100 protein-coding genes and 1 riboswitch (1 of these 101 only partly in view) are annotated in these 114,735 nt (G+C 57.0%); of the genes, 37 read left to right on the top strand and 63 right to left on the bottom strand.

The window, feature by feature from the left end:
• Nucleotides 1-29 carry the beginning of a Gfo/Idh/MocA family oxidoreductase gene (locus ASF69_RS05465; protein ID WP_062586131.1) on the bottom strand. It extends 1,072 nt beyond the left edge of the window, so the window shows 29 of its 1,101 coding nt (coding positions 1-29); it begins with the start codon at nucleotides 27-29; its stop codon lies beyond the left edge, outside the window.
• Nucleotides 30-62: 33 nt separating this feature from the next.
• Nucleotides 63-1,268: an ROK family transcriptional regulator gene (locus ASF69_RS05460; protein ID WP_062586130.1), complete on the bottom strand. Its 1,206-nt coding sequence runs from the start codon at nucleotides 1,266-1,268 to the stop codon at nucleotides 63-65.
• A gap of 263 nt (nucleotides 1,269-1,531) precedes the next feature.
• On the opposite strand from ASF69_RS05460, the gene ASF69_RS05455 reads away from it, so the two are divergent.
• A complete protein-coding gene (locus ASF69_RS05455; protein WP_156461998.1) occupies nucleotides 1,532-1,873 on the top strand; it encodes a hypothetical protein in 342 nt (113 codons plus the stop codon).
• Here ASF69_RS05455 and ASF69_RS05450 read toward each other — a convergent pair.
• The 4 genes from ASF69_RS05450 to ASF69_RS05435 form a co-directional block, all read right to left on the bottom strand.
• Entirely contained in the window at nucleotides 1,868-2,989 is a 1,122-nt protein-coding gene (locus ASF69_RS05450; RefSeq protein ID WP_062586126.1) for an RHE_PE00001 family protein, read from the bottom strand. The two genes, ASF69_RS05455 and ASF69_RS05450, sit on opposite strands and share 6 nt — an antisense overlap.
• Before the next feature lie 71 nt (nucleotides 2,990-3,060).
• The gene (locus ASF69_RS05445) at nucleotides 3,061-4,389 is read right to left on the bottom strand and encodes a HAMP domain-containing sensor histidine kinase (RefSeq protein ID WP_062586124.1); all 1,329 of its coding nucleotides are present in this window, start codon (nucleotides 4,387-4,389) and stop codon (nucleotides 3,061-3,063) included.
• 5 nt (nucleotides 4,390-4,394) lie between these two features.
• Complete coding sequence (locus ASF69_RS05440; RefSeq protein ID WP_062586122.1) at nucleotides 4,395-5,048, bottom strand: response regulator transcription factor; 654 nt, start codon at nucleotides 5,046-5,048, stop codon at nucleotides 4,395-4,397.
• 83 nt (nucleotides 5,049-5,131) lie between these two features.
• Entirely contained in the window at nucleotides 5,132-6,793 is a 1,662-nt protein-coding gene (locus tag ASF69_RS05435) for a phosphoethanolamine--lipid A transferase (protein WP_062586120.1), read from the bottom strand.
• 218 nt (nucleotides 6,794-7,011) lie between these two features.
• On the opposite strand from ASF69_RS05435, the gene ASF69_RS05430 reads away from it, so the two are divergent.
• Nucleotides 7,012-7,716, top strand: coding sequence for a hypothetical protein (locus ASF69_RS05430; RefSeq protein WP_244475403.1), 705 nt, complete (start codon nucleotides 7,012-7,014; stop codon nucleotides 7,714-7,716).
• Between the two features lies 1 nt (nucleotide 7,717).
• Here the strand turns inward: ASF69_RS05430 and ASF69_RS05425 are convergent, their stop codons facing one another.
• Nucleotides 7,718-8,734: a DNA topoisomerase IB gene (locus ASF69_RS05425; protein WP_062586116.1), complete on the bottom strand. Its 1,017-nt coding sequence runs from the start codon at nucleotides 8,732-8,734 to the stop codon at nucleotides 7,718-7,720.
• A 107-nt stretch (nucleotides 8,735-8,841) separates the two neighbouring features.
• Nucleotides 8,842-10,071, bottom strand: coding sequence for a PQQ-dependent sugar dehydrogenase (locus ASF69_RS05420; RefSeq protein ID WP_062586114.1), 1,230 nt, complete (start codon nucleotides 10,069-10,071; stop codon nucleotides 8,842-8,844).
• A gap of 178 nt (nucleotides 10,072-10,249) precedes the next feature.
• On the opposite strand from ASF69_RS05420, the gene ASF69_RS05415 reads away from it, so the two are divergent.
• Nucleotides 10,250-10,435, top strand: a complete 186-nt coding sequence (locus tag ASF69_RS05415) for a hypothetical protein (RefSeq protein WP_062586112.1) — start codon at nucleotides 10,250-10,252, stop codon at nucleotides 10,433-10,435.
• An 8-nt stretch (nucleotides 10,436-10,443) separates the two neighbouring features.
• Here ASF69_RS05415 and ASF69_RS05410 read toward each other — a convergent pair whose 3' ends face one another.
• From ASF69_RS05410 to ASF69_RS05400, 3 genes are read right to left on the bottom strand one after another with little or no spacing between them, the layout of a single operon-like run.
• A complete protein-coding gene (locus ASF69_RS05410) occupies nucleotides 10,444-11,067 on the bottom strand; it encodes a class I SAM-dependent methyltransferase (RefSeq protein WP_062586110.1) in 624 nt (207 codons plus the stop codon).
• Nucleotides 11,068-11,074: 7 nt separating this feature from the next.
• Nucleotides 11,075-11,743: an RluA family pseudouridine synthase gene (locus ASF69_RS05405; RefSeq protein WP_062586108.1), complete on the bottom strand. Its 669-nt coding sequence runs from the start codon at nucleotides 11,741-11,743 to the stop codon at nucleotides 11,075-11,077.
• Nucleotides 11,744-11,787: 44 nt separating this feature from the next.
• Nucleotides 11,788-12,378, bottom strand: coding sequence for a YigZ family protein (locus ASF69_RS05400; protein ID WP_062586105.1), 591 nt, complete (start codon nucleotides 12,376-12,378; stop codon nucleotides 11,788-11,790).
• Nucleotides 12,379-12,458: 80 nt separating this feature from the next.
• On the opposite strand from ASF69_RS05400, the gene ASF69_RS05395 reads away from it, so the two are divergent.
• On the top strand, nucleotides 12,459-13,673 hold the full coding sequence (locus tag ASF69_RS05395; RefSeq protein ID WP_062586103.1) for a TIGR03862 family flavoprotein: 1,215 nt from the start codon (nucleotides 12,459-12,461) through the stop codon (nucleotides 13,671-13,673).
• A 139-nt stretch (nucleotides 13,674-13,812) separates the two neighbouring features.
• Nucleotides 13,813-16,410: a response regulator gene (locus ASF69_RS05390; RefSeq protein ID WP_062586102.1), complete on the top strand. Its 2,598-nt coding sequence runs from the start codon at nucleotides 13,813-13,815 to the stop codon at nucleotides 16,408-16,410.
• 11 nt (nucleotides 16,411-16,421) lie between these two features.
• Here ASF69_RS05390 and ASF69_RS05385 read toward each other — a convergent pair whose 3' ends face one another.
• The 10 genes from ASF69_RS05385 to ASF69_RS05340 all read right to left on the bottom strand — a co-directional run bounded on the left by ASF69_RS05385 (nucleotide 16,422) and on the right by ASF69_RS05340 (nucleotide 28,901).
• The gene (locus ASF69_RS05385; RefSeq protein WP_062586100.1) at nucleotides 16,422-17,366 is read right to left on the bottom strand and encodes a glyoxylate/hydroxypyruvate reductase A; all 945 of its coding nucleotides are present in this window, start codon (nucleotides 17,364-17,366) and stop codon (nucleotides 16,422-16,424) included.
• Between the two features lie 119 nt (nucleotides 17,367-17,485).
• Nucleotides 17,486-19,834, bottom strand: coding sequence for a polysaccharide biosynthesis tyrosine autokinase (locus ASF69_RS05380; RefSeq protein WP_062586097.1), 2,349 nt, complete (start codon nucleotides 19,832-19,834; stop codon nucleotides 17,486-17,488).
• 76 nt (nucleotides 19,835-19,910) lie between these two features.
• Nucleotides 19,911-20,816: a UTP--glucose-1-phosphate uridylyltransferase gene (locus ASF69_RS05375; protein ID WP_062586095.1), complete on the bottom strand. Its 906-nt coding sequence runs from the start codon at nucleotides 20,814-20,816 to the stop codon at nucleotides 19,911-19,913.
• A 40-nt stretch (nucleotides 20,817-20,856) separates the two neighbouring features.
• Entirely contained in the window at nucleotides 20,857-21,852 is a 996-nt protein-coding gene (locus ASF69_RS05370; protein ID WP_062586093.1) for a glycosyltransferase family 2 protein, read from the bottom strand.
• Nucleotides 21,849-22,793 carry a glycosyltransferase family 2 protein gene (locus tag ASF69_RS05365; RefSeq protein ID WP_062586091.1) on the bottom strand — a complete coding sequence of 315 codons (945 nt, stop codon included), beginning with the start codon at nucleotides 22,791-22,793 and terminating at the stop codon, nucleotides 21,849-21,851. The genes ASF69_RS05370 and ASF69_RS05365 overlap by 4 nt, the downstream gene beginning before the upstream one ends.
• Nucleotides 22,790-23,806, bottom strand: a complete 1,017-nt coding sequence (locus ASF69_RS05360) for a glycosyltransferase family 2 protein (RefSeq protein WP_062586089.1) — start codon at nucleotides 23,804-23,806, stop codon at nucleotides 22,790-22,792. Before ASF69_RS05360 ends, ASF69_RS05365 begins: the two co-directional genes overlap by 4 nt.
• A 13-nt stretch (nucleotides 23,807-23,819) precedes the next feature.
• On the bottom strand, nucleotides 23,820-25,001 hold the full coding sequence (locus ASF69_RS05355; RefSeq protein WP_062586087.1) for a glycosyltransferase: 1,182 nt from the start codon (nucleotides 24,999-25,001) through the stop codon (nucleotides 23,820-23,822).
• A gap of 50 nt (nucleotides 25,002-25,051) precedes the next feature.
• Nucleotides 25,052-25,912, bottom strand: coding sequence for a glycoside hydrolase family 16 protein (locus tag ASF69_RS05350; RefSeq protein ID WP_062586085.1), 861 nt, complete (start codon nucleotides 25,910-25,912; stop codon nucleotides 25,052-25,054).
• The gene (locus tag ASF69_RS05345; RefSeq protein WP_156461997.1) at nucleotides 25,909-27,057 is read right to left on the bottom strand and encodes an acyltransferase; all 1,149 of its coding nucleotides are present in this window, start codon (nucleotides 27,055-27,057) and stop codon (nucleotides 25,909-25,911) included. Before ASF69_RS05345 ends, ASF69_RS05350 begins: the two co-directional genes overlap by 4 nt.
• 371 nt (nucleotides 27,058-27,428) lie before the next feature.
• The gene (locus ASF69_RS05340) at nucleotides 27,429-28,901 is read right to left on the bottom strand and encodes a lipopolysaccharide biosynthesis protein (RefSeq protein WP_062586080.1); all 1,473 of its coding nucleotides are present in this window, start codon (nucleotides 28,899-28,901) and stop codon (nucleotides 27,429-27,431) included.
• Nucleotides 28,902-29,018: 117 nt separating this feature from the next.
• On the opposite strand from ASF69_RS05340, the gene ASF69_RS05335 reads away from it, so the two are divergent.
• A complete protein-coding gene (locus ASF69_RS05335) occupies nucleotides 29,019-29,984 on the top strand; it encodes a glycosyltransferase family A protein (RefSeq protein WP_062586078.1) in 966 nt (321 codons plus the stop codon).
• A 37-nt stretch (nucleotides 29,985-30,021) separates the two neighbouring features.
• Nucleotides 30,022-30,981, top strand: a complete 960-nt coding sequence (locus ASF69_RS05330) for a polysaccharide pyruvyl transferase family protein (RefSeq protein ID WP_062586076.1) — start codon at nucleotides 30,022-30,024, stop codon at nucleotides 30,979-30,981.
• An 18-nt stretch (nucleotides 30,982-30,999) separates the two neighbouring features.
• Here the strand turns inward: ASF69_RS05330 and ASF69_RS05325 are convergent, their stop codons facing one another.
• Both ASF69_RS05325 and ASF69_RS05320 read right to left on the bottom strand, forming a co-directional pair.
• Entirely contained in the window at nucleotides 31,000-31,995 is a 996-nt protein-coding gene (locus tag ASF69_RS05325; RefSeq protein ID WP_062586074.1) for a glycosyltransferase family 2 protein, read from the bottom strand.
• A gap of 108 nt (nucleotides 31,996-32,103) precedes the next feature.
• Nucleotides 32,104-32,409: an exopolysaccharide production repressor protein gene (locus ASF69_RS05320; RefSeq protein WP_244475402.1), complete on the bottom strand. Its 306-nt coding sequence runs from the start codon at nucleotides 32,407-32,409 to the stop codon at nucleotides 32,104-32,106.
• Nucleotides 32,410-32,779: 370 nt separating this feature from the next.
• Here ASF69_RS05320 and ASF69_RS05310 point away from each other — a divergent pair, with 370 nt between their 5' ends.
• Nucleotides 32,780-33,055 carry a DUF6074 family protein gene (locus ASF69_RS05310; protein WP_348271368.1) on the top strand — a complete coding sequence of 92 codons (276 nt, stop codon included), beginning with the start codon at nucleotides 32,780-32,782 and terminating at the stop codon, nucleotides 33,053-33,055.
• A 36-nt stretch (nucleotides 33,056-33,091) separates the two neighbouring features.
• Here the strand turns inward: ASF69_RS05310 and ASF69_RS05305 are convergent, their stop codons facing one another.
• Nucleotides 33,092-34,123: a LacI family DNA-binding transcriptional regulator gene (locus tag ASF69_RS05305; protein WP_062586068.1), complete on the bottom strand. Its 1,032-nt coding sequence runs from the start codon at nucleotides 34,121-34,123 to the stop codon at nucleotides 33,092-33,094.
• Between the two features lie 160 nt (nucleotides 34,124-34,283).
• Here ASF69_RS05305 and ASF69_RS05300 point away from each other — a divergent pair, with 160 nt between their 5' ends.
• From ASF69_RS05300 to ASF69_RS05290, 3 genes are all read left to right on the top strand, one after another.
• Nucleotides 34,284-35,810: a sugar ABC transporter ATP-binding protein gene (locus tag ASF69_RS05300; RefSeq protein ID WP_062586066.1), complete on the top strand. Its 1,527-nt coding sequence runs from the start codon at nucleotides 34,284-34,286 to the stop codon at nucleotides 35,808-35,810.
• 48 nt (nucleotides 35,811-35,858) lie between these two features.
• Nucleotides 35,859-36,866 carry an ABC transporter permease gene (locus ASF69_RS05295; protein ID WP_062586064.1) on the top strand — a complete coding sequence of 336 codons (1,008 nt, stop codon included), beginning with the start codon at nucleotides 35,859-35,861 and terminating at the stop codon, nucleotides 36,864-36,866.
• 65 nt (nucleotides 36,867-36,931) lie between these two features.
• Nucleotides 36,932-37,879: a substrate-binding domain-containing protein gene (locus tag ASF69_RS05290; RefSeq protein WP_062586062.1), complete on the top strand. Its 948-nt coding sequence runs from the start codon at nucleotides 36,932-36,934 to the stop codon at nucleotides 37,877-37,879.
• Nucleotides 37,880-37,936: 57 nt separating this feature from the next.
• Here ASF69_RS05290 and ASF69_RS05285 read toward each other — a convergent pair whose 3' ends face one another.
• From ASF69_RS05285 to ASF69_RS05275, 3 genes are all read right to left on the bottom strand, one after another.
• A complete protein-coding gene (locus tag ASF69_RS05285) occupies nucleotides 37,937-39,190 on the bottom strand; it encodes an FAD-binding oxidoreductase (RefSeq protein WP_062586060.1) in 1,254 nt (417 codons plus the stop codon).
• Nucleotides 39,191-39,263: 73 nt separating this feature from the next.
• Entirely contained in the window at nucleotides 39,264-40,748 is a 1,485-nt protein-coding gene (locus ASF69_RS05280) for a glycosyltransferase family 39 protein (protein ID WP_244475410.1), read from the bottom strand.
• 251 nt (nucleotides 40,749-40,999) lie between these two features.
• Entirely contained in the window at nucleotides 41,000-43,288 is a 2,289-nt protein-coding gene (locus ASF69_RS05275; protein ID WP_062586057.1) for an NADP-dependent malic enzyme, read from the bottom strand.
• A 320-nt stretch (nucleotides 43,289-43,608) separates the two neighbouring features.
• On the opposite strand from ASF69_RS05275, the gene ASF69_RS05270 reads away from it, so the two are divergent.
• From ASF69_RS05270 to ASF69_RS05260, 3 genes are all read left to right on the top strand, one after another.
• Nucleotides 43,609-45,039 carry a mannose-1-phosphate guanylyltransferase/mannose-6-phosphate isomerase gene (locus ASF69_RS05270; protein WP_062586056.1) on the top strand — a complete coding sequence of 477 codons (1,431 nt, stop codon included), beginning with the start codon at nucleotides 43,609-43,611 and terminating at the stop codon, nucleotides 45,037-45,039.
• Between the two features lie 280 nt (nucleotides 45,040-45,319).
• Nucleotides 45,320-45,853: a DUF992 domain-containing protein gene (locus ASF69_RS05265; RefSeq protein ID WP_062586055.1), complete on the top strand. Its 534-nt coding sequence runs from the start codon at nucleotides 45,320-45,322 to the stop codon at nucleotides 45,851-45,853.
• A gap of 84 nt (nucleotides 45,854-45,937) precedes the next feature.
• Complete coding sequence (locus ASF69_RS05260; protein ID WP_062586054.1) at nucleotides 45,938-46,327, top strand: cytochrome c family protein; 390 nt, start codon at nucleotides 45,938-45,940, stop codon at nucleotides 46,325-46,327.
• A 3-nt stretch (nucleotides 46,328-46,330) separates the two neighbouring features.
• Here the strand turns inward: ASF69_RS05260 and recX are convergent, their stop codons facing one another.
• From recX to ASF69_RS05240, 4 genes are all read right to left on the bottom strand, one after another.
• A complete protein-coding gene (recX, locus tag ASF69_RS05255) occupies nucleotides 46,331-46,882 on the bottom strand; it encodes a recombination regulator RecX (RefSeq protein WP_062586053.1) in 552 nt (183 codons plus the stop codon).
• A gap of 96 nt (nucleotides 46,883-46,978) precedes the next feature.
• Nucleotides 46,979-48,205: an adenylate/guanylate cyclase domain-containing protein gene (locus tag ASF69_RS05250; RefSeq protein WP_062586051.1), complete on the bottom strand. Its 1,227-nt coding sequence runs from the start codon at nucleotides 48,203-48,205 to the stop codon at nucleotides 46,979-46,981.
• Nucleotides 48,206-48,420: 215 nt separating this feature from the next.
• On the bottom strand, nucleotides 48,421-48,651 hold the full coding sequence (locus ASF69_RS05245) for a helix-turn-helix domain-containing protein (protein ID WP_062586050.1): 231 nt from the start codon (nucleotides 48,649-48,651) through the stop codon (nucleotides 48,421-48,423).
• Nucleotides 48,652-48,871: 220 nt separating this feature from the next.
• Entirely contained in the window at nucleotides 48,872-49,768 is an 897-nt protein-coding gene (locus ASF69_RS05240) for a helix-turn-helix domain-containing protein (protein ID WP_062586048.1), read from the bottom strand.
• Between the two features lie 84 nt (nucleotides 49,769-49,852).
• Between ASF69_RS05240 and ASF69_RS05235 the strand changes: the two genes are divergently transcribed.
• From ASF69_RS05235 to ASF69_RS05215, 5 genes are all read left to right on the top strand, one after another.
• Complete coding sequence (locus ASF69_RS05235) at nucleotides 49,853-51,127, top strand: sugar ABC transporter substrate-binding protein (protein ID WP_062586045.1); 1,275 nt, start codon at nucleotides 49,853-49,855, stop codon at nucleotides 51,125-51,127.
• 77 nt (nucleotides 51,128-51,204) lie between these two features.
• Nucleotides 51,205-52,065 carry a sugar ABC transporter permease gene (locus tag ASF69_RS05230; RefSeq protein WP_062586042.1) on the top strand — a complete coding sequence of 287 codons (861 nt, stop codon included), beginning with the start codon at nucleotides 51,205-51,207 and terminating at the stop codon, nucleotides 52,063-52,065.
• On the top strand, nucleotides 52,062-52,898 hold the full coding sequence (locus ASF69_RS05225) for a carbohydrate ABC transporter permease (protein WP_062586041.1): 837 nt from the start codon (nucleotides 52,062-52,064) through the stop codon (nucleotides 52,896-52,898). The genes ASF69_RS05230 and ASF69_RS05225 overlap by 4 nt, the downstream gene beginning before the upstream one ends.
• A gap of 15 nt (nucleotides 52,899-52,913) precedes the next feature.
• Nucleotides 52,914-53,999 carry a sn-glycerol-3-phosphate ABC transporter ATP-binding protein UgpC gene (gene ugpC, locus ASF69_RS05220; protein ID WP_062586039.1) on the top strand — a complete coding sequence of 362 codons (1,086 nt, stop codon included), beginning with the start codon at nucleotides 52,914-52,916 and terminating at the stop codon, nucleotides 53,997-53,999.
• A 33-nt stretch (nucleotides 54,000-54,032) separates the two neighbouring features.
• Complete coding sequence (locus tag ASF69_RS05215) at nucleotides 54,033-56,036, top strand: aldo/keto reductase (RefSeq protein WP_062586037.1); 2,004 nt, start codon at nucleotides 54,033-54,035, stop codon at nucleotides 56,034-56,036.
• A gap of 92 nt (nucleotides 56,037-56,128) precedes the next feature.
• Here the strand turns inward: ASF69_RS05215 and ASF69_RS05210 are convergent, their stop codons facing one another.
• Complete coding sequence (locus ASF69_RS05210; RefSeq protein ID WP_200939038.1) at nucleotides 56,129-57,301, bottom strand: AGE family epimerase/isomerase; 1,173 nt, start codon at nucleotides 57,299-57,301, stop codon at nucleotides 56,129-56,131.
• Nucleotides 57,302-57,672: 371 nt separating this feature from the next.
• On the opposite strand from ASF69_RS05210, the gene bcsN reads away from it, so the two are divergent.
• The 5 genes from bcsN (at nucleotide 57,673) to ASF69_RS05185 (ending at nucleotide 66,612) form a co-directional block, all read left to right on the top strand.
• The gene (bcsN, locus tag ASF69_RS05205; protein WP_062586034.1) at nucleotides 57,673-58,557 is read left to right on the top strand and encodes a cellulose biosynthesis protein BcsN; all 885 of its coding nucleotides are present in this window, start codon (nucleotides 57,673-57,675) and stop codon (nucleotides 58,555-58,557) included.
• Between the two features lie 111 nt (nucleotides 58,558-58,668).
• Entirely contained in the window at nucleotides 58,669-60,864 is a 2,196-nt protein-coding gene (gene bcsA / locus ASF69_RS05200) for a UDP-forming cellulose synthase catalytic subunit (RefSeq protein ID WP_062586033.1), read from the top strand.
• Nucleotides 60,861-63,290: a cellulose biosynthesis cyclic di-GMP-binding regulatory protein BcsB gene (locus tag ASF69_RS05195; protein WP_062586031.1), complete on the top strand. Its 2,430-nt coding sequence runs from the start codon at nucleotides 60,861-60,863 to the stop codon at nucleotides 63,288-63,290. The genes bcsA and ASF69_RS05195 overlap by 4 nt, the downstream gene beginning before the upstream one ends.
• Before the next feature lie 35 nt (nucleotides 63,291-63,325).
• Complete coding sequence (locus ASF69_RS05190) at nucleotides 63,326-64,336, top strand: glycosyl hydrolase family 8 (protein WP_244475409.1); 1,011 nt, start codon at nucleotides 63,326-63,328, stop codon at nucleotides 64,334-64,336.
• Entirely contained in the window at nucleotides 64,336-66,612 is a 2,277-nt protein-coding gene (locus ASF69_RS05185; RefSeq protein WP_062586267.1) for a tetratricopeptide repeat protein, read from the top strand. Before ASF69_RS05190 ends, ASF69_RS05185 begins: the two co-directional genes overlap by 1 nt.
• Nucleotides 66,613-66,639: 27 nt before the next feature.
• Here the strand turns inward: ASF69_RS05185 and ASF69_RS05180 are convergent, their stop codons facing one another.
• Nucleotides 66,640-68,286: a GNAT family N-acetyltransferase gene (locus tag ASF69_RS05180; RefSeq protein ID WP_062586027.1), complete on the bottom strand. Its 1,647-nt coding sequence runs from the start codon at nucleotides 68,284-68,286 to the stop codon at nucleotides 66,640-66,642.
• A gap of 169 nt (nucleotides 68,287-68,455) precedes the next feature.
• On the bottom strand, nucleotides 68,456-69,796 hold the full coding sequence (locus tag ASF69_RS05175) for a dicarboxylate/amino acid:cation symporter (protein ID WP_062586025.1): 1,341 nt from the start codon (nucleotides 69,794-69,796) through the stop codon (nucleotides 68,456-68,458).
• A gap of 258 nt (nucleotides 69,797-70,054) precedes the next feature.
• Between ASF69_RS05175 and ASF69_RS05170 the strand changes: the two genes are divergently transcribed.
• Complete coding sequence (locus tag ASF69_RS05170) at nucleotides 70,055-71,875, top strand: ATP-binding protein (protein WP_062586022.1); 1,821 nt, start codon at nucleotides 70,055-70,057, stop codon at nucleotides 71,873-71,875.
• A 1-nt stretch (nucleotide 71,876) separates the two neighbouring features.
• The gene (locus ASF69_RS05165; protein WP_062586021.1) at nucleotides 71,877-73,238 is read left to right on the top strand and encodes a sigma-54 dependent transcriptional regulator; all 1,362 of its coding nucleotides are present in this window, start codon (nucleotides 71,877-71,879) and stop codon (nucleotides 73,236-73,238) included.
• Nucleotides 73,239-73,268: 30 nt separating this feature from the next.
• On the opposite strand, the gene ASF69_RS05160 is transcribed toward ASF69_RS05165, so the two are convergent.
• The 6 genes from ASF69_RS05160 to ASF69_RS05135 form a co-directional block, all read right to left on the bottom strand.
• Complete coding sequence (locus tag ASF69_RS05160; RefSeq protein ID WP_062586018.1) at nucleotides 73,269-73,751, bottom strand: BA14K family protein; 483 nt, start codon at nucleotides 73,749-73,751, stop codon at nucleotides 73,269-73,271.
• A 142-nt stretch (nucleotides 73,752-73,893) separates the two neighbouring features.
• Nucleotides 73,894-74,640 carry an aspartate/glutamate racemase family protein gene (locus ASF69_RS05155; RefSeq protein WP_062586015.1) on the bottom strand — a complete coding sequence of 249 codons (747 nt, stop codon included), beginning with the start codon at nucleotides 74,638-74,640 and terminating at the stop codon, nucleotides 73,894-73,896.
• Between the two features lie 10 nt (nucleotides 74,641-74,650).
• Nucleotides 74,651-75,469: an ABC transporter permease gene (locus ASF69_RS05150; RefSeq protein WP_062586014.1), complete on the bottom strand. Its 819-nt coding sequence runs from the start codon at nucleotides 75,467-75,469 to the stop codon at nucleotides 74,651-74,653.
• A 1-nt stretch (nucleotide 75,470) separates the two neighbouring features.
• The gene (locus ASF69_RS05145) at nucleotides 75,471-76,382 is read right to left on the bottom strand and encodes an ABC transporter permease (protein ID WP_062586012.1); all 912 of its coding nucleotides are present in this window, start codon (nucleotides 76,380-76,382) and stop codon (nucleotides 75,471-75,473) included.
• A gap of 76 nt (nucleotides 76,383-76,458) precedes the next feature.
• On the bottom strand, nucleotides 76,459-77,748 hold the full coding sequence (locus ASF69_RS05140) for a PotD/PotF family extracellular solute-binding protein (RefSeq protein ID WP_062586010.1): 1,290 nt from the start codon (nucleotides 77,746-77,748) through the stop codon (nucleotides 76,459-76,461).
• 28 nt (nucleotides 77,749-77,776) lie between these two features.
• Nucleotides 77,777-78,862 carry an ABC transporter ATP-binding protein gene (locus ASF69_RS05135; RefSeq protein ID WP_062586008.1) on the bottom strand — a complete coding sequence of 362 codons (1,086 nt, stop codon included), beginning with the start codon at nucleotides 78,860-78,862 and terminating at the stop codon, nucleotides 77,777-77,779.
• Nucleotides 78,863-79,121: 259 nt separating this feature from the next.
• On the opposite strand from ASF69_RS05135, the gene ASF69_RS05130 reads away from it, so the two are divergent.
• Entirely contained in the window at nucleotides 79,122-79,832 is a 711-nt protein-coding gene (locus ASF69_RS05130; RefSeq protein ID WP_062586006.1) for a GntR family transcriptional regulator, read from the top strand.
• A 41-nt stretch (nucleotides 79,833-79,873) separates the two neighbouring features.
• On the opposite strand, the gene ASF69_RS05125 is transcribed toward ASF69_RS05130, so the two are convergent.
• Nucleotides 79,874-81,130, bottom strand: a complete 1,257-nt coding sequence (locus ASF69_RS05125) for a D-amino acid dehydrogenase (RefSeq protein ID WP_062586004.1) — start codon at nucleotides 81,128-81,130, stop codon at nucleotides 79,874-79,876.
• A 7-nt stretch (nucleotides 81,131-81,137) separates the two neighbouring features.
• Nucleotides 81,138-82,304: an alanine racemase gene (alr, locus tag ASF69_RS05120; RefSeq protein WP_062586002.1), complete on the bottom strand. Its 1,167-nt coding sequence runs from the start codon at nucleotides 82,302-82,304 to the stop codon at nucleotides 81,138-81,140.
• Nucleotides 82,305-82,429: 125 nt separating this feature from the next.
• On the opposite strand from alr, the gene ASF69_RS05115 reads away from it, so the two are divergent.
• A complete protein-coding gene (locus ASF69_RS05115; protein ID WP_062586000.1) occupies nucleotides 82,430-82,891 on the top strand; it encodes an Lrp/AsnC family transcriptional regulator in 462 nt (153 codons plus the stop codon).
• Nucleotides 82,892-82,928: 37 nt separating this feature from the next.
• On the opposite strand, the gene thiD is transcribed toward ASF69_RS05115, so the two are convergent.
• The 9 genes from thiD to ASF69_RS05070 all read right to left on the bottom strand — a co-directional run bounded on the left by thiD (nucleotide 82,929) and on the right by ASF69_RS05070 (nucleotide 94,414).
• Nucleotides 82,929-83,729 (bottom strand): bifunctional hydroxymethylpyrimidine kinase/phosphomethylpyrimidine kinase, encoded by an 801-nt coding sequence (thiD, locus tag ASF69_RS05110; RefSeq protein ID WP_062585997.1) that lies wholly within the window; start codon nucleotides 83,727-83,729, stop codon nucleotides 82,929-82,931.
• On the bottom strand, nucleotides 83,726-84,391 hold the full coding sequence (gene thiE, locus ASF69_RS05105) for a thiamine phosphate synthase (protein ID WP_062585996.1): 666 nt from the start codon (nucleotides 84,389-84,391) through the stop codon (nucleotides 83,726-83,728). The genes thiD and thiE overlap by 4 nt, the downstream gene beginning before the upstream one ends.
• A complete protein-coding gene (locus tag ASF69_RS05100; protein ID WP_062585994.1) occupies nucleotides 84,372-85,109 on the bottom strand; it encodes a hydroxyethylthiazole kinase in 738 nt (245 codons plus the stop codon). The genes thiE and ASF69_RS05100 overlap by 20 nt, the downstream gene beginning before the upstream one ends.
• A gap of 68 nt (nucleotides 85,110-85,177) precedes the next feature.
• Nucleotides 85,178-85,280, bottom strand: a riboswitch (TPP riboswitch).
• 72 nt (nucleotides 85,281-85,352) lie between these two features.
• On the bottom strand, nucleotides 85,353-86,345 hold the full coding sequence (gene iolG, locus ASF69_RS05095; protein ID WP_062585992.1) for an inositol 2-dehydrogenase: 993 nt from the start codon (nucleotides 86,343-86,345) through the stop codon (nucleotides 85,353-85,355).
• A gap of 243 nt (nucleotides 86,346-86,588) precedes the next feature.
• The gene (locus ASF69_RS05090; RefSeq protein ID WP_062585990.1) at nucleotides 86,589-87,926 is read right to left on the bottom strand and encodes a telomere resolvase; all 1,338 of its coding nucleotides are present in this window, start codon (nucleotides 87,924-87,926) and stop codon (nucleotides 86,589-86,591) included.
• Between the two features lie 80 nt (nucleotides 87,927-88,006).
• Nucleotides 88,007-89,149 carry a Xaa-Pro peptidase family protein gene (locus ASF69_RS05085; protein ID WP_062585987.1) on the bottom strand — a complete coding sequence of 381 codons (1,143 nt, stop codon included), beginning with the start codon at nucleotides 89,147-89,149 and terminating at the stop codon, nucleotides 88,007-88,009.
• Nucleotides 89,150-89,238: 89 nt separating this feature from the next.
• Nucleotides 89,239-90,603, bottom strand: a complete 1,365-nt coding sequence (locus ASF69_RS05080) for an AcvB/VirJ family lysyl-phosphatidylglycerol hydrolase (RefSeq protein ID WP_062585986.1) — start codon at nucleotides 90,601-90,603, stop codon at nucleotides 89,239-89,241.
• Entirely contained in the window at nucleotides 90,600-93,200 is a 2,601-nt protein-coding gene (gene mprF / locus ASF69_RS05075; protein WP_062585984.1) for a bifunctional lysylphosphatidylglycerol flippase/synthetase MprF, read from the bottom strand. The genes ASF69_RS05080 and mprF overlap by 4 nt, the downstream gene beginning before the upstream one ends.
• 176 nt (nucleotides 93,201-93,376) lie before the next feature.
• Nucleotides 93,377-94,414 carry a dipeptidase gene (locus tag ASF69_RS05070; protein WP_062585982.1) on the bottom strand — a complete coding sequence of 346 codons (1,038 nt, stop codon included), beginning with the start codon at nucleotides 94,412-94,414 and terminating at the stop codon, nucleotides 93,377-93,379.
• A 114-nt stretch (nucleotides 94,415-94,528) separates the two neighbouring features.
• Here ASF69_RS05070 and ASF69_RS05065 point away from each other — a divergent pair, with 114 nt between their 5' ends.
• A complete protein-coding gene (locus ASF69_RS05065) occupies nucleotides 94,529-96,040 on the top strand; it encodes a serine hydrolase domain-containing protein (RefSeq protein WP_062585980.1) in 1,512 nt (503 codons plus the stop codon).
• A gap of 22 nt (nucleotides 96,041-96,062) precedes the next feature.
• Here ASF69_RS05065 and ASF69_RS05060 read toward each other — a convergent pair whose 3' ends face one another.
• The 7 genes from ASF69_RS05060 to ASF69_RS05030 form a co-directional block, all read right to left on the bottom strand.
• Entirely contained in the window at nucleotides 96,063-96,929 is an 867-nt protein-coding gene (locus tag ASF69_RS05060; protein WP_062585979.1) for a D-amino-acid transaminase, read from the bottom strand.
• A gap of 12 nt (nucleotides 96,930-96,941) precedes the next feature.
• Complete coding sequence (locus ASF69_RS05055; RefSeq protein WP_062585977.1) at nucleotides 96,942-98,006, bottom strand: P1 family peptidase; 1,065 nt, start codon at nucleotides 98,004-98,006, stop codon at nucleotides 96,942-96,944.
• 117 nt (nucleotides 98,007-98,123) lie between these two features.
• On the bottom strand, nucleotides 98,124-100,127 hold the full coding sequence (locus tag ASF69_RS05050; protein ID WP_062585975.1) for an acetyl/propionyl/methylcrotonyl-CoA carboxylase subunit alpha: 2,004 nt from the start codon (nucleotides 100,125-100,127) through the stop codon (nucleotides 98,124-98,126).
• Nucleotides 100,128-100,138: 11 nt separating this feature from the next.
• Nucleotides 100,139-101,671 (bottom strand): acyl-CoA carboxylase subunit beta, encoded by a 1,533-nt coding sequence (locus tag ASF69_RS05045; RefSeq protein ID WP_062585973.1) that lies wholly within the window; start codon nucleotides 101,669-101,671, stop codon nucleotides 100,139-100,141.
• A 96-nt stretch (nucleotides 101,672-101,767) separates the two neighbouring features.
• Nucleotides 101,768-102,523 (bottom strand): amino acid ABC transporter ATP-binding protein, encoded by a 756-nt coding sequence (locus ASF69_RS05040; RefSeq protein WP_062585971.1) that lies wholly within the window; start codon nucleotides 102,521-102,523, stop codon nucleotides 101,768-101,770.
• On the bottom strand, nucleotides 102,520-103,200 hold the full coding sequence (locus ASF69_RS05035) for an amino acid ABC transporter permease (RefSeq protein ID WP_062585969.1): 681 nt from the start codon (nucleotides 103,198-103,200) through the stop codon (nucleotides 102,520-102,522). Before ASF69_RS05035 ends, ASF69_RS05040 begins: the two co-directional genes overlap by 4 nt.
• Before the next feature lie 105 nt (nucleotides 103,201-103,305).
• The gene (locus ASF69_RS05030; protein WP_062585967.1) at nucleotides 103,306-104,079 is read right to left on the bottom strand and encodes an amino acid ABC transporter substrate-binding protein; all 774 of its coding nucleotides are present in this window, start codon (nucleotides 104,077-104,079) and stop codon (nucleotides 103,306-103,308) included.
• Nucleotides 104,080-104,453: 374 nt separating this feature from the next.
• On the opposite strand from ASF69_RS05030, the gene minC reads away from it, so the two are divergent.
• The 3 genes from minC to minE are packed head-to-tail and all read left to right on the top strand — an operon-like array spanning nucleotide 104,454 to nucleotide 106,292.
• Entirely contained in the window at nucleotides 104,454-105,191 is a 738-nt protein-coding gene (gene minC, locus ASF69_RS05025) for a septum site-determining protein MinC (protein ID WP_062585965.1), read from the top strand.
• 31 nt (nucleotides 105,192-105,222) lie between these two features.
• Nucleotides 105,223-106,035 carry a septum site-determining protein MinD gene (minD, locus tag ASF69_RS05020; RefSeq protein WP_062585963.1) on the top strand — a complete coding sequence of 271 codons (813 nt, stop codon included), beginning with the start codon at nucleotides 105,223-105,225 and terminating at the stop codon, nucleotides 106,033-106,035.
• Nucleotides 106,032-106,292 carry a cell division topological specificity factor MinE gene (gene minE / locus ASF69_RS05015; RefSeq protein WP_062585961.1) on the top strand — a complete coding sequence of 87 codons (261 nt, stop codon included), beginning with the start codon at nucleotides 106,032-106,034 and terminating at the stop codon, nucleotides 106,290-106,292. The genes minD and minE overlap by 4 nt, the downstream gene beginning before the upstream one ends.
• A 65-nt stretch (nucleotides 106,293-106,357) precedes the next feature.
• Here the strand turns inward: minE and ASF69_RS05010 are convergent, their stop codons facing one another.
• A complete protein-coding gene (locus ASF69_RS05010) occupies nucleotides 106,358-107,554 on the bottom strand; it encodes an MFS transporter (RefSeq protein ID WP_062585959.1) in 1,197 nt (398 codons plus the stop codon).
• A gap of 114 nt (nucleotides 107,555-107,668) precedes the next feature.
• On the opposite strand from ASF69_RS05010, the gene ASF69_RS05005 reads away from it, so the two are divergent.
• A complete protein-coding gene (locus ASF69_RS05005; RefSeq protein WP_062585957.1) occupies nucleotides 107,669-108,514 on the top strand; it encodes a helix-turn-helix transcriptional regulator in 846 nt (281 codons plus the stop codon).
• On the opposite strand, the gene ASF69_RS05000 is transcribed toward ASF69_RS05005, so the two are convergent.
• Complete coding sequence (locus tag ASF69_RS05000; protein ID WP_062585955.1) at nucleotides 108,497-109,420, bottom strand: LysR substrate-binding domain-containing protein; 924 nt, start codon at nucleotides 109,418-109,420, stop codon at nucleotides 108,497-108,499. The two genes, ASF69_RS05005 and ASF69_RS05000, sit on opposite strands and share 18 nt — an antisense overlap.
• A 94-nt stretch (nucleotides 109,421-109,514) precedes the next feature.
• Between ASF69_RS05000 and ASF69_RS04995 the strand changes: the two genes are divergently transcribed.
• On the top strand, nucleotides 109,515-110,468 hold the full coding sequence (locus tag ASF69_RS04995; RefSeq protein WP_062585953.1) for a choline ABC transporter substrate-binding protein: 954 nt from the start codon (nucleotides 109,515-109,517) through the stop codon (nucleotides 110,466-110,468).
• 14 nt (nucleotides 110,469-110,482) lie between these two features.
• Nucleotides 110,483-111,997, top strand: a complete 1,515-nt coding sequence (betC, locus tag ASF69_RS04990) for a choline-sulfatase (RefSeq protein ID WP_062585951.1) — start codon at nucleotides 110,483-110,485, stop codon at nucleotides 111,995-111,997.
• A 467-nt stretch (nucleotides 111,998-112,464) separates the two neighbouring features.
• Here betC and ASF69_RS04985 read toward each other — a convergent pair whose 3' ends face one another.
• Complete coding sequence (locus tag ASF69_RS04985) at nucleotides 112,465-112,716, bottom strand: hypothetical protein (protein ID WP_156461994.1); 252 nt, start codon at nucleotides 112,714-112,716, stop codon at nucleotides 112,465-112,467.
• 126 nt (nucleotides 112,717-112,842) lie between these two features.
• Entirely contained in the window at nucleotides 112,843-113,355 is a 513-nt protein-coding gene (locus ASF69_RS04980; RefSeq protein ID WP_062585946.1) for a cupin, read from the bottom strand.
• A 161-nt stretch (nucleotides 113,356-113,516) separates the two neighbouring features.
• Between ASF69_RS04980 and ASF69_RS04975 the strand changes: the two genes are divergently transcribed.
• The gene (locus ASF69_RS04975) at nucleotides 113,517-113,825 is read left to right on the top strand and encodes a hypothetical protein (protein ID WP_062585944.1); all 309 of its coding nucleotides are present in this window, start codon (nucleotides 113,517-113,519) and stop codon (nucleotides 113,823-113,825) included.
• A gap of 24 nt (nucleotides 113,826-113,849) precedes the next feature.
• Here the strand turns inward: ASF69_RS04975 and ASF69_RS04970 are convergent, their stop codons facing one another.
• Nucleotides 113,850-114,089, bottom strand: coding sequence for a BrnA antitoxin family protein (locus tag ASF69_RS04970; RefSeq protein ID WP_062585942.1), 240 nt, complete (start codon nucleotides 114,087-114,089; stop codon nucleotides 113,850-113,852).
• A gap of 366 nt (nucleotides 114,090-114,455) precedes the next feature.
• Here ASF69_RS04970 and ASF69_RS23330 point away from each other — a divergent pair.
• Nucleotides 114,456-114,735: nucleotidyltransferase domain-containing protein (locus ASF69_RS23330; protein ID WP_200939036.1), on the top strand; the 280-nt coding region annotated here is incomplete at its 3' end.

Raw genomic sequence — 114,735 nt, 5'->3', positions numbered from 1 at the left:
CCGATGATGCCTATGCCAACTTTGTTCATGCTCTCTCTCCCGTCGCAAAGTTCCAGCCTGCCTCACTTGAAAGGGGCAGGGCCTGAGGTGTTCCATGGTGACTCGTAAAGCGCGTTCAGGGCCACGGCTGCTGCCCCCTGGGCCCAAAGCTCGTCGCTGGATTTCTCAAAGACCAGCTCTGCAACGCCCTGAAGAGAAGCGGGCACCGCCTGCGCAAAGGTGTCGCGGATGCTCTGGATGAAAGGCTCTCCCAGTTCCAGGCTCGATCCCACAACGATGACGCGCGGCGGCGCAAACAGAGTGACGATATTTGCGAGCGTCAAGCCCACCGCTGTTCCGGCCCGCTTCGCCGCCTGCGTCAATTCCGGCTGCTGTGTCAGCATCAACTTGCCCGCGTGGCGCATTCCCTGGCCAAGCCGAATTGCCTCCGCAAAGCGTCCATCAATGTGGCACTCTTCCAGAATTGCCGTTTCTCCAGCATGGCTGGCGAGCCGCAGAACGCCCTGATCATTGGTGACCAGAGCGAGGTCGCCGAGGTTGTGACTAAGGCCACCCGCCCCGCGAAACAGCGAGTTTCCGGACAAAACGCCAAGCCCGATGGTCTGTTCGAGCGAGACAAGCACCATGTCGTCGATATCACGCGCGCGGCCAAACCAGTGGTGACCAAGGGTTACGGCATGGGCGTCGCTCTCGACCATTGTCGGCGTCCCCAAACGGGTCGAGATGGCGCAGGCAAGATCGACATTCAGCTCAATTAAAACCGGGCTGGAGCGAATATGGCCACTGCGGTGTTCGATGACGCCGGGTAGACCCAGGCAGACCATGTCGATGTCTTCGAGCGAAAGCCCGGCATCGACAACGCAACGACGAATGCCATCCTCGATAAGGTCGATCACGACACTGGTTGATTGACGGTCCAGCCTGATTGGAAGCGTTAAAGCGGAAAGAACTCTTCCGCAGAAATCCGTCACCACCAGAACCGTGCGGCTGGCAGCAACCTTTGCGCCAACAACCCGAGCCGCAGCGGCGTTTAGCTCCAGCATGACCCGGGGACGCCCACGCGCGGTCTCATTCCTGATGTCGCCGACGTGACGTGTTAGGATGAGCCCGTCATCCAGGAGTGATGCTGTTATTGCCGAGACCGTGGTTGTCGAAAGCTGTGTTTTATGGCTGAGTTCAACCCGTGAAATCGGGCCGTCGCGCCTGATGGTGTCGAGAATGCTCCGGCGATTGATTGCTCGCATCAGTTCCGGATCTGCTGTCTTCATGATCTGACGGCCAAATATCGAGCTGTGTTATTTAAAACGGATCGCGGATTAAATAGAAGCCATACGCACACCCAAGTCAATCAAAATCGCGGACTTTCAACTTTTGGCGAGGGCGGCGCTCGGTATTTTTCCGCTTTCGGGAAAAATTCTGAACAGCGTCGGAGCGCAAATTATCTGTCTTTGCTTAGCCGTCATGAAAGAGATTGCGCCGCGAAAACGCTGCGATATGGATAGTCTGAACAGACTTGCAAGGGATCCTATTCATGTTGGTTCGAATTTGGAAAACGCAATTTGACGCCGCGCAAAAACAAAAACTGCTCGACTATGCCCACCACGTTTCGCTTCCTGTTCTCTCGACCAGAGAGGGCGCCCGGGGGGTGATGTTTTTTTCCAGTGGCAACCAGTGGACCACCATGACCCTCTGGGATGACCAGGCCTCGATAGACAAGCTCGACGGCGACGCCGAGTACCAGCAGATCGTTGCGGGCATAGAGGCGCTCGGAGTTCTCGGCGACGAGCACTCGGTCGATGTTTTCGACTATGATGGCGGTAGTCTGCCGATGTTTGTTGCTGGTGCAATGAATAGGGCGGGCACTGGCCTATAAAACGCCCCACGCGCGGAAACGACCGCGCCCGGTCATTTCTCGCAGCTCCAGATCGTTGGCGAGGCCAACTGCTCCTTGCGGTGTGGTGCCCAAGGCTTTGACGATCATCGCGGTGGACACGACAGGGCGAGCGAGAACGAGAGCGATCAGTTCCGGCAGGCGAGAACTGGATCTGCGTCCCAGAAGTCTGCGCTCCATGCGATGCTTGGCATTCAGCAAACGGTCGTGTTCCTTCAGGCCAAGCATAGCGGCCTCCCGAATGCCGTCCAGGAGGGCGATGAGACGTTGGTGGCGGCTTCCGGCCCTCCTTCGTTCCCAGGGAATGGCACGCAGGCCGGTATTGAGTGCTGGCAGAAATGCAGGTGTCAGGCCGTCGCTCCGGATGAGGGCGGACGCGAGTTGTCTGCCCAGCCAGGGGCTGCTCTGCAGCACATCCAGTTTTTGCCAGGCATCGATGGCAATTGCGGCTCGCAGCGTGGCCGGAAATCCGTCAGTCGATCTCAGGGCCACATTCCATTCCTCCAGCCGCTCATCCTCGTTCCAGTCGGGATCTCGCAACAGGTTCTGAAACGATGAGGGGGGCACTGACCTTTCGTCTTTCTTGATCGCATCCAGCGTTGCGGTGCTTCTGGCAATCAGCCGGTCGATCTCTGATAGTTCGTCGCTGAGCGTGGAATCGGCATCGACGTCGTCCTCCGCCTCTTCGCTCGTCGCAACGGTCTCGACTCCTTGGCTCACTGCTTCGTCTTGTCGCCGCTCCGCCTCCCTTGGCTCATCACCACGCAGCCGCGCCAGCCCCGCTGGGCTGAGTGCCCATTCGGCCTTGTTGGCGACGATTTGTCGTCGTGTTCTCAATATCCTGCTTGCAATGCCCATTTCGGACGTGGGTGGCCTTATGTCCATATGCGCATCGTGGAGGACGAGATCTTCGATGTGAACCAGTTCGCCGTCTACCCACAGCGAGGAGGCGGCCTCAGCGAAATCCTGTCTTTCGAGAAAGCCCTGCCCGAAGGACGAGCGCGAGATTCTCTCATCCAGACGCGCCAATGCTTCCGTTGCCGCAACACAGGGCAACATCAGCGACTCGAGCCGTAGTTGGTGGACGTCATAAAGCATTTAACGCTGATAGAATGCGCCCTTTATGAAAGCAATTTGGGAATTGGCTTTCATATGTGTTTTGCCCGCCTTTATCTTTCGGGCAAAGCGATTCTTGCTTCAAACCCATCTTCCCGGCCACTCGCCGGCGAGAAAAGGGCAAGCGAGCCGCCCATCTGTTCGACCAGATTGTGAACGATTGCCAATCCCAGGCCGGAGCCCGTTGCCTCAGTTGCACCGCGGGTAAAGCGTGTCGTCAGTTTGGGTAGAAGCGCCTTTTCGACAATTGCGCCAGCGTTGACGACCCGTAACCCATTGTCCTCATCGATGTACACATCGACAAGGCTGCCTTTCGGGCTGTGGACGAGCGCGTTTTCGAGGAGGTTGCGAACCACGATGCCATAGGCATCCGGGTTGACCCTGCCGTGCAGACTTCCCTCAGGCGAGAGATGAAACTGGATTCGTTTTTCCCCGATATCTGAGCGGCCAATGTCTTCCACCACGAGTTCCACGACGGGCAAAAGGTCGACATCCGTCTCCGATGCACCGATCCCGGCTTCTGCACGAGACATCTGGAGAAGCTTTTCGGCAAGTTGAGCGAGATGAGAAAGCGATCGCTCGATCTGGCCCACCCTTGGAGCGAATTCAGCCGGAATATCGGCCTGCAAACGCTGTGCCTGTGCGAGGGCACCGGCAATGGGTGTTCTCAACTCATGGGCACTATTGGAGGCAAAGGCTCGCTCGGATTCAAGGGCTGCTCGCAGTCGTTCAAGAAGCAGATTGACGGATCGGGCAATCGGGTGCAGCTCGGCTGGTAGGTGCGTGTCATCCACCGGAACCATGTTTCCGCTGTCCTTGGTGCCGATTTCATCGCGCAGCGACTGAACCGGGGCGAGGGTGCGTCTGACAACCAGAATGACGGCGATCATGCTTGCCGGTATGAGCAGCAACAGCGGCAAGATCAATGCTGTCCCCGCTTCAACAATGGCCTCGCGGCGATTGGCAAAGGCGTCTGCCATTTGCAGGTAGAGATTACCATCTGCGGTAACGACGGTGTAGATCCTTTGAGTATCGGTATCGGCAAAGCCCGGCGCCAGCGGGACGTCGAATGGTTCGGCATCGCTGTCGTGGGATCGAAGGACGACCTCGCCTTCGCGGTCTCGCAGTTGATAGGTAAGATACTCCGTACCGCTCGCTGGCTGGACCAGATGACGTTCCGCTTCAGGGCTGCGTTCCTTCAAATCGTCCGCAATCAGCGGCAGCAGCCGGTCGGCCGTTTCCTGAACGCCACTGTCGAAAATCTCGGCGAACTCGTCCTGCATGACCATGATGCCAAGCGATGATGCGATAAGCCATGACAGCGCGACAACGCTTGTCAGAGCGATCACCATGCGGCGTGTCATGCTTTCACTTCGCTTCATCTGCCTTACCTGATGGTGTAGCCGAGGCCCCGGACGGTCTCGACCCGGTCCGCACCGATTTTCTTGCGCAACCGACTGACATAGACTTCCACCGTGTTGCTTTCTATTTCCGCGCCGAACTCGTAGAGCGTTTCGTGCAGCTGTGCCTTGGATACGACCGCGCCCGGGCGTTCCACGAGCTTTTCCAGAACAGCCCACTCTCTGGCGCTAAGCGTCAGGGCTGTGCCGTTGACAGTGATGTTGCGTGCCACCTGGTTAATTTCTATTCCCGGCAATTTGACCACGGGTGCAGAGCGGCCCTCATAGCGGCGTGAAACCGCCAGCATGCGGGCCGTCAGCTCTCCCAGATTGAAGGGCTTGACTAGATAGTCATCCGCGCCCGCATTCAGGCCTTCGATACGGTCCGAAACCTGATCATGCGCGGTCAGAATGATAACCGGCGTAGGATCGTTGCGTTTCCGCAAGCCGCGCAGCAGCGTGAGACCTTCTCCATCCGGCAGCCTTAGGTCCAGCAGTATAAGGCCGTAATCGACGGTCTGCGTCGCAGCGATGGAGTCCGATACCGTCTTGAACCAGTCCACAGCATGTCCTGCCGCTGCCACATGGTCGCGAAGAGCTTCGCCCAAAACCCCATCATCTTCGACAAGCAGAACCCGCAAGCATACCTCGCTTCCAGCCCGGACTGAGACGGGCATGGTTAGTGCGTATGCTGTGCCTCTCGTCCCGTCAAGCGGTCCGCCTTTCACGCCGTCGGACGGTGGGTGCATGCGCTGAAGACATCGAGTGACGGTTTATAGACCGAAGTCGAAATATTCATCATGCCCAGAATGCTGTGAAAGAAATTGTCATGAGATTTTCCGCCAGCCTGTGCTTCCTTGGAAAGGCAACTGGTGTCCAGCCCCATGGACTTTGCAAAGTCATCATCGACCCACACGATGAAGGGGACATGTGTCTGTTCCGGTGGCGCTAGAATATAGGGCGCTCCATGCAGGTAAAGCCCGTTTTCACCCAGCGATTCACCGTGGTCGGATGCGTAGATCAAGCCGGTGGCAAGCCGGTTGGAGCGGGCTTTCAGCTTGTCGATGACGCTTGAAAGAAAGTGGTCCGTGTAGAGCAGGGTGTTGTCGTAGGCATTGACGATCTCACCGTCCTTGCAATCGGGAAGCTCTGCCGTCTGGCAATCGGGCTTGAACTGGCGGAACTCGTCGGTATAGCGCAGATGATAGGTCGGCCCGTGGCTTCCCATCTGATGCAGAACGATGACGCTGTCCTTGGTCACATTATCGAGCCAGCTGTCGAGCCGATCCAGAAATATGTCGTCGCGGCATTCGCCGGTCGGGCAGAACTTTGGATCAAGCGCAGCGGTCAGGTCGAAATAAGGAATACGGTCGGCGACGTTCTTGCTGCCTGTGTTGTTGTCCCACCAGCGTGCGTCTACGCCAGCATGAACGAGAACATCGAGGACATTTTCGTTCGAAAGCGCCTTGCTATGGCTGTACTCCGAGCGCGGAAAACGGGAAAACATGCAGGGTATGGAAATTGCGGTCGCGGTGCCACAGCTGACCGTGTTCGGAAAATAAGTGACATTCCGTTTCTTGAGCTCGGGATTTGTCTCGCGCCCATACCCATTCAGCGAGAAGTTAGCTGCCCGAGCTGTTTCCCCTGCGACGATGATGGTGATGCGTGGCTTGGTGACGCCGCCCAGCGCAGGCACTACTTTGGCATCCTGCCCGGTGGGTGAAACCGTGAGTTTCGCTTCCTTGTCTGCCTGGGAGAAATAATGAATCGTCGACGAAATCGGCGTCAGCGGATTGAGGGTTTTGACGATATCCTTGTGCTGGCGCACAGCGGTTGTGAATGTCTTGGAATTTGCCGCGGCCACCGCTGCGACCACGGAAAGACATGCCAGAATGGCCAGCGTATTCCACAAAACTTTGCCAAGGATGGGCCGGTGATCGATGCGCACGAATGCGAGCAGGGCAATCGGTATTCCAGCAAACAATACCAGATGGAGGGCAAAGCCTGCTGTCATCAGATTACCTGCTTCGGCGTTCGTTGTCTCAAAGGCATTGCGAACCATGTCGCTGTCGATGATTGCGCCAAAACGATCCATGAACCAGGACGAAACGGCGGCGATGATGATCAGAACCGAAAACACGGGTTTCGTTATGTATTTTGCGGAAAAGAAGATGAAAACAGCAGCAAAGGCTGCGCTCATGGCGATATAGAGCCCGTAAATCGCGACGGGATATGCGGACAGATAGGTGTGAACCTTTGTCCAGAACGTGTGGTTGGTGAAAAACAGCAAATAGAGAGCGGTGACAATACTGAGCGGCACGCTGCCAATTGTCGGTCTTCTAATGTCGCTATGCCCACCTCTGATTGTCTGAATTTGTAGTGCCATTGTCTTCTTTCCGCCATGCAAGCTCACGGAGGCGCGGCTTTCAGAAAGCTGCGCGTCGATAACATCTCGATGCGGGGATGTGTCATCTAGCTGACATGAAACTGAACGCTCGGCCACATGTCTGGCGATGCCGAATAAATGTGCACAGGGATGGCTGTTAAAATCCACCCTTCAGAACGCGTGGTTTTTCTTAGGGCCTATATCTGGTTAGTTCACACATGCGTGAAGAGAAAAATGCGCGGCAGAGTCGCTCCGATTTTTCCTTCGCCGGGTCGCATATCCATGACCTGCCTCGTGTTCGATGGATGGGAAATCCGATGGCCCCTTTGTCTCGTGTTCTGGCGCTTTTGCTTTCAGTCCTGATCTTTCCTTGCGGGGCTGCATCCGCCTTCGATGAGTTGCCAAGGCGTGATCAGATCGCCCTTATGGCGCAAGCGAAACATCGGGGTACGACAGGCATCGCCAGAAAAACCCGGGAGGTTGATGCTCGTCCTGCTTCTCCAGGCGAGATCGTTATCACCTTCATAAAGGGGCAGGGCGTAGAAACCCGATCCAAGCCCGCTGAAATTGGCGACTGGGTTGTCAGAAATCGCTGCGAAGAAACGGGTAATGAGGAAAGCCTAGTAAAAGCTCGCGTTTTTCGGGATCGCTATGGTGAACCGCTCACCGCTCAGGACGCAGCCGGTTACAGGGCGTTCAAACCTGACGGCCCTGAGATGACCTATTTCATCGTCACTGAGGCGGCAGGGCCCTTCAATTTCAAGGCTCCCTCGGGAGACACTGCAGTGGCGCTGCCAGGGGATGCGATCGTCCAATTGCAAACGGATGAAGGCGAGACGTTTGGTGTGGCCCAAGCCACCTTTGCCTGTACCTATGAAATTGTTGAGCCCGCGAGAACGATCATCGACGCTGCGATGAGGTAACTCAGGACAGGAATTCAAGCAATCTGCGCTCGTCCATGCGTAGACCCGCTATGCTTTTCTGTTCCGCCGCCATTATTTTTTGCAGCCTGCGCACGGCCTTTTCGTCGCCGGCCAGATCAAGAACGCTTGGGTGCACATAGCTTTTCCTGCAAATCGCGGGGGTGTTGGACAGTTCTTCGGCAGCCGCCACACACATTCCCTTCATCGTAGGCTTCTCATCCGCCGCAAGCGCGCGGCTTGCGTTGCCGAACGCTGCCAGCGTGCCGCCCCATGTCCTGAAGGTCTTGGCTGAAACGCCTTCGCCTGCGACCTCTGAAATATAGGCGTTGAGTGCACTGGAATCGATCGGATGAACAAGTCCCTTTTCATCCTGCCAGACAAAGAGCTGCTTTCCCGGAAGATCTGCGATGTTTTCCAGAATGCGTTGGAGGCGTGGATGTCTCAGTTTCCGCTTTACCCGCTGGCCGCCCTTCGCCGCAAATCTCAGCTCTATCGTTTCGCCGAAGGAGATGTGTTTCTTCAGCAACGTCGTTGCTCCGTAAGTGCCGTTCGTTTCGAGATAGGTCTTGTTGCCAACTCTCAAATAGGCTGCATCAAGCAGGAGAACGAGCGCCGCAAGCGTGACCTTCTCACCATGGACCTGCTTTGCAATATCATTTGCAGCCCGGCGTCTTATTGCAGGCAGCGCCTCGCCAAAGGTCTTCAGTTGGTAAAACTTGGTCTCACCTCTGAGCGTGTGCCAATCAGGATGATAGCGATACTGCTTGCGTCCACGTGCATCGTAGCCGGTTGCCTGAAGGTGGCCATTTGGGTCTATGCAGATCCAGACTTTCTCATAGGCTGGGGGTACGCCTAGGGATTTCAGGCGGGTAATTTCCACCTTGTCCGAAAGCAGCGCGCCATCGGGTAGCCGGTACGAAAAGCCTTTTCCGCGCCGCTCACGCGATATGCCTGGCTCCTGATCGCTGACATAGGTCAACCCGATTTTCTTCAAGAGACGAATTGGAAGCTGGTTCATGCTTTTGGATGCTCCTCACGCTGTGAGGAATAATGCGCCCGCCCTATGTCAGTTCCCATTATGCGCTGAAGGATGCGGCATGGTAGCCGCATCCTTTAAAAGCGGAATTATGCTTCGGGGCTTAGCTTCAATATCTGTGATTTTCCGCCGCCTCGTTCTTCGGTCACGGCGTATACGGAACCATCCTTGTCGATCTTGACATCGCGGATTCGAGCTTCAAGCGGAAGACGCCCTTCTGACACCACCTTGTCATTTTCCAGCTTCAGTACGACAAGACCCTGCGTAACAAGGCCGCCGATGATGAGGGACCCTTTCCACTCGGGAATAGCGTCAGAACTGTAATAGGCCATGCCGGATGGTCCAATCACCGGGTCCCAGTAGTAGACGGGTTGTTCCATTCCCTCTTTGGCAGTCAAGCCTTCGCCCACCGTTCCCCCACTGTATTCAATGCCGTAGGTGATAATCGGCCAGCCGTAATTGAGGCCAGCCTTGGGAAGGTTCAACTCGTCACCGCCCTTTGGTCCGTGTTCAACGGTCCACAGTCTTCCATCGCCATCGATCGTCGCGGACTGGATGTTGCGATGGCCATAGCTCCAGATTTCTGGGAGCGCGTTGTCCTTGCCGACGAAGGGGTTTCCTTCGAAGGGCTTGCCGGAAGTGTCGATGCGGAAGACCTTGCCCAGCCCGCTCGCCGTGTCCTGCGACTGCCCACGCATCTCGGCGTCGGATCTCTCGCCAACGGTCACGAAAAGCTCGCCCGCGGGTCCGAATGCCAAGCGCGATCCAAAGTGCTTGTCGCCGTCATAGGTCGGCATTTGCCGGAAGATTACGCGTGTATCTTCCAGAACTGCCGTATCGCCGTTTTGCACAAGCTTCGCTGAGGCGACCGATGTGCCGTTGCCGCCATCGCGAGGCTCAGAGAATGAAAAGTAGATGTTACCTGACGATTCGAAGTCTGGCGCAAGGGCGATGTCGAGCAAGCCGCCTTGTCCGTCGGATGAAACTTCCGGGACGCCTTCCAGCGCAGGACCTGCTTTTCCATCTGCGATAATGTGCATTGCCCCTTCTTTAGCAGCCACGAGAAGGCGACCATCGGGCAGAATTTCCATCGACCAGAGATGGGGCAGATCATCAGCGACGACAGTCTTTTGCAAGGATGGCATCTTTTCCGGCTGAGCGGCTCGTGTCTGCTCCTTGAATGCCGGTTTCTGATCGGGCGCGTTCGGTTGTTTCGTCTCTGCCGTATTCGCCCACTGGGCATTGGCCAGAGATGCGAGCGGGACGAAAAGGCACATCGCAAAGGCAGTGGTCGTCAACAGGCGCTGTGGTCTAGGCATTGGTCTCCCTTCCATGGATTGATTGCCAACCGAAAACACATGCTGGAAAAATTCGTTTCGACACGGCGGTATCAATAAAACTTGAAGAGTGCGGGGCGAAAACATGTGACCCAGAATTCACAAGGAACCTTTCCTCGTCATGTGAGTTTTGCAGTGTCGCAAATCGCAGGAGGGTGCCATGCAAATCATAGACAACAAAGAAATAGAAGCGACGGAGATCAAGCCTATCCTGAGCGTTGTGGAATTTTGTCAGCGTTATCGTCTGGACAAGGTCGAGGAAAGCCGCTTGAAAGCGCTGTTTGGCGACTTTGCTTCCCGCCATGAGTTGCTCATGAATGCTCAGCGCAAGGCAACATTCCGGTAAATGGTGCGTCAGGGATTTGCGGTGGCAATGACCATGAAGACGTCGAACCGGGTGCTCTTACCCAGGATTTGATGAGAAGGTTTGCGTATGCCGGGCATTGGCTCGGCTCGCAAGGGCCACTTGAGAACAACGCGTTTCTTCGCATTTGCAAGGGCAATTTCCATAAGTTCAGCCTGGTCGGAATCCGCGCCGACCAGCTCCCTCAGAACCCGCATCTCTTTCTTCACCAATGCGGTGTTCTGCCTTGGCGGGTGCATGGGATCGATCAGAATGACCTCGGGCGAAAGTGTCGGGATAAGCTCTCGAGAATCACCGTGAAGCAGTGTCATTCGCGAAACTATCTCCTCATAGACTCCATTTTCCTGTGAAGCGCGCGTGAGCGCATCGGACAACATGTCGTACATCGGCTTTGATCGTTCGATGAGCGTGACGTTGCAGCCGAGCGACGCGAGCAGAAATGAATCGCGTCCCAATCCCGCCGTGGCGTCGACAATGTCAGGGGTTTTGCCAGCCTTCAGCCCTGCCGCCTTCGCAAGCGCCTGACCGCGTCCTTCACCGGAGCGTAGCCTGTGGCCGACGGCGCCGCCCACGAAATCTATTCTGAAACCTGCGTCTTGATCTTCTGTCTTCATCGTCGTCTCAAAAAGGGCAGGGGCTGCTAAAGCTGATATCTTGTCCGTCCGGGTGGCGAAACCCAAGTTTTTCCGCGTGCAACAGCAAACGCGGGGCAGCGGCCAGCGCATCGCCCTCGGAATAAAACTCGTCTCCGAGAATGGGATGCCCAAGCGCTTTCATATGCACACGCAGTTGATGGGTTCTGCCGGTTAGGGGGTGGAGCCTCAGCCGCGTGGCCGGAAGTGAAAGACGCTCCAGCACCTGCCAATCCGTCTGGGCGTTCTTTCCGTTTGTGAAGTCCACACGGTGCCTTGGCTTGTTGTCGGGGTCGATCGCAAGTGGCATATCGATGTGGCCACTTTCGTCAGCCACTGTGCCCCAAACCACCGCGACATATGATTTCTCGGTCGTGCGCTCCTCGAACTGCCGCGCGATTGCCGCATGGGCCCTTCTGTTCAAAGACATCAGGACGATGCCGGACGTGTCCTTATCCAGCCGATTGATCATCAAAGCGTTGCGGAATGTCTTCTGAACTCTTGTCGCCAAACTGTCCGACAAAGCAGGATCCCGGCCAGGCACGGACAGCAGTCCGCTCGGCTTGTCGAGAACAAGAAAATCCTCGTCCTGATAGATGATCGAGACGTAAGGCTCCATGGGAGGATTATAGACAGGATTGGCAAGCTCTGTTGTCATGCTGCCTCATATCACGAATTTCTGCGAAGGCGAGGTCTGCATTGTCACTGGTTTGGCAGGGGAAGGGTGACGCGACCGCTTGTCAGATCCATGACCATTTTCGCCGTATCGGCAGCTGTTGCCAAGGGAACAGCGAGATGCAGCGTAGCGCCATCGGCGGTAAAGGTCTCGGCGGTGATGGAAAGATTTGGCACAGCCTGCAATCTGGATTTCACCAAGGCGAGGTCGGAAAATCCACATTCCATCTGCGCTGCAGTCACCGGTATGATCTCGGTCTTCTCACCATTTCTCAGGCAGGTTGCTGCCGTCCCGCCATAGGCCCGCATCAGCCCGCCACTTCCAAGCAATATGCCGCCAAACCAGCGGATGACGACGACCGCCACCATGTCGAGCGACTGACCGTCCAGAGCTTGGAGGATAGGCTTGCCTGCGGTGCCGGAAGGTTCTCCGTCATCGCTGAAGCGATAGACCTGGCCGGTGCGCCACGCCCAGCAATTATGCGTCGCGGTGGGGTCAGAATGTTCCTCGATGAAGCGCTTTGCCGCATCTTCATCTGCAATGGGACTGGCCAGCGCGATGAACCGGCTTTTCTTGATGTCCTGAGCAAAGGTTTCGAGGCGGGCGAGTGTGAACATGTCCTGTCATTAGCGCATGTACCGCAACACGCAAATCGTTATAAGGCATAGAAAAGAAACGCATATGGATTTTTCGGGCAATGGACGGCAGGCAAGTGACGATCATCGGTGGCGGACCGGCGGGCCTGATGGCCGCAGAGGTTCTGTCCTCAGCCGGTGCGATGGTAACCGTGTTCGAAGCCATGCCGACGGTGGCCCGTAAATTCCTCATGGCTGGCAAGTCCGGCCTCAACATTACCCATGCCGAGGACTATAGCGCATTCGTTAGCCGTTTCGGCTCCGCTCAAACGAGACTTCGATCTGCGCTGGATGATTTTACTCCAAAGATGCTTCGGGACTGGGCGCTGGAACTGGGGCAGGAGACATTCGTTGGCACGTCCAACCGGGTATTTCCCGTCGCGATGAAAGCCTCGCCGCTTCTTCGAGCATGGCTGGGCAGGCTAGAGCACCAGGGTGTGACGATCAAGACCCGGCATCGCTGGGTCGGTTTCGAGGGCGACGCTCTTGCATTCGAGATACCGGATGGGCGGATTCTTGTCGAGAGTGATCTGATCCTGATCGCCCTCGGCGGGGCAAGCTGGCCGAGGCTCGGCTCGGATGGTGCCTGGGTTCCGTGGCTGAGGGCAGTAGGCGCTGAGGTCGTTGACTTCCAGCCCGCAAATTGTGGCTTCAATGTTGGATGGAGCGATTACTTTCGGGACAGATTTGCCGGTACTCCCATAAAATCCGTCGCGCTGACGTCAGGCGAAGGGCGGTTCGAGGGCGAGTTCGTCATCAGTACCCACGGCATTGAAGGAAGTCTGGTCTACGCGCATTCGGCAAGCGTCCGTGATGCCCTCAAATCGGGAAAAGGTTCGACGCTCCTTGTTGATCTTGCGCCCGGCAGGACACAAGACCGTATTGCAAGTGATCTGGAGCGGCATCCGCGCAAAGACAGCCTGTCCAACAGGCTTCGGAAGGCCGCCAGCCTCTCGCCGGCGAAGATCGCCCTTCTGCGGGAATGTCACCCGGACCTCGCCAACATGTCCTTTCAGAAACTCGCAGCAGCCATAAAGGCTTCGACCATCCCCGTAACTTCGCCACGACCCATCGCGGAGGCAATATCCAGCGCAGGCGGAGTAGACTGGTGCGATATCGACGATCATTTCATGCTGAAATCCCGTCCTGGAATATTCGTCGCCGGAGAAATGCTGGACTGGGAAGCGCCCACCGGCGGTTATCTTTTAACTGCTTGTTTTGCGACAGGAAAAGCAGCGGCAAAGGGTCTTCTCCATTGGCGGAATCGGACGTATTAGCTATATGTTGCAATGCGCTATTGCGCAGGCGACAAAAAAACGCTTGATAGCTCTTTACGTGTGAAATGGGTAGAGACCGTTGCCGGTTGTAGGCGCGGCCTGGGTGGATGAGAGCAGCCGTTCTCGTTGGTGATGATTTATGACTGAAGCATCTGCATTGGGTCAATGGCCGATAGGTGGTGGCGAAGCGGGCGACCTCGTCCGTTCTTACGACTGGTCAAAGACATCGCTCGGCCCCATGTCGTCGTGGCCGGCCAACCTGCGCCACAAGGTGAATTCCGTCGTCAACTCCCCAATCCCGCAAGTTCTGATGTGGGGAAAAGACCACGTCATGATTTACAATGACGGCTACATCGAAATTGCCGGAAATTACCACCCCCGCGCTCTGGGCGACACGGTACCTGCGATCTGGCCGGAAATATGGGACTGGAACCAGAAAATTCTGGAGGCCGGTTTTCGCGGTTCGGTCCAGTCGTTTCGTGATCAGAAAATGGTGCTGAAGAGAAACGGGCAGCCGGAAGAAGTTGTCTTCGATCTGTTCTATACGCCGATTCATAATGATGCAGGCACGGTCGATGGCGTCTTGTGCACTGTGTTGGAGAACACCGACAAGGTGAAGGCCGTTCAGGAACTGGCAGAGAGCCGGGAAAATCTGATGGCCAGCAACAATCGCTTTCGGGCGGCGGTTGAGGCGGTTCACGGCGTTTTGTGGACCAATAGTCCCGACGGACGAATGCTCGGCGAGCAAACGGGGTGGTCCGGGCTGACCGGGCAGAGCTACGAAGCCTATCAGGGCTACGGCTGGGCCGATGCGGTCCATCCTGACGATCGCCAAGGATCCATCGACAGCTGGAATCGCGCCGTTGCTGCCAAGTCTACCTATATCTGGGAGCATCGCGTAAGGCGTCACGATGGCATTTACCGGACTTTTGCCATTCGCGCAGTGCCCACCCTCAATGACTTGGGCGCGATAACAGAATGGGTCGGCGTCCACACCGACATTACCGATCAGCGCGAGGCGGAAGAAACCTTGCGAGAGCATTCTGCCAATCTTGAGCGGGAGATTCGGCATCGTATAAGGGCGGAAGATCAACTCCGACAACTCAACGAGGGGCTGGAGGCGCGCGTCGCTGCCGAAATCGCTGAACGTCGCCATGCTGAACGGGCCCTCCAGCAAGCGCAAAAAATGGAATCCATCGGTCAGCTGACCGGCGGCGTCGCTCACGATTTCAACAATCTGCTGCAGGTCGTGGCTGGCAACCTGCAACTGCTCGCCAAGGACGTGGTTGGCAACGAGCGCGCAGAACGCCGGGTTACCAATGCGCTGGCAGGGGTGAGCCGTGGCGCGAAGCTGGCGAGCCAGTTGCTCGCTTTTGGACGCAGACAGGCGCTGGAGCCGCGTGTCATCAACATCGGCCGCTTTGTCGCGGGAATGGATGACCTGTTGCGCCGTTCGATTGGCGAGGCTGTCGAGGTCGAGGTTATCACCGCAGGAGGCCTGTGGAATACCTATGCCGATCCCGCACAGGTGGAAAATGCCTTGTTGAACCTTGCCATCAATGCCCGCGATGCAATGTCGGGATCTGGCAAACTCACCATCGAAGTCGGCAATGCGTCTCTCGATCTCGATTATGCCCGCACCCATGCTGAGGTGGAGCCGGGTCAATATGTCATGCTGGCGGTCACCGATACCGGGTCTGGCATGACGCCTGATATTATCGACAAGGTATTCGAGCCATTTTTCTCGACCAAGCCTGAGGGCAAGGGGACTGGCCTTGGCCTTTCGATGGTCTATGGCTTCGTCAAGCAATCTGGCGGTCACGTGAAGATCTACAGCGAGGTCGGACAGGGCACGACGGTCAAGGTCTATCTTCCGCGCTCGCTGTCTGACGAAGACCGTGAAGTCGTGGTTCAGACCGGACCCATCGTCGGCGGGACAGAAACCATTCTCGTCGTTGAAGACGACGATGAGGTCAGAAGCACCGTTGTCGAGACGCTTTCCGACCTCGGATATCAGGTGCTGACCGCACGTGATGCTCAGGCGGGCCTGACGGTTGCCGAAAGCGGAGTTCCCATCGATGTCATCTTCACAGATGTCGTCATGCCGGGTCCGTTGAAGAGCAGCGAAATGGCCAGACGCGCAAAGGAGCGACTGCCGCATCTCGCGATACTCTTCACCTCCGGTTACACGGAAAATTCCATCGTTCACGGCGGCAAGCTCGATGCTGGCATAGAGTTGCTGTCCAAGCCCTACACTCGCGAAGCATTGGCGCGTCGTTTGCGACACGTTCTTGCCAACCAGAAGCAGAGAGTGGAGTCAGGCAGGGAGCGGGACACCGACAGGAATGTTGTCGTCAATCGCCCGGATCGGGCGTCCATACGGGTCCTTCTGGTGGAAGACGACGAACTGATCCGGATGAACACCGCTGACATACTGCTTGAGAGTGGTCATGTGGTGGTGGAAGCAGCCAATGCGACACAGGCGCTTGATCTCATCGAGCGGGAGGAAATCGATGTCCTCATGACCGATGTTGGCTTGCCGGATATGAGTGGCGCGGACATGTCCGTGCTGATCAAACAGCGCAAGCCGGATATCGGGATAGTGTTCGCAACAGGGGACAGTTTCCTGCCGGGCAATGCCCCTGCCGGTTCCGTTCTGCTGTGCAAACCCTATAACGACAATGACGTGCGTTTCGCGCTCGCCCATGCCGTCAGCGAAGAGATTGGCGGCAAATAAGATGTGGACGATCAGTAGCCGCGGCTCATGTCCACCGTTGCAGGCAATGTACCCGTCTGTCGCCATGATCTGATATTGTCGGCCACGATATGGGCCGCAGTCTGGCGGTTCGTTGGTGCCGATATATGCGGTAGCACGGTGACGTTCGGGTGCTGCCAAAAGGGCGATTCCTGCTCAAGTGGCTCTTTTTCAAACACATCCAGCACTGCGTGAGATAATTGCCCTTCGGCCAATGCCGCCAGCAAGTCATCGGATACGATCACAGCTCCACGCGCAAAATTTATGATGGATGCGCCTGTCTTCATCTCTGAGAAACGTGCCCCGTTGAGCAGTCCGCGCGTTTCTGCCGTCAGAGGGAGAAGGCAGACGAGAATATCGCTCTCAGCCAGCAATTGCGTGAGCCCGGCGTCACCCGAAAAAGTCTCGACTCCTTCGATCACCTTGTGGGAGCGGCTCCAGCCAATCGTATGAAAGCCCGCCTGCTGCAACCGCTTGGCGGCTTGTGTCCCGAGTGTCCCCAGCCCCATGAGTCCGACGGTCACATCTTGCGGATGCCGGTATTCCAGTTCGGCCCAGATGCGCTTGCTCTGGTGGTCACGGTAGGCTGGCATGTCTCGGTGCAGGTAGTAGGTCCAGGCAAGAACGGCCTCGGCCATGACACGAGAAAGCTCGGGATCTGTCAGGCGAACGATGGGTGGGGCGTCCGCTCCAAGTTCCGCCACCAGCCGTTCCACGCCGGCCCAAAGACTGTGGATCCACCTCAGGCCTTTCAGTTGTGCGATATCCGCAGGGTCGGGATTGGCAACGATGGCTATCTCGGCGAGATCGCGCTCTTCTGCCGACATGCTCCTGAACGGCAGGATTGTTTCGGTTGGCAGTGCGGCAGCCAGTACCCTTATCCATTCGGCTTCATTGGCGTCGGTCGTGCGGGAAACAAACGCGATGGGTGCGGCCATGAGGGTGTCCTGATCATGAAGGTTTACGCATCAATGCGCAAAAGCTCCGTACAAATCCAGAGCAAGAACACCATGCACAAGAAAAAATGCCCGCAGAAAGCGGGCATTTTTGAATTGATTTATGCCGGTTCAGGCGCGGGCTTCTTTGCATCCCCATAATAGGCAGAGAACTGCTCGTGATAATGCTCGGAGCCGCCAGGGCCAGCGTAACGCTGCAATTCGTTCATGTCCGTCTTGTTGAGGACAATGCCGAGCGTCTTGTTGGCAATCTGCGGCTCATGGCTCATCAGGTTCTGGACCATCTGAATTGGCGTCTTGCCCCACTCAGTCACGAAGACAAAGCCATCAACCTGGGAAGCGAACGCCTTCGCGTCGATGACCGGCACGACAGGCGCAAGGTCAACGATGATGTAATCACAGGCTTCACGTGCCGAGTCCATGAACTTGCGCATGCCTGACGATGCCAGCAACTCGCTGGAGTGGGCAAACTGGTTGCTGGTCGATACTGGCAGGATGCCCATTTTGGTGCGGCTGTCGACCTTGACGGCTTTCGTCCAGGGAACCTCGTCCAGAACCACTTCCACCAGACCGGCAGACTGACGCGTGGTCAACATGCGGCTGAGGCCGGGGTTGCGGATGTCGGCATCCACAACGAGCGTGCGCTTGCCTGTGGTAGCGATGAGACCCGCCAGATTGAGCGCAACGACCGATTTGCCTTCGTTGGGCAAGCAGGAGATGACACCGATCACCCTGCATTCGCGTTCCTGTATGACGACATCGGCTGTCAGTTTCACGTTGCGAAGCGTTTCCGTAAAACTGGAGCGCGGGCTGTCGACCGCAAGGCGGAGCATTTTCTGGAACGAGACGTGGCCGTTGTCCTCGATATCCGTATCAGGAACATCAGGCGTCGCCGCACCGGTTTCCGCTCTCGTCGTCTCAACTCCCTTTTCTCCAATGAAGGGAAGGTAGCCGAGGAAGCGCATGCGCAGATTGTCGCGCACATCGTTACCCGTGTGGAAATAACGATCGCGGAATTCCAGAACAGCCGCGACACCACCGCCCAGCATCAGGCCGAGAACGATGGAGAGAGCCATCGTCATGGTCTTTTTCGGGCTGGATGGCGAGGTAGGCAGACCTGCATCGGAGATGATGCGGGCTTTTGCAATCGGGAAGGATTGCTTCTGTGAAGCTTCCTCGAAGCGACCGAGATAGGACTCGTAAAGCGTCTTCAGTGCTGCGGCCTGTTGTTCCAGTTCACGCAGCTTGACCATGGTCATGTTGGCTTCGGAATTGCGGCCCGCAACACGGTCGATGTTTTCACGCAGCGACTGCACGCGCGACTGCGTCACGTCGAAATCATTTTTGAAGCTGCCGGTCAGTTGCTGGAGTTCCTGGTAGATCTGACGGGACAGATCACCCTTTTCGCTGGCGAGAGCAATGGCCTGAGGGTGATCCTTGCCGAATTGCTGCACCACACCGCGCTCGCGGTCGGAAATGGCGATATAGCGTTTGCGCAGATCCTGAATGACGGAGTTGTCAGTGTCGCGTGCAGAAACGATTGCGTTGTTGACTGCGTTTTCCGGCCCTTGATCGACAATCGACTTATATTGGGTGTAACGCGCTGACGCCGTTGCCGCATCAGCCTGGGCGGCGATCAGCTGGCCATTCAGATCGGAAAGCTGCCCCTCGGAGATCAACTCCCCGCGCGAAGACACTATATTATTTGCAGCCTTGTATTTCTCGACAGCCAGCGATGCCGCTTGTGAACGCTGGTTCAGATCGGTCAGTCGCTCCTGAAGCCAGACCGAGGCCCGTTCGGTGGCGTCGAAATTGGCATTCAGCTGCTCTGTCAGATAGGAATTGGCGTAGGTTCTTGCGATCTGCGTTGCCAGCTGCCGGTCAATGGAGCGGATCGAAATTGCAATGACCGAGCTTCGTCCGACACGTTCGACGGTCAGAGCCTGCTGGATGACGGCAGCCGCTTTCTCACGGCGACCATTGCGCATTGCGTCTTCCGAAGCGGGCGGGGAATTCGGTGTCAGGAGATCGACCACGCCCTTGACGGATGCCTTGATGAGATCCACCGGCGACATCGGCGGATTGACGATTGTCTCGTTGCTATCCAGCTTCGCCTTATCGACGACTGTCAGCGCCATTTCCTTGGATTTGAGGATTTCGACTGCGCTTGCGATGCGGTTGTCGATGATCTGTGCCGCTGGCACGGGAGATTCATCTTCAGCATAACGGGACAAGCTTTCGTCCAGCAGCACCTGGGTCATCGCGGTGTAGACGGGTGTCGCCATCACGAGATAAAGACCGGCGAGTGCCATCGCCGCGATCACGCAGGCGGCGATGATGTTGGCGCGGCGTACCACGGCGGCCCATAGGCGGTCGAGGTCTATAAACGTATCGGCGTCCTTGGACGATTCAGGGAAATTCATGTTCGATCTAAAGGTCTTGTGGTGCATTGACCCACCTTGTGTTTAAAAACGGCGAGCGGGAACGCAGTTCTCGTGCTTTCCCCGCCTCACTCAACTTCATCGATCAAGCCGCTTTGACGCGACCTTCGTGGTTCCTCACCAATTCCTTAATGGAGGCCAAAACCTGGGCCTCCATATCTGCGCGCATCAGGGAAAACGCGACATTCGCCGCGATAAATCCCTGCTTGCTGCCGCAGTCGAATGTCCGCCCTCCGAACTTCTGTCCGTGGAACGGCTGTATCTCCCCCAAACGCTTCATGCCATCCGTCAACTGGATCTCATTGCCTGCACCGCGCTCCTGCTTGGCAAGAATATCGAATATTTCTGGCTGCAGAATATAACGGCCATTAAGGTAGTAATTGGATGGAGCCGCAGATGGTTCCGGCTTTTCAACCATTTCTGTTACGCGAAAACCGTGGCTGACGGTGTCACCAACGCCGACAATGCCGTAGGACGATGTCTCGTCCGGAGCACATTCTTCCGTGCCGACGATATTTCCGCCGACCTCATCATAGAGTTCCATGAGGCCAGCGATACAGCCGCGGGCACCATAAGAAACCATATCCGGCAGGAGCAAGGCGAACGGCTCCTTGCCGACGAGTTCTCTTGCGCACCATACGGCATGACCAAGGCCGAGCGGCACCTGCTGACGTGTATAGCTGACTGTGCCGGCAATGGGCAGCATCTTTTCGAGTTGCAAGACCTGCATGGTCTTGCCAGAGCGCGTTAGCGTGTTGACGAGTTCGGGCGCGCTATCGAAATAGTCTTCGATGGCTGTCTTGTTTCGGCTGGTCACAAAAATAATGTGCTCGATACCGGCCTGCATGGCCTCGTCCACCGCATACTGAACCACCGGCCGGTCAACGATGGTCAGCATTTCCTTGGGCATTGCCTTGGTTGCGGGCAGGAAGCGCGTGCCGTTACCGGCGACGGGGATTACGGCCTTTCTGACTGTCCTGTTAAGGTCCATGGCGTTCTCCTTGAAGGTTCGATAAGCGGGTCCAAACAAATCAGGATGCCTGCCGCTTCATGTCTGTGGGAAGGGGTGTCGGAAAAACCGCGCCGCGCAATTTCTTCAGCCTCGCCTCTATCGGCATCCGCAGATGCCGAAGCGCGACTGGGTCCTTTGCAGCTATTTTTATGACATCCATGATCGACCGGCGCTTGATACTGGAAACGAGCATCAGAAAGTGACGCGCTTCTACCAGGCTGCGTGTTCGCATCCTTTGTGCTTCGCTTGCTGCGGGTGGAAGAGCGTATCGGGACAGAAAATCCTCATCCGCGGCGATCATGGCGTCAACATGCTGAATTTCCAGAACGCGCGAAATCGAACCTTCCCGAATATTGTAGATATAGCCGGGCGAGGGCTCGATGGCGCAGCGCGCACCAACCGCCAGTGCTGATGCCAGCAGAAGATAATCTTCGCCGATCCGCAAGTCAGGCCGGAAGCGCAGGGCATTCTCGTTCAGAAACTCACGCCGGAACATTGGCTTCATGTAGCCAAAATTGAAGGTTGAGCGGAAAATGATATTTGAGGCTATGAAATTTTCGAGTGTGAGTGTGCCTTGCTGCTCAAGGAAGTTGGCCGGAAACATCGTTTCCCTGGCGCGCCCATCCGTATAAACGACATCCAGATTATCGACGACGATTTCTGCAGGGCCGCTCTCGGCCCGGTCTATCATCCGCCGTGTTCTGAGTGGCTGAATGACATCGTCGGAATCGAGAACCGCGATCCAACGACCGACCGCTGCGTCGATGCCTGCGTTACGGGCACCACCGGGCCCGAGATTGCGCTCAAGGGCAATCAGTCGGACACGGGCATCCTGTTTCATGAGCCCGGAAACGACCTCACGCGTGTTGTCTGAAGACTGATCGTCAACGACGACGACTTCCAGCGTGACCTCGTCCTGCGCCAAGGCGCTTTCGACAGCAGCAGCGATCGTATCAGCCGAATTATAGGCGGCGATGACAAAGGTAACGTCTGGCTGCAATGAAGCGTCCATCATGTTGCCTCCACGGTGCCGTACTGGCGTATTTCGCGAACACCGAAGGCGCCGCTAACGGAACCCATATGCAGCGCCATACGCAGCAATTGACGATTGCGACGGACAGGGCTGAAAGCGCTCAGGAGCGCTGAGGCCGCGCAAAATGCCACTTTCGACGCGGCCGTGACGATCTGCCCGATTCTGCGTGTACCCGGTTTGCGTTCTGCGAGCAGGCGTCCATGGGTCTGGCCTGAGCGGAAACGCCGTTTGGCCAGCCACATGAAGCTTGCACGGCTGTCCGGCACGGGTTCGGACAATATGGCCTTTTCGGCAAAGGCGATGCGCCCGCCATCCGCGTGCATGTGAGAGAAGAAATGCGTGTCTTCTCCACCGCTCTGGCCGAGAGACAGAGCAAACCGGCGACCCGCAACGGAAGGCGCAGTCATGCGCAGAAGGGTGTTGCAGGTATAACCTGTCACGATGTCTCCATTGACCCACACGGGAGCCGTCGAATGGAAATCACCCTTGCGCATCCAACTTGGCGCACTCGGCTTGTAGACGGCGGTAACAGGTCCAAGAACCGCTTCTGCACCCGTCTCCCTTGCCGTTTGTAGCAATTCGCAAAGCCAGTCTCTCGGGGCAGTCTCGTCATCGTCGATGAAAGCGAGATAGTCCGCGTCGGAGGCTGAAAGACATGCATTCCGCGCGATGGAGATATTCGATTTGGGGCAGTGGATGTAAACGATCTCGAAGGGTGATTTTTCGCGCAGCCGATCAATAGAGTCTTTTGCGCTGGGCTCTACATCATTGTCCGCAACAATAATGCGAAGCTTCGCTTCAGCCGGAACCTCCAACTCGAACAAGGAGAGCAGTGTCGCGACAACCGCAGGGCGGCGGAACGTGCAAACGCCGATATCGACGCGGATCTGATGAGTTTCGATAATTGCGGGAGTGGCTGTCATGACATCGCCTTTCCCGCCAAGGGGGCAGGCGCACCCACCGAGCTGACAAGTTCCAGCCAGAACCCTGTCGACCAGGCGAGATGCATAATCATGGCAGAAAACGCAGCCAGAAGGCCGTAGGGATTCTTTTCCACGATGGCCATCCACAGGCCATAGCCAACGCATGCGGCGATCCAGAGGCAAAGCGGTACCAGAGCAAGCCAGTGGAACACGCCAAGCAGTGCCAGGAGCGCGACCGGCATGACCGCCAATGGGATCATTTGCCGGAGCTTGGGCATGGAGCGATGCTTGAGGAGATTTTTCGCGCGCCCACGACCATAAGCCATATACTGATTGAACAAAGGCCGCACGTTGGATCGCGGGTAGTAGGTCATGCGGGTCTTGTCGGTCATCCAGATGCGAAAGCCAGCCTTGCGCAGCCGATAGTCCAGTTCGGCATCCTCATTGTGGCTGAAACTCTCGTCGTAACCGCCAACCTCGGTAAAGGCTGATATGCGCATCAAGGCGTGGTGCCCGTGATCGATCCAGTGCCCCTTCGCTCCTTCGCGATGCTTGGAGCCGCCGTTTCCGAGCTTGGAGTTCTGAGCGATTGCGGTGGCTTTCTGGAACGTTCCGTGGCCGACAGTGTCCATTGCCACGACGACAGAATCAGCGCCGGTATGGACGGCGTCTTCCAGCAACCGGTTGCAGTAGTCGTCGGGATAGTCGCCGTGGGCGTCGATGCGGATGAGGTAATCATAACCCTGTCCAAACATTTCCACCGCCAGATTAATGCCGGCACTCTGGATGCGCTTCGGGTTGGCCAAAAGAATGACGCGCGCATCCTGCATGGAAAAATTTGCGACAATATCACGCGTTCCATCGGTACTACCGCCATCGGCAACGATGATCCGGTCCGCCGGATTGTTGAGGGTGCTGGAAAATTTAAGCAGCAGATCATCGATCGTGCGAGCCTCGTTGAGGCACGGTATGACGATCAATGTCTTCACATCCGGTATCTTGTGCGACTTCATGGCGTCGGTCCCGTCAGGCGGTTGAAAGTGAAGCTTCGAGGGCGCGGCCAGATTTCGGCGCTGCCAAAGAAGCGAGTTTTTGGACGAGTTGAAGGCAGTCCTGTTGATCGGCCATCCATTGTGTCCGGTCGACCGCCGCAAGGTTTTCTGCGGATTTAAGGTAACCCTCTTCGGTCAGGCCGGTGAAGAAAGCTTGCAGACTGTCAGCATCGGCGGTCTGCAGCACATGGCCGATGCTTCGTTTCTCGAGGAAACGGGCGGTCTCCGTTCCCGTAACCGCTATCGGAAGCGCACCATAGAGGCACCCTTCATAAAGCCTGTTCGGCAGCAGCCAGCTGGAGTTTTGCCCTTCCTCGAAGAAATCGATAGCCCAGGTAAATTGGACATCCTGGTAGATAGACTGGAGATCTTCGGGATTTTTGTATGCGCCGTGAAAACTCACAAAAGGGGACTTTGCGACGAAGCCCTCGAAGTCATCAAACTCGGAATGGGCTGGACGTCCACGCAGCACCACTTCAACCTTGCCATCCATCCGCCTGGCGAAATCGGCAAGGATGTGAAGTGACTTGCGGCAACGCAGAGCACCGAACCAACCAATTTTCCATGGCTCACCGTCTTTGGGCGGCCGGGCCGTTGGCTTTTCCTGGACTGTGTCCTGCAGTGCCAGCACCTTGTTCTCCTGCAGCAACACAGGAAGCGCCAAACCGGAGCGAGGGGCGAAGTAGTGCGTCACGAAAGCGGGAGAGCTCGTTATCAGCAGCTTTGCGTCGGAGGCAAGATAACGCTGAATGGCATTGACGAGCTTTCCGGCAGCACCTTCATGCAAAAGCAATCTGTGGATGTCCAAGCACTCGTAAACCACAGGAATGTCGCGGCCGAAAATGGAGGAGGCGCGGCGTGCAACTGCCAGCATTTCGAGATTTCGAGCGATGATGACGTCAGGTTTCCCCACACCACGCATTTGACCGCGAAGTGCGACGCAGGATTTGCCAACGGCTGTGATGCGCTGGGCAAACCGACCGTCTGCCGTTTCGCCCAAGACGACTGGCGCCAGCCCATCGACACTTGCCAATGCGTTTTCGCCACGCGTGAATCCAGCGAGGCTCACTCTGGCACCACCAGCCTGCAACATCATGACCCGGCGACGAATGGCCGGGTCTGCAAGGTCATGGGCTAGATAAAGAACATGCGTCATAAAACAGTCCTGAGCGGGAGATGATCGAGAGGCTTCGGTCAAAAGGCCGCTCAGTTTGAAAGGCAGGCCACGGACTCTGGGAACTGGCACTTGTCGCCGAGCGCTGTGAAAGCGAGCCGGTCGACATTCATGACTGTCGGTCCATTATAGGCAAACTTGCCCATCCAGCTTTTCAGGGTGTCCGTGCCCCACAGGCTGAAGAATATCTTCTGCGGATTTTGTGGGATTTTTGCCGGGTCTGTAACTTCATGAACCATCTTCCCGTTCACGAAATAACGCAGACGCTGCGGCTCCCATATGAAGGCGTAGTCATTGAAGGCCTTGTCCGCGCCACCTTCCACGTCGACCAGCTTCTCATTCCCGCCTTTTGCGGAAATATACTGGTTGAGCTGGACCTTTGCCGGGTCCTTGCCCAAGACTTCCATATCAATTTCATCATGCGGCTTCTTGTCGGTTGGTCCGATATAGGTAAAGAAAGCCGAATTGAGGCCAGAGCCGGTTGCCGTCTTTATCCGTGCCTCGTAGGTGCCGTAACGATAGCGGCCCTTGGTCTGGATTTCTCCGCAGGAGAAGTTGCGATCCTTGACCTTGCCTTCCTGAAATCCGAGTTGAAGTTGCCCGCCTTCGAATTTCACGAGCTTCTTCGACCAGGTACAGTTTTGATGCGGTCCATTGTTCCAGCCATCGGAAACGTACCAGAAAGACCGGTCCATGGAATCGAAATTCTCGACGAAGGATTTGCCGTTCCCCGGCGCTGCTGCCGGACCTGATGCGGGGCCGGGGGCTGGCTCGTTGCCAGGCGCGGGTGGGGCGACAGGGCTCTGCGCCATCGCCGCAGACGCACCGAGTGTGAGGGCCACACATGTGGACAGGAACGTGCGCGACTGAACGCGGGTGATAAATGCGATCATTGGTTCACCTTTGCAGTTGCAGGCAGGGCTTCGACAGGACGCTGTGCGGGATGGGAAGTCTTTGGGGCTTTGATAGAAGGCCCCGGCTTGTCACTGCGACTGCCCGTCAAGACAGCGTAGAGTTTAGGCAGCTTCGACCGCACCTGCGCATTGCTGATAACGAGGATGATAAAGGACAGTGCTACCGCACCGAGATAGAAGGCGGGATAGAAATCCGGGCCGCCTCTGTTCCAGACCATCCACATCATTACCAGCAGCGGATAGTGGGCGCAGAAGATCCAGAAGCTGAGACTGCCCGTTTCCGAGAGACGTTTTCCAGCCTTGCTGCGAATGAGCAAAGAGGATGACGCCCACAAACCCATTGCGCCAAAGACCGCAAGGAGGTTGCGAAGCAACTCAAGTTCGAACGGAAAATCCGGTCCCGTAAAATAGAGTGCGGTTGCAAGGATTGCAGAGGCCCCCAAGACCGCAGCCGTGATTTTAACGGCATGGGCGTCGAGAGCCTTGAGATCGATCTTGTACAGCGCCAGCGCAATTCCCAGCGTGAAGCTGAAGAGGATGGATTTCTTCTGGACGATGAACAAGGTGACTTCAGGCCATGCGGTAATGACGAGCAGAACCCCCAATGTGGCCCATGCATATCTGCGAACCAGAAATGCGAGGATCGGGGAAAGAAGAATGCAGACGAAGAGATCCCGCAAGAAATACAGCGGCACATTCAGAGGAAATTCTTCGACTGCCGCGCCATGGCTCATCATTTCCCGCGGCGTTGCGTTCCACAAATCCGGAAAATAGCCGACGCCTACGCCGAAACGCTGCAGGAGGAGAACAGCGGCAACAAGCGCGCCATTCCATAGCAAAAATGGGAGGAGGACTGTCCGCGCCTTCGACTTGACGGTGGCCAGATAATCAAATGCCTGCATTCCCTTGCGAAACAGCAGGTAACCTGAAATCGCGCTCAGGCAGGGCACACCGATGCGGAACAGCGCATCACCCAGGAACACGCGTAGCCAATCAAAAAAGCCGTAGACGCCGAGAAAAGGGCTGGTCTCCGGATTGTGTGGAACATGCACAAAAACAATGCCCGATATCAATATAATGCGCATCAAGTTGATGCGGGAAGATAGGTTCTGATCAAAAGTCACGTCAGTTCCCCTCAATTAGGCGGTGTCTCCCCCCACCGCGTTAAAATTAGGACGAACGAAAGCCCGTGCTAAAGTGTCTGGTCTACATGAGGGTAAAATGTGGCAGCGCGGCAAAAGGGGTCTTCTAATTGTTGCGGGTAAAACTCTGGAGGTCCATATCTCCCTTAAGGAGAGGCAGGCCAGCTCATTGAAATAACAGGGGATTTTCCTCGGTCGCCTCTGGGGCAGTCCCTCTGTTGGCGGCGGGAGAAATAATAGCGATGCTGCGATGCAGCATTATCGCGCCGCTTTGCCCGCAGTGGAAGGCGCAACAGTGTGGCAAATGTTCTCAATTGTGGCAGAAAGACGGCAATTTTTCCTGGTGGGCTTCCTCAAGCCGCCGCCTGTTTCGCTTTCCGCTCACGCACGAGACCCAGTATCTTTCGCAGAAGTTCTCTTTCTGTGATGAGAATCAGAACTCCATAGATTGCGCCTCCTGCGACAGCTCCCACAAGCACCTGCATATAGGCGTGAGGCAGGCTGTCGGAGAAGATATGAAGGATATAGCGTACCGAAAGCGCCATCACGAAGGACGCAATCATAGGGCGGCTACTGACATAGAGACCCTTCAACAGCGGCGTTTCGCTGGCCTTGAAAACGGCCCAGGAATAGAAAATCAGTGTCACTCCATTGACGATGCAAAGCCAGACCATTGCATCGATAAGTGTGCCGTAAATTGCTGCAAGCCAGACTGCACCTGTCGTGACAACCGCACGGATTGTCGCGGACCAGAAGAGAACCCGACCGTAGCCGGCGCCCTTCAAGTAAGGAATAAATGTGCTGCAGGGCGTCAGTATTGCTTTTGATAACGCCAGTAGCCCAAGCACCGGCCAGGCATAGGCCCAGTTTGGTCCGAAAATCACGAGCATGGCGGGTTCGGCAATGGCCCACAGGCCAAACATCATCGGCGCCAGAAGCACTGTCAGCACCTGCGTGCTGAACATCAGCGCGTCGCGGCGACGCTGCTTGTCATCCATCATTCTGCTGAATGCCGGGAACAGAACACCCATCACAGCGGAAAGGACGACTTGGTTTGGAATGCTGGCGAATCGGTTGGATGCCGAATAGGCGCCAGCATCTGCAAGTCCCAGATGTCGGGCAATAATGACCATTGGCGACTGGAACGTCACGAAATTCGCTATCTCTGAGCCCATGAGGCCCGAGCTGAATCCAAGAAGCGGAACGAGCCGACGAGGCTTCATGACAAAGCTTGGCTTGTAATGGGACACCGCGTAGAGGCCCACGAGCCTTATCAGCGCAGCGGCGAAAAGCTGGATGATCAGGGCCCAGACACCGAAACCGGCGAAGGCAAGTACGACTGCGACGATGGCCGCCGCACTTTCCGAGGTCATGCTCCAGATGGCGTCCTTGCTGAAATTCATGCGTCTGGCCAAGAGGGAATAGGCGACGTCGCCAGCCAGTTGCAGCGGAATGAGAAAAGCCATGATTCGCAGAAGATAGGCGCTTTCGACTGCGCCGAGCAGTTCACCAAAAAATTCCGCGCCGAAGTAGAGTATGGCTGCCATCGTGCATGAAATTGCAAGATTTGCCCAGAAGACAGTATGGATTGTGTCCATATCCTCTTCCTTTTCCACAATCAGAGCGGAGGTTAGTCCTGCACCCGCAATCATGGTTAGAAACTGCACGACCGTCAGGCCGACTGCGACGACGCCGAACTCCTCTGGCGTCAGCAATCGTGCGAGAATCGGCACCGTGACAAACTTAAGCCCGAATGTGCCTGTTTTTGATAAAACGCTCCAACCGACATTTGCGGTAATCGTCTTGACGCTCGGAGCTGGGGGCATACGTGCTTCCTATATTTTGGAGGCCAGCAACCATTTTGCTGGCGGGAGGTTTGCCACTCATCGGGGCCGCATTCGGTCGGGCCCGACCACTTCTTGATCAACACAAGGGGCGAAACAATGGCGAAATTTACTGTCGTTATTCCTTATTATCAAAAACAGCATGGCGTCCTTGGTAGGGCACTAGCATCCGTTTTTTCACAGACCCTGCAGGATTTCGACCTCGTTATCGTTGACGATGAGTCGCCTTATCCGATTGAAAAAGAAATTGATGAACTGACTGAAAGCCAGAGAAGCCGGATCAAAATCGTCAAGCAGGCCAATGCCGGTCCAGGCGGCGCACGCAATACGGGGCTCGACCATGTTCCAGCAGAAACGACCTATGTCGCATTTCTGGATTCGGATGATATCTGGACGCCCGATCATTTGAGCAACGCCGCCTTCAGTCTCGATACATTCGGGGGAGATTGCTACTGGGCATCGATGCAGGCCAGCGACGAGTTCTATTACCACTTCGCCATGTCGGAACTGGAAAAGAATGAGGCAGCGAACCGACTATCCGAAACTCCAAAGGTCATTGAATTGCCGGACCTCGCGAGCGTCATGCTGCGCAACTGGAGTTTTCTGCACCTCTCCTGCATGGTCATAGGCCGTCCTCTTTTCGAGAAGGTTCGTTTCGATCCTGCCTTGAGGCTGGCTGCGGAAGACGTCCTGTTCTTCTGCGATTGCATTCTTGCATCCAGCCGTACGCTTTTGTGTGACGACGCTGGTGCTATGCGGGGAATGGGGGTGAATATATTTCACAGCATCGACAATACGTCGCCCGAGTTCCTGCGCCAACAGTTCAACACATGGGTAGCGCTTGACACGTTGCAGGAGAGGTTTTCATCTCGTCCCGCCGACGTAGAGTCGATCGCATCCTATAAAAACACGGCTCGCAAACAGGCGCTGTGGAGCCAGGCTGGTAAGTTGAAGCGTCGCAAGGCGCCGGAAATGGGCCTCCTGTTCAAATGGATGATGCGCGATCCTGCTATCCTGCGCGCGGCGGTGGAGCTGGGAACCGGTAAACTGACCGGCCCACGATGACCCGTAGCGCCTGCCTTTTTTTATTCAGGAGTAATCCATGAGACCATATCACTGGGAATCGCACCACGGAAATTTTGGCGATGACCTCAATCTCTGGCTTTGGGATTTCCTGCTGCCAGGCCTGCGGGACGTTCATCCTGACCTGCTGCTGGTTGGCGTCGGCACCGTTCTCAACGATGTGCTGTTTCCACCCGCGCAACGCAAACTGGTCATTGGCAGTGGCTATGGATATGGTGCGGTACCGGATATCTCCAACAATGAGCTTTGGGATATCAGGTGCGTCCGCGGTGAAATGACAGCCGCCAAGCTGGGCCTCCCTTCGGAAATGGGGATAGTGGACCCTGCCGTGATGGTAACGGAAATGTCCGAATTTCAGGGCTTGCCGAAGATCCACAAAAAGACATTCGTGCCCCATTGGGAATCAGCTGAATTCGGCATCTGGGACTTCGCTTGCGAGCCTGCCGGGCTGACCTATCTCGATCCGCGCGGTGAAGCGAAAGCCGTCATCAAACATATCGCCCAGTCGGAATTCATCGTTGCGGAATCGATGCACGGCGCCATTCTTGCCGATGCTTTCCGCGTCCCATGGGTTGCCGTGAGCACATCGACATCCATCAACAGCTTCAAATGGAGTGATTGGGCTGGAAGCGTTGGTGTCAAGTACGAGCCACGTTATGTTCCCGTCTCGACCAGAGCGGAAGCGGCTAAGAAGGGCTCAAAATTCTGGGGTATGAGCTTTCCGCCGCCGCCTCCACCCGTTGAAAGTGCTGAGCACGCCTCTTCTGGCCATCCTCACGATGGCGATGTTCTCGTTCGCCCCGTTCAGGAACAGAGGTCGCTCCGCAAACTTGCAAAGCAGGTTTTGGCTGCACCTTCCACGCTCGCATTGTGGCAAGCAAGCCGCGCGGAGCCACGGCTTAGCCCAGATGGTCGACTGGAAGAACGCAAGGAGCGTTTTCAGGCGGTCCTGGAAACGATCAAGAGGGACTATTTCTAAGCAAGAATGCCGCTCAGATCATTGTTTGAGCGGCTTTGCCTGCAGCAGGTATCTGATATCGGCAACCTGTTTTGGTTTGCTGCGATAGCGCGCCGTTTTGTCCAGCCATATGCCCTTTGCTATCATTGGAACTGCGGTCGGGCGTTGCAGCGCATGTTTCAAAGCACCAGCCATCCCACCTCTTGCTTTGGCATCCAGAAAATCTCGAAGCTCGAATTTTTCCCGGATGTGACGCTCATGCTCTTTAAGAAGAGCCGTCTCCTGCGGGTTCAGAGCACAGGTTGCCAGAATGCGTTTGTCTGCTTCGTAGAGTTGACGGAGATCTTCCGTGCGATGGCGGCCGCTCAGCGAGTCACCGCGAACAATCGCTCCATATCCGCAATTGCGAATGACCTTGTAGCGAGCGCCGAGGGCGAGCGCCCGAACATATAACTCGTAATCCTCGCCAAGCCGCATCGCTTCGACATAGCGGAGCTTGTGTTCATCGAGGAAGGAGCGTCGGATGACCGGCTTTAGAAATCCGGTTTCACCACGCTCTACGCCGCGCTTCGAGATATTGCCCTCGACGAACTCGGAAAGCTGAAGGAAGTGTTCCTGAGGCTCGAATCGTGCGGGCACGACTGCTGACGCGCCGGGCATCGACTGCTGAATGAAAGCGATGTTGTCCGCAACGAGATCCCAGTCATCATTTGCAAGCATCGCAGCAAAACGTCCCGGGAAATAGAAATCGTCTGCGTCCAGAATGGCAATCAGGGGAGCTGTCGAAATGGCTATGGCATGATTGCGAGCGGCCGATGGGCCTCGGTTGACGTCAAACCTCTCGACTTTCAGTCGTCCGCTTCCATCATCGAAAGACCGTGCAACGTCGGCCGTAGCGTCGGTTGAACCGTCATCTATGACGACAACTTCACTGACCTGAGGTTCAGCCAAGGCGGAGCTGATGGCGGTGCCGATCGTATCGGACGCATTCTTGGCAGCTATAATGACGCAAATGGACTGCAAACCCGGGGCCATGCCTACTCCTCGTTTCGTTTCACGGACATTTTTCTGTAGAAAATGTCAGAGATAAGGAAACTGTAAGCCAATTTCGCATCAGCGATAAGTCTGATGGCGACGAGTTTTTCAGAAATCGCTGAGCTTTGGGCTATGAGCGATAGGGGGAAGGTTTTCAGCTCCGGACTTTTCAGCCGAGGGTCCAGCTTCTTTTGAAAATCCGTATTTCTGCTGCATCCGCTTCTGTTCTTTGGCGACCATCAGAAGAACGCCAATGAAATATCCCACCTGAATGATGACGAGACACAGCACCGTCTGGAGGAAAGCGGTATAGAAGGACCCATGGATAATATATGTTGCAATGGCGAAGACCAGCAACGCGCACATCATGCTCACAAAAAAGCGCGGGGCGTACATGCTATTTTCCTCCGCCATAACATGTCCCGATAAAGGAGCATGCATTTTATAAAGCTTGTTTTGCATTTAATATATTATCATTCGCACGGGGTTTCAACACAGTTGTACTTCCATTACAGCCCCCTGGATGAAATTTCCGTAATGTTTAATGGTAAAATTTACACAAATTGCCGAGAAACTCCCGTCTGGCTGAGGCAACGCTCATTCTTTGCCTTTTGAGCAGCTGTGTTAGGGTTTGATACTCCAGCGAATGCAACTTTATATCGTCGTCTTGCGGCTGTGATTGGCCTGTTTTATGGTCTTTTGGCAGCAAGAGTTTCGCATCTGCAGACTTCGTTAACCATGCCCCCGGTAAAGATAGAGCGTTGATTCCCCCGAGCATTAAGGTGTGCGTGTGACCAAGCGTTCAGAAGTAATTGCGTTTCCTGCCAAAAACCGTATCGCTGACATCAAGCGGTGCGCTCAAATGCTTGATGACCTTCATGGAGAGGAGGCAAACCGCTTCTGGCGCGACGAGTGTCGTGCGCTGGCCGCCCGGTTGCTGAACCTCGGATATAGCGATAGCGCCATGCGACAGGAAGTCGCCGATTTCCAGGGGGCCGTTCAGGCAGAACTTTGGGCGTCAGCGCATCAGGAAGAACCTGCCCGCCGCGAAGGCTGTTGATTCTCTAGGACTCCTGAGAGGCACGCTTGCGTCGGTTTATTTCTGGATCGGCCGTTTCGTTGGCGCGCCAACGGAATTTCTTACGATGAGATCAGGTGTCAGCAGGATTTCCGGCTGTTCCGGTTGCTGGCCACCCAACAGATCCAGCAGAAGTGCCATTGCGTGTTTGCCGATGGACGTCCTTGGTTGGCGTATTGTCGTTAGGGCGGGAGACATGAAAACTGCCTGAGGAATATCGTCGAAACCAGTGACGGAGAAATCGCGCGGTATATCGTATCCGCGCGCGGTAAGGCCAATCATGACGCCGATGGCTGTCTGATCATTCACGCACATGAAAGCGGTCGGCAATGTGTCGCGCATGAACAGTTGTTCCACGGCCAGACGCCCGCTCTCCAAGGTTCCGTCGCCCTCGATCATCATGCTGGGAGTTGGTGTAAACCCGGCTGCCGTCAATCCTTCCACATATCCTTGACGACGGCGGCTGTAAGCGAGGCGTGTGCGGGAGTCCCCGATGAAGGCGATTCGCTCGTGGCCCTCTGCTATCAGCATGTCCACAATCTTGCGAGCGCCTGCGCTGTCATCCACACCCACATAGGGGATGCCGCCATTATAAATCGGCTCGAAAACCCCAACACATGGTGGCAGGCGAGCCGTCATCGCCTGATGTCCAAATGGCAATATCCCGGTAAACAGGATGAGCCCGGCGGCCTGGTTGGAATTGAGGAATTTTAAGTATTCCAGGCCACGCTGTGCATCATTTTGGGTATGGCCGATCAAGATGCCGTAGCCATGGGCACGCGCCTCGTTTTCCAGACCCACGAGAATGTTCGAAAAATTTGGATCCCCGATGTCGGGGGCAACGACGAGGATCATGTTGGAGCGGCCCAGTCGCAGGCTGCGCGCCATCGCATTGGTTGTGTAACCGGTTACCGCGATCGCCTGGTTGACCTTCAGCCGGGTGGAATTGGCGACTTTTTCAGGCGTGTGGATCGCGCGCGAAACCGTAGCGATGGAAACTTCCGCGATACGGGCAACGTCTTCAATGGTGGCGGATGAAGGATTCGACAATGTGGGCCTCGGATATATGCGCGACCGGACACTACACAGACTTGCCGATCCGTCAAACAGGATCAACGAAATGTGTTGATTGACGCCAATGTAAACCTTTACATCGCCAGTGTAAAGGTTTACACGAATTGCAGACGTAGGGAGACGTCTGGAGGAAATCATGCAGTCGGATGTCACGGAAGGCGAAGGCACAGTGCTGTCTGCGCGGCGCATTTCTAAATCTTTCAACGGTGTTCAGGTTCTCTTCAGCGTCAATTTTGACCTGAAGGCTGGTGAAATCCACGCGTTGATGGGCGAAAATGGCGCAGGCAAATCCACGCTTGTCAAAGTCCTGTCGGGCTTCGAGCAGCCGAGTTCAGGCGAGATCCTTCTTGATGGCAAGCTGGTCAGGCTGCCTCCCAATGGTGCTGCCGAAGCGCTTGGGATCGTGATCATTCACCAGGAATTCAATCTCGCCGAACATCTGACGGTAACAGAGAGCCTGTTTCTTGGCCGTGAGTTAACGCATTTCGGCGTGCTCAATCGAAAAGCCATGCGTGCGGAAACCTGCCGCGTGCTCGATGTGCTTGGCTGTCATGTCGATGAGAACGCACTTATTTCCAGCCTCTCCATAGCTGAAAAGCAGATGGTCGAGATTGCCAAGGCAATCAGCCGCGATGCCCGCATCGTTTTCATGGACGAGCCGACAGCGGTACTGTCTCGGGAAGAAACGAATTATCTGTTTCAGCAGGTCAGAAAACTTCGGGACAAGGGGACGAGCTTCGTCTTCGTTTCTCACAAGCTCGATGAAGTCATGGAGCTGACGGACAGGGTCACTGTCTTGCGTGACGGCCACTGGGTCAAGACGGCTCCAACCTCCATGCTGGATGGTGAGGCGATAGCGCAGCTGATGGTCGGACGAGAGCTTTCCAGCCTCTATCCTGCAAAGCGTGAGCCGGATGTTGATGAGAGGGTTGTTCTCAGCGTCAAAGGCGTTTCCACACGTTACGTTCAGGATGCGACATTCGATCTTCGCAAGGGAGAAATCATCGGCTTTTCCGGTTTGATCGGCTCCGGTCGCACGGAACTGGCGGAAGCGATCGTCGGTTTGCACGCGCGGTCCTCCGGAGAGGTTCGCGTGAATGGCGAGCTTTTGCCGCCGCACGATCTCCACGCGTCCATCGACGCCGGCCTTGCCTATATGACCAAGGATCGAAAATCAAAAGGCTTGCTGTTGAATGCTGGCATGAGACTGAACCTGACGCTTCAATCTCTGGAGCGTCACGGCCGGTTCGGCTATCTCAGTTCAAACAGTGAAGCCAGGTCTCTCGAAAGGGCACGCCGCCGGTTCGATATTCGGGTACGCGATGGCAGTGTGGCTGCTGGACGCATGTCTGGCGGAAATCAGCAGAAATTGCTGCTTGCGAAGGTCATGGAGACCGAGCCGAAAATCATCATCATCGATGAGCCGACACGCGGCATCGATGTCGGCACCAAACAGCAGATCTATCATTTCATTTCGGCACTCGCGCGGGATGGCCACTCGGTCATCGTCGTTTCGTCGGAAATGCAGGAAGTCATCGGCCTATGCACCCGCGTGGCGGTCATGCGCGAGGGACGCATGGTCGGTATGCTGGAAGGCGACGAAATCAATGAACGGGAAATCATGCGTTATGCCGCCGGGCTTAAAGCGCAATCGGCAGCATAGCAAAGGCCGTATGGCCTTATGTGACAGGGTGGGAGGTCTGTTTTGGGTATGAGTGTCAGTGAAGATGGCAGAGAAAAGCGGGCAGGGCGGTCGCTGCGCGATATCGATTTGCGTGCCGTTGCACCTTTTGTTGCCCTGCTTTTGTTGTTGATTGTCGGGGCCTTGGTGAACCCGAATTTCATCAGCATCAACAATCTGGCCAATGTGGCAACACGCAGCGCCTTTATTGCGATTATCGCGGTCGGTGCAACTTTCGTCATCTCTGCCGGGGATCTCGATCTTTCCGTGGGGTCGATGGTCGCATTCGTGGCCAGCCTGATGATCCTGCTGATGAATTCCGGTGCTGTGGCTGATCCGGCAGCGATGCTGCTGCTGGCCGTGGTGTTTACTTTGGTTGCGGGCGCCTTGTGTGGACTGGCCAATGGTCTCATTACCACCGTAGGCAAGATCGAGCCTTTCATCGCGACGCTCGGGACCATGGGCGTCTACCGTGGTCTGACGACCTGGCTTTCGCAAGGCGGCGCCATTACGCTGCGCGAGCCTCAATTGCAATCCATGTATCGTCCTGTCTATTTTGGCTCCTTTCTTGGCGTGCCAATCCCGATCCTCGTCATTCTGGCGGTCACCGCCATAGCGGCCTTCATTCTCTATCGCACCCGCTATGGTCGCCACGTCACAGCCGTTGGTTCAAATCGCGACGTCGCGAAATATTCAGGCGTTGCCGTCAACCGGGTGCGCACCGTCGCCTTCGTCATTCAGGGCGTGTGCGTTGCCATTGCGGTTCTGCTTTACGTACCGCGCCTCGGCTCGACCTCCGCAACAACGGGAATGATGTGGGAGTTGCAGGCCATTACCGCTGTCGTTGTTGGCGGCACAGCGCTGAAAGGTGGCGCCGGTCGGGTGTGGGGCACAATTTGCGGTGCCTTCATTCTGGAACTGGTCGGCAACATCATGCTGCTGTCCAACTTCATCAGCGAATATCTGATCGGCGCGATACAGGGCGCGATCATCATCATCGCCATGCTGGTTCAACGGTCTCTGATGCGCAGATCGTGAAAGCTGCCGGGTCAACAGGTCGCCCGGATTGACAACCAAGACCTATCTATGTGGGAGGAAAACACATGCGGAAACGATTACTGGGAATGGCTGTCGCGCTGGCAGCACTTGCAGGGGCAGCGCAGGCACAGGACAAGAAGGTGACCATTGGCGTCTCCATTCCAGCCGCAGACCACGGTTGGACATCCGGCGTGGTCTATCACGCCGAGCGGGTAGCGAAGCTTTTGATGCAGGAACATCCGGGCCTCAACGTCATCGTGAAGACGTCGCCCGATGCGGCAACGCAGGCCAATGCGGTGCAGGATCTTGAAACACAGGGCATCGACGCACTCGTTATTCTTCCTTCCGATCCAGATCCGCTGGTCAACGCCATCAAGGAAGTCAAGAGCAACGGCAAGTTCGTGGCGCTCGTTGACCGCGCACCCAGCGTAAACGACGATACGGTTCGCGATCTCTATGTCGCCGGCAACAACCCGGCGCTTGGCGAAGTCGCGGGCAAATACATTGCCGAAACCACACCAGAGGCAGAAGTCGTTGTCATCAGAGGTCTTCCGATCCCGATCGATCAGCAGAGACAGGATGGCTTCGACAAGGGCATAGCTGGTTCCAAGGTCAAGATTCTCGACCGCCAGTTCGGCAACTGGAACCGTGACGATGCTTTCAAGGTCATGCAGGACTATCTGACGAAATATCCGAAGATCGATGTCGTCTGGTGTCAGGATGACGACATGGCAGTTGGCGTTCTCCAGGCTATCGAGCAGGCAAAACGCACCGACATCAAGTATGTCGTCGCAGGCGCAGGTTCCAAGGATATGATCAAGAAGGTCATGGATGGCGACAAGATGATCCCTGTCGACGTGCTCTATCCGCCAGCAATGGTAGCGACGGCCATGCAACTGACTGCTGCCAGCTTCTACGATCAGATTCCTGTTCGCGGAACCTATATTCTGGACGCAACGCTGGTAACGAAGGACAATGCCAAGGACTTCTACTTCCCGGATTCTCCGTTCTGATCATCAAGCATAGTGCATTTGGCCCGTCCTCTTGGACGGGCCATTTTTGCTTTTGGCTTAGCCAAACCTGCTGGCGCGGAACGGATCGACGGATATGGCCGGATGGTTTCCTGTCACAAGATCGGTGACGAGTTTCGCGGTTGCCGCTGATTGCGTCAGGCCGAGGTGGCCATGGCCGAAGGCGTAAATTACCGAATTGCTGGCCCTGGAAGGGCCGATGACAGGCAGGCAATCCGGCAGTGAAGGCCTGAATCCCATCCATTGCTTTCCGCCTTCGGTCTTCAAACCTGGCAAGAAGCGCTTTGCCTTGTTCAGCAGAGCTTCTGAACGGCGGAAGTTTGGAGGCAGATCGAGACCGCCGAGCTCAACCGCGCCACCGACACGGATACCGGATGATAGCGGCGTGACGACGAAGGCGTGGTCGTTGAAATAGAGTTGCCGTGTCAGATCGAATGCGCCTTCGGGAAGCGTTGTGTTGTAACCGCGCTCAGTCTCCAGCGGCACAACATCCCCCAACGATGCCGCGAGTGTTTTTGACCATGCTCCGCAGGCAATGATGACCTTGTCGGCATCTATTTTTTCGCCTGATTTCAAGGAAACGATCGTGCTCTCGCCAACGATCTCGATGCGCGTGGCTTCGCCCTTGTGAAGCGTTGCGCCGCGCGCAAGGACAAGATCGGCAATCGAGCGCGTAAACTCGTATGGATCGGCAACCTGAAGACCGCCAGGTGTGAACATGGCATGTTGGAATTGCGGAGCGAGCCCCGGCTGCAGCCGCTCGATTTCGCTTCGATCAACCCGCGAAAAGGCAATCCCGGCCTTTTCTTTCAGGTCCCAGTCGTGGCGTGCTGCGTCGAAACTGGTTCTGTTGTCGTATAGGTCGAGGGTGCCGGTGTTGGAGATATGGCCGGCGAGTTCTGGAACAGCGGCTACCTTCTGCATCTCGCTTGCGGCCAGCGCCATCATTCGCATCTGCACATCAAGACCATACCGGAACCTGCGCGGAGAACTGGCTTTCCAGAAACGCCAGAGCCATGGCGCTATTTTCATCGCATAGGCGGGTGGCACGCTGAGGGGACCCAACGGATCGACAAGCCAGCGCGGCGCTTTCTTCATAATCCCCGGTGCCGGGATGGGTATGATTTCAGGAAACGCCAGAATGCCAGCATTACCCGCGCTCGCGCCGCGGGCAATTTCACCGCGTTCCAGAAAGGTCACCGACCTGCCGGCATTCTGAAGATAAAGTGCTGACATCACGCCGATGATGCCGGTTCCGATGACCAGCACGTCGCATTTTCCTGAAGATTTCATAGGCTGCATCCCGCAAATCGATGGGCACTGACTAACACGCCTGAATACAATCTGTCGACAAGATTGCGTTTGGCTATTTTAACAGGTCGCTTGGTGTCACGACGGCGTAATTGTAGCGCACTGCGCGATCCTTGATGGGGTAGAAGTGCGGGAGATCAACAAGATGTCTGGTAGGGGTTTTGACCTTCAGGTTCAGCTGTCCTTCAACCCACTGGGAAAGTTCGGCGACGGAATCATCGTCTCCTGTCCAGACAAGCAATGCAGGATGCTCATCCGTTATTTTGAACGGCGGATCGTAGTCGTTATAGATTGTTGTGGCGACTGGCACCTGCGGGAATACAAAACGGAGGTTTCCGCCGGATGGCCAGTCCGGCGTGACGATAACCGAGGGCGAAATGCCTTCCTTCTCTGCAATATAACGTTGGAATGCCTGCCAGTCATAGTTGGAACTGGAAGCCCTGCCTCTAGCAGCTGTTAGGGGCTGCGCCAGCAGCATGGCGACCGGGATAAGCGCCAGCATGATCAGTGGCACTGGCAAGAACCTTACGGCAAATTCCTGGATATCGGCCAGCCGTTGTTCCAGAAAAAGCGCGGCGAGGATCGGAAACGGCAAGAGAAGCGGCAGCAACCACCTGTCGCGCAATTCCGTCATTGTCGTCATGAGAATGACGATGGCCATCAGCGTTGCGATGGCAATGAAATAGTGAAGGAAAAAGCGCAGCCACGGATTTGAATGCGTGGCGCTTCTGGTCAGCTTTCCTTTGGAAGCCAGCGCCAGGAGAGCGGTGGGTATGGCAATGATGATAAGAGAACCAGCAATAAAGCGGCCCAGTCCGCGCCCGATCTGCAGAGCGCGACTTTCCGGCGCATCTTCTGCCATCCTCTTCAGGGTTACTTCCGATGCGAAGGCCAGGTTATCGATCAGCCAGAATATGTGAGGCAGAAACACAATGATGCTGACCGCGATGGTAAGCAGAAACCGGCGATCGAAAATGCGGCTACGACCCTGCGGGTGCAGCATGACAGCGAAAAGCACTGCTGGCAGCGCAAGCGCGAAATTGTATTTCGATAACATTCCCAGTCCTGCGATCAGGCCAACCAGAAGGTAGCCCATTGTCGTCGGTCGCTGCAGAAGCCGGATGCTGTAATAGAGAAGAAGTGAGAAGGTCAGCATGAACATGGCGGTATGGGTCAGATCCCGCTGCGCCTGCCAGAATACCTGTGGAATGACGAAAAGCGCCATGGCGGCCACAGCCACCAGACGCTTGTCCTCGAGAACCCGCTCTGCCGTTTTCACGAAGACAGCGAATGTCAGAAAAAGTATGAGATTTTTTGCAAAGGCAAGCGTGGCCATCGATGTTCCCAAAAGGGCGAACACGGCCTGCTGGTACCAGTTATAGAGTGGCGGTTGCGCATCGTAACCGAGAGCCAGCCACTGCGAGAAAAGGATCTGCTGCGCCTCGTCGATCCTCAGTGCTGGGGGTATGATCTGCCTTACCACGACCTGCAGGAGAAAATAGGCGCCAAACAAGGCTATGACCGCATTCGGGCTCCGCATGAGACCCAATGACAGTCGCCTAAAAAAGCCGGAGTGCCTTTCATTTGACGGTTTTTCCGCCGAATGCCCCGATATGTCCATGAGCCGTCCATTCTGGTGGAAAGCGCCGTATTCTATCGGCGCTTCGATAGCGGTGAAAAATCCGAACAATGTGGCCGAACCAAGGGTTCGACCACACCTTCTACGGATACTGCCGCTTCATGCAAGCATGTTTGCAGGCTCAGTGCGCGTCACCTCAACACGCCGATGTGTCAGTGCCCGGCATTATAGGCGGCAATGGCGGCCATATTGACGATATCGCTGTCCTTCGCCCCCATCGCGGTAATCTGCACGGACTTGTCCAGCCCCACCAGCAAGGGGCCGATAACAGTAGCGCCACCCAATTCCTGAAGCATTTTCGTAGAAATGGAGGCCGAATGAATGGCAGGCATGACCAGAACATTGGCCGCACCCGACAGGCGGGTGAACGGATACTGACTTTGCATCTTGTGGTGATTGAGGGCAACGTCGGCTGCCATTTCGCCATCGACTTCAAAGTTGACGTTACGCTTGTCCAGTATCCGCACGGCTTCGCGCACCTTGTCGGAACGCTCGCCAACCGGATGGCCGAAGGTCGAATAGGCCAGCATGGCCACCCGAGGCTCGTAACCGAAGCGTCGGGCAAGACCTGCGGCTTCTACCGCTATATCCGCGAGATCTTCCGCAGACGGCATATCGTGAACGGCGGTATCGGCCACAAAGACAGTGCGGTTGCGTGACACGACGAGGGACACCCCGATGACCCGGTGTCCCGGCTTGGTGTTGATGCAACGCCGGACATCTTCGAGCGCAGTCGAATAGTTTCGGGTTGTCCCCGTTACGACGGCATCCGCGTCACCCATCGCGACCATGCAGGAGGCGAAGTGGTTTCTGTCGTTGTGAACGAGGCGCTGGACGTCACGTAGCAGGAAGCCCTGGCGCTGCAGGCGGGCATAGAGGTAGTCGATATAGACATCGACGCGTTGGGACAGGCGGGCATTGGTAATCTGTATGGTGGAGCGGTCGAGATCGATGCCCGCCCGTTCTGCATTGGCGCGAATGATGTCATCGCGTCCCAGCAGGATGGCGGTGCCAAGACCCTGCGCGGTGAAGGAAATCGCAGCGCGCATGACCTGCTCTTCCTCTGCCTCCGCAAAGACAACGCGCTTTGGCGAACGGCGAACACGTTCGTAGAGGCGCTGTGTCGTTGAAGCCATTGGATCGCGCCGGGCAGACAGCTCGCGGGCATATTCTTCCAGGTCGCTCATGGCGCGTCTTGCAACGCCGGTTTCGATTGCGGCCCGGGCAACGGCAACGGGGATAGCCGAAATGAGGCGCGGATCGAAGGGAACGGGTATGATGTATTGCGGCCCAAAGCGGGGACGCACGCCCTGATAGGCGGCTGCAACATCGTCCGGGACGTCTTCGCGCGCGAGATCGGCGAGCGCCTTGGCTGCGGCAATCTTCATCGCATCGTTGATCTGGCTGGCGCGCACATCCAGTGCACCGCGGAAGATATAGGGGAATCCGAGAACATTATTGACCTGGTTTGGATAATCCGAGCGCCCTGTTGCCATGATGGCATCGTCGCGGATACGCGCCACTTCCTCCGGTGTGATTTCCGGATCCGGGTTCGCCATGGCGAAAATGATCGGCTTGGGCGCCATGGACCGGATCATGTCCTCGGTAAATGCTCCCTTCTGGGAAAGGCCGAATACGACGTCCGCGCCCTTCATTGCCTCAGCGAGAGTGCGGTTGTCTGTCTTGGCGGCGTGGGCGGATTTCCACTGGTTCATGCCCTCGGTGCGACCCTGATATATGACCCCCTTGGTATCGCACAGCGTGATGTTGGCGGGGTTGAAGCCCATGGCCTTGATCAGATCCATGCAGGCAATAGCGGCCGCTCCCGCACCATTACAGACCAGCTTCGTCGTTTCGAAGTCGCGTCCCGTCAGGGCAATTGCGTTGATGAGGCCTGCTGCGGCGATGATGGCGGTTCCATGCTGGTCGTCATGGAACACGGGAATATCCATGATTTCCCGCAGGCGGCTTTCAATGATGAAGCATTCCGGCGCCTTGATGTCCTCGAGATTGATACCGCCGAATGATGGCCCGAGATAGCGCACACAGTTGATGAACTCATCGGCGTCTTCGGTATCCACTTCCAGATCGATGGAGTCGACATCGGCAAAACGTTTGAAGAGAACCGATTTGCCCTCCATGACCGGCTTTGACGCCAGCGCACCGAGATTGCCAAGACCGAGGATGGCGGTGCCGTTGGAGATGACCGCGACCATATTGCCGCGGGTCGTGTAATCATAGGCCGTGTCAGGGTTTTCCGCGATTGCCTTAACGGGAACTGCAACGCCGGGAGAATAGGCGAGGGACAGGTCGCGCTGCGTCGCCATCGGCTTCGTAGGTGTGATTTCCAGTTTGCCGGGTCGTCCCTGAGAGTGAAAGTCCAGTGCTTCCTGATCGGTTACGGAAGTCTTCCCGCCCGTGGTTTTCGCGTTGTCTGACATGGCTCCCCACTTTTCTCGTTCGTTGCAAATGGTTGTCGTTATTATTGTATTTTCCACAAGCCTGCCAGCATCGAGTGCCCGCCGCAGTGAGAAATCGCAATATTGAGCACCGCGCGAACGCTTCAACCGATTAACCGTTCTTGAATTTTCGGGAACCGGCAGGATGCCCGGTCGTTGGTCAAACGGCGGGTCGGGGCAAGATGACATGATAATGTGCCTGGAGTATGCGAAATGGCAATGCGACCTTGGCATTCATCGCCACGCATGTTTTCTTGCCTGCCGTGTAAAGAGTGAAGAGTTGACTTTGAAAGGTGATTTCAGTGAACGGACAAGTTCGAAAGATTATTCCGGTCCTTCTGGCAGGGGGCGCAGGCTCCAGACTTTGGCCAGTCTCGCGCGACCAGCTGCCAAAACAGTTCCAGCCTCTGGTCGGGGACTTGTCCACATACCAGCAGACCTTGCAACGCGTGAGCGACGAATCCCTCTACGATGAGCCGCTCGTTATCACCAATGAGGATTTCCGCTTCTTTGCCCGCCGTCAGGCGGAAGAGATCGATGTCAAGGCAACTGTCGTTTTGGAACCGGCTCGACGCGATAGTGCTGCGGCGATGGCAGCTGCCGCCGTGCTCGCAGAGCGCAGGCAGCCGGGCTCTCTCGTACTTGCACTTGCTGCAGACCACGTCGTGCTTGAAAACGAGAAGTTTTCCGATGCCGTGAGACTCGGCTCGCAGGCTGCAGAAGAGGGCAACATCGTTGTTTTTGGTCTCACGCCGACAGAACCCCGAACCTCGTATGGCTACATCAATCCCGGCCACCCCATCGGCGGTAACGAGGACCTGTGCGTCGTCGAAGCCTTCGTGGAAAAACCGGATGAGGAGACCGCCGTCCAGTACGTGGAAAAAGGCTATCTTTGGAACTCCGGCAATTTTCTCTTCCGCGCGGATGTGATGATCGCCGAGCTCAAGGCGTATGCGCCGGAAATTCTCGAAGCGGTGACACGCTCGGTTGACGAGCATGAGAGCGACCTTGGTTTTGTAAGACTTCACAAGGAAAGTTTTGAAGAGTCTCCGAAGAATTCGATCGATTATGCCGTTATCGAGAATACCAAGCGCATGGCGGTGGTACGAGGACATTTCCGCTGGTCGGATATCGGTAGCTGGGATGCAATCTGGGAGATTGCCGACAAGGAAGAGTCCGGAAACGCAGTCGAAGGGCAGGGCATTTTCGTGGATTCGGAAGGTTGCCTCATCCACTCGCACAACATTCTGACAACCGTTGTCGGAGCCAAGGATCTCGTCGTGGTAGCAACCAAGGACGCGGTGCTTGTGACGCCTAAAGACAGGGTCCAAAGCGTAAAGGGTCTGGTTGAGTCTCTCAAATCCAGCGATCATGCGCGCAAGACCGAGATACACAGGCGCGCATATCGTCCATGGGGCCATATCGAGCAAACCGACTCAGGCACGCGTTACAGAGTAAGCCACCTCAAGGTAGAGCCCGGTCACCGCATTTCATTGCAGCAGCACTACCACCGGTCCGAACACTGGATCATTGTGCGCGGCACCGCGACTGTGACGATTGATGGCGAAAGCCGCCTTCTGACAGAAAACGAGTCGATCTATATTCCGTTGGGCAAGCCGCATCGTCTCGCAAATGACGGTCAGATCCCGCTCGAACTGATCGAGATCCAGACAGGCTCGTATTTTGGCGAGGATGATATCATCCGACTTCAGGACGACTACAAACGCAGCTGATGCAGCAAATCGTGAGCCGGATTGGCACGCAGGGAAGCGCTTGCGCCTGCGTGCCGAATTGACACGAAACCCTTGCCCGTAGGGAGAATTTGGGCGCCCTAACTGCGCCTTAAATGCTCCATACCCAAAATGTCTGACTTGATCAGACCGGCCTCTTTTCAGGCCTTGTTGACGTGGCGTGGATCGTTTTTGAAGAACAAACGTTACTCCTGCGCCATTCAATATCCGAAAAGGGCAAAAGGGCTGCTGCGGGTCAAGAATTAAAACAGGAGAAAACAAAATGAAAAAGGCTTTTGCCGTTACTTTCGCCGCAATGACGCTGGGCCTCGGTGGTACCGCAAGCGCAATCGCTGCTGACCTCGCGACCTATCCCGAAGCGACATATCAAGAGCAGGACGACCGTAACGGCGTCAAGATCGGCTATCTGACCTGCGAAGTGGGCGGAGGCGTTGGCTACGTCATTGGCTCTGCAAAGGAACTTGATTGCACATTCCAGTCCACCATGGGCGCTCGCCGCACCGACCATTATAGCGGTGCGATCCGTAAGATGGGCGTAGATCTCGGCTTCACTACCCAGGGCAAACTGGTATGGGCAGTATTCGCACCGACAGCTGGTTACCATAAGGGCTCGCTCGGCGGCCTCTATCAGGGTGCAACTGCAGAAGCCACTGTTGGTCTTGGCGTCGGCGCCAATGTTCTCGTCGGCGGAACGTCCGGCTCTATCCAGCTGCAGACAGTGAGCGTCACCGGACAGGTCGGCCTTAACCTTGCCGCAACCGGCACATCGGTCACACTGAGCCCGATCAACGGCTGATCGTAACGTCGATCTGACGCAGTCACAAAACGCTCCTCATGTCGTAAAAGACTGGGGAGCGTTTTTGCTTTTAGGGGTGAGGTAATGTTGAAGAAGACGAGATTTCTTGCTGGCTGTCTGGTTGTCGTGTCAGCATCTGCTGCCTTGGCAGACGGCGATCCCCAACGCGGTGAGCGTTCCTTCAGCAAATGTTCCGCCTGTCACAGCATTGAAAAGCCCAGAACCCGGTTGGGACCACATCTCATGGGCGTGGTTGGCAGACCTGCAGGTTCAGTTGCCGATTACGGCTATTCCGATGCCATGAAGGGCGCTGGGGCAAATGGGCTGGTGTGGACGGAGGAGAAGCTGCATGCTTTCCTTTACAGTCCCAAGAAGACGGTACCCGGTACCTCCATGCGTTTCTTCGGCCTGTGGAGCGACAGCGAAATTGATGACCTGATTGCCTATCTGAAAACGGTCCCTGCACCGCAATAAGCATCAAGGGGATGGTTGCGAGAGGATTTCCTCGGCGTCCTCAGGCGACATCCGGTAGACACGGTTCGCGATGTCGAAGCTATATCCATTGCGAGCGAAAGCGGAAATTTCCTTCTGCATTCTTTTCTCGTCGGGCTCTTCCCGGCGAAAAGGTCCGAAACGACGTTTGCGGGCCATGATGACGGCGGAATAAAGGTCGTCAGTATCGGTCAAGGCCTGGGCCGCGATCTCCTTGCTCACGCCTTTCAAACTCAGTTTCTGCGCAATCGCCCGTTTTGATCTGCCGCCACGAATTGACGAGCGAGTGGTGATTTCAGCAAACGCAACGTCATCAAGCGCCTTGATGTCATAGGCAAATTTAACCGCAGCATTGGCAAGGGCTTCGATCTGCTCTGGCGTGATCTCTTCAAACTTCTGCTTTGCCTTGCGCGCAATCGCATCGAACAGCTGCTTTTCCGTCATCATCCGGCGTTCAAGCCGATAGATCGTGGAATTGCGCACCCACGTCATCATTCTGGCAGTGGGAGCCGTTACGCCTTGGTCTTCTTCTGTCATCGCAGACAGTCCTGTCGTCCATTCATCCTGGATTGGCTTTTAGGACAAAATGTCGGTTTGTGAAATCCGCAGCGGAACTGCATCGCCTGCGAGTGGTCACGGATGTGACGGGAGCGCATAGACATTGATCGGAGTTTCCAGCCCTCTGAGCGTGCGCAGGCCGACATTTTCGAAATTTCGGATGTTGCCAGCCATTTCGACGAATGTATCCGACATCAATACCGGCCGTTTGATTTCCTTGGTCAGGCTTTCCAGACGTGAGGCAATGTTGACGGCTGGGCCAATGACCGTGAAGTCGAGGCGTCGTTTCGATCCGATATTCCCGTACATCACGTCACCCACATGCACGCCGATACCATAGCCGAGGGGATCGTGACCGCGTTTGATATTTGCCTGGTTCAATGCGTCAAGATGAACCTGTGCTTCCTCTATGGCGGCCACAAGGTTTGCGCAGGCATCAGGGTCGCTCAAGGGGAAAATAGCCAGCAATCCGTCGCCCATGAATTTCAGGATCTCGCCGCCGAATTTTTCGATCGGATCCGACATGGCGTCGAAATACCCGTTCAGCAACTCGATCACATCGTCGCGTGGCCACATATCGGAAATATGCGTGAAATCGCGTAAATCGCAGATCAATATGGCAGCGCCGACCGTGGTGCCACTGCCGCGCCGTGTTGCGCCATCAAGAATTGCCTGGCTGGCATGGGGCCCGACATAGGTTTCCAGCAAAGTGCGGGCGATGCGGTTTTTCAGGCGAATTTCCGAGACGAGTGAGATCGCTGGAACCAGATTTCGCAGCGTTTCGATTTCGTCGTCGGTGAAGCCACCCGGCTGATCACTGGAGAACGTGACGACATGGCGTTTGTCGAAGGTGTGGTTCAGCGGCCATGCACAATATTCCGTCAATCCCTGAGCGCGAAGGTCGGCGTAGATCGCGTATTCGCCGGGAAGTGGCGGGGTATCGAGCCGGTAGCGCAATTCAGTAAGGCCAGCATGGATGTCATGCACAGGGCTGTTGCGGTACTCCACGGTATTCTCGGACCCATATGCGTAGGTTGTGAATTCAGCCTCCTTCAACTCCCTGCGCCAAAGAATTCGGGCGCCGCGAAATTGCGGATTCTCCACCATGAAATTCAAGGCTGCTCTGGCAACCGACACACCCATATTGTTCAGCCGCTGGCAAAGCTCGACAAACAGATTGTCGATGAAACGCTGGCCGCTGGTTTCCAGCACAAGCCAGTTCAATATCTCGTAGGGCCTTGAGGGCCACAAATGGCTCGATGCGCGAGAGGGCGACAGTTCAGCGTGGTTTGCTTCTGTCATGGGGGGCTCACAATGCAGGTTTGGAATCTCGAAATCTTTGCATCACGCCGATGTTATCGAACATGATGGATTCTGCATGTGGTATATGAGGCGTCATTTGTTAAGGGCCAGAAAACGACAAAAGCGTTTTTCCAGAATTTCTCGCGCATCAATGGTAAATTTGATGGAGATAACAGGCGAGAAAAAGCCCTCGAGGAGAGGGCTTTTTTATACAGTCAAACGATAGTCGAGAAAGGTATTTGTAACGCTGCGGCAACTCGCTGGATGTGAGATGGATTGCTGTCCGCCCCATTTTCCAGGTCGGTGATTTCCTGCACGGTCAAGCCGCAGGTAATGGCCAGTTGTTCGACCGTGTATCCGGCGCTGTTTCGAGCAGCAGCAATTTTTTCCGCAAATGGCGCGTTGGTATGATCGCTGGAATCAGGCTGAGAAACAGATATTGTCATTATGATCTCCCTAGAATGGACATTGAATGGAACCGGCGCCCATTGGAGTTTCCGGCATTTAATGCGACCGCGCTGCATAGGAGAGGTGTATGCTGCAGCGCAGCACGGAAAATAGCCATCTTTCCCGTTCAAGCAATAGTTAAATTTTCGTAAGGATTTTGAAGGCCTGATTGCAGCCGCCCTACCGTCCAGTCCGCGACGTCTGTTGAATGCTATCGGCTTATGCAGTGCCGCCGGAACGCATGTCCCGCCTGAAGTCGGACGGGGACATGCCCGCCACCTGCCGGAACGCTTTGTTGAAGGCGCTGACGGAGCCGAAACCGCTTTCCATCGCCACGTGCAGAATATTGTCGTTGTTGTTGATCAGCATGGCCTGGGCGCGGGAGAGGCGCAACAACGTCAGGTACTTGATCAACGTCATGCCGGTCGATTTGCGAAACAGGTTCATGGCGTATTTCGGGTGAAGGCTGGCGGAACGCGCTATGTCTGTGGCGTCTATATCGTCCAGAAAATTGGCGGCGATAAAGTCGCACATTCTCACCACACTGAGTGAAGGAGAGCTTTCTGCATCGATTGTCTTGCATTCCTGAGGGCTCGGCGAAATGACCGTGTATGGCTCAAGGAACATTCTCTCCACACGTAGCAAAAGCTCTTCGACGGCATTTTCTGCCTTGAATGGATCGCCTGACGTCGCATAGCGGAACCAGCGGGCAAAATTCTCATCATCCGAGGGGTCGGTCACCGATGTCAGCATGGTTGCACCGCCCATAAGCCTGCTGGACACCGCAGCCGGTAATCGCATTCTGAAGAAGTGAACGAGCGGCAGATGGGCGCCCGCATAGAAGGAATCGTCGGAGGATTCGTCCATCTGGTGGGCCTGTCCACCCCAGAAGAGGCACATTTGCCCCGCTTCGATGCGAAAGGAATGGTCGCCCATGCGATAGTGAACGCTGCCCCTCATCACATAATTGATTTCGATCTGCGCGTGCCAGTGGGGCATGAGCATGACGGGCGGATGGGCGTGGAAAAATTGCAGCTTGGTGGGCGCACCTTCGATGCTGCTGGCGCCCGGCTGATAGATCGCTCTTTCCGAAATCTTACTTTCCGCCAAATCCATGTTCCCTTTCTACGAGACAGTTCATCTCGTGCCGCTAATCTGCACGTGTCGTTGGAGGACGGCAATTGAAAAGGGAGGTTTTCAATGAGCTTTAAAATTATCGGCGCATCCGTAACGCTTGCGCTTCTTGCTGCCGCACCCGCTGCCGCACAGTCCACCACCATCACCGTCTGGAGCTGGAACGTTGCAGCATCTGCCCTGAAGTCTACACTTGAAGGCTTCAACAAGAAATATCCTGATATCAAGGTGGATGTTCAGGATCTCGGAAACAATCAGGTTTACGACAAGGCGATTGCAGCCTGCGCCGCTGGCGGAGAAGGTTTGCCGGATATCGTGACCGTGGAAAACTTCGAGGCAGAAGTGTTCTGGAGCCGTTTCCCGGATTGCTTCACCGACGTCACAGCGCTTGGCTATACACCCGAAAAACAGGCGCTTTTCCCGGAGTTCAAGCGGACCGAACTTGAGGTTGATGGCGTCGCTTACGCGGTGCCGTGGGATTCCGGCCCGGTTGCCATGTTCTACCGCCGTGACTTCTACGAAAAGGCGGGCGTTGATCCGGCGACCATCAAGACCTGGGATGACTTCATCGCCGCGGGCAAGAAGGTCATGGAGGCCAATCCCGGCACGGTCATGACACAGGCAGACTTCAATGGAGACAGCGAGTGGTTCCGCATGATCTCCAACGAGCAGGGATGCGGTTACTTTTCGACAGACGGGCAGAGCATCACCATCAATCAACCGAATTGCGTGGCAACGCTCGAAAAGCTCAAGCAGATGAAGGACGCAGGCATCATTACGGCCGCCATCTGGGACGAGAAGATCCAGGCAAATACCGCAGGCAAGGTGGCCACGCAGATGTATGGCGGCTGGTATGAGGGCACGATCCGCTCCGGTTCGCCGGATCTGGCCGGCAAATGGGGCGTCTACGCCATGCCTAGCCTGACTGCGGATGGCCCACACGCGGCCAATCTCGGCGGCTCCTCGCTTGCCATCAGCTCGGCCTCGCAGCACAAGGAAGATGCGTGGAAATTCGTGGATTATGCCCTGCTGACCAGCGAGGGCCAGGTCACGATGCTGAAATCCTTCGGGCTCGTGCCGTCATTGCTTTCAGCTGACAAGGACGCCTTCGTCAAGCAGCCACAGGCATTCTGGGGCGGTCAGGCCGTCTGGTCGGATATTCTGGCGACCCTGCCGAAAATCGTTCCGAGCCGTGGCACCGCATTCCAGTCCGATGCCGAAGGTATCTACCGCGCCACGCAGACCAAATATCTCGCCGGTGGCTTCCCTGATGCCAAGACGGCGCTTGATGATGCAGCAAAGCAAATCGAAACCGCGACCGGCGTTCCGGTTGCGCAATAGCCTCCCAGACCGACCGTTGCCGGACGCCTCCGCGCGAGGCGTCCGGCTAAAATCTCATCTGGCTTTGCGAGGTTGATATGCCGTTGCGCAACAGGATCGCATATGCGTTTCTTGCCCCCTATCTGCTGATCTTCGCTACCTTCTGGCTGTGGCCGATCATCAATTCATTCCTGCTGTCGTTTCAGAACACGCGCGTCAATCCATGGCGTTTTGCGCCATCGATGAACTGGGGCCGTCTTGTCGCCGATCCCGCTTTCTACAATGCCTTGCAAAACACCCTGATCATCCTGATCGTGCAGGTGCCTGTCATGATCGCGCTGGCAACGGTCATGGCGGTTCTCTTGAATTCGCCGCTCTTAAAGGCACGCCCGCTCTTTCGCTTCGCCTTTTTCGCGCCTGTTGTCGTCGGCGAGGTCGCCTATGCCGCCGTGTTCCGGCTGATGTTCAGCGCCGATTTTGGCATCATCAACAAGTTGATCACATCTGTGGGGTTGTCGCCGGTTCCGTGGTTCGACAATTCCACGGCAGCCATGGCGCTCATCATCATCGCGGTCACATGGCGCTGGGCAGGATATAACGCCATCATCATCCTGGCCGGGCTGCAGTCTATCCCTGGCGATGTCTACGAGGCGGCGCGACTGGACAATGTCAGCAGGCGCCAGCAGTTTCTCTATATAACGCTGCCGCTGCTCAAGCCGATCATCATGTTCTGCGTCGTGCTCTCGGTTATCGGCACCATGCAGCTGTTTACTGAACCCTTCCTCATTACCAACCGCGGAGGGCCGGGGGGCGCTACGGAGACGCTCGGCATCTTCCTTTATCGCCAGGGCTTCACCTCACTCAATTTCGGTTACGCTTCGGCCATTGCCTATACGATTGCGGCACTCGCAGTTGCCATTTCACTCTTCAACATGTGGCTCGGGAGGGATGCGAAATGAGGTCCAGATCAAGATCCCTTTTCTGGCAGAAAGTTGCCCTCCACGCGATTTTGACACCGCTCGCGATCATCTGGCTGTTTCCTATCTGGGTCATGTTCGTCTTCTCGACGATGCCCGATTACGGCATCTTCAGCCCTGAAATCGTACTCCTGCCTTCCACTCATTTTGTGGAAAATTTCCGCAATCTTCAGGCCGACACGGATTTTCTGCGCGCCATGTCCATCTCCATCGGGGTTGCGGTTGTCTATACGGCTGTTTCCGTAATGCTGACATCCATGGCGGGGTGGGCGCTGGCGCGGTACAGATTTGCCGGGCGCACTGTCGTTGTCGCCATCATTCTGGGAACGATCACGCTGCCTTACGCGGTGGTCGTCATTCCGCAGTTCATCATGGTGGCGCGGGAATTCAAGCTTGCCAACACCTGGGTCGCGCTCATCGTGCCACCCCTGTTCAATTCGTTGGGCGTTCTGTTCATGCGTCAATCCTTCTCGATGATGCCGGGTGAACTCTTTGATGCGGCCCGCGTGGAAGGCGTGAAGGAGTGGCAGATCTTCCTTCGTATCGCCTTGCCTCTGGCAAGACCCACCATGGCAGCGCTCTCGATCATCCTCTTCCTTGTATCCTGGAACAACTATCTCTGGCCGCTGCTGATCAATTCGCGGCCGGGAATGATGACCGCTCCGGTGGCGCTGGGAACGCTGATCGGGCTGACCAAGGTGTCCTGGGGCGGCATCATGGCAGGCGCCATGCTTCTGACGGCGCCCATCCTCGTCGTCTTCGTGCTTTTGCAGCGCCATTTCATCGCCGGCATTTCCGCCGGCGCCGTCAAGTAATCCGGGAGGAACCGCATGGCGGAACTGTCACTGAACAATGTCGTCAAACGTTATGGTGCGCTGGAGGTCATCCACGGCGCTAATCTGGAAATCGCTGATGGCGAGTTCGTTGTCTTCGTGGGGCCCTCCGGCTGCGGTAAATCGACCCTGTTGCGCATGATTGCCGGGCTGGAAGATATATCCGGCGGCGAAATCAGCATTGGCGGCAAGGTGGTCAACGATGCCGAGCCGACAGAGCGGGGCATCGCCATGGTCTTCCAGTCATACGCGCTTTATCCGCATATGACGGTCGAGGAGAACCTGTCTTTCGGGCTTCGCATGAACGGCAATCCGAAGGCCGATACCGAGCAGCGTGTTCGCCGCGCCGCCGATATCCTGCAGATCAATGAGCTGATGCAGCGTCGACCAAAACAGCTCTCCGGCGGGCAGCGGCAGCGGGTGGCGATCGGCCGCGCCATTGTGCGCCAACCGCGCGTGTTTCTGTTCGATGAACCGCTTTCCAATCTCGACGCTGAATTGCGTGTGCAGATGCGGGTAGAAATTTCGCGGCTACACAAGCAGCTTGGCACGACCATGATCTACGTCACCCACGATCAGACCGAAGCCATGACGCTGGCCGACAAGATCGTCGTGCTGCGGGCTGGAAACATCGAGCAGGTCGGTGCGCCGCTCGATCTTTACGATGATCCCGCCAACCGCTTCGTCGCCGGTTTCGTCGGCTCCCCAAAGATGAATTTTCTTCCCGGAAAAGTCATCGCGCAGGGGGCAGGAGGCGTCACCGTGCAGGTGTCGAACGAAGCCGGCGCGACGATTACCCTGCCGGTTAGCTCCACGGTCGCCGTTGGCAGTGAAGTCGCGCTTGGCGTGCGGCCCGAACATTTTGGCGATGCCGGCTCAGGTGATGCCGATCTGACCGTCGAGATCGATGTGGCCGAGCATCTGGGCAATACCAGCTACGTCTATGCGCGCATGGCTGGCGACATCCCGCTCATCATCGAGCGCCCTGAATCAAGACATTCGACACATCAGCAGCAGCTGACGGTGTCGATTGTCGCTGCCAGAACCTTTCTTTTCGACAGCGCCGGTGCCCGCCTGCGCTGAGACGTGATCCATAGACAAGGAAATGAGGATTTCATGACTGACGTTAAACATATCCAGTGGGGCATCATCGGTCCGGGAACCATCGCACGCACTTTCGCAGATGGCGTTGCCCACTCCAAAACGGGTAAGCTTGTGGCCATTGCTACCCGAAACCCTGAAAAGCCAGGTCTTGCCGAGGCCTTTCCGGGCGCGCGGATCGTCAACGGCTATGACGCTCTGTTAAGCGATGCCGAGATCGATGCCATCTATATCGCAACGCCCCATACGGGCCACGCCGAATGGGCCATCAAGGCTGTTCGCGCGGGCAAGCATGTGCTGGTTGAAAAGCCGATAGCGCTGTCCTCCTATGATGCGGATGCTATCTTTCACGAGGCGAAAAAGGCCGGGGTCTTTGCCGGTGAAGCCTATATGTATCGCCTTCATCCGCAGACGGCAAAGATCATCGAACTGGTAAAAAGCGGGGTTATTGGCGAGGTCAGAATCATCCGCACGAGCTTTGGCTTCAACATGGGAGGCTTCAAGCCGGAGCACAGGCTGTTTGCCGATGATGCCGCGGGCGGCGGCATTCTCGATGTTGGCGGATATCCCGTCTCCATGGCGCGCCTGATTGCGGGTGCCATGGCGGATAAGCCCATTCTGGAGCCGGAAAAAGTCGCTGGTGTTGCGCAGCTGGGGCAGTCCGGCGTGGATGAATGGGCATCTGCCGTGCTGAAGTTTCCAAATGGAATCGTGGCCGAAGTGTCGTGCTCCATCATGGCGCAGCAGGACAATGTTCTGCGCATCATCGGTTCCCAGGGCCGCATCGAAGTCGAAAACTTCTGGTTTGCCTCCGGTCATAAAGGCGGTGTTGGCAAGATCGATATCATCAAGGGCGATGACCGCCAGACGGTTGAGGTGCGGGAAGACGGATGGCTCTATGCCTTCGAAGTCGATGCCGCAGGTGAGGCCATTCTCGCGGGCAGGTCGGAGTTTTCCTATCCCGGCATGAGCTGGGCCGACAGCCTGGGCAACCTGCGCGTTATGGACCAGTGGCGTGCCTCGGTCGGGCTGGAATACGGCGTTGAAACCTCTGCCAAACGGGTTTCAAACATCGTCGGCTCAACTGTCGTCGCTGGCAACGGCGTGCCGATGCGCACCATTCCGGGGCTGTCCAAGCAGGCTTCGGTTGTGGCGTTGGGCTTTGAGTTCTTTCCCAATTTTGCATCGGCTTCACTGACGCTGGATGCCTTTTACGAAGCTGGCGGAAATCTGTTCGATACCGCCTATGTCTATGGCGGTGGCAAGACCGAAAGCATTTTCGGAGACTGGCATACCAGTCGCAATGTTCCCCGTGAGGACATCGTCCTGATCGGCAAGGGCGCGCACTCGCCACTTTGCTATCCGGACATGATCTCCAAACAGCTGGATCAGTCGTTGCAGCGACTGAAAACGGACTATGTCGATGTCTACTTCATGCACCGGGACAACACGGATGTACCTGTCGGCGAGTTCGTGGATGCCATGGATGCCGAGGTGAAACGCGGACGCATTAGGGGCATATTTGGCGGTTCCAACTGGACCCGCGAGCGTATGGACGAGGCTGCAGCCTACGCCAAGGCAAACGGCAAGGCAGCCCCCGCAGCACTGTCCAACAATTTCTCGCTGGCTGAAATGCTCGACCCGATCTGGGCAGGATGTGTCGCTGCATCCGATGATGGCTGGAAAGCATGGCAGCAGGAGCGGCAGATCCCGAACTTTGCCTGGTCCAGCCAGGGCCGTGGCTTCTTTACTGACAGGGCAGGTCGCGACAGGCGCGACGATGAAGAGCTTGTCCGTGTGTGGTACTCCGACCGCAACTTCGAGCGGCGGGACAGGGCGATCCAGCTCGCAAAGGAGCTTGGACGCAGCCCGATCCACATAGCGCTCGCCTATGTCATCGCGCAGCCATTCCCGGTCATTCCGCTTATCGGCCCGCGCACGATCGGCGAATTGGAAGACAGCCTTTCGGCACTCCATATAAGATTGACGGCTGAACAGGTACGCTGGCTGGAAGGGTAACATCTACGCTGCCACCCTTTCAAACGACTCCCCGGCGTTCGCTGGGGAGTCCATTGGCAGTCGTCAGTCCATCAGGAAAACTTGCCAATCTCTTACGTCAAACTCTCCCTCAACACATCTTCCGCCTCGTAGATCGCGCAGACGATGTGGTAAAAAGTGCTGGCAGGGGCGGGCTCATCTATCATGGGCGCATCTGCGGGCCATTTGTCGAACCAGAGGCCCGGCACGGGTGTGTCCAGGAATGGCTGAAGCGCACCGATCGCCCGGACGGCCGAGCCGAGATAGGCGTACCGCGCTTCTCCGTGCGTCACAGAAGCCAGTCTCACTGCCGCCTTCAACCACTCTGTTTGCGGCCAAAGACGCGCCAGAGCATCATGGACGCTAAAGTCGTCGTAGAGGCTCATGATTGCGACCCTGCGCTGCGGGCAAATGCCGTATTTTTCGCCAATCTCAAAAAGTCGCTTCGCCTTGGTTATCGCGTCTTCGTTCTTGCGCAGATCTCCCCAGCGGGTCAGCAGCCAGGCCCATTCGAACTGGTGGCCCGGCTCCATGATGCGGCCCTTGTCTCCCGGCATCGGGTTCCAGTCATGGTCAAAGAACTCGCGCAGTCCGCCGGACAGGGCATCGATGAACTTGCTCATCGCAAGATGGGCGATATCGTCGGTCAGCCCATGCCAGGGCCCTTTCGGATCCACCTTTTCCCAGGCCAGCATCGCCTCGAAGAAATGCATGTGAGGGTTCGAGCAGAGAGGTTCGCGAGGCGGGTTGGCTTCCTCGAAACCGATGACGGGGTGTGCGTAATCCCGCTGCAGGATGGCAAGTATCGAATGGGCCTTCGCGAGCATTTCGTCGCGCCGTTCTGGGAAAACTAGCGCCGTTTGCGCGGTGGCAAACAGCGCAAAAGCCTGATTATAAAAATCAAAGCTAAGATCGATTAGATTGCCTGAAGCATCGGCGAGGTTGCCGTACAGGCCGTTTTCCAGTCGGTAGACGCTGTCAAACCATGTCAGACCGTGGTTGACGGCCTTTTTCCAATCGCCGTTCCAACCTTTTTGCCCTGCTGCTGCATAGCAATATGCCTGTCTTGGCTGCACGCGGGAGCGCCTGTTGTCGCCCGTCATAGGCTTGGCGTCCTGGCCGATGCGCTCGAAGAAGCCGCCGTCCGGCTTGGCAGCGCCGACATCCCACCACATCGGCAAGGCATCTTCATCGAGCCACCGGCGCAGCGTCTTGACTTCATCAGAAAGTTTGCCCGTTACGCTCATTGGTTGATCCGCCATGTTCATCCTTTGTCGTTCAGCTTTCTAAAGACGGTTCATTAACACCGTCGCAATGCCAATTGTCTTTCTCTCGTAAAGTTCCATCCAGGTGGCAGATTGATCTATTCCCGTCGAGATTGCCGAGAAGTCGATAATATGTGAGCGAAATATGATATTGCTAAATCGGCATCGTCACGTATTTCATAGCCATGGTCTGGTCATATTTGATTCGTTGCGCACACGACCTTACCGAACATGGTAAAGTGGTGAGTGCCGCGGTGGTTAAGAACGCCGCTTTTGTGCTATTTCCGTGTATCGGCGTTGTGCTCGTGGGTTGCAATAATCCAGGTGGCATAAGGCCTTCAGGCGCGCCGAAGATGCTGGCACCCGAGGAGGCGTTGATCTTTCCGCCACCCGGTGGACCGGAAATCATCAGCGTCATCAGCCGCACCTACTCCAATGCCGTCCAGCAAGATGTCATCCTGCGCTCGGATGCCCGCACGCCCGGACAAAATTATTTCAAGATCGAAATGTTCGGCCCGCAACGTGCAGAAGATACCGGCAAGGATGGCCTGTCCAGCGGCAGCCTGCGGGCATCTTCCATCTCGCGCGAAATAAGATCGGCCTTTCCGGGCCTGCCTGTTTCCACCTCTGCCGAGTATCTGCAGAATGCCTATGGCGCATTCTCCTACGCCTCGGGAAGAGGTGCGGGGGACGACAGCTGTATTTATGCCTGGCAGTATATCCGCTCGCCGGAAGACATGCGGCAGGGCTTCAAGAACCTTGGCCGGATCAATGTTTCGCTCAGGTTGTGCCAGTCAGGTGTCACTGTCCGGGATTTGCTGGCGGTCATGTATAATTATACAATCACCGGCAGCTACGATGCGGAGAACTGGAACCCCTACGGCACGGCACAAAAGCCGCCCGAGGGAATGGGCAGATCCGGCAATCCGATCTATCCGGTGAGCGCAACGGAATTTCCGATGCAACCAGGCACCCAGACCCCGTCAGGGCAAGCCGCTGCCCCGGTTCGTCGTCCCGCTGTCCGTGCGAATGTGGTGCAGGCTCCGCCGCAGCAGCCTGCAACGGTGGTAAGTCCCGCACCGGCACGCGTCATCATTCCGGCACCATCTGCTGCGGCGCCCACGCTGCCGCGCCCGGCAGACGTGCCCGCGTCCGGAGCAAAAGCGCAAACGACACGAGTGGTCATTCCATCACCGGATTGCATGTCTTCGGCAGAAGGTTCGCAAAGATGCAACTAGCGTTCTGTGCGTTACGTCTTTGGATCAGTCTGGCGGCTCGTGGCCGAAACGTTGCGATGAATCATTTCGGGGCGATGCGCCTCCATCTCATTTGAAAGCGAGGGTTTGCAGATGAGCAAGGTCATCACCGTCATTGTCTGGATGCTTGTCTCAGTCTGCGTTCTGGTCATCGTAACCCTGCCGGTCAGCCTGCAGACCCATCTGATCGCCACGGCAATCTCGCTTGCGCTGCTTGCCACCATCAAATCGCTAAACGGAAAAGGCGCGTGGCGGCTGATCGGTCTGGGCTTTGGAACCGCCATCGTTCTGCGCTATGTTTACTGGCGAACGACGAGCACCCTGCCGCCCATCAACCAGCCCGAAAACTTCATTCCCGGGTTTCTTCTCTACCTTGCCGAGATGTACAGCGTGCTCATGCTGGCGCTCAGTCTCGTCATCGTCTCCATGCCGCTTCCCTCGAGAAAGACCAGGCCGGGTTCGCCGGGATACACCCCGACGGTCGATATTTTCGTTCCGACCTACAATGAGGATGCGATCCTCTTGGCCAACACACTGGCCGCAGCAAAGAACATCGATTATCCCGCAGACAAATTCACCGTCTGGCTGCTGGATGACGGCGGCACCGTTCAGAAGCGGAACGCTGTGAGCGTACCAGAAGCGCAGGCTGCAACAAAGCGCCACGAAGAATTGAAGAAGCTATGCGCAGACCTCGGCGTCAACTACCTAACCCGAGAGCGCAATGTTCATGCCAAGGCGGGCAATCTCAATAACGGACTTGAGCACTCCACCGGTGAACTCGTTACCGTCTTTGATGCGGACCACGCCCCGGCGCGTGACTTCCTGCTCGAAACCGTCGGCTATTTCGATGAGGATGAGCGGCTGTTTCTGGTCCAGACCCCGCATTTCTTCCTCAATCCAGACCCGATCGAGCGCAATCTGCGAACATTCGAAACGATGCCTAGCGAGAACGAGATGTTCTACGGCATCATCCAGCGTGGTCTGGACAAGTGGAATGGTGCGTTCTTCTGCGGCTCTGCTGCGGTCCTGCGTCGCAGCGCGTTGAAGGAAACCGATGGCTTCAGCGGCGTCAGCATTACAGAGGATTGCGAAACGGCGCTGGCGCTGCATTCGCGCGGCTGGCACAGCCTCTATGTCGACAAGCCGTTGATTGCCGGTCTTCAGCCGGCCACCTTCGCCAGCTTTATCGGTCAGCGCAGCCGCTGGGCGCAAGGGATGATGCAGATCCTGATCTTCCGCCAGCCGCTTTTCCGTCGCGGGCTCTCCTTTACACAGCGGCTTTGCTACATGTCATCGACGCTGTTCTGGCTGTTTCCGTTCCCGCGCACGATCTTTCTTTTCGCGCCTCTGTTCTACCTCTTCTTCGATCTCCAGATTTTCGTGGCATCGGGCGGAGAATTCCTTGCCTACACTGCTGCCTACATGCTGGTTAACCTGATGATGCAGAACTTTCTCTATGGCAGTTTCAGGTGGCCATGGATTTCCGAGCTCTATGAATATGTCCAGACGGTCCATCTCCTGCCCGCCGTCGTCTCTGTCATATTCAATCCATCCAAACCAACCTTCAAGGTTACGGCAAAGGATGAGTCGATCAGCGAGGCGCGCCTGTCGGAAATCAGTCGGCCCTTTTTCGTCATTTTCGGCACGCTCATCATCGCGATGATTTTCGCGATCTATCGAATATATGCAGAGCCCTACAAGGCAGACGTTACGCTTGTGGTTGGTGGGTGGAACCTGCTCAACATCATCTTTGCAGGCTGTGCCCTTGGCGTGGTGTCAGAACGCGGAGAGAAGTCTGCCTCGCGGCGCGTGACGGTCAAGCGGCGGTGCGAATTGAAGATAGGCGATAGCGACGCGTGGTTGCCTGCCACGGTCGAGAATGTTTCCGTGCATGGCATGCTCATCAACATTTTCGAACCCGGCCTTGGCCCCGTGGCAAAGGACACCACAGCGACCATCCGCGTGAAGCCGCACAGTGAGGGCGTGCCTGAAACGATGTCCATCAACATTGTGCGCTCGGTCAAGAAAGATGGCTTCACGTCAGTCGGCAGTACCTTCTCACCCAAACAGGCCGTGGACCATCGCCTGATTGCCGACCTGATCTTCGCCAACTCCGAACAGTGGAGCGAAATTCAGCGCGTGCGCAGAAAGAACCCCGGTTTGATCAAGGGTACGGTGACCTTCATGGCCATCGCCATCTACCAGACACAGCGGGGTCTGTTTTACTTCTTCCGGTCGCTTAAACCTCAGCGCCAAACGAAACCGGTTGTCGGAACGGCACGCCCATGAGGAAACCGCTGCTTCTCACGGCTTTTCTGGCCTCCATTTCAACGCTGGTATTTGCGCAGTCCGCGCCGTTCGACATGTCGCCGGAAAAGCCGAGCACTTCGCCCGCGCGCCCGCCAGTCGTCGCCCCACCTGCGCCTGCCCAACCTGTACAGCCACCCATCGGGCGGGTTCCTCCTGCGGCACCAGTTCCTGCGGCCCCAATTCCTGCGGCGCCTGCGGTTACCGCCCCGGCACCACCTCCACAATCGAGTGCAGTTACGCCGCGAGCTGCGCCCAGTGATGATGATCGTCGTCGCTACATCCTGCCATACCGTGATCTGAGCCTTGCGGGAGAGACGGATCAACGGCAGTGGACGCTGTATCTGACATCGGAACAGGCAAGATCAGCCGTTTCGCTCAACATCGGCTATCAGAATGCCATCGTTGTCGCGCCTGAAAGCTCAAACCTGCAGGTGTCGATCAACAACGTTCCGCTTGAGCCCAAAAGCGTTTCTTCGCCGGATGCCGAGGGGCGAGCATCCATGGCCATTCCGCCGGGAGCCTTGCAAGCGGGTGCTAATCTGATTTCCTTCGGGGTTGAGCAGCGGCACCGGACGGACTGCACGGTTCAGTCTACCTATGATCTGTGGACCGAGGTCAATCCCGCCAGCACCTATATCGAATTCAACGCCGATGTCGGAAGCCGGTTCAGCACCATAGACGACATTCAGGCCACAGGTGCGGACCAGTCTGGTCTAACCGCCATCAACATTGTTGCACCCGGCCTGACAAACCCCATTTCTGCGCAACCATTGCTGAAGCTCGCGCAAGCCCTGGCATTGCGGACACAAATGCCAAATCAGAAGATAAGCTTCGACACGCGCCTGCCAACGGAGCGGCAGCCGGGAACGCTGACGGTCATTGCTGGCACCTCGCGTGAGATTGCGGCCGCCACACAGGCGGTTCCGCCCGAAGCACTTGCCGGTCCCTATGCGGGTTTCGAGAACAATATCGTCAATGGTGTATCCGCACTCATTGTCAGCGGACCTACGCCGCAAGCCATGGAAGTGGCTATCGACCAGTTGACATCATCCGTGGAGCGTCCGGCTGGGGCCTCTCGGGCAACCTTGTCAACGAAGACGTGGCACACGCCCGATGCGCCGCTCGTCATGTCGGACCGACGTCTGTCGCTTTCGGCACTTGGGGTCAAAAGCACGGAGTTCTCCGGCAGACGCTTTCGTACGGATTTCACGGTCGGTGCGCCTGCGGATTTTTATGCGGCGGCCTACGGCGAAGCCACGTTGCTGCTGGATGCCGCCTATGCCAATGACGTTTTGCCCGGCAGCCATATCGACGTCTATGTCAACGGCAATATTGCCTCGACCGTGCCTGTATCGAACAGGGGCGGCGGCATTTTCCGCCATCTGCCGATCAACGTTACGCTTCGCCACTTTGTGCCGGGCGTAAACACGATTGCGATTGAGGCCGTGCTGATGACGGAGGCGGATGCCGCCTGCCTCCCCGGTGCGCCTGCCAGTCAGACACCCCGCTTCGCGCTGTTCGATACCACTGAACTCCACATTCCAAATTATGCGTTGATTGGCCGAGCGCCCGATCTAGCCGCGACCAATGGTGTCGGCCAGCCTTACCGCGTAGGGGGGCAGCCGGTTGCGGTCTGGCTTGAGCGTGTCGATGCCGATACGATGTCTGCAGCAGCAACACTTCTGGGGCGTCTGGCAATTGCGGGCGGGCATCCCGTTACGGTTGAGCTTGTCGCAACGCCTGCGGCAGTTGGTGAGCGCAACGCGCTTTTCTTCGGAACCCTTGCGCAGATGCCGCAGGCGCTGGTCACCCAGCTCAATCTTGCACCTGCAAGCCAGGTTGCCTGGAAAGAGAGCGACGGGGCGGTGCAGCCAGCCCAGACGGATCAGCTTTTCGACCAGTGGCGCGAGCGCGTGGACAACGGCGTGTGGCAGGGGCAGGTGTCGTCCTTCGAGGAGTGGATGAAGCGGAACTTCGACATCACCTCCGATACGCTGCGGTTTTTGCCCGGTGCCGAGCAGGTCTATACACCTCCTGCCAATGTATCATTCATGCTGGCCCAAGGAATGAGCCCCGGCGGCGAAGGCGTATGGACGATTGCAACCGCACCCACCTCGGCAGATTTGCGCACGGGCATGGCGGCCATGGCCGAACAAGGGCGGTGGAATGCGCTTGCGGGACGCGTTGCGACCTATGATGCCAGCGCCGACAAGGTTGAAACGGTAGCGGCGCAACAGCCAAGCTTCATCGTCACGCGGTCCTTCAGCTTCTCGAACTGGCGTCTGATTGCAGCCAACTGGCTTTCGACGAATACGCTGTCTTATTCCCTTGTTTTCGTCGGCTTTTTGACGTTGCTTGGCTTTGTCACCTTCCTGATGTTGCGCGGCATGGGGCGACGGAAATGAAAAAAACCTTCAGCCTCGCGCTCAAATCTCTGGTGATGTTGGCAATGATGTTCTCCGCATTCAGCGCCAGGGCAGCGTCGATCAACCAGGCTGACTGGTCTGCCTACAAGGCTGCATTTCTGGACCCGACGGGTCGTATCGTTGACACCGCCAATAACAATATCAGCCACAGCGAAGGCCAGGGATATGGCATGTGGCTTGCCGTCCTTGCAGACAATCCTGCCGATTTTGAACTGATCTGGTCGTTCACCAAGACGGAGTTGCTCGTTCGTGACGACGGGCTTGCCGCATGGAAATGGGATCCGCAGACCGACCCACATATTTCCGACGTCAATAATGCCACCGATGGCGATATCCTCATCGCTTATGCCTTGGCGCTGGCATCGAAGCAGTGGGGCAGAGCGGATTACCAGCAGACGGCGCAAACCATGGCCCAAACCATCGTGTCGACCGCGGTGGTGAAGCGGGGAGGGCGAACCCTCTTGCTGCCCGGAACCGTCGGATTTGGCGAAGCTGATCGCCCGGACGGACCCGTCGTAAACCCTTCCTATTTTGTTTTCGAAGCCTTTCCGGTCTTGAACGAGATCGCTCCGTCACCTCTTTGGGAAGCGTTGTCGAAGGATGGATTGGCCCAGATTGCCGCCTATTCCTTCGGCCCCAGAAAGCTTCCCGCCGATTGGGTGTCGGTCAAGACAAAACCGCGGCCAGCGGACGGATTTCCGCAGGAGTTCGGATATAATTCTATCCGTATCCCGCTTTATCTGGTTCGTGCGGGCTTGGGTGATGAGAAGCTTCTGGACAGGTTGGCTACCGGTATCGTGATTGACGGGGGCAATATGGCAACCTTCGATTTGCGCACAGGCGCCACGAAGGATGTGCTTTCAGATCCCGGATATCGGATAATTCCAGCACTTTTGGCGTGTTTGGTTAAGAAAACACCTTTGCCCGACGATGTTCGCCGCTTTTCGTCAACACTTTATTATCCATCTACGTTGCATCTGTTGGGTTTGTCATTCGCGACTCAGACGCATCAGGAGTGCTTGTGATCGGAAAGCCGCTTTACATATCAGCCGCTCTCTTGGCACTTTTCGGTGTCACGGCCTATCAGTTCCGCGATGAGCTTTTGGGCAGGGTTTCACGCATCCACACGACCGGGTCCATAGCGCCTGGTGAAGGTGGCTCTCTTCTCTCGGTCAACGATGGCGCGTCGTTGCCTGCAGCGAACCGTATGCCGCCGCCGGTGCGTGTTGCGCAGACGCAGGCCCCGGTCCCCGCGCCGCCCGTTACAATTCCCGCTGTGAATGCGGATCAGGACGCCATATTGGCGCAGGCACGACGCCAGACGCCACCGCAGACTCCTGCCGCGGCCACGCCTACGACGCCTGCCACCGTCGATGAAAGCGCGTTGCGCTACTTCGCCGCGCAGGGAGATAAAGCACGGCTTGAAGCGGAAATCGCTCGTCTGAAGGCCCTTTACCCGCAGTGGACGCCACCAGCAGATCCGATTGCTGTTCCTGAGCAGGGTGATCCGCAGCTGGAAACCATGTGGCAACTTTATGCCAATGGCCGCTATTCCGAAGTCCGCAAGGCCATCGCAGACCGCCAGGCCGCCGATGCCAGTTGGCAACCGCCAGCAAACCTCACCGATATGCTGACGCTTGCAGAAGCCAGGCAAAAGCTCGTCAATTCTTCCGACCTCAAGCAATATAATGCAGTCGTTGAAACGGCAGCCGGTAATCCTGGATTGCTGACCTGCGGCGAGGTCGATGTTCTCTGGCGTGTCGCGGAAGCCTTTGCACGTACGGACAAGCCGGAGCGTGCCCGCGACGCCTATAATTACATATTGAGCAATTGCGACGGCGCAAGCGAACGCCTTGCAACGGTCCAGAAAGCATCTGCTTTGCTGCCGCTCGATATGATGGACGACCTGCTCTCCAAGGAAAAGCCGGGTGCCGACGGACAGCTGGAATTCGAGCCGGTGAAGGACGACCTTGCACGCCAGTTCGTGGCGGGCGCTGGCGAAAACAAGGATGTGACGGTGCCACCCGCATATCTTCTGCGTCTTGAGAGGGCGGCCGAGACGAACAAGCTTGCAAGCGACGCTCTCTTGCTCGGTTGGTACAATCTGCGCCGCGAAAAGAATCAGGATGCCGAGAAATGGTTTCGGCAAGCCCGCAGCGCTGAGGACTCCGCCTCTGCATCTCAAGGCCTGGCGCTCGCCCTGATCGCTCGCGGTGAACCCCGCGAGGCCGAAGAAGTCATGTATGAGTGGCGTCAGTCGTCCGACGATGCCCGCAAGACCTATCTTGCCGCAACAGCCAATCTCCTTGCGCTCGAGCCACCTTTGGCCCTTGAACCGGAGGTCCTTAAACGAATTGCCGAGGAAACAGTCTCGCAGAAAGACCCAGCCACGGCGCAGGAATTTGGCTGGTATTCGCGAGCTTTCCTGCAGCCGCAAATGGCCGTCCAGTGGTTTTCCACGGCGCTGAACTGGAAGACGGATGATGAAGCTTCGGCCTATGGTCTGGCATTGTCCTATCAGGAACTCAACAATGTTGCGGAAGTGCGCAGGCTTCAGCAGCAGTGGGGTGCGCAGTCGGAAAGAATCCGAATGGTCGGGATGGCTCAGCCCGACCCCGCCCAGCGTGTTGCCACCAGCCAGCCAGCCCCGGTGCAGGTCGTACAGCAAACCATGACGACAGCGCCGACAAATGTCGTTTACCAGCAAAGTTCCAGCCAGACCGTTGGCCGCCAAGGTCGCGTCGGGGCGCAGAACCAAACCTCTCGCAAGACGAGCAGATGTGGCGCGACCTTCAATCCGGATGGGCTTCCTCCGCAACAGGCCTTGCAACAGGGCTGGTGCCTCATGGATGCCAACCGGCCCGCAGAGGCGCTCAAGGCGTTCGGCGCTGCTCTTGCTGGCGGGCAATCCACTGTGCGAAGCGATGCGGCCTATGGACAGAGCCTTGCCTATCTGCGGATGGGGCTGACCGACAACGCAGCCGTCTCCGCTACAAAATCCGGCATGGACAAGACAAAGGCGACAGAACTTCAGATCGCGATCCTGACGGACCGCGCTTTGGCCGCATATAATAACGGCCAGTATGAAAAAGCTTTGATCCTTTTGGACCAGCGCGCGCGCTTTGCAACAGAGCGTAACGACCTGATGGTCATTCGCGGCTATGCCTATCTGAACCTGAAACGTTATGCCGAAGCTGTTCAAGTGTTCGAAGGGCCAGCCTCAACCGGTCACAGGGACGCGGTGCGTGGACTTGCCGCTGCGCGGGATGCTCGCCCAAGCAAGGGGCCGCAAGGCGGTTGAAGAACGGCCTGATGCCCTTTCAAGCCGTCAGTGCAAAACCCTCGGCGGATGCCAGTGTCGAGGCTGGTCGCTGTCGGTCCCCGCAAGAACGACGGATCCCGCGAGGATTGAGGGTGGGGCGACGAAAGCCCGGAGACGTGAAAGCGCTGACTTTGCTTTCTCGGCATAGTGCATATTGGCAGCGTCGTCAGAATGAAAGTTCTGCAGCTTCTCGAAAATCGCTGCAGCTTCGTTTCTCCGCCCCGCTGCAACAAGCGCAATGCCACATTTGTAAAGCGCCTCGTGGTGAAACGGTGCGCGGCTCGTGACATCCTGAAACGCCCTGATAGCGCCTGGAAAATCCTTTTGCGCAAGGCGCGTTTCCCCCAGGCGCAGCAAGGCGGGGACGGGGTCTTCGACTGCCCTGCTGATGGCGAGATAGGACACTTCCGCTTCGTGAAACTCTCCCTTTTCGAAGAGAAGATTGGCAAGACCAAATTCCGCGCCCCGGTGGTCAGGCACCGTTTCCAAAACCTGCCGGAAGGCAACTTCCGACTTGGCCTTTTCACCGGCCTTGTAGAACTTCAACGCCTGTTCATAGACAAAGCGGATGCTGAACGGATGGAGCCTGCCGTTGAGGTTCTCGCCGGAGCGGGATCTGAACTGGGTGCAGCTGATAGGTCTTTCCCACGGCCCGAACATGTATTTGTAGGGCTCATTTCCCCGCAGGAAGTCATACTCGCGAAAGCCCATTTCGATTGCGCGCCGGATGCAGAAGCCATGCAGGACAAGCCCGGGCGATGGTGTCGTCCATGTCTCGTCCCGGCCCGTGATATAGAAAAGCACCACGCCTTTGCTTTTGTCGATGATGTTTGCAAGTGCGCCAAGCGGTCTGTCTTCGTACCAGAGGACGGGTACTTCCAGCGTCCCATCCCTGAAACAATCCATCAGCATGTCACGGGTTGAAACGATGATCTTCTCGGCACGGTCCTTTCCCTTGTAGGGAGCCCATTTTGCGCGCCAGAACTTAAAGAGGATATCCATGTCACGCCCGATCGTTTCATGCGTGGCAAAGGAAATGCGGTAGCCCGGGTCACTTTCCACCTTTCGCAGAAACCGCCGCAACTTCTGCCGCGTCTGGCTGCTCATGCTGGTTTCCAGATACTCATCGAAACTTGCAGGCAGCGTCACCACCGGGCAGACGCAATTGTTGATATCGTTCAGGCTCTTCGGCGTGCTGTCGCGAAACATGACCTGCGGTCCCTGGAGCGCCCTTATCATCGCGTCGCGCCGGGAAAGGGGGCCGCACATATATTCAAGCTTCAAATGCGTCCAGCTTTGCTGCTTGAGAAAGGCGCAAAACCCGGCCACCGCGTGATGCTCATATGCCGGCAGCGTGATGAACCCGGTATAGTCGGCAGCGAAATTGCCAGCCATGATGATTTCATCGAAGAAGCGGCCAGTCTTCTTGTCCTGCTGGGTAATCACTCGAAGCGGAAAGAACGCGACATAGGCAGAGCCCTCAGCTTTCTCTCTCAGCGCAAGAATGAACCATCGACCTCGCCGCCAGAGATAGGCCTTCAACCAGGTGAAGGACAGGAAGTGCTGGGCATGCGGGTCCGCCATGAACACCTGGTCCCAGTTGTCCCGCAGCGCGTCAAAGCCCGCGCGGGTGTTGATGACGTCGATATGCATGGCCCCCTCCCAATACGATTGACTGCCCTTTGGGAGGCTTCATTCTAGGCGGAAATATCCTTCTTCAAATATACCCTTCTGGTTAGGCAGGGTCATCAATTAGAGCTAGAAACGCAAACGGCCCGCGCCGAAAATTCGGGCGGGCCGCGCATTCATCTGGACAATTGTGCTATTCGGCAGGCTGCGCTGCAGAAGCAGTTTTGACTTCGCCGATGCTTGGCACATCTTCGCCGCTCAGGACGAGGGCCAACTGCGCCTCGTCAAGTTCGCCTTCCCAACGGGCAACGACGATTGTCGCAACCGCATTGCCAACGAAGTTGGTAAGCGCACGGCATTCCGACATAAAGCGGTCGATGCCGAGGATCAGCGCCATGCCAGCAACTGGAACAGACGGAACGACAGAGAGCGTTGCGGCAAGCGTGATGAAGCCTGCGCCCGTGATACCGGCGGCACCCTTGGAGCTGAGCATCGCGACGAGAAGCAGCAGAACCTGCTCACCGAAGGACAGATGGATGCCCGTTGCCTGTGCAATGAACAGGGCAGCAAGCGTCATGTAGATGTTGGTGCCGTCAAGGTTGAAGGAATAGCCTGTGGGGATAACGAGGCCAACGACAGAGCGTTTGCAGCCCGCCTTTTCCATCTTGCTCATCAGGCCCGGCAGTGCGGCTTCCGAAGACGATGTGCCCAGAACGAGCAGAAGCTCTTCCTTGATGTAGCGGATCAGCGCCAGGATCGAGAAGCCGTTATAGCGGCAAACCGCGCCCAGAACGACCAGCACGAAGATCAGCGAGGTCAGGTAGAAAGTGCCGATCAGCATCGCGAGGTTGGTGACTGATGAGATGCCATATTTGCCGATGGTGAAAGCCATGGCTCCGAAAGCGCCGATCGGTGCGGCTTTCATGAGGATCGCGACCAGCTTGAAGATCGGATACATCAGCGCGTGCATGAAATCGACGACCGGCTTGCCGCGATCTCCGACGATGCCCAGCGAAATACCGAACAGAACCGAGAAGAACAGGACCTGTAGAATATCACCCTCCGCGAAGGCGCCGACAATCGTCGTCGGGATGATGTTCATCAGGAAGCCGGTGATGCTCTGCTCATGCGCCTTGGCGGCATAGGTCGCAACCGCCTTGCCGTCGAGCGTCGCGGGGTCGATGTTCATGCCAGCGCCCGGCTGGATGACATTGGCGACGATCATGCCGACGATCAGTGCGAGGGTCGAGAATGTCAGGAAGTAGATCATTGCCTTGCCGGCAACACGCCCTACCTTCTTCATGTCGTTCATGCCGGCAATGCCGGTAGCGACAGTAAGGAAGATGACGGGCGCGATGATCATTTTGACCAGGCGAATGAAGCCGTCGCCAAGCGGTTTCAGCTGCTCGCCGAGAGCCGGATAGAAATGCCCGAGTGCAATACCGGCCAGAATGGCGACGATAACTTGAAAATAGAGGTGCCGGTAAAATGGCAATTTGACGTGGCTGGTTGCCACGGGGGTGCTGTCAATCATGTTGGTTCCTCCTCGGTCACAACCCTGCCGTATTGGCCTCCCGGGTCCGCCGTCCTTGGTTCACGGCCCTGCGACCGTCTGCCAGTCATTTTGCAAGAGGCGTGCCAAGATCCGTCACATTCTGCAACCCTATGAAAATGCTAGAAATATTTTCAGCGTGTATGTCGTGACAAGCATTGATGTGTGGTTTGCCGCTCGTTTTGTCTTGCTGTTTGTGTGGAAATCCGCACAATATAGTCAGCGTTGGATGTGGTGCGGATGGCAAAAAACTTCGAAAATGCGCGGTCGCGATGGGTCGCTTTCATGGTGATGTGGGTGATAATCGCGCTCGGTGCGTTTATCGCCGCAGACAAGCTCGGCCGAATTCAGGCGATGAAGAGCCTGCTGGTGACAGCAAGTACCGATGGCCAGCTGAAATCCGCGCTTCTCAATGTTGCCCTTGAGCGTCCCAGGGTTCTGCCATTGGTTCTGTCTCGGGATCGGGACATCACCGATGCGCTGGAGAATGGCGGCGCGTCGGTCGAGCGGCTCGACCAGAAGCTTGAGGGGCTGATTGAAGGCACGCAGGCTTCGGTCATCTATGTCGCCAATATCGATGGCGTAACGATTGCGTCGAGCAACTGGCGCACGCCGGAAAGCTTCGTCGGCTCCAATTATGCGTTTCGAGATTATTTCAAACGCGCCTTGGAAACGGGCAGGGCAGAGCACTATGCGCTCGGCAATGTCAGCCGCAGACCGGGCCTTTATATCTCGCGGCGTGTCGATGGCACAGATGGCAAGCCGCTTGGCGTCGTCATTGCCAAAGTGGAATTCAACCGGCTTGAGACAGACTGGAATATTGGCGGTCGCCCGGTCTACATCGTTGACGATAACGGCGTTGTCCTGATGACGAGCATCCCGGAATGGCGGTTCAAGACGGTAGCGCCGATCAATGAAGCGCAGCGAAGTAAGATCGCTGAAAGTCTGCAATTCGGCGACGAAAAGCTTTCTCTCATGCCTGTGACGACGGTTTCGACACCCGGACCGCAGGTCGCTATGGTCACGGTCAACGCGCCGTCTTCACTCAAGGGAGAGTTCCTGCGTCTGGAACTTCCCGTGCCGACAACGCAGTGGTCGCTGCACTATCTTCAACCGGTGGCCGCTACCATGAATGCCGCGATCCGGGAAAATCGCATTATAGCTGCGGCGAGCCTCATGCCTCTTCTTGCGATATCAGCCATCTGGTTGCGTCGCAGGCAAAAAGGAGCCGAGCAGCGTGCGGCGGATGAACGTGATCGTGCCGAGCTGGAAAGACGCGTGCAAGAGCGGACAATCGATCTGACAATGGCGCGAGACCGGCTGCAATCTGAAATTATCGGCCACGAACAGACCGCCAAGGAGCTGCAAAGCGTCCAGCACGAGTTGGTGAAAGCCAATCGCCTTTCGATTTTAGGGCAGGTGGCAGCCGGTGTCGCGCATGAAATCAACCAGCCTGTGGCGACCATTCGCGCCTTTGCCGATAACGCACGCGTCTTTCTCAAACGTGACCGCGCGCAGGAGGTCGATGAAAACCTTGAAAGCATTGCTTCGCTGACGGAGCGCATCGGCGTCATAACCAGCGATCTCAAGATATTGGCGCGAAAAGGACGCACCGCTGCAGAGCCCGTCAGTATGCGCCTCGTCATGGAGGGTGCGGTGGTTCTGCTGCGCAGCCGCTTTGCCGGTCGTCTGGAAGCACTGGAAATTACCCTTCCTCAAGATGGTCTCATGGTGCTCGGAAGCCGGATCCGGCTGGAGCAGATCGTCATCAATCTTCTGCAAAACGCGCTTGAAGCGATTGAGGACAAGCCGGATGGAAGGGTGTCTGTGCGGGTCGATGAGGCTGGCGATGAGATTGCCCTTGTTATAGCGGACAACGGCCCCGGCATTTCGTCGGACATACGCGAGCAGCTGTTTTCCCCTTTCAATACCTCAAAAGAGGGAGGGTTGGGTCTCGGTCTTGTCATTTCCCGAGACATTGCCTCGGATTATGGAGGCCGGATCGACGTCGAGACCGGTGAGACCGGCACGTGTTTTTCTGTTTATTTGAAGCGGGCGTAAGATGACGATGGGCGGTACGGTATATCTGGTCGATGACGATTCTCAGCTGCGCAAGGCCATGCGCCAGACGCTCGAACTGGCAGGCATAGCGGTTGTGCCATACCCGAAGGCCGAGCAGGCTTTGGAGGCGCTGTCTGAAGATTTCGATGGTGTCGTGATAACGGATGTCCGAATGCCCGGCATGGACGGCCTGCAATTCTTTGATCGCGTGCGGCAGATCGATCCGGACCTTCCGGTCATCCTCATTACAGGCCATGGCGATGTGCCCATGGCGGTCGCCGCTCTCCACAATGGCGCGTATGATTTCATTTCCAAGCCGTTTCCCGCCGAACGGATGGTGGAAAGCGCACGCAGAGCGTTGGAAAAGCGTCGGCTGATCATGGAGAACCGGGCATTGAGGCTGGCCGCGCATCAGGCAGAGGACGATCTGCCATTGATAGGCCAGACACCGGCAATGGAACGGCTTCGCAATACGCTGCGCCATATCGCGGATACGGACGTCGATGTGCTGGTGGCCGGTGAAACGGGAAGCGGCAAGGAAGTGGTTGCCACAGCGCTCCACAAATGGAGCAAACGACGCTCGAAGGGCAATTTTGTCGCGCTGAATTGCGGCGCACTCCCGGAAACGGTCATCGAGAGCGAATTGTTCGGCCACGAAGCGGGCGCTTTTACCGGTGCGCAGAAGAAGCGGATCGGTCGGATCGAACACTCCAGTGGCGGTACGTTGTTTCTGGACGAAATCGAAAGTATGCCGCCGGGGGTGCAGGTGCGGATGCTGCGCGTGCTGGAAATGCGGCAGGTCTCACCTGTCGGCTCCAATGAGGAGAGGCCAGTCGATATTCGTGTCGTCGCCGCAGCCAAGGTGGACCTTGGCGACGCCCAGCAAAGGGGCGATTTTCGAGATGACCTTTATTACCGCCTAAACGTCGTGACCTTGTCGATTCCGCCGCTTCGAGAGCGTCGAGCCGATATACCGTTGCTGTTCTCCCATTTTGCGAAGAAAGCTTCGGATCGTTTCGGACTGCCGGTTCCGGCAATCACCGCTGCCATGTCGCGGCATCTTAATGACCATGACTGGCCGGGAAATGTCCGGGAACTGGGCCATTTCGCAGAACGGGTGGTTCTGGGGCTGGAAGCCACGGCTCAGCCGGCGGCCCCAGCGGCATCGCGTGACGCAGCATCAGGCACGCTGTCTGAAAGACTGGACCGCGAGGAGGCCTCCATTATCAGGGAAGCTTTGGAGAAGTGCGACGGCGATGTTGCTGAAACGATTGCCGCCCTCGGCATTGCTCGCAAGACATTCTATGACAAGCTGCAGCGCCATAACATCAGCCGCGCCGACTATGTCCAGAAGGGCGCATAGGCAACGCGGCGTCTTTGTCTATCGGAACGGTCAGCCTGCAACGCAGAAGTGGTTCTGGCCATCGTAACCGAGATACGTGCCGGTACGCGGGTTGAAGCTGCCGTAGCGCTGCGAGCAATAGTCATACCATGTGGATGTCCAAGGCTCGATGGTGCGATAGGTGCGGCGCGGCTGATAGGCCGGGCGGGTATCGTAAACCGGCTGGGCTCTATAAACCGGGCGCGGCGCCTGGCGGTAATAGTAGTTGTCGTCGGGTTCGCTGTAGGTGTAGCTCGGCTGATAGGCGGGATAGCGGCGCACCGGCGGCTCGTCGTAGACGCGCTCTTCCGAGTAGCGGGGCTGGGCCAGTGCGGAACCGACAGCCACACCGGCTGCAAGACCCAGCACGCCGCCCAGAAGCGCAGCGTCACGGTCATGACGGCGCCAGTCACCGGCGGATGCGGAGTTCAAGGGAGCGATGACGGTTGCAGACACTGCAAGAGCCAGAAGCGTTTTTGCTGCAAAAGAGGCCATGTTCGTTTTCCATCAAAGCGGCAACTGCGTGCCAGTGATTATCTGATGGTTAAGAATTAGCGATATGTGGCTGAACGGCTGCTGAATGAATTATGGCGCTGCTGTGGCGTGAAGGCGTACCCATGTCTGCATTGCTTACGCCTCAGTGGTCGCTGATTTCCGTGGGTGAAAACATACTCAACATTCCGCCGTATGGCTTGTGCAGCGGCGCGGCATAGGCGCCCTGTTTGGCTGTTTTCAGACCCAGTGTAACCAGCCCTTCTAAGTGTTTGACCGCGGCACTTACCCCATCGATGACGGGCACACGGAACTCTTCGGAAAGGCGTGATGCAAGGTCAGCCATGCCTGCGCAACCCAGAATGATGGCCTCTGCGCCATTCTTGCTGACGGCGGCGTCAATCTCCCGGCGCAATTTTTCAAGCGCGTCAGACATGGGGTCTTCAAGCGACAGGACCGGAATATTGGCAGCACGAACGGTCGCGCGGCTGCTCATTCCGTAGCGATGAACGAGATGTTCGATAGGCAGGCGGGACCGTTCCATGGTGGTCACAATGGCGAACCGCTGGGCGATGAAGGAGGCGGTGGCAACCGCCGCTTCGCAGATGCCGATCACCGGAATGGTCGCAAGTGCTCTTGCCGCATCCAGCCCCGTATCGTCAAAACAGGCAATGATGGCGCCGTCCGCACCTGCCTTTTCCCCCTTGGCGATTTCCACCAACAGACCCGGCACGGCAAAAACCTCGTCGTAGTAACCCTCTATTGAGACAGGCCCCATCTGCGATGTCACGGCCACGATTTCCGTTTCGCGTGCAGCCACTCCGCTTGCAGCAGATGCAATCGTTGCGGTCATGGATGCGGTGGTGTTGGGATTGACGATGAGAATGCGCATGATGCTGTGTTCAGGCTTTCAGTTGGCGTCGGTTCAGATAAACGATGAGGCCGAGCGTGGCCGCAATCACCAGAAACGAGAAAAATGTGGTGACCGCGCCCAGCGCGTAGAGAACCGGCGTCGTGACGTTGGTCGTCATTCCGTAGATTTCGAGCGGCAGGGTGTTGTAGGTGCCTGATGTCATCAGCGTGCGCGCAAACTCGTCATAGGACAGCGTAAAGCCGAAAAGACCGATGCCGATGAGGCTTGGCGCAATCATGGGTAAAACGACATTGGTAAATGTCTGCCAGGGCGTCGCGCCAAGATCGCGTGCCGCCTCTTCATAGGATGGAGAGAAGCGGTTGAAGACGGCAAGCATGATCAACACCCCGAAAGGCAATGTCCATGTCATGTGCGCGCCGAAGGCGGAGCTGTACCAGGACGGTTCAAGCCCCAATTGCTGAAAGAGGACGCCGATGCCCAGCGAGATGATGATGGAGGGAACGACGAGACTGGCGACGGAGAGATAGAACAGCGATGTCGCGCCAACGAATTTTCGGCGAAATGCGAGACCCGCAAGAAGCGAGACAAGCACGGTAGAGACCATCACCATAACGCCCAGAAACAGCGAGCGCCGGAACGATCCGCCAAAATCGCCAACCGCCTGTTGCTCGAAGAGGTTTCTGAACCAGTGCAGCGAGATGCCGTTCAGCGGAAAGGTCAGCCCGCCATTCGGTCCCTGAAAGGCCAGTATCAGAATGGCCGAGAGCGGGCCGTATAAAAACAGCACGAAGAGCGCAAAGAAGAAGGAAAGCACATAGAATTCGCGACCGCGTTTTTCCGAATACATCCTAGAGCTCCTTCCTGATATCGACGACGCGTAGAATTCCAGCCACCATCAGCAGCACGAGGGCGAGCAGGATGACGGCATTGGCAGCGGCTGCGGGATATTGCAGCAGCGACATCTGGTTCTTCATCATCAGCGCAACCGAAGCGCTCTGGCCACCGGACATGACCTGAACCGTGGAGAAATCGGCCATGACCAGTGTGACGACAAAAATCGTGCCGATGGCCATTCCGGGCTTTGCCAGGGGAATGATGACATTCCAAAGGATCTGCCAGCTTGTGGCGCCGGCATCCCGCGCGGCTTCCACCAGCGATTTGTCGATGCGCATCAACGTGTTGAAGATCGGGGTTACCATGAACAGCGTATAGAGATGAACCATGGCAAGCACGACGGCAAAATCGGAATAGAGCAGCCATTCCACCGGAGCCGGAACGATGCCCGTGCCGACAAGCGCGCTGTTGACCAGCCCGTTTCGACCCAGAACCGGTATCCAGGATATCATTCTGATGATGTTGGAGGTCAGAAAGGGCACGGTGCAGATCAGAAAGAGCACCATCTGCATGGTGGTGGTTCTGATGTGGAATGTCAGGAAATAGGCAACCCAGAAGCCGCAAAACAGGGTGATTGCCCAGACGATCGCCGCGAATTTCAGCGTGTTGAGGTATGTCTGCCAGGTCACCCAGGAGCCGAGAGTTTCGGTGTAGTTGAAGGTGACGAAGCCCGGATACATCTGGGCGAAGTCGTAGTCCCAGAAGCTGACAGTGGCGATCATGAGGATCGGCAGGGCGAGAAAGAAGCCGAGTATGACGGCCAGCGGTGCTGCCTGCAGATAGGCGACCAGCTTTTCCGGCAGTGCAAAGCTGCGGCTTTTCTTGTCCGTCTTGTCGCTGACGCCGATCAATCGCACGGTCACCATGATGAGGCCTTTCGTGGCTAAGGGGGCAGCGCCGCCAGCTTTCAGCTGGCGGTCGCTTGAGGTATGATGTTCAGGCTCAGGCGGCGATGAACTCGTTCCAGCGGCGAACCATGTAGCGGTCTTCGTCCATCACGGAGTTCCAGCACGCGACCTTGCCCATGCGCTCCTGGAAGGAGCCGCCGTCGCGGACTGCGCCGGCCTTTTCCATGACCTTGCCGTCTGGTGCGATGATGTCGCCCTGAGCGGCCTTGCCCTCGACCCAATAGCCCCATTCATCCGCAGTCATGTGTTCCTTCGCGGTGTCCATGGCGGCAGAGTAGTAGCCCTGGCGGTTGAGATAGGCGCCGACCCAGCCGGACGTGTACCAGTTGATGTATTCATAGGCCGCATCGAGCTTTGCGCCCGAGAGATGCTTGGCAAGACCCAGACCGCCGCCCCATGAACGATAGCCTTCCTTGAGCGGCTGGTATTTGCAGGCAATGCCCTTGGAGCGCACGGCAGCCACGGCGGGCGACCACATGGACTGGATGACGACTTCGCCAGATGCCATAAGGTTGACGCTCTCGTCGAAGCTCTTCCAGAAGGCGCGGAACTGACCGTCCTTCTTGGCCTTGATGAGGAAGTCGATCGTCTTGTCGATCTCTTCCTTGGTCATGTTGCCCTTGTCGGCATATTTGATGTTGCCCATCGCTTCCATGATCATGGCTGCATCCATGATGCCAATCGAAGGAATATTGAGGATGGACGCCTTGCCCTTGAACTTCGGGTCCATGATATCGGCCCAGCTGCTGATCTCGCGGCCAACCAGGTCAGGCCGGATGCCGAGCGTATCGGCATTGTAGATGGTCGGGACCATGGTGAAATAATCGGTCTCGCCCTTGGCGAATTTCTTGTCGCCCTGCTTTTCAACGAAACCGACAGTATGGGGCGCTGTTCCCTGGGCGATGACACTGTCGGGTGTCAGCTTGCCGGTTTTGAACAGCGGCACGATCTTGTCATAATATTTCAGCTTCTTGATTTCCATCGGCTGGATGACGCCTGCCGGATAGACCTTCTTCAAGATCCAGTATTCGATGTCTGCGATGTCGTAGGAGTTTGGCTGGGTGACGGCGCGTTGCGCAGCCGCGTCGGAATCGGTCGCCGTCATTTCAAGCGTGATGCCGAGGTCGGCCTTACATTTTTCAGCGATGGCATTGAGGTTCGAAACACCGGTGCCGAACTGACGCAGCGTGATCGGGTTCTGGGCCCAGATGGTCGGGAAGCCTGTAATCAGGCCAGAGCCGATGGCGGCACCGGTTGCTGCAGCGCCAGCCTTGAGAAGACCGCGACGCGAAAGACCTTTTTTCGAATTGGATGTTATCGACATGATGAGTTCTCCTCTGGTTGTTTTTTGGTCATTTTTCTATTCGGCCGAGCACGATGGCATCTGCCGCATTCCATGACAGTGGAATTGCTTCACCGATCTTGATGGGGCTTGCAAAGAAAGCGACGTCGCTGAGAATGACGTTGAAGTCCTCAAAGCCCGCGCCTGCGACGGTGATTTTGACCGTCGCCCCGTGATATTCGACATTGGAAACGATACCGGTGAAGCCATATCCGGGTTCCTCAGCTTCGCCGATGCGAACGCGGTCGGTGCGGATTGCGATATCGACGAGACCGTCCTGCATGGGCTCGCCTGTGGCGGTGAAGGAGCCGCCTGCGGGAACGTCAATGGTGATCAATTCGCCATATTGCGCGCTCACCCGCCCGGAAATGACGTTGTGGTGGCCCATGAAGCGGGCGACGAAGCCCGTCGCCGGACGCTCGAACACGTCACGTGGCGTTGCCGCCTGTTCGATGCGCCCGTCATTCATGATGACGATGATGTCGGCGAGCGCCATTGCCTCTTCCTGGCTGTGCGTCACGTGAACGAAGGTAATGCCGAGCGTCGTCTGGAGCTTTTTTAACTCCGCGCGCATCCGTATCTTCAGAAAGGGATCAAGCGCGGAGAGTGGCTCGTCCAGAAGCAGCGCTTCTGGATCGGTAATGAGCGCACGTGCCAGGGCCACACGCTGCTGCTGGCCACCGGAAAGCTGCGCGGGTCTGCGGTTGGCATAGGGTTCCAACTGCATCAGTTGCAGCATGGTCAAGGCCTTTGCCCGGCGTGTGTCGCGGTCCACGCCTTTCATCTTCAGGCTGAAGGCGACATTGTCCAGGAGGTCGAGATGCGGAAACAGGGCGTAGGACTGAAACATCATTGCTGTCCCGCGGCGCGCCGGTGGAAAATCGGTAACGACGGTATTGCCCAGCCGAACGTCACCGCTCGAAATCGTCTCGTGACCGGCAATCATGCGCAATGTCGAGGTCTTTCCGCAGCCGGAAGGGCCTAGCAGGCAGCAATAGCTACCGGCCGGTATCTTCAGGCTGATGCCGTGGACGGCGGTGGTGGTTCCGTAGACTTTTGAGACGGAGACAATATCGATCTCGGCGGCTTTACTCATGCATCTTCCCCTGCTGTCGATCATCTCCTTGCATAAGACGTGCCAGTTGGCGGAGCGCAGGGTAAGTTTCTGTAATTCAATCCGATTTTTCGAGCGTGGATTTCCTGGTTAACATCCCGTTCGTGGCGCTGATTAAAAAAGAAGCGATTGTGAGCGATTATGCATCACGATTGTATCCAATATTTTTGGCGATTGGGTACTTTTGCCTTTGCAGGCCTTGGTTGGTGGGAGTACAAAGGCTGGACCACCGGAAGATACAATGACAACAGCTGATATTACGCCAGACGCCGACGCTACTCAGGAAGGTCGCGCCCAGTCTATCCGCGACACGCTGCGCGATGCAATTGTGGACAGACGGCTTGCCCCGGGAACGAAATTGTCCGAGGCCGAGGTTGGCACGCTGTTCGATGTCAGCCGAACCGTCGTGCGCGCCGCCTTGCAGATGCTGGCCTTCGAGGGGCTGGTCAAGACGGAGCGAAATCGCGGCGCCTTCGTGTCCAATCCTACTCCGGAAGAGGCGCGGCAGATCTTTGCATCCCGCAGGCTGATCGAGCCGGGAATCGTCCAAAGTGCAATCGAACGGCTGTCAGCAGATGTGATTGCCGAGATGCGGGCTCATTTAACGGAAGAAGCCCGCCATCAGCATGAACGGGGGCCAAGCGCACGCCGGTCCGAGATCAAGGCCTCGGGCGATTTTCATCTGATGCTCGCCTCCGTTGCTGGAAACGCCATCCTTGAAAAATTCATGGCCGAGCTGGTCGCCAGGTCATCGCTGGTCATCGCGCTCTATGGGCGCTCCGGCGTTTCCAGTTGTGGGCATAGCGATCACGCCGCCATTCTCGATGCTCTCGAGAGCGGCGATGCCGAAAAGGCAAAGCGTTTGATGCTGCATCACATCGATCACATCGAAACCGACCTGGACTTGCGCAACAAGGAAGGTCTGGCGCTTAAAGATGCGCTGTCCTTGTGACGTGTATCGGCAGCCGGTTGCCGCCGATACGGGTGCGAATGTCAGGCGGCATATCTGCTGATCGCAAGATCCCCGGTTTCGATCTCGGGTCTGGTACCACTCACCATGTCGGCGAGGACCCGCGCAGAACCGCAGGCCATTGTCCAGCCAAGAGTGCCATGGCCTGTATTCAGATAGAGATTGGTGTAGCGCGTGGGGCCGATAACCGGCGTGCCGTCCGGCGTCATCGGGCGAAGGCCAGACCAGAATTTCGCCTGGGATTGGTCGCCGGCACCGCCGAACAAATCCTCGATCGAATGGGTCAAGGTCGCCTGCCGCTTGGCTGGCAGGTCTTTGCTAAAGCCCGCAATCTCTGCCATTCCCCCGACGCGAATACGGTCGCCAAGGCGGGTAATCGCGATCTTGTGCGCTTCATCCATGACGGTTGAAACCGGTGCGCGCGCAGCATTGATGATCGGTACCGTGATCGAATAGCCCTTGACCGGGTAAACCGGCAGATCGATACCGAGAGGCTTGAGGAATTGTGGCGTGTAGCTTCCCATTGCCCCGACAAACGTATCGGCCTCCAGAGTGCCCTTCGTCGTCTCAATGGCCTTGACGCGGTTGCCTTCGGTAATCGGCCGCAAAATGCCGGTGTCGTAGAGGAATGTCACACCGGCCTGTTCGGCAAGCTTTGCCAGTTCGGTGGTGAACATGAAGCAGTCGCCGGTCTCGTCACCGGGCAGACGCAGGCCGCCGACGATCTTGTCTCTGGATGCTGAAAGGCCGGGCTCCACGGCGGCACAACCATCGCGATCCAGAATCTCGTAAGCCACGCCGCCAGCCTTCAGCACCGCCACGTCCTTGGCAATGCCATCAAACTGCTTCTGCGTTCGGAAAACCTCCAGCGTGCCCTGCGTCCGCTGGTCGTACTGGATGCCGGTTTCATCGCGCAGAGCCATCAGGCAATCGCGGCTATATTCGGCAATGCGCACCATCCTGCTCTTGTTGACGGAATAGCGCGCGGATGTACAGTTGCGCAGCATCTGGCCCATCCAGCGCCATGCAGCCGGGTCCGCTGTCGGTCGAATGATAAGAGGGGCATGTTCCATGAAAAGCCACTTCATGGCTTTCATCGGAATGCCTGGGGCAGCCCAGGGCGAGGAGTAGCCCGGGGATACTTCTCCCGCATTGGCAAAGCTTGTTTCAAGTGCCGCAGCAGGCTGGCGGTCTATCACCGTCACCGAGTGACCCGCCTTTGCAAGATACCAGGCGGACGTGACGCCGACGACACCGGCACCGAGAATAACGATTTTCATATCTGCCTCACTCGTCTGCGTTGCTTGTTTCGCCGGTAACACCGGCTCTGTCTGGCTGAATATAGGTTCTGCGATAGCGTTGGCCGAGGCCCGTCAGAATCTCATAGGATATTGTCCCGGCATCCTCGGCAAGCGCTTCAAGCGATTGGTCGGGTCCAATCAGTTGCACAAGGCTGCCATGGGTCAGGCTTCCCGCAGGCAGGGCTGTGATGTCGAGGCTTATGCTGTCCATGGACACACGGCCGGCAATTGGCAGGCGGATGCTATTGAAATAGGCGGCTCCGCGATTGCTGAGAGAGCGGGGAAGACCGTCCGCATATCCCGCCGCAATCGTAGCCAGCCGCGTTTCAGCGGACGCACGGAACGTGCCGCCATATCCGACAAGCGTATCTGTGGGGACTGTCCGCGTCTGGATTACTGCGACATCCAGCCGAACTACCGGTTTCATCGGGTTGGGGCGCAACGTTGAAGGCGCGCCGCCGTAAAGAGCGATACCCGGGCGCATTAGCGCGTTGTGGTAATCGGCACCGAGGAAGATGCCGCCCGAGTTTGCAAGGCAAACCGGCGTGCCGGGAAACATGTCCGATGCCTTGCGCATCACGACGAGTTGCGATGCATTGAGCGGACTTTCAGGTTCATCAGCGCAGGCCAGATGGCTCATGAGATAGCTGATAGCGATGCCGCGAAGACGTGCCGGCTCTGCTTTCAGCGCATCTAGCTCAATGGGCGCCAGACCAAGCCGCGACATGCCTGTGTCGATCTGGATCGCCGCCGGGAGAACCTGTCGCAGTGCAGCTGCATGGGCTGACCACTGCGCGATTTGCTCAAGGCAGTTCAGAACCGGCGTAATGTTCATCGCCGTGCAGGAGGTTTCGTTGCCCGGCTGTAATCCGTTGAGAACGAAGATTTGCGCATCACCGGCAAGGCGAAGGCGCAGGGCGATTGCCTCATCCATATGGGCGACGAAGAAATGACGGCAGCCAGCGTCGTAAAGCACGGGCGCGACCATGTCTGCGCCCAAACCATAGGCATTCGCCTTCACAACGGCGCTCGTTATCGAGGCGGGTGCCTTTGCCTTCAACAGGAGATAATTGTCACGAAGCGCGCCCAGGTCTATCGTCAGATAGCCGCTGGCACCGCCACTTACCGTCTGGCGATTGATCGTCATATTCATCGTCGTTCCCTTATTATTGGGAACAAGTCTATTGCAACAATCATCGAATTTTTGCAGTTTGATGTGCAGATTATTCGAATGATTGGCTCAGCACGCAATTTTCAACGGCAGAACGGAATATCTTTATGTCTTCTCTGGACGCTACCGATCGCCACATCATCCGCCTGCTTCGGCTGAATGCCCGCATCAGCAATGCCAAACTGGCCGCCGAAGTCGGGCTTTCGCCGTCTGCTTGCCTTCGCCGCGTCGATATTCTCGAGCGGGAAGGTGTCATCCGCGGCTATACCGCGCTGACGGGAAGCGCGGCTGGTGGCGATGTCATCTCCGTTATCGTCCAGATCACGCTTGACCGGCAGACGGAAGATTTCCTGAATCGTTTCGAAAATGCCGTTCGCCGTTACCCGGAAATCCGGGAATGCTATCTGATGACTGGCGGATCGGACTACTTTCTGCGGGTAGAAGTTGAAACCGCAGGGGATTTCGAGCGCGTCCACAAGGATATCCTGTCGAAACTGCCGGGAGTATCCCGCATCCATTCCAGTTTTGCCATTCGCAACGCCTTGGCAAGCCCAAAGCCGAGAGCGTGAGAACGGTCGACCGCGCTTTGGGTGTGACAAGCTGCAGTCAGGCACTCCACCAGCGATAAAAATGATGCACGGGGCCGTGCCCGCCGCCTACCCGCAAGGTGCGTCCCGCAGCCAACGCCCCCTGGAGGTAATCTTTTGCCAGACCAATAGCGTCGGCCAAGGGATAACCCAGAGCCAGATTGGCCGTGATGGCAGATGCCAACGTACAGCCGGTCCCGTGGTCGTTTCGGGTTTCGAGCCGGGGCATGGCGAATTCCTGAACGCCCGTCGAATCCAGGAGAATATCGATACTCTCCGAGCCGGAGGCGTGCCCGCCCTTGATCAGGACTGCGCCGACGCCGGTCTTCAGGATTGTTTCGGCCTGCTGGATAACCTCATTGCGGGATGCGGCCATTTTCATTCCGCACAAGAGAGCAGCCTCAGGCAGGTTTGGTGTTGCCAGCACCGCCAGGGGAAGCAGCATGGACCGCAGACCCTCGACAGCATCTTCCTGCAGCAAGCGATCTCCAGATGTCGCCACCATCACCGGGTCCAACACCACAGGCATTTTGCGGCCTTGCAGGCCTGCGGCGATGCATTCGATGGTCTCGGTGCGCGAGACCATCCCGATCTTGACGGCATCGACCGTGAGATCAGAGAATACAGCGTCCATCTGGGCCCGCACCATTCCGGCCGAGACGTCTTCAACGGCGGTAACGCCCCTGGTGTTTTGTGCGGTGATGGCGGTCAAAACGCTGGCGCCATACACGCCCAAGGCAGAGAATGTCTTGAGGTCGGCCTGTATGCCCGCGCCTCCGCCGCTATCGGAGCCCGCAATTGTCAGTGCGATGACTGTCATCTGCGTGCCTCCAGCGCAATATCCACATGATGGCGGAAGTCCCGGGCTGCGGCGGCAATATCGGTGGCGCGAAACAGCCCGGAAATAACCGCCACACCGTCTGCGCCTGCGGCGATGAGGGCGGGCACTTTGTCCAGTGTGATGCCTGCTATAGCGCCGACCGGCATATCGGGCCGCATGTTGTTCAGAATGTTCCGAAGTTCCCTGAAGCCCTCCAGCCCAACGGGAGCGTCGGGGTTTACTTTCGAGACGGTATCGAAAACGCCGCCGATACAGGCATAGTCTGCCGGTGCGTTGCCCGCGCGCTCGGCGTCGTCCATGTTTTTGACCGTCAGGCCAATAATGGCAGCAGGCCCGAGCAGCCGCCTTGCCGTTGCCGCGTCCATGTCATCGGCACCCAGATGGACGCCATCCGCGCCAGACGCGAGCGCTACGTCGACCCGGTCATTGATGACGAGCGGAACGCCCGTGCCTTGCAGAGCTTGCAGAATGAGAACTGCCTGCTGGATCATCTCTCGGGTCGAGGAGTGCTTGTCGCGGTACTGGATGATGGTCGCCCCATGCCGCGCCGCCACCGCTGCGAGTTCCGGAAGGGGGGCGATATCGGCCAGCGATTTATCGACCAGCGCGTTCAGCCTGTAATCAATTCTCATGTCGTTCAATCCTCGCAAGCGAAACTATGTCATCGGTACTCAGTCCGTTCACGGCATCGAGAAACGCCGCCTCGAACGTCCCCGGACCACGCGAATGCCGTGCCGCAATTTCCGCAGAAACGCCTGTGACGGTCAGCGCGGCTGCGGCCGCCAGAAGCGGGTCTGTCTCAACCGCCATGAATGCTGCAATGACGCCGCCGGAGAGGCAGCCGGTGCCGGTGACTTTCGCCATCCAGGGATGACCGTTGTGGATGGTTGCCGCCCTGTTCTGGTCCTGAAGCAGGTCCTGCGGCCCGGTCTGGATACGCAGCGCCTTGGCGACATCGCCGATCACGGACATTTCCGCTTGGTTGCCGCGCACGATTGCGGGGCCGAGCGCAAGCATCTCCCTGGCAAATGCTAGGCGGGATGGGGAATAATCGCAGTGAACAGGGTCAATGATCCAGGGCTTGCCCTTGGCGTTTGCAATGGCGACTGCTTGCCGGATGACCTTGCGGCGTGCCTCGTCCAGCGTGCCAAGGTTGATTGTCAGCGCATCGACCATGAGGACGAAGTCCTCGATCTCCTCCGGCGATGACGTCATGGAGGGAATGCCGCCGACAGCGGTTATACCGTCTGCCGTGAATTTCTGGACGACGGTATTCATCAGGCAGTGCACCCGCGGACGTCGCTCGCGCACCCGCGTTAAAAGCTCGCCCGCCTTTTGGGCCGTGGGGAAATCGATCATGGTTTTCTCAGCACTCCAGACGTCTCGATGCAGAGACCCGGGCCAAGCGGAGAAGAGAAAAGCATTGCCTGCGCAGACTGTTCCGTTCCTACGCCGGCATGACCCGGATCAGGTTCAAGGGTCCGGCTCAGCGCCATCTCAGCATCGTCAGATGCTCCCCTCGGAATGTCTCGAAAGTGGCGTCTTTTACGCCTGCTGTCAATGGCGCGAAGGCATGGCAGTGCCACACCTTCGCGGCAACCATCAGGTCAAATGCACGACGGTTTTTTCGCGTGCAGATTTGAGTGCCGCATCGGCCAGCTTCAAGGCGATGAGGCCGTCCTTTGCGGAAGGCGAGGGTGCGGCATTGTTCTCGATGGCATCGATGAAGGCCGCGATCTCGGCGGCGTAGGCTGCTGTGTAACGCGTCATGAAGAAATCGTGCAGAGGCGGACGCGTATAGCCATCCTTCGTCGCGATCTCGATGGAAACGGGCCGCTGGTTTTCTGCGGCTACCGAGCCGAGCGAACCGTGGACTTCGATGCGCTGATCATAGCCATAGGTCGCGCGCCGTGAGTTGGAAATCATCGCCTGACGTCCCGTCGCCGTGGTCAAGACGATACTGGCGCTATCGTAATCGCCGAGTTCCCCGATCTTGGGGTCCACGAGAACGGAGCCGCTTGCAAACACGCTGACAATCTCTTCGCCGAGCAGGAACCGGGCGATGTCGAAATCATGGATGGTCATGTCGCGGAAGATGCCGCCCGAAACCTTGATATATTCCGGCGGCGGCGCGCCCGGGTCACGGCTGGTGATGGTCACCATCTCGACCTTGCCGATCTGGCCGTCATCTATTGCTTTGCGCACGGCACGGAAATGCGGATCAAAACGGCGATTGAAGCCAAGCATGATCTTGGCGCCCGTCTCTTCCACCACATCGATGCAGGATTGGGCACGTGCGACATCCAGATCGATCGGCTTCTCGCAGAAAATAGCCTTGCCAGCGCGTGCAAAGCGCTCGATCAGATCGGCGTGGGTATTGGTAGGTGTGCAGATGATAACCGCATCAATGTCGGGATTGGCGAGAACGGCATCGATGGTGCTGATCTCGCAACCGGTTTCATCGGCAATCGCCTGAGCTGCCTCCTGAAAGGCGTCCACCACGGCAACCAGCTTTGCACGCTTGTCAGAGGCAATTGCCTTGGCGTGCACTTTCCCAATGCGCCCGGCACCCAGCAAGGCCAATTTCGTAACCATCGTTTCCTCCCGATCTGGTCATCTGGGCGCGTTGGTCGCGGTCGAGAATAGAAAGTCGGCGCGAGCACGAAACCCATTTTGGAATATATGTTCCATCTTGCTAGATGCCCGTTTCATTTGTGTCAAGCAGTCTTGAGCGACAGGTGCAGGCCAGATATTTCGAGCAGCAAAAATCCCATGCGCACACGCCCGCGCACTCCTTGTCGGCTGCGTCTCTTTGGGAATGTCTGGAAGGTCTCGCGCTTAGCTCTCCGGCATCCCCGGTATCTGATTGATCGTCCGCATCTGGTTGATGGTGCGATCCGCCAGATGCTCCGCGCGCGCCTTGGACCGGTCAGCATCTTCGGGAAAGGTGTAGGTCATGTATGACAATGAGGTTTCAAGGTCATTGTTGTTGTGGCCAAGGATAGCGGCGAAATAGCTGTTCTTGGTGACCCGTGGGGGCGCGAAATTGCGGAACGCTATTTCCGCGTAGAGATGACGCAGGCCATAGGGTTTTGCCGGTTCTTCCTTGGGCCAGATATCTTCGAATTTGGCGATAACTGCATCCCGCAGGGGCAGACGAACTTCCGAGGTGAAGTCGTCGACGCTTAGCCCCAGCCAAAGCTTTCCATCGCTACTCTCGCGCAGGCGGCGATAGGCGTCGAGGACGATTTTCGATTGCTCAAGCACAGGAATTTCATAGGTGACACCGAATTTCGTGCCTTCGCCCTGCTTGGTCTTGGCCTGACCGTTGAAAAGCACACTCCATTTCGAAACGCCCTTGCCATAGGGCGCAGGCTTGAGTTCCGCCTGTGTGAAGATTTCATAGGGGCGACGCCCGGTCGTTCCCATCAGTCCAATAGCAATCGTCATGGGATCGGATGCGAGCAGGTAGCGGCGACACCGCTTCATGACTTCGGCATGGTTTTCGAATGTAATCAAAGAACCGTGCTTCTTGGCAATCTTCGCCATCTTGATCTTGCGTGCCTCATCGTAAAGCTGAGGCGTTCCGGCGGCGATGCGCAGCATCGGGTGCTCATCGCCAAAGGCCTCACGCAAGGCATTCCGGTATTTCGTGATGTAGGAGATTACGGTTGCCTGCGCCTTGTCCTTCATCGAGTCCATTTCGCGATCCCACAGGGCCTGCATCTCCGCCTTGGTCGAAACACCGTTGGTGGCGGCAATGAAGTTGGCAACGCGCAGGAGAAAACGCGGCTTGCGGCCAACCATATTGGCCTCGGCCCGCTCGAGTTTTTCCCGGATGGAAGTGGCGACACCGATGGCGGGATAGTCTGCCGCCTTTATATAGGTATCCAGCCGCTCCCGAAGTTTTTTCATGTTGCAGATGGCAAGCGGAGTCGTCTTGGGACCGAAGGCGTCTTTCAACGCGTATCTATATTTTACAATATATAGCTCGAGCGTCTTTTCCGTGCGTCCGTTTTCGAAGTGAAATCGCACCTCTTCGTTCCAGAGTGCGCCAATTTTCTTCGTGTCATACGTGCCGTCTGACTTTTTGGTATTTTTTATTTTTTCGATAAATTCCCCGATGCGGTCTACCAGCACGGGTGTTTTGGTTTTTCTTTTTTCGGCAACGGACATGCTTGACCCCGGCAATATGATTCGCACTGCAAAAAGTATATTTTATAATGACTTTGAAAAGCCAGTCTTCTTTATTAGCTCTATTGAAACGGCTGTGTCGGAGCTATGGCAGGGCGTGTAAACCACTGTGGCCCGGCCTCCGACATATAGATGTGGTCTTCCAGACGTATTCCGAATTTGCCCGGATAGACCAGCATCGGTTCGTTGGAAAAGCACATTCCCTTTGCAAGCGGCAAAGCGTTGCCACGAACGATATAAGGTGCTTCGTGGATTTCCAGGCCAAGCCCGTGACCGGCGCGATGCGGTAACCCCGGCATGGCATAATCCGGCCCGAGCCCATGTTTCCTAAAGACCGCGCGGGCCGCGTCGTCGAGACTGCCGCAGGCTGCGCCGATTCTGGCTGCGTCAAAAACCGCCTGCTGCGCTTCGCGCTCGATAGCCCATGCATCCGCAAAGGCAGCGTCTGGTTCTTCCAGCACATAGGTGCGGGTAATATCGGAGTGGTAGCCTTCGATGCGCAAACCGGTGTCTACCAGAATGACATCGCCTTCCTGCAGCACCTGGTCGCCATCCGCGCCATGCGGGAGTGACGTTGCCGTTCCAAAGGAAACGATGCAGAAGTAGGAACCGCTGCCGCCGCTGAGCGCCCGGTGCTGTTCATCGATGAACTGAATAACCTGCGAGGCGCGAATGCCGGGTTTCATTGCTGCGTGCGCGCGCCTGTGGACCTCAAGCGTAAGATCCATCGCATATTGGATGATCTCGATTTCTGCCGAAGACTTCAGACTGCGCAGGCCGCTGATGAGATGTCCGCCGTCGACAAGCCTGTCCTGTCCACAGGCCTTGGCCAGTGCGTGATAGACAAAAAGCGGCAAGGCATCATCCAGCGCGATTCGGCCCGCTCTGCCAACAATCCGTGCCACCAGTTCCGCCGGGCTTTCTTCTTCCTGCCAGAGGTGGATGTCGCCCTCGATATGCGGCAGCGTGTCGACGCGCGACTTCTCAAATCCCGGCACAATATAGTGCAGCGCAGATTGCGTGATGACGGCTCCCAGAAGCCGCTCGCTCTGGTGCCAGACGAGGCCGGTGAAATAACGCAAACTCTCGGTCGAGCCGAGAAGCAGTGCGTCTATATCTTGCTCGCGCATAGCAAGACGCAATCGCTCCAGCCGTTGCAGGCGTTCTGCGGTGGAGATGGAGGCTGGTCCGGGGGGCTTGAACATGCGTCGATCTCAAATTGATTTGACACCACATGGATTAGCGGCTTGCAGTGTTGTATTCAATATGTCGACCGAGAAATTACAGCCTTGGGCTACTGACCGAGACGCTTTTTCAACGATGAAACGATACGTTTGGTCAGGGCCTCGTAATCCTCGTCGAAATGGTGCCCTCCCTCGATCCCGATCGTCTCCACACCCTTGTCTTTGAGCGCAGGGCAAGCAGCTTCTTCGTCTTCGGTGCCGTAAACGCACTGCACGATTTTCGGGTTGATCTTTGCCAGATCCGCGACGGGGTCCTGCGCTCCGGAACCTGACACACCAAGCCATCCGCCGACAGAGATTTCGTATGATACTTCATGCGAGAGCGAAAGCAGGCTCATCTGAACGACGCGGGCTTTGTCCTTTTCCGGCAGGGTGTTGAAGGTCACGGGCAAAACGTCGGCACCAAAGGAATAGCCGATCAAAAGAACGTTCTTGACCTTCCACTCCTTGCGATAGGTATCGATGATACGTGAAAGGTCCGAGGCTATATCCTGCGGTTTTTTCTCCGACCAGAAATAACGCAAGGAATCCACGCCGATGGTCGGTACGCCATCCTGCTGAAGGAAGCTGCCGATATCCTTGTCCAGATCGCGCCATCCGCCATCGCCGGAATAGATGATGGCCATTGTGTCCATGGTGGGCTTGGCCTCAAGCACGGTCAAGGGCAACCCAAGTGGATCATCGCTGTTTCCGGCTGCGTCGATACGGTCGGTAAGAGCCTGCGCGAGGGCCGCCTGCGCCTCATCCGTCACGTCTTTGACGTCAATGTCCGGGTGGGATTTGGTAAGCTCTTCCACATGCGCGCGGCCCTTGGCATCGGCCTTCGGGCTAAAGACGACGCTGACCGGCGCCGGCAGGGGTCCGTCTGTCAGGCCGTAGATCATGCGGCCATTATCCGGCTGCTTGGTCGCTGGCGTGCAGAGGATTTTTTCAAGCGGAATGCCCGCAACCGGATCAACGGCTACAGCCTCGCTGATTGTTGCTGCAGGGCTTTGCGCGATCATGGCAAGCGCAAGCGTCGCGCCATCTCCGACACCGGCAATGATGGGCGGGCGGTAGTTGGACACTCCGGCCTTTCGCTGAATTTCCTGCGCAAGTTCCTCAATGTCCGAGATCATATAGATGCACTCATCCTCATTGGCCTTGAGTGCCTCTATGTATTTCGGCATGTCTATTCCAACGACAGCCGCGCCTTTCTCGACCAGCGCCTCTGCTTCCGTCTGCTCTGCCTCACCCCATCCGCTTGCGCCCGATATCAGGAAGACATTGGCGGTCAGGTCTCCGTCCGGCAGGAGAATATGGTCTGCGGGGATCATGCCTGTCTGAAAACCATTGGCTTCCTGTGCGGATGCACAGACCGGAACGAAGGTCGCAGCCGCCAGCAATGCGATTTTCAGGTATTGGAGGGCTGTCATTTACCAATCACTCCTCTGACGCCGCCGCTGATGAGGACGGTTGCGTCCATAAGCGCCAAGGCGGCACTCGTTCCGTTGGAAACCGCGACATAGCGTGGCTCCCATTTCGGGTGAAATTTCGACTTGAACGCCCTCAGACCCTTGAAGTTGTAAAAACGTTCGCCGTGTTCGAACAATGTGCCACCAACCCGGTCCCAGACAGGCGCGGCCTCTCTCTTGGACATGCCGGAAAGTGGCGCCATGCCAAGGTTGAAATAGGAGTAACCCTGTTCGCGCATATATTCAATAATGCTGACAAACAGGAAGTCCATCGACCCTCGTGGCGCATCGGGCGAAAAGCGCATGAGATCGACGGTCACTTCATCCTTTGTCTCGGTCATCAGCAGGTTCGCGAAAGCGGTGATCTGGCCGTCCTTGCGCAATACCGCGACCGGCTGCGAGAGGATGTAATCCTTTTCGAACGATCCGAGCGAGAAGGTCTTTTCCCGGGTGTTGTGATGCGCCAGCCACGAGTCCGATACGTTCTTCAGGGCATCGTAGATTTCAGGAACATCCGGCGTATCAACGACGGAGAACGTCAAGCCGTCGCGGGCGCCACGGCTGAGCGACTGCCTCAGATTGGCGAGCTTTCCGCCCTTCAGTTCGAACCGCTTGAGATCCACCATGGCGAGTTCACCGAGCTTGAAAGCCCGAAGTCCCGCATCGGCGCAGTAGGGGAGAATGGCAGGCGAAATCTGATAGAAGACCGCTCTGGCACCGGATGCGCGCGCCTGCTCGACGAATTGCCAGACAAGGTCGGAGAAATCGTTCTCGTCACCGACCGGATCGGCCAGCGCAATCCATGAGCGGCCTCGAATGCCGTACATGATGAAGGCGTTGCCGCTCTCCGACAACATGACGTGCTTGTCGCCCATACGTACGAGGTTGGCGTCCGCAACGCCCTGTTTTTCGACGATCGCGGTTGCCTTTTGAATATCCTCAGGATGGATTTCATCTGGTCTGTAGATGACGGGTCGCAGCAGGCTGAAAATGGCGACCGTTGATGAAGCCAGCACAAGGCCAAGGAGCGCACGCAGGCCGCGCGGTGCTTCCTCGGAAAACTCGAACTGCCACCACAGCGTCTGGCTGTAATCGGTGTCACGATAGACAAAGAACAGGATTGTCGCTGCACCGGCAACGATAACCGCCATCGCCGCGAGCCAGGTCGGCCCCAGAGCCTGACGCAGCAGGGAGGCATGACGGTTGAAGCTTCTGACATTGAAGAACAGCGCGACGATAAAGATGCCGAGGAAGATCGCCTCGAAAACGGCAATGGCCTTGATCAGCGAGAGGAAGAGGCCGCCCGCCGCGGAAACCAGCGCCACCCACCATGCACCGTCCAGCCTTTGGCTTAGCCCGCGGGACGCGACCACGAGCACCAGGCCAAGAATACTGGAAAGAAAGTGTGCCGCCTCGATGATGGGCAAAGGCACGAAGCCGGACAGGAAATCGAGATTGCTGTCCGGCGTTGGCGTCACGCTCGAGAAAATCAGCATGGTGCCGAGAATGAGGGCAAATGCCGACAGCAGGGACGGCGCCAGACGCCCGGCAAGACTGCCGATATCCGCCATGATCGGCTTGGAAGCGAACTGCTTCATTTCCGATGCCAGCATGAGGCAGATGGCAACGAGAAGCGGCAGCACGTGGTAGATCATGCGGTAAAGGACGAGACCGCCCAGAAGCTGATCAAGGCTGATGGCGTTGCCCAGACCGGCGACCATGACTGTTTCGAAAACGCCAAGACCCGCCGGAACATGGCTGAGAACGCCAAGGCCGACAGCGGTGGCATAGATGGCAAAGAAGCTTGGCCAGCCGACATTCGTTTCCGGCAGGAGCACATAAAGGACGGATGCCGATGCCGCGATATCGAAAGCCGAGACCAGAAACTGGCGTGACGAGGTTCGGCTATCGGGAAGGCGCAATTTGAGGCGCCGGATCTGGATAACCCTGCCGTTGCGGCCAAGAAACATCAGGGCGGTCATGACGCAGATGATCGCCAGAGCGCCACCGCGTAACCATGAGGGTTCTATGCCGAGAATGCTGGCAACCCTTGGGGCGACGATAAGAGTGGAGAGCGCGCTGACGGCGAGCAATCCCAATCCGAAAGAGAGCGTGACGAAGGCGATGATGCGAGCGATATCCGAAGGGCTGAGCCCCATGCGCGAATAGGCGCGAAAGCGGATAGCACCGCCACTCAAGGGGCCAAAACCGGCGGTGTTGCCAACGGCATATGCAATGAATGCTGTCGCGATGACCGAGGGCGCTGGCAATTTCTTGCCGATATACTCTATCGCGTTGAGATCGTAGCAGATCAGGGCGGCAAAGCTCAGGCCGGTGAACAGAACGGCAAGGGCTGCCGCACGCCAGCTGGTATCGGCGAGTGCGACGACAATGTCGTCGTAGCGAACCTCAGATGTCAGCTTGTAGATGGTAAACGTCATCATCAGGAAGACGACGGTTACCGCAATCGATGTGAGATGAGGTCGGTATCGCTCGAAAAAGCCCTCGAGTCCGGCTTCAGCCACTTCAGCCTGCGCTACGTCGTTCTTCTCTGTCATATGCTTTTCCACAAGATTGCGTCAGGCCAACCACAGCATTGTGACGCTAGTTCGTTGTGTTCTCAGAAATACGAAGATTTGCTTTTTATTTCATAAATTCTGAACACAAAACCGGTCGGGCAGCGCAGACCTGTTCCGGGCGCCCTTAACCGGCCTGTGGATGGCAAGGCTTCCGCTTAAGCGCCCCAGGTCTTTTCCAGAACCCTGATCCAGTTTCCATGGCAGATTTTATCAAGCGACGCCTGATCATAGCCCGCATCCCGGAGTGCATTGACGAGCATTTGCAGGTCGGATGCATCCTTCATTGCGGCAGGAATTGTCGTGCCATCGAAATCCGATCCCATCGCAACGTGATCGATGCCCATCCTGTCGACCATGTAGTCGACGTGCCGTACCAGCTCGCTGAGGTCTGTATCGGGGTTCTTGACCCCGTCCTGGCGCATGAAGAGGACGCCGAAGTTGATGCCGGCCAGGCCGCCGCTATCGCGGATGGCATCGAGCTGTCTGTCGGTGAGGTTGCGGCTGTGATTGCACAGCGTGTGGGCATTGGAATGAGACGCAACGAGCGGCGCATCCGTGATCTTGGCGATATCCCAGAAGCCCTGCTCGTTCATGTGGGAGAGATCGACGAGGACCTTCAGCTCGTTGCAGGTCTTGACCAGCCGCTTGCCGGCATCGGTCAAGCCGGGGCCGATATCGGGTGTCGAAGGGAAACGAAACGGCACGCCATAGGCAAAGCTGTTGGGCCGGCTCCACACGGGGCCGAGCGAGCGCAGGCCGGACTGGTGGAGGACATGCAGGGCGTCCAGATCGGTATTGAATGCCTCCACGCCTTCGAAGTGCAATACGGAGGCAAAAGCGCCATCGGCCATGGCGTTACGGATATCTGCAGCACTCCGGCAGACCTTCAGCCCGCCATTCGAGGCGGCTTCGATGCGAAACAAAAGGCTGGCCATGCCCAGCGTGGTCGCCAAAGCCTGCGTTTGTTCGGGAGCGATGAAGTCGCGATTGGCATCGAAGCCCTGAGGCGACGGCACGAAGATCGCACATAATCCACCGGCAAGACCGCCCTTTTTCGCGCGCGGCAGGTCGATATGTCCAACGGTGTCGCCATCAACGAATAGACGTTCCGGGGATGGGTGCCCTGAAAGTTTCAGACGTAGCAGGACGTCGTTGTGACCGTCGAATACGGGTACCGCTTGTGGGCTGCTCATGGGGAGGTCGCTTTCCGAAAATGTATGACAGGCGTTGCTGTAAACGGCAGATAGGTGCAAATGCAATGCAAGAACAGGGTAACGCCGCATCAAAAAAGGCATTGGACGGAAAACATGCAGAATGACTTGGACTGGAGCCGCGCCGCGAAGGTTGCTGACGGTTTCGCCTCTCAGTGGGGAAGCGCGGAACCAGGTGGAGCGATCATAGGCTTCGATCTGTCCGGTATCCGTTTCAAACGTTCGGGTGGCGTTGAAAGCCTTTCGACGCGCGCTCCATTCACGTCGGAAAGCGTCGTTCGTTATGCTTCGCTGACCAAGCACGTCTTCTGCGCCATGGTGCTGCAGAACAGCGACGTGATTTCACTCGATGATCCGCTCTCCATGCATCTTGAAGAATTGCAGTCGCCTCTGGCGGACCTCACGGTGGGCCACGCTCTGGATATGTCCGGTGGCTTGCCGGATGTGAGAGAATGCCTGTCCTTGCTCGGTCTTTCCGTTTATACGGAAACGAAAGCAGAGGCGCTGCTGTCCTATCTCTGCCGCATGACGAGGCTCAATTTCAAGCCGGGCCATGAGGTATCCTATTCGAATACCGGGTATCGGCTGGTCGAGGCGGCGCTCCAGCGAAAGGGGCTGTTCTTCGACGCCTTCGTTCAGGAAAGGCTCTCTCAGCCGCTCGGTATTTCCCTGAATGCACCTGATGTCTGGAACGATCCGGTTAGCGGACTGGCACCGGGTTACTGGAAAAGCGACAGAGGCTGGCAACTCTCAGCCGCGGGCCTGCATCTTTCCGCTTCGGGAAGTCTGACGGGCAGCGGCGAGGCGCTCGTGCGCTGGCTACAGGCGCTTTTGCGCGGTGAAGCGGGCTTTGCCGGGGTGCTGGACCGCCTGTCGGCGCAACGTCCCCTGGCAGATGGCAGAATGAGTGATTACGGGCTAGGGCTGCGCTGGTCGCGTCTTGGAGCACGCCGCTTCGTCGGCCATGGCGGTTCGCATCCGGGCTACAAGAGCTACTTCCTGACTGATCCTGACAATGGAACCGGCTTTGCCGTTGTCTCGAACCGGGAGGACACCAATGGCTTCAAGATAGCACTGGAAGCCATGGCGGCTCTGACCGGCCTGCCGCTGCCAAAACCGTCAAACACGCTGCCCGAAGGGCTGTATGTCACCGAAAGCGGGCCCTATTGGCTGGAGATAAAGGGCAGTGCCGCCACCTATATCGACGCTGAAGATACCCTGTATGAAGACGTCGACGGTTGGGTCTCCTCCCGCTCCGCATCATCGCCTATGCGCCTGCGCAAAGACGGGATTGCGCTGGTCGGAGAGGTTGGACATGCGCAGCGGCGCTTTCTGCCGGTCGGCCAGCATGAGGTGCCAGCGGCGCTTTCCGGGCGGTGGGTATTGCCAGAGGGGGCAGAGTTCGACATTGCCGATGGCGCGCTGTCCATGGGGACAGGTCCTGTGCGCCACACCATGCCGCTGACGGCGCTGGGCAACGGTCGCTATCTCTTCACCCTCATCGATGGACCCTGGACGAAACGGGTCTGTCTCAACATGCTGGGCGAAGACCACCTCGAACTGGTATCGAACCGCGCAAGGATGGTCGAATACCGGCGCTCGATCTGAGCCGACCAAGCGCCGTGAAGTGTCAGATCGCCGTGCGACGGGCGTGCTCGAGATAGAGCTCGCGCAGGCGCATGACCAGCGGCCCAGGCTTGCCGGTTCCAACAGGCTTGCCATCGATTGTGGTGATGGACATGACGAAGTTCGAGGCGCTGGTCAGGGCGGCTTCCTGTGCTTCCATCGCTTCCTGCAAGGTGAATGCACGTTCCTCCAGCGTCAGTCCCGCCTCCGCCGCCAATTGCAGCGCGGCCTGCCGCGTGCATCCGGGAAGGGTCTTGTTGCTGTTGCCGCGCGTGACAAGCTTCCCGTCCGCTGTGACGATATAGGCCGTCGATGACGCACCCTCGGTCACGAAACCGTCCTCGATCATCCATGCCTCGTCGCATCCGTCCGCCTTGGCCAGACGCTTTGCCATGACTTGCGGCAGAAGGCATACGGATTTGATATCGCGGCGGGCCCACCGCTGGTCCGGCACGGTTTTTACCGACAGTCCGGTTTCTTCCTGCGCACCGCCCAGCAGCTTTTTTGCCTGGGTAAACATGACGAGGGTGGGCGCCAGATCGGCAGAAAACAGGAAGTTGCGGTCTTCCGCGCCGCGTGTCAGCTGCAGGTAGATCATGCCTTCTTCCAGCTTGTTTTCCTTCACCAGTCGGCGCTCGGCTTCGACAATCTGCTGGGTGGTGACGGGCAGCTTAACGTCAATCTCACCGGCGCTGCGTTGCAGGCGCGCCATGTGAAGATCACTGTCGATCAGCTTGCCTTCCAGCACCGATGTAACCTCGTAGATGCCGTCACCAAACAGAAAGCCACGGTCGAAAATGGAGAGTTTGGCTTCTGTTTCCGGCAGAAATTCACCGTTGAGATAGACGATACGGCCGTTATCGGTGGGCATGTTTGTTCCTTTTCAAGGTCGAGAGGAGAGCAGCGCCTTGAGCGCGTCAATTGATATGGCGGATATCTTCGATGGTTTGCCGGTTGCCGCGTTGAACCCTGCCGTGGTGGATGCCATGCAGAGCGAATTGAGTATCGCCTCCTCCGTCGCTTCTATCGCCGCTTCGAAAAGCGGTGAGAGCACATCGTTGGAAAGCTCCGGGTAGGCGTGCAGCCCGCTGCGGCGAGATGGCGTGCGGCGTACGGATTCGGCGGTCGAAAATGCCAGCGCGTAATCTCCGGAACCATTGCTGAGCGCAGAGCCGGTGCGGGCAAGGCCACCAAAACAGCGTGATGCCAACCGTTTGAGATTGCGCGATGACAAGGGCGCGTCGGTTGCCAGCACGATCATGATCGAACCATCCTTGTCTTCATGCGGCGGGTTTACATAGGGCTGGCCGCAGACAAGCAGGTTACCACCGTAATTGGACTGGACGAGAAGGCCGATCGTGTAGTTCTGCCCCGCCACATTCACGACGCGCGAGCTGGTCCCGATGCCGCCCTTCATGCCAAAGGCGACGGTGCCGCACCCGGCGCCGACAGCACCCTCATCGAACAAGCCTTCGCTCGCACTCTCCAGCGCATGGGTGATTTCTTCCACGGTTGGGCGCGCTGAGCGAATGTCATTGAGGCGAGAATCATTGGTCTCGCCAACCACGGCATTCAGCGAGACGACCTGCTCATTGCCCGGTTGCGCCAGCGTGTACCTGTTTATGGCTTCGACAGCCCGTCCGGTGGCCAGCGTGTTCGTCAAGACAATGGGCGTTTCGATTTCACCGAGTTCTTCGATCTGTGTCGCGCCAACGAATTTTCCAAATCCGTTATAGGTGGAAAGCGCTGCAGGCACCTTCTCCTGAAAAATATTGCCACCATGCGCGATGATTGCAGTCGCACCGGTGCGGATGGTGTCACCTTCGATTGCGGAAAAATGGCCTACGCGCACGCCCGCAACGTCAGTCATGGCATTCAATGTGCCTGTCTCATAAATTCCAGGCGTAAAACCGATATCGCGCAGTCTTACTCGGATTTCGTCAGGCATTTGGCATAACTCGTTGGATGCTTGGCTACGATAGAGGACGGGGTTGAGCCTGCGACTCATCGTTGGTCAGATTTAACCCCATTTGCGGCGAAACGGCAGCGCAAACTGCCGCTCCTTCTATTCGAATTCCAAAATCACCTCGTCGACCGCGAGACTGTCTCCGGCGTTGACGGATATCTTGCTGACGCGGGCGCGGCGCTCGGCACGAAGGATGTTTTCCATTTTCATCGCTTCCACCGTCGCCAATGCCTGTCCTGCTTCCACCTGATCCCCGACCGCAACCGCTATTGATGTCACGACCCCGGGCATGGGGCAGAGCAGGAACTTCGAGGTATCAGGCGGCAGTTTTTCCGGCATGAGGCGCGCCAGTTCTGCCACACGCGGCGTGCGAACCTTTGCCGAAACATCTATTCCTTGCCAGCGAAGGCGAATTGCAGAGGGTGAAAGATCGATTTTGACCGCCATGGTCTGGTTGCTAACCGTAAACACCTGCAACGTCTGTCCCGGCGACCACTGCGTTTCGACCGGCAGCGATGCACCGTCATCAAAGGTGACGATAGCGCCTCTCTCTGTCATCTGGAGCGATAGCCGATGCTCGCTATTGATGAATGCAACCACCCATTCGCTGCCGACCACGCGACGGTGATTGCCAATCGTGCCCGAAATCTGCGTTGCACGCGTCTGGATACGGTGGTGGGCGACAGCGGCAATGGCCGCCAGTTTTCGCGCAGCATCTCCGCTAGGCTCGATATTTTCAAAGCCTTGCGGAAACTCTTCGGCAATAAAGCCGGTCGTCAGCCTGCCATCCCGAAACCGGTCATTCTGCATGACTGTCGAAAGGAACGGCAGGTTGTGGCCAATGCCTTCCACTTCAAAGCCGTCAAGCGCATCTGCCATCGCATCGATGGCAATCGTGCGATCTTTGCCCCATGTGCACAGCTTTGCGATCATCGGATCGTAATACATGGATATTTCGCCACCCTCGAAAACGCCCGTATCGTTTCGCACCACGGTGCCGTCTGGCTGATCGCCCTCACTCGGGGGGCGGTAGCGTGTAAGCCTGCCGATAGATGGCAGAAAGTTTCGATAGGGGTCTTCGGCGTAAAGCCGGCTTTCGATGGCCCAGCCGTTGAGCTTCACATCGTCTTGTGAGAAAGAGAGTTGCTCACCGCAGGCAACACGGATCATCTGTTCAACCAGATCGATACCAGTCACGAGTTCAGTGACCGGATGTTCCACCTGCAGGCGGGTGTTCATTTCCAGAAAGTAGAAGTTGCGCTCCCCATCCACAATGAATTCAACAGTTCCGGCAGAATGGTAGCCAACCGCCTTTGACAGGGCGACGGCCTGCTCCCCCATGGCCTTGCGTGTGGCCTCATCCAGAAAGGGCGAGGGGGCCTCTTCGATAACTTTTTGATTTCGGCGCTGGATGGAGCATTCCCGCTCGCCGAGGTAAAGAACATTGCCGTGTTGATCGCCCAGCACCTGAATTTCGATATGGCGTGGCTGGTTGACGAATTTTTCGATGAAGATGCGATCATCGCCAAATGAAGCCTTGGCTTCATTGCGCGAGGATTGAAAGCCTTCGCGCGCTTCGGCATCGCTCCATGCAATGCGCATTCCCTTGCCGCCGCCGCCAGCGGACGCCTTGATCATGACGGGGTAGCCGATGGATGACGCGATGTGAACGGCCTCATCCGCATCCTCGATCAGCCCCATATGTCCCGGCACTGTCGATACACCCGCTTCGGCGGCAAGCTTCTTCGAGGTAATCTTGTCGCCCATCGCCTCGATTGCCTTGACCGGCGGGCCGATGAAGATGACACCGGCTTTTCCCAGCGCTTCAGCAAAAACCGGGTTTTCCGACAGGAAGCCGTAACCGGGATGCACGGCATCGGCACCCGTCTTCCTGACCGCGTCCAGAATTTTCTCAATGACGATATAGGACTGGCTTGAAGGGGCGGGGCCTATATGGACAGCTTCATCCGCCAGGCGCACATGCAACGCGTTGGCGTCAGCATCGGAATAGACAGCCACGGTCTTGATGCGCATGGCTTTCGCCGTGCGGATGATGCGGCAGGCAATTTCACCTCTGTTGGCAATGAGGATTTTGGAGATCATCTGTTTTGTCCTCACAGCGGTATGGTGTCGTGTTTCTTCCAATGCGTCGTCACCTGCTTGTTGCGAAGGGACGCGAAGGCGCGTGCAATGCGGCGACGGGAGGAATGTGGCATGATGACTTCATCGATGAAGCCCCGTTCCGCCGCCACGAAGGGATTGGCAAAACGCTCCTCATATTCCCGTGTGCGCTCCGCAATCTTTTCAGGGTCCGAGAGTTCGGAACGGTAGAGAATTTCGGTTGCGCCCTTTGCCCCCATCACGGCAATTTCCGCGGTTGGCCAGGCATAGTTCACATCGGCCCCGATGTGTTTGGACGCCATCACGTCATAGGCGCCGCCATAGGCCTTGCGGGTAATGAGAGTAACCAGCGGCACCGTTGCCTCCGAATAGGCAAACAGCAGCTTTGCACCGTGCTTGATGACGCCTCCATATTCCTGCGCCACGCCGGGAAGGAAGCCCGGCACATCGACCAGTGTCAGAATGGGGATGTTGAACGCATCGCAGAACCGAACGAAGCGGGCCGCCTTTCGCGAGCTGTCGATATCCAGGCAACCGGCCAGCACCATCGGCTGGTTGGCGACGACACCAACGGTTTGGCCTTCAAGGCGGATGAAGCCGGTGATGATGTTTCTGGCAAAGGCTTCCTGTATCTCGAAGAAGTCACCCTCGTCGGCCAGGGCGTGGATCAGCTCCTTCATGTCATAGGGCTTGTTGGAGCTGTCAGGAATGAGGGTGTCGAGCCGGTTTTCCAGCCGTGCCGGGTCGTCATGGAAGGGGCGTGTCGGTGCTTTTTCGCGGTTGTTGAGCGGAAGGAAATCAAACAGCGCGCGCACGGCTTCCAGCGCTTCAATGTCGTTTTCATAGGCGCCATCGGCCACGGAGGATTTCTTCGTGTGCGTCAGCGCACCACCCAGCTCTTCTGCCGTGACAATTTCGTTGGTTACGGTTTTGACGACATCAGGGCCGGTGACGAACATGTAGGAGGTATCGCGCACCATGAAGATGAAATCCGTCATGGCAGGTGAATAGACCGCGCCGCCAGCGCAAGGACCCATGATAACGGATATCTGCGGGATGACACCCGAAACCTCGGCATTGCGACGGAACACTTCGGCATAGCCCGCAAGCGATGCGACACCTTCCTGAATACGCGCGCCGCCGCTGTCGTTGAGACCGATAATGGGTGCGCCGACACGCGCGGCCATGTCCATGACCTTGCAGATCTTTTGCGCATGTGTTTCAGACAGTGATCCGCCCAGAACGGTGAAGTCCTGGCTGAAAACATAAACCTGTCGGCCGTTGATGGTACCCCATCCCGTAACGACGCCGTCGCCTGCAATTTTTTGCTCGGCCATGCCGAAGTCCACCGCGCGGTGGGTGACATACATGTCATATTCCTCGAAGGAGCCTTCATCGAGCAGCACTTCGATGCGTTCGCGCGCGGTCAGCTTGCCCTTGGCGTGTTGCGCATCGATGCGTTTTTGTCCGCCGCCCATACGGGCCTGCGCCCGGCGCGCTTCCACTTCCTCAAGAACCGTCGGCATGCAGCCTCCCTCATGCAAATGTCTTCACACCGACTTAGATATCAAATTCGGGCGTGAAAACAGTCTACGATGGTAGCGAATGCCGATTTTTTGGGTTCAGAACGTCTGTGCCGCGTTGATGGACGAAACAAAACGGCGCGTCCGCTCCTGTTGCGGTGAGCGGAAAATCGAGTCGGACGAGCCCGTTTCGACCACTTTGCCCGCTTCCAGGAAAACAACGTTGTTTGCAATGCGCGATGCAAGCCGCAGGTCATGTGTCGCCATGACCATGGTCGTGCCTTCACGCGCCAACTGACCAAGCACGTCCACCACCTCTTCCGACAGTTCCGGATCAAGCGCGGATGTTGGCTCGTCGCACAACAGCACCTGCGGCGAGGGACCGAGCGCCCGCGCGATCGCAACGCGCTGTTGCTGGCCGCCGGAGAGATTGGCGGGCCATGCATCGGCCTTGTGTTCCATGCCAACCTTTGTCAGCAGCTCCATGGCGCGCGCCCGCGCCTTGTCGCGCGACCACTTCTGCACGATGAGAAGTCCTTCCATGACGTTTTCAATTGCCGTACGATGCGGGAATAGCTGGAAGTTCTGAAACACCATGCCGGTCTGTCGGCGGATTTTCTGGATCGACTGCCATGCGACCTTCCTACCGAAGGTAAAGCTTATCTCGTCGGTGCCAATCTTGACCGTCCCTTCGGTTGGCAATTCCAGCAGGTTGATGCAGCGCAGCAGCGTGCTCTTGCCGCCGCCTGAAGGGCCGACCAGCGCGGTCACGCTGCCTTCCGCAAAGGTCAGCGAGATGTCCTTGAGGATGACCGCTTCGCCAAAGCGTTTCTCGATGTTTGTAAGCTCGATCATCGGCTGGTCTCCATCATGCCACCATATCGCGCGAAGCGAACCTCCAGTCTGGACTGCAGGTTGGACAGCACGGAGCTGAGCGCCAGATATATCAGCGCAGCCTCGATATAGAGGATCAGGGGTTCATAGGTCGTCGCGACGATCCGTTGTGCGGATTGGAAAAGTTCCGGCACGGTGATGGCTGCGGCGAGCGAGGTGTCCTTGACCAACGATATGAACGTGTTGGAGAGCGGCGGCACCGCAACACGGCTTGCCTGCGGCAGGATGGTGCGCTGCATGGCCTGGCGCCAGCTCATGCCAGTCGAGAATGCCGCTTCCCATTGGCCCTTTGGAACCGACGAAATAGCTGCCCGGATGATTTCGGAGGTATAGGCGCCGACATTCAGCGTGAAGCCGATGAGGGCGGCAGAGAATGCATCGAGAAGAATGCCGACGCTCGGCAGGCCATAAAAGATCACGAAGAGCTGCACCAGAAGCGGGGTGCCGCGGATGACCCAGACATAAAAGCGCGCGAGCAGCCTCAGGGGCATGGGGCCGAACAGCCTGGCAACGGCTGTGGCAAGGCCAAGGATCAACCCGAAAAAGAATGAAAGAAGTGTCAGAGGGATGGTGAACTTGACGCCCGCCCAGAGCAATGTGGGCAGGGAATCCATCATCAGTTGAAGCCAATGTGGCACGTAAAACCCCTTGATGAAAAAAGAAGTCCGGCGCTGACGCCGGACTGTATGATCTGGTTTAGTATGACTTATTTTTCAGCGGGATAATAGACCCCGGACCAGCCCTTACTTGGAGACGTCCTGGCCGAAATATTTGTCCGAGATCGTCTTGTAGGTGCCATCTGCCTTGATGTCGCTCAGCGCCTTGTTGATGGCGGCGACCAGATCCTCGTCACCCTTGCGCACGATAATGCCGGAATAATCCGCATCCGCCTTTTCAGCAACGACCTTGACGGGGGCCTGTGGCTGCTTTTTCTTGAAATCGAAGTAGGAAAGGCTGTCGTTGACGGTCGCATCGGCGCGGCCGGTCAGGACAAGCTGGATCGACTGGTCGAAACCATCGGTGCCGACAAGTTCTGCGCCAGCTTCTGTCGCAAGCTTGCCGAAGTTGCTGGTCAGCGACTGTGCCGATTTCTTGCCCTTCAGGTCTTCAAAACCCTTGATGTCATCGTTTTTAGCGCTGACGATCAGCACGGCCTTGGACGCTATATAGGGCTCGGAAAACGCATATTTCTGTTTACGCGCCTCTGTTATCCCCACCTGATTGATAACAGCGTCGTAACGCTTGGAATCGAGGCCAGCGATAAGACCATCCCATTTGCCCTCGATGAACTCTGCCTTCACGCCCAGCTTCTTGGCGACTGCTTCACCGATTTCGACGTCGAAACCGACCAGCTTGTTGCTGGCATCGTGGAAGGTAAAGGGCGCATAGGTGCCTTCGGTGCCAATCTTGATTGTTCCGGCAGACTTGATCTGGTCAAGGTTCTCGCCGGCATGAGTGAAGGAGAACAGGGCGGCGTTGATTGCTGCCGCTGCCGAAATTGTCTTGAGCCAGTTCATTGGTATTCCTTCCAGAATTTCTAATGGTCTTTCATCCCACAAAAGCTGCACATTGAAATGGCAGAAAGACGCAAAAAGATGCATTTTAGGAGAATATTTTTCTCTTGTTTGTCGCACGCCTGATCGCCCGGCCAGCCACCTCAACGGCGCCAGTTGCCGGAGGCCCAACAATACGTTCTCAGGAGGCCCCGGGGCTCATGGCTGCCCAGGCCAGAATCATGTGTCATTTCAACTGACTGGCGATTCTTTTGGCCTCAAGAAAATGGTGCAAGTCAAGGCCCTCAGGAAGTTAATTTAAGAAGGCCAAAAGGGGTGGCGTTAACCATTTGTTAACCATATCTGGGCTACCTAAAGTCAATGATTTGTTTACCAAGATGACCAAAGTGCTAACAGACTCACGCTCAATCCGTATCAAAGGCCGTTCATTTCTGGCGGTCGTGCTGTCCCCGGAGCAGCCACTGGACCAATGGCTGGAGCGACTCGATGACCTGGCGGCGCGGTCTGCAGGCTTCTTCCTTTCGCGTCCCGTCGTGCTCGACGTTGCGGAACTGAAGCTGGACAAGGCCGGGCTGAAATCGCTTCTGGCCGAACTGGTGTCGCGCAACGTGGCCATCATGGGCATCGAGGGCGCGCGTCCTTCGATGATCGAGCCGGGAATGCCACCTGCGCTCAAGGGCGGCAAGGCAGCCTCCGATATCGAGATCGAGCCGGTGTCGCTTGCGACGACGGCCGAGGTGTCGGAAGAGCCGGCAAAGGCGCCGGTGACAGAGATTCGCAGTGTGGTCCAGTCGCTGATGATCAGCGAGCCCGTTCGTTCCGGCCAGTCGGTCATCTTCCCCGAGGGGGATGTGACCATCGTCGGTTCGGTTGCTTCCGGTGCGGAGGTCATCGCGGGCGGATCGATCCATATTTACGGTGCCTTGCGGGGTCGTGCCATGGCTGGCTCCCTCGGCAATGCTTCTGCGCGTATTTTCTGCAAGAAGCTGGAAGCGGAATTGCTCGCCATCGATGGTGTTTACAAGGTGGCGGAAGACATAGACCCGAAACTTCGTGGTCAGGCGGTCCAGCTTTGGCTGGAGAACGATACGATCAAGGCGGACAAACTCAATTAAGCCGGAAACGGCCAGGAACAGGAGAGCAAGGATGGGGAAGGTAGTCGTCGTTACTTCCGGTAAAGGAGGCGTTGGCAAGACCACGTCGACAGCCGCGCTCGGTGCAGCGTTGGCACAGAAAAAGGAAAAGGTCGTCGTCGTGGACTTCGACGTCGGTCTGCGCAATCTCGATCTCGTCATGGGTGCGGAACGCCGAGTCGTTTATGATCTGGTCAACGTCATTCAGGGCGATGCAAAGCTGCCGCAGGCGCTGATCCGCGACAAGCGTCTGGACACGCTGTTCCTGCTGCCAGCATCGCAAACCCGCGACAAGGATAATCTGACGCCTGAGGGCGTGGAGTGGGTCATCGGCGAACTCAAGAAGCATTTCGACTGGGTTATCTGCGACAGCCCCGCCGGTATCGAGCGCGGTGCAACGCTTGCCATGCGTCATGCGGATGTTGCCGTCGTCGTGACCAACCCGGAAGTGTCTTCCGTCCGCGACTCAGACCGGATCATCGGCCTGCTCGATTCCAAAACGCTCAAGGCTGAACGCGGCGAGCGCATGGAAAAGCATCTGCTCCTGACCCGCTATGACGCGGCACGTGCCGAACGTGGCGACATGCTCAAGGTCGAAGATGTTCTCGAAATCCTCTCCATCCCGTTGATCGGCATTATCCCCGAGAGCATGGACGTTCTGCGTGCATCGAACGTGGGTGCCCCTGTGACCCTGGCCGACGCGAAATCCGCGCCCGCCATGGCATACTTCGAAGCCGCACGACGTCTTTGCGGCGAAGATCTCCCCGTTGTTGTGCCCGGTGAAAAGCGCGGCATCTTCTCAAAGATTTTCGGGAGGGCCGCATGAGCATCTTCAGCCTTTTCCGAAAACAGAAATCGGCACCGCTCGCTCGCGAACGGCTTCAGGTCCTGCTGGCCCATGAGCGCAACGGCGTTGGCAATGAGCTGGTAGCTGTCCTGCGTGAGGAAATCCTCGCCGTCATCGCCAAGCATGTGCAGATTGATAGAGACAAGGTTCACGTGACCATGGACAGCGACGAGCATGTCTCGCTTCTGGAGATCGATGTCGAAATACCATTGAGCGCAAGTCTGCGCGCCGCGTGAACCATCAACACGACGAAAAAAAGCCGCCGGGATGCATGTCCCGGCGGCTTTTCATTTCCGTTGATCTATCGGTGGTTTGGCAACCGCGGCAAGAACACCGTGAGCAGACCAAGCAATGGCATGTATGAGCTGATGCGGTAGACGAATTCTATGCCTTCCCGGTCCGCAAAGACGCCAAGCACGGCTGCCCCGATGCCACCGAAGCCGAAGGCAAAGCCGAAGAACATACCGGCAATCAATCCCACGCGTCCCGGCACAAGTTCCTGGGCAAAGACCACGATAGCCGAGAAAGCCGACGAGAAGATAAAGCCGATCAGGACAACGAGTGTAATCGTCCAGAAAAGATTGGCATAGGGCAACATAAGCGCAAATGGGATGACACCGAGGATCGAAAACCAGATGACGATCCGTGAGCCGAAGCGATCACCAATCGGTCCTCCGAAGAACACGCCCGCTGCCGATGCGCCGAGGAAAAGGAACAGCAGCAACTGCGCATCCTGAACTGAAAGCCCGAACTTCTCGATGGTGTAGAAGGTAAAGTAGCTGGAAATGCTCGCAAGATAGGCATTCTTCGTGGCGGTCAGGATCAGCAGAACGACCAGCGTGATCAGCACCTTGTTTTTGGCCAAGGGCAGGGCGCGACTGACATGGGCGCGGCCAGCTGTGCTGCGGCGGTGACGGCTATACCAGACGCTGACCCATGACAGGACGGCGAAACCGGCAAGCGCAATCAGCGAGAACCAGCTGAGGCTTTGCTGGCCGTAGGGAAGAACGATGAAGGCCGCCAGCAGCGGTCCGATCGCCGTTCCCGTATTTCCACCGACCTGAAAGAAGGATTGCGCCAATCCATGTCTCCCGCCGGAGGCGACACGCGCAACCCGTGATGCCTCGGGGTGGAAAATCGCAGAACCGATGCCAATCATGCAGGCGCCGATCACCAGAACCGGAAAGCTGTGAGCAAAGGCAAGCGTAATCAGGCCAGCGCAGGTGGACAGCATGGCGACAGGCAGGGAAAACGGCATCGGCCACTTGTCGGTCGCAATACCCACTGCTGGCTGCAGAAGCGAGGCGGTGACCTGGAATGCGAAAGTCAGCAGTCCAATCTGGACGAAATCCAGCGCGTAATTTGCCTTTAGCAACGGATAAAGCGACGTCAGCAGGGATTGCATGATGTCGTTGAGCATGTGGCAGAAGCTCGCCGCCGCAATAATGGAAAAGGTCGTTCGTTCGGCATTGAAGCTCGTGCTGGTCACACTCGCCATGGGTCTCTCTCCAGATATCATGCACGGATCGGAATTCGGTTTTTCGGTCCTTGTAACCGCATTGTCCTCGGCCTGCTTTTGTGCTGTGGTCTAGTTTTTACGAGAGTGGGCCAAATGAGAGACGGTTCGTCCCCAGTTGTGGAGTTTCCAGGCGACCACGAGCAGGACTTGATGCTCGATTTTATCGATGGCAACAACGAGTCCCTGGTGGCGCTTCGCCGCGTCTATCAGGACGGGTTCAAAAGCTCTGTCCACTCGCATAAAAAAACCCAACTGTGGTTCGCCCGCAGCGGCGTCGTCATCGTCAGCTCGGGCGACGGCCGCTGGATGCTGCCGCCAGGCCACGGTCTCATCATTCCCGCCGGATTGCTGCATTCAAGCGAGGTCGTCAGCCAGGTTGAAATGCATTCGGTCTATGTGCATTCGGATTTCATCAATCCGGCCAGACCGCGCGTTGTCGAGGTTACCGTGCTTGCTGAAAATCTTATCGCTGAGCTGTTGCAAGATGAGGATGCCATACGAAAGGGTGAGCGCAGGCGCGCACTGGTCATGGAATTGCTGATGGATGAAATAAGTCATCTGCCCGAAAAGCCATTGGGACTTCCTTTCCCGTCCCATCCCAGCATCGCAGCTCTTTGCCGGCAGTTCCTTCGCGCTCCCAAAGCCAATGCCAGCATTGATGATTGGGCGCAGACGCTGGGAATGAGCCGCCGGACATTTACCCGTATGTTCCGCATAGAAACGGGAGTAAGCTTCGTGACCTGGCGACAGCAGGCCTGTATTTTCGCCTCACTGCCACGCCTGGCAAGCGGAGAAACCGTCACGAATGTCGCGCTGGATGCGGGCTATGAAAATGTTTCCGCCTTCACCACCATGTTCCGGCGGATGCTTGGCAGCTCCCCCAGCGCCTATCTCAAGTCTTCCGGAATGCGAGATGCCCTGTCAGCCGTCGCCTCCTAAATCCACGTCGTCCCGGCCTGCATGTGTAAGAAGCCAATCGACCAGTTTCTGGGCGGCGGACTGCCGGTTCTGTGGGTGTACCAGCCAATAGCCCCTTTCCGGTGCCGAGAGCATAGGGCCGACACCAATCAGCGCGCCACTCCTGATGAGTTCATCCACAAGGCCGGACCAGCCAAGTGCAAGGCCTTGACCCTCGATGGCCGATTGGACGACCAGTGAATAGGTATTGAAGCTGATGTCTCCTCTTCCCTGGTCCAGGCTCCGGTCGATTCCGATGTCGGTGAGATAGCTGCGCCAGTCGAACCATGTGGAAGCCCAGGAACTGTCGAGGTGGATGAGCTTGGATTGAGCGAGCTTCTTCGGCGTGATGTTTTTAGGCGGGCAATCCAGGAAACCAGGTGCGCAAACGGGCCGCACCTTCTCGGGAAGCAGCAGCGTTGCATCGTTCCCTGCCTCTACGCGGCTCCCGAAAACAATCAGCACATCGTCACGATCCGCATGATGTTGTCTAGGATTTTGGGTCGCGGCAATCTGGATGTTGACCTCGGGGTAAAGTGCGCGAAATTCCTGCATACGCGGTATGAGCCAAAGCGACGAAACGGCGTAGTCGGTGTGGATCCGTATGGTTGGCCGCTGCGGTGCCTTGAACTCGCGTGCCATTTGGTCGATTTCGCAGACGTTGCGCTCGACGACAGCCAGCAGTCGTGCTCCCTCTACCGTCAATTCGACTCCGCGATGCTGTCGCTTCAAAAGCCGGATGCCAAGCTCCTCTTCCAGACGGCGTATTTTGTAGCTGATGGCGGGTTGTGTCAGCCCAAGCTCCTCTGCGGCTGCGGTGAGACTGCCCTTTCTGCCGATTTCTACCAGCATCCGCATCCATCCAAGGTCGATTGGTCTCTCAGCCATAAAAATTCCTTTTGTCAGGCATCAAAAAATATCCGCTTCACGGAAGAGATCAATCTGTTGATGTTTTATTTTTTCCAAACATGAGGAGACGGCAATGCAGGTGAAAAAGCGTTTAAGGCAGCTCACATCAGGCCTCGTTCTTCTTGCTGGCGCGTTTGCCGGCTCAGCCCAGGCCGCAGACGACGCTGCCTGCAAGACCATTCGCATGAGCGATCCCGGCTGGACAGATATCACCGCGACCAATGGCGTCGCGTCCGTCCTGTTCGGCGCATTGGGCTACGAGGCCGACGTGAAGACGCTTTCCGTGCCTATTGGCTACCAAGCCATGAAAAACAAGGAGATAGACGTTTTCCTCGGCAACTGGATGCCCGCCCAAAAATCCTTTGTCGATGATCTGAATTCTGCAAAAGCCATCGAGGTCGTCGGCCAGAACCTTGAAGGTGCCAAGTTCACGCTGGCCATCCCGTCCTACATGGCCGAAAAAGGTATCAAGAGTTTTGCGGATCTTGCCAAGCATGCAGATGAATTCGATCGCAAGATCTACGGCATCGAGCCCGGCGCTCCCGCCAACCAGAACATCCAGAAAATCATAGCAGACGAGAAATTCGGGCTGAAGGACTGGGAGCTTGTCGAATCCGGCGAGCAGGCGATGCTGGCGCAGGTGGCGCGCGCCGAAAAGTCGAAAAAGGGCGTGGTGTTCCTGGCCTGGGCTCCCCATCCCATGAATGAGAGCTTTTCCATCGAATATCTGGCTGGTGGCGATGATTATTTCGGGCCGAACTTCGGTGGTGCCCAGGTTTATACGCTTGCGCGCACGGGCTGGACGGCGCAATGCCCCAACGCCACGGCCCTGTTGAAGAACCTCAAATTCGATGTCGGAATGGAAAACAAGCTGATGGGAGACATCCTGGGTGGCCAGACGGCGCAGGATGCGGCTAACGCGTGGTTGAAGGCCAATCCGGGCGCCATCGACACCTGGCTTTCAGGCGTCATGACGCTGGATGGCAAACCGGGTGCGCCGGCAGTCAAGGCCGCTGTTGGTCTGTAATAAGGAGTAGATGCATGGCGCGTCAGAATTTTCTTATCCTCATGGTCGATCAGTTGAACGGAACGTTCTTTCCCGATGGACCTGCGGATTTCCTTCACGCGCCACATCTGAAGCAATTGGCGAAGCGTTCCGTGCGCTTCGCCAACACCTATACGGCAAGCCCATTATGCGCGCCCGCTCGTGCATCCTTCATGTCTGGGCAGTTGCCCAGCCGTACGCACGTCTACGACAATGCGGCCGAATTCGCCTCAGACATCCCCACCTATGCGCATCATCTGCGCTCTGCCGGATATTACACCGGGCTTTCCGGCAAGATGCACTTTGTCGGGCCGGATCAGCTCCACGGGTTTGAGGAGCGGCTGACAACAGACATCTATCCTGCCGATTTCGGCTGGACGCCCGACTATACCAAGCCGGGGGAGCGGATTGACTGGTGGTACCACAATCTGGGTTCGGTCACCGGCGCGGGTGTTGCCGAAATCACCAATCAGATGGAATATGACGATGAGGTTGCCTATCACGCAACCCGCAAACTCTACGATCTGTCACGCGGGCTGGACGACCGGCCCTGGTGTCTGACCGTCAGCTTCACCCACCCACATGATCCCTATGTCGCGCGGCGCAAATACTGGGACCTTTATGAGAATTGCCCGGCGCTTGATCCACAGGTCGGCCCGTTGGATTTCGATGAGCAGGACCCGCATTCACAACGGCTTCTGGAAGCATGCGATCACAGGGCGTTCGATATCTCTGCCGAAGAGGTCAGGCGCGCAAGGCGAGGCTATTTCGCCAATATCTCCTATATCGATGACAAGATAGGCGAAATTCTCGATGTGCTGAAGCGGACGCGAATGGATGAAAACACCACGATCCTGTTTTTGTCGGATCACGGAGACATGCTTGGCGAACGTGGCTTGTGGTTCAAGATGTGCTTCTTTGAAGGCGCGTCCCGCGTCCCGCTGATGCTGTCCACCCCTGAATGGGCACCCGCCCGCATCGATCAGCCGGTATCGACGCTCGATGTGACGCCAACCCTGTGTTCGCTCGCCGGACTTGATATCACCTCGCTGAAACGATGGACGGATGGCGAAGACCTGACCGGGCTCGTAAAGCAGACCACCGGCCGCAGTCCTGTGCCGATGGAATATGCGGCGGAAGGATCGATCGCTCCCCTGGTTGCCATACGCGAAGGGCGCTACAAGCTTTGTGTGTGCGAACAGGATCCACCGCTGCTGTTTGATCTCGAAGCAGACCCACAGGAAAGCGTCAATCTCGCGGGCGATCCCAGACACGCGCAGCTGTTGAGTTCGATGACGCAGCAAATCCGAGATCGATGGGACCTCGCAGCCTTTGATGCCTCGGTCCGCGAAAGTCAGGCAAGACGCTGGGTGGTTTACAAGGCGCTGCGCAACGGCGCCTATTTCCCGTGGGATTATCAGCCCCTGCAAAAGGCGTCGGAACGCTACATGCGAAATCACATGGACTTGAATGTTCTGGAAGAAAACCAGCGATACCCGCGAGGCGAGTAGCACACGGGTCCGCCCGGCTGCCCAATTGCACGGAATCGTCAAAATGACATTGCCCAAACATCTCTGATGAGGTATCCAAGCCCCGTGAAAAAATGAGAAATGTCTACGTAGCTCAGCAGGATAGAGCACAGGATTCCTAAATGTAATTGGGGGTTATGGTCGGAAACGCCATAATCGATCTGCTCAAAGTCGGGGAAAGCTTCGTTGCACTCGCAACATGCCAATCCCGAGCCAAGCTCCGGGCGAAAGCCCGTTGAAGGTGTAGAGACTGGATGGGCAGCGCCTAAAAACCGAAAGGTTCATGGCGAAGGGACAGTCCAGACCACGAACGTCTGCGGACGGCGGCTAAAGCCGAAGTGGTATGAATCCTGGGGTCGGAGGTTCGAATCCTCTCGTAGACGCCACTCACATTTTGCCGGACTGTGTACACAACAAGAAGTCCGCACCACCGCACCAGCCACCCCCGCTTACTTCGCCTGTCCAAGGTCTTTCAGCAACGCCTCTATTTCCTGCGAAACAGGCACATCCGGCGGGCGGTCCAGCTTGGCGCGCTGGCGATAGGAAGGGGTCTTCACATACCAGTCGATCAGGGCTGATGCCACTTCCACCGCTCTCTCATCAGTTTTGCTGACGTCGTTTTCCTCACACCAGGCGGTGTGAAACCGGTCAATTTCTTCAAGGTCTTGAGGAGAAAGCAGGGGAAGAGAAGCGTTGGCCACGCGAGAATCCATTTTGCACCGCATTTGAGCAATTTTCGGCTAGTGCAAAACAACAAACCGCGTGGCCGTTTGTTCCGTCAGCCCATCACCCATCTTCGTGAAACCCTTTATTTTACAAGCCCATCATCACCGCATGGTGCTGGCAGCCGTCTCCTGCCACAGCGTAATCAGACCACCAGATGAAGCCAGAACAGGATCGCTGTCTGGTCGGGGTAGCGCCGCAATCGTGGCCAGCATCGCGGCGGTCGGCGCATCGCGCTGAATATCGGCACTTTGCCCGGGCGGATAAGCGCCAACAACCTGAAACTCCGGCGAGCTCTCAATGTTGCGATGCCCCGTTCCCGCAGGCAGTATCAGGCAATCTCCCTGGCTCACATCCAACACAGGCCCATCCGGCCCGCCGAGTTGAAGCTTGGCGCCCCCACGGCCCACGCCCAGAACCTCATGCGCCTGGCTGTGATAGTGGTGATAATCGAAAACGCCGTTGCGCCAAATGCCCGTCCACCCGCAGGCAGCAAACATCGCCTCAAAGTCAGCAGAGCCACCGGCCAAATCAATCTGCCGGTAGATGATGACGGGAAAATTCGGGTTGTTCGGCACCCAGTCGCTCTCGGGCAGCATAAAATGTTCAGTCCGCATGTCGCATCCTCACCATCGCCTTCGCAAGATCATCGCCTGCGAGAGATAACCATCGAAGCCTGATGCGGTTCGATCACATGCAAAACGAAACGAAAGCCACCCCTAATATCCGCCCCCACCCATGCTTGACGTATCAAACACGGCTGGCATTCTCATGAAACATGAGCCAGACGACAGATATCATTGGTGAACTTGTTCGAGATGCCAACCGCATGGAGCGCCTGAATGCGTCCCATAAGCGCCACATGCTGCAGCGCGCCGTGGCAACCATTGAGAATTTGCGCGAAGCCGCAGGCATACCCAAAGGCCCCGGCCACGATACCCTCGCAGATATCAAGACAACCGCCTCAGCGGCAGAACAGGGCTTGGCTGATGATGCTGAGCTGCGGGAAACGTTTCTGCAAGCCGCCGGAATGATCCGAGACCTGCACATCGTCCTGGATAGCGGCACAAAGGTGTCTCTGGTCTAAAACCAGAAACGACCCGCCTCCGCCTCAAGCCTCTTCGTCGCCCTGCGCCAACATATGCGCCCGCAGAACGTCGTTCATCCGCTCCTGCCAGCCGGGGCCATCTTCTTGAAAATGCGCCAGAACGTCGCTGTCGATCTTCAAGCTCACCAGTTCCTTGGTCCCGGGAATAGCCCGTTTCTCCACGGCAGGTGCCGCGACCTTCTTGGGTGCAGAAAACAAGGCTTCGGCTGCGTCTCGTGGGTTTAGCGGTCTGCGGGGTGCCATGGGGTGCTTTCTAAGGGTTGGTGAACCCGCAAGCCAGCGAGTCACAAATGCTTGCGTTGCTTCCACTATCGTCCGGCAGATGCCGCTCCGCAAGGCGGTTCTTGCCCGCTGAGATCGAGAGCGGCAGCCGAGGCGGCAGAATTGAAGGTTTGAACCACCTGGCAGACACCAGTTTCGAGATTGGCGCGACCCGCCACAAGCCACCAGCATCGTGAAACCACCCGCAGCAGAGCCGGTTTGTGCCGCACCACCCAACACCACGAAACGGCCCTTCCCGAAACCGGGATTGTTCTGCTAAGGCAGACAGGCAGTTGGCGCAGGTGAACGTTTGCCCTACCACCTTTCGGGAGTTGCAAGGATTGTGAAATGGACATCGAGCGTCTGAGCCATTTGCCCGAAAAGAAGCGCCGCGAATTGCAGCGCATCGCGCGAATCCTGTTTGATGAATTTGACGGGTCCCTGAAAACCAAGCTCTCGGAAAAGGCCAAACGCGGACGTATCCTAAAGCTTATCCTCTTTGGCTCTTACGCACGCGGCAACTGGGTGGAAGATAGAAAGAGCGGCTACCTCTCGGATTATGATCTGCTCATCGTTGTGAATTATGAGCAGTTTGCCGAAAAATATGATGCTTGGGAAAAAGCCGCCT

The sequence above is a fragment of the Rhizobium sp. Leaf311 genome (genome assembly GCF_001423445.1).
Classification (GTDB): domain Bacteria; phylum Pseudomonadota; class Alphaproteobacteria; order Rhizobiales; family Rhizobiaceae; genus Agrobacterium.
The sequence above is the reverse complement of the archived record's forward strand: the minus strand, read 5'-3'. Positions and strand labels throughout refer to the sequence as shown.

Excerpts from the sequence above, each read along its gene's own strand:
- ASF69_RS05045 (WP_062585973.1), bottom strand. The coding sequence starts at position 101,671 with ATGCCGACGGTTCTTGAGGAAGTGGAAGCGCGCCGGGCGCAGGCCCGT.
- ASF69_RS05160 (WP_062586018.1), bottom strand. The coding sequence starts at position 73,751 with ATGGCCTCTTTTGCAGCAAAAACGCTTCTGGCTCTTGCAGTGTCTGCA.
- ASF69_RS05400 (WP_062586105.1), bottom strand. The coding sequence starts at position 12,378 with ATGTTCACACTCGCCCGCCTCGAAACCTTTGCTCAGGACATCAAGAAA.
- ASF69_RS04995 (WP_062585953.1), top strand. The coding sequence starts at position 109,515 with ATGCAGGTGAAAAAGCGTTTAAGGCAGCTCACATCAGGCCTCGTTCTT.
- minE (WP_062585961.1), top strand. The coding sequence starts at position 106,032 with ATGAGCATCTTCAGCCTTTTCCGAAAACAGAAATCGGCACCGCTCGCT.
- ASF69_RS05235 (WP_062586045.1), top strand. The coding sequence starts at position 49,853 with ATGAGCTTTAAAATTATCGGCGCATCCGTAACGCTTGCGCTTCTTGCT.
- ASF69_RS05240 (WP_062586048.1), bottom strand. The coding sequence starts at position 49,768 with ATGGATTTGGCGGAAAGTAAGATTTCGGAAAGAGCGATCTATCAGCCG.
- ASF69_RS05190 (WP_244475409.1), top strand. The coding sequence starts at position 63,326 with ATGTTGGCAATGATGTTCTCCGCATTCAGCGCCAGGGCAGCGTCGATC.
- ASF69_RS05115 (WP_062586000.1), top strand. The coding sequence starts at position 82,430 with ATGTCTTCTCTGGACGCTACCGATCGCCACATCATCCGCCTGCTTCGG.
- ASF69_RS05320 (WP_244475402.1), bottom strand. The coding sequence starts at position 32,409 with ATGGCGGAGGAAAATAGCATGTACGCCCCGCGCTTTTTTGTGAGCATG.
- ASF69_RS05135 (WP_062586008.1), bottom strand. The coding sequence starts at position 78,862 with ATGAGTAAAGCCGCCGAGATCGATATTGTCTCCGTCTCAAAAGTCTAC.
- ASF69_RS05210 (WP_200939038.1), bottom strand. The coding sequence starts at position 57,301 with ATGAGCGTAACGGGCAAACTTTCTGATGAAGTCAAGACGCTGCGCCGG.
- ASF69_RS05420 (WP_062586114.1), bottom strand. The coding sequence starts at position 10,071 with ATGCCTAGACCACAGCGCCTGTTGACGACCACTGCCTTTGCGATGTGC.
- ASF69_RS05290 (WP_062586062.1), top strand. The coding sequence starts at position 36,932 with ATGCGGAAACGATTACTGGGAATGGCTGTCGCGCTGGCAGCACTTGCA.
- bcsA (WP_062586033.1), top strand. The coding sequence starts at position 58,669 with ATGAGCAAGGTCATCACCGTCATTGTCTGGATGCTTGTCTCAGTCTGC.
- ASF69_RS05435 (WP_062586120.1), bottom strand. The coding sequence starts at position 6,793 with ATGGCACTACAAATTCAGACAATCAGAGGTGGGCATAGCGACATTAGA.
- ASF69_RS05005 (WP_062585957.1), top strand. The coding sequence starts at position 107,669 with ATGAGAGACGGTTCGTCCCCAGTTGTGGAGTTTCCAGGCGACCACGAG.
- ASF69_RS05000 (WP_062585955.1), bottom strand. The coding sequence starts at position 109,420 with ATGGCTGAGAGACCAATCGACCTTGGATGGATGCGGATGCTGGTAGAA.
- ASF69_RS05410 (WP_062586110.1), bottom strand. The coding sequence starts at position 11,067 with ATGAAGACAGAAGATCAAGACGCAGGTTTCAGAATAGATTTCGTGGGC.
- ASF69_RS05225 (WP_062586041.1), top strand. The coding sequence starts at position 52,062 with ATGAGGTCCAGATCAAGATCCCTTTTCTGGCAGAAAGTTGCCCTCCAC.
- ASF69_RS05180 (WP_062586027.1), bottom strand. The coding sequence starts at position 68,286 with ATGCATATCGACGTCATCAACACCCGCGCGGGCTTTGACGCGCTGCGG.
- ASF69_RS05030 (WP_062585967.1), bottom strand. The coding sequence starts at position 104,079 with ATGAACTGGCTCAAGACAATTTCGGCAGCGGCAGCAATCAACGCCGCC.
- ASF69_RS05285 (WP_062586060.1), bottom strand. The coding sequence starts at position 39,190 with ATGAAATCTTCAGGAAAATGCGACGTGCTGGTCATCGGAACCGGCATC.
- ASF69_RS05335 (WP_062586078.1), top strand. The coding sequence starts at position 29,019 with ATGGCGAAATTTACTGTCGTTATTCCTTATTATCAAAAACAGCATGGC.
- ASF69_RS05090 (WP_062585990.1), bottom strand. The coding sequence starts at position 87,926 with ATGTCCGTTGCCGAAAAAAGAAAAACCAAAACACCCGTGCTGGTAGAC.
- ASF69_RS04970 (WP_062585942.1), bottom strand. The coding sequence starts at position 114,089 with ATGGCACCCCGCAGACCGCTAAACCCACGAGACGCAGCCGAAGCCTTG.
- ugpC (WP_062586039.1), top strand. The coding sequence starts at position 52,914 with ATGGCGGAACTGTCACTGAACAATGTCGTCAAACGTTATGGTGCGCTG.
- recX (WP_062586053.1), bottom strand. The coding sequence starts at position 46,882 with ATGACAGAAGAAGACCAAGGCGTAACGGCTCCCACTGCCAGAATGATG.
- ASF69_RS05060 (WP_062585979.1), bottom strand. The coding sequence starts at position 96,929 with ATGCCCACCGATAACGGCCGTATCGTCTATCTCAACGGTGAATTTCTG.
- minC (WP_062585965.1), top strand. The coding sequence starts at position 104,454 with ATGACCAAAGTGCTAACAGACTCACGCTCAATCCGTATCAAAGGCCGT.
- ASF69_RS05460 (WP_062586130.1), bottom strand. The coding sequence starts at position 1,268 with ATGAAGACAGCAGATCCGGAACTGATGCGAGCAATCAATCGCCGGAGC.
- ASF69_RS05395 (WP_062586103.1), top strand. The coding sequence starts at position 12,459 with ATGGACGGCAGGCAAGTGACGATCATCGGTGGCGGACCGGCGGGCCTG.
- ASF69_RS05375 (WP_062586095.1), bottom strand. The coding sequence starts at position 20,816 with ATGGACCTTAACAGGACAGTCAGAAAGGCCGTAATCCCCGTCGCCGGT.
- ASF69_RS05390 (WP_062586102.1), top strand. The coding sequence starts at position 13,813 with ATGACTGAAGCATCTGCATTGGGTCAATGGCCGATAGGTGGTGGCGAA.
- ASF69_RS05195 (WP_062586031.1), top strand. The coding sequence starts at position 60,861 with ATGAGGAAACCGCTGCTTCTCACGGCTTTTCTGGCCTCCATTTCAACG.
- ASF69_RS05230 (WP_062586042.1), top strand. The coding sequence starts at position 51,205 with ATGCCGTTGCGCAACAGGATCGCATATGCGTTTCTTGCCCCCTATCTG.
- ASF69_RS05170 (WP_062586022.1), top strand. The coding sequence starts at position 70,055 with ATGGCAAAAAACTTCGAAAATGCGCGGTCGCGATGGGTCGCTTTCATG.
- ASF69_RS05445 (WP_062586124.1), bottom strand. The coding sequence starts at position 4,389 with ATGAAGCGAAGTGAAAGCATGACACGCCGCATGGTGATCGCTCTGACA.
- ASF69_RS05415 (WP_062586112.1), top strand. The coding sequence starts at position 10,250 with ATGCAAATCATAGACAACAAAGAAATAGAAGCGACGGAGATCAAGCCT.
- ASF69_RS05050 (WP_062585975.1), bottom strand. The coding sequence starts at position 100,127 with ATGATCTCCAAAATCCTCATTGCCAACAGAGGTGAAATTGCCTGCCGC.
- ASF69_RS05175 (WP_062586025.1), bottom strand. The coding sequence starts at position 69,796 with ATGATTGACAGCACCCCCGTGGCAACCAGCCACGTCAAATTGCCATTT.
- ASF69_RS05040 (WP_062585971.1), bottom strand. The coding sequence starts at position 102,523 with ATGATCGAGCTTACAAACATCGAGAAACGCTTTGGCGAAGCGGTCATC.
- ASF69_RS05380 (WP_062586097.1), bottom strand. The coding sequence starts at position 19,834 with ATGCACCACAAGACCTTTAGATCGAACATGAATTTCCCTGAATCGTCC.
- ASF69_RS05330 (WP_062586076.1), top strand. The coding sequence starts at position 30,022 with ATGAGACCATATCACTGGGAATCGCACCACGGAAATTTTGGCGATGAC.
- ASF69_RS05250 (WP_062586051.1), bottom strand. The coding sequence starts at position 48,205 with ATGACAGAAGCAAACCACGCTGAACTGTCGCCCTCTCGCGCATCGAGC.
- ASF69_RS05365 (WP_062586091.1), bottom strand. The coding sequence starts at position 22,793 with ATGACAGCCACTCCCGCAATTATCGAAACTCATCAGATCCGCGTCGAT.
- ASF69_RS05385 (WP_062586100.1), bottom strand. The coding sequence starts at position 17,366 with ATGGCCGCACCCATCGCGTTTGTTTCCCGCACGACCGACGCCAATGAA.
- ASF69_RS05325 (WP_062586074.1), bottom strand. The coding sequence starts at position 31,995 with ATGGCCCCGGGTTTGCAGTCCATTTGCGTCATTATAGCTGCCAAGAAT.
- ASF69_RS05450 (WP_062586126.1), bottom strand. The coding sequence starts at position 2,989 with ATGCTTTATGACGTCCACCAACTACGGCTCGAGTCGCTGATGTTGCCC.
- ASF69_RS05455 (WP_156461998.1), top strand. The coding sequence starts at position 1,532 with ATGTTGGTTCGAATTTGGAAAACGCAATTTGACGCCGCGCAAAAACAA.
- ASF69_RS05080 (WP_062585986.1), bottom strand. The coding sequence starts at position 90,603 with ATGACAGCCCTCCAATACCTGAAAATCGCATTGCTGGCGGCTGCGACC.
- ASF69_RS04975 (WP_062585944.1), top strand. The coding sequence starts at position 113,517 with ATGAGCCAGACGACAGATATCATTGGTGAACTTGTTCGAGATGCCAAC.
- ASF69_RS05355 (WP_062586087.1), bottom strand. The coding sequence starts at position 25,001 with ATGACGCATGTTCTTTATCTAGCCCATGACCTTGCAGACCCGGCCATT.
- ASF69_RS05360 (WP_062586089.1), bottom strand. The coding sequence starts at position 23,806 with ATGAAGTCGCACAAGATACCGGATGTGAAGACATTGATCGTCATACCG.
- iolG (WP_062585992.1), bottom strand. The coding sequence starts at position 86,345 with ATGGTTACGAAATTGGCCTTGCTGGGTGCCGGGCGCATTGGGAAAGTG.
- ASF69_RS05145 (WP_062586012.1), bottom strand. The coding sequence starts at position 76,382 with ATGGTGACCGTGCGATTGATCGGCGTCAGCGACAAGACGGACAAGAAA.
- ASF69_RS05300 (WP_062586066.1), top strand. The coding sequence starts at position 34,284 with ATGCAGTCGGATGTCACGGAAGGCGAAGGCACAGTGCTGTCTGCGCGG.
- ASF69_RS05265 (WP_062586055.1), top strand. The coding sequence starts at position 45,320 with ATGAAAAAGGCTTTTGCCGTTACTTTCGCCGCAATGACGCTGGGCCTC.
- ASF69_RS05140 (WP_062586010.1), bottom strand. The coding sequence starts at position 77,748 with ATGTCGATAACATCCAATTCGAAAAAAGGTCTTTCGCGTCGCGGTCTT.
- ASF69_RS05340 (WP_062586080.1), bottom strand. The coding sequence starts at position 28,901 with ATGCCCCCAGCTCCGAGCGTCAAGACGATTACCGCAAATGTCGGTTGG.
- ASF69_RS05010 (WP_062585959.1), bottom strand. The coding sequence starts at position 107,554 with ATGGCGAGTGTGACCAGCACGAGCTTCAATGCCGAACGAACGACCTTT.
- ASF69_RS05215 (WP_062586037.1), top strand. The coding sequence starts at position 54,033 with ATGACTGACGTTAAACATATCCAGTGGGGCATCATCGGTCCGGGAACC.
- ASF69_RS05430 (WP_244475403.1), top strand. The coding sequence starts at position 7,012 with ATGCGTGAAGAGAAAAATGCGCGGCAGAGTCGCTCCGATTTTTCCTTC.
- ASF69_RS05070 (WP_062585982.1), bottom strand. The coding sequence starts at position 94,414 with ATGAGCAGCCCACAAGCGGTACCCGTATTCGACGGTCACAACGACGTC.
- ASF69_RS05280 (WP_244475410.1), bottom strand. The coding sequence starts at position 40,748 with ATGCGGAGCCCGAATGCGGTCATAGCCTTGTTTGGCGCCTATTTTCTC.
- thiD (WP_062585997.1), bottom strand. The coding sequence starts at position 83,729 with ATGACAGTCATCGCACTGACAATTGCGGGCTCCGATAGCGGCGGAGGC.
- ASF69_RS05085 (WP_062585987.1), bottom strand. The coding sequence starts at position 89,149 with ATGTTCAAGCCCCCCGGACCAGCCTCCATCTCCACCGCAGAACGCCTG.
- ASF69_RS05405 (WP_062586108.1), bottom strand. The coding sequence starts at position 11,743 with ATGACAACAGAGCTTGCCAATCCTGTCTATAATCCTCCCATGGAGCCT.
- ASF69_RS05370 (WP_062586093.1), bottom strand. The coding sequence starts at position 21,852 with ATGATGGACGCTTCATTGCAGCCAGACGTTACCTTTGTCATCGCCGCC.
- ASF69_RS05165 (WP_062586021.1), top strand. The coding sequence starts at position 71,877 with ATGACGATGGGCGGTACGGTATATCTGGTCGATGACGATTCTCAGCTG.
- ASF69_RS05425 (WP_062586116.1), bottom strand. The coding sequence starts at position 8,734 with ATGAACCAGCTTCCAATTCGTCTCTTGAAGAAAATCGGGTTGACCTAT.
- ASF69_RS05350 (WP_062586085.1), bottom strand. The coding sequence starts at position 25,912 with ATGATCGCATTTATCACCCGCGTTCAGTCGCGCACGTTCCTGTCCACA.
- mprF (WP_062585984.1), bottom strand. The coding sequence starts at position 93,200 with ATGACAGAGAAGAACGACGTAGCGCAGGCTGAAGTGGCTGAAGCCGGA.
- minD (WP_062585963.1), top strand. The coding sequence starts at position 105,223 with ATGGGGAAGGTAGTCGTCGTTACTTCCGGTAAAGGAGGCGTTGGCAAG.
- ASF69_RS05100 (WP_062585994.1), bottom strand. The coding sequence starts at position 85,109 with ATGATCGATTTCCCCACGGCCCAAAAGGCGGGCGAGCTTTTAACGCGG.
- ASF69_RS05260 (WP_062586054.1), top strand. The coding sequence starts at position 45,938 with ATGTTGAAGAAGACGAGATTTCTTGCTGGCTGTCTGGTTGTCGTGTCA.
- ASF69_RS05155 (WP_062586015.1), bottom strand. The coding sequence starts at position 74,640 with ATGCGCATTCTCATCGTCAATCCCAACACCACCGCATCCATGACCGCA.
- ASF69_RS04980 (WP_062585946.1), bottom strand. The coding sequence starts at position 113,355 with ATGCGGACTGAACATTTTATGCTGCCCGAGAGCGACTGGGTGCCGAAC.
- ASF69_RS05130 (WP_062586006.1), top strand. The coding sequence starts at position 79,122 with ATGACAACAGCTGATATTACGCCAGACGCCGACGCTACTCAGGAAGGT.
- bcsN (WP_062586034.1), top strand. The coding sequence starts at position 57,673 with ATGCTGGCACCCGAGGAGGCGTTGATCTTTCCGCCACCCGGTGGACCG.
- ASF69_RS05295 (WP_062586064.1), top strand. The coding sequence starts at position 35,859 with ATGAGTGTCAGTGAAGATGGCAGAGAAAAGCGGGCAGGGCGGTCGCTG.
- ASF69_RS05055 (WP_062585977.1), bottom strand. The coding sequence starts at position 98,006 with ATGCCTGACGAAATCCGAGTAAGACTGCGCGATATCGGTTTTACGCCT.
- ASF69_RS05275 (WP_062586057.1), bottom strand. The coding sequence starts at position 43,288 with ATGTCAGACAACGCGAAAACCACGGGCGGGAAGACTTCCGTAACCGAT.
- alr (WP_062586002.1), bottom strand. The coding sequence starts at position 82,304 with ATGAATATGACGATCAATCGCCAGACGGTAAGTGGCGGTGCCAGCGGC.
- betC (WP_062585951.1), top strand. The coding sequence starts at position 110,483 with ATGGCGCGTCAGAATTTTCTTATCCTCATGGTCGATCAGTTGAACGGA.
- ASF69_RS05245 (WP_062586050.1), bottom strand. The coding sequence starts at position 48,651 with ATGACAATATCTGTTTCTCAGCCTGATTCCAGCGATCATACCAACGCG.
- ASF69_RS05125 (WP_062586004.1), bottom strand. The coding sequence starts at position 81,130 with ATGAAAATCGTTATTCTCGGTGCCGGTGTCGTCGGCGTCACGTCCGCC.
- ASF69_RS05065 (WP_062585980.1), top strand. The coding sequence starts at position 94,529 with ATGCAGAATGACTTGGACTGGAGCCGCGCCGCGAAGGTTGCTGACGGT.
- ASF69_RS05150 (WP_062586014.1), bottom strand. The coding sequence starts at position 75,469 with ATGTATTCGGAAAAACGCGGTCGCGAATTCTATGTGCTTTCCTTCTTC.